113 protein-coding genes (2 of these 113 only partly in view) are annotated in these 112,639 nt (G+C 58.5%); 66 read left to right on the forward strand and 47 right to left on the reverse strand.

The annotated features are described in order from the left end of the window. The 8 genes in view from mmsB to BLT54_RS11505 are tightly spaced (at most 24 nt apart) and all read left to right on the forward strand, a layout consistent with a single transcriptional unit that may run on beyond the window. Positions 1 to 266, forward strand: partial view of a multiple monosaccharide ABC transporter permease gene (mmsB, locus tag BLT54_RS11470; protein ID WP_074645101.1) — the 3' portion only. It extends 946 nt beyond the left edge of the window; 266 of the gene's 1,212 nt are visible here — the last part of the coding sequence; the start codon falls outside the window, past its left edge; the stop codon is at positions 264 to 266. A gap of 24 nt (positions 267 to 290) precedes the next feature. Further along, the gene (araD, locus tag BLT54_RS11475) at positions 291 to 2,036 is read left to right on the forward strand and encodes an L-arabinonate dehydratase (RefSeq protein WP_074645104.1); all 1,746 of its coding nucleotides are present in this window, start codon (positions 291 to 293) and stop codon (positions 2,034 to 2,036) included. Beyond that, entirely contained in the window at positions 2,036 to 2,965 is a 930-nt protein-coding gene (locus BLT54_RS11480) for a Gfo/Idh/MocA family protein (RefSeq protein WP_074645106.1), read from the forward strand. Before araD ends, BLT54_RS11480 begins: the two co-directional genes overlap by 1 nt. A gap of 18 nt (positions 2,966 to 2,983) precedes the next feature. After that, entirely contained in the window at positions 2,984 to 3,901 is a 918-nt protein-coding gene (locus BLT54_RS11485) for a dihydrodipicolinate synthase family protein (RefSeq protein WP_074645109.1), read from the forward strand. Positions 3,902 to 3,917: 16 nt separating this feature from the next. Then, positions 3,918 to 5,435: an aldehyde dehydrogenase (NADP(+)) gene (locus BLT54_RS11490; protein ID WP_074645111.1), complete on the forward strand. Its 1,518-nt coding sequence runs from the start codon at positions 3,918 to 3,920 to the stop codon at positions 5,433 to 5,435. After that, positions 5,432 to 6,355: a 2-dehydro-3-deoxygalactonokinase gene (locus tag BLT54_RS11495; protein ID WP_074645113.1), complete on the forward strand. Its 924-nt coding sequence runs from the start codon at positions 5,432 to 5,434 to the stop codon at positions 6,353 to 6,355. Before BLT54_RS11490 ends, BLT54_RS11495 begins: the two co-directional genes overlap by 4 nt. Positions 6,356 to 6,364: 9 nt before the next feature. Then, complete coding sequence (locus tag BLT54_RS11500) at positions 6,365 to 6,973, forward strand: 2-dehydro-3-deoxy-6-phosphogalactonate aldolase (RefSeq protein ID WP_074645116.1); 609 nt, start codon at positions 6,365 to 6,367, stop codon at positions 6,971 to 6,973. Continuing rightward, entirely contained in the window at positions 6,970 to 7,818 is an 849-nt protein-coding gene (locus tag BLT54_RS11505) for an SMP-30/gluconolactonase/LRE family protein (protein WP_074645119.1), read from the forward strand. The genes BLT54_RS11500 and BLT54_RS11505 overlap by 4 nt, the downstream gene beginning before the upstream one ends. A gap of 5 nt (positions 7,819 to 7,823) precedes the next feature. Here BLT54_RS11505 and BLT54_RS11510 read toward each other — a convergent pair whose 3' ends face one another. From BLT54_RS11510 to BLT54_RS11540, 7 genes are all read right to left on the reverse strand, one after another. Then, entirely contained in the window at positions 7,824 to 8,153 is a 330-nt protein-coding gene (locus BLT54_RS11510) for a hypothetical protein (protein ID WP_074645122.1), read from the reverse strand. After that, the gene (locus BLT54_RS11515; protein ID WP_074645124.1) at positions 8,150 to 9,097 is read right to left on the reverse strand and encodes a DnaJ C-terminal domain-containing protein; all 948 of its coding nucleotides are present in this window, start codon (positions 9,095 to 9,097) and stop codon (positions 8,150 to 8,152) included. The genes BLT54_RS11510 and BLT54_RS11515 overlap by 4 nt, the downstream gene beginning before the upstream one ends. 55 nt (positions 9,098 to 9,152) lie before the next feature. Beyond that, complete coding sequence (locus BLT54_RS11520) at positions 9,153 to 9,557, reverse strand: phage holin family protein (protein ID WP_074645127.1); 405 nt, start codon at positions 9,555 to 9,557, stop codon at positions 9,153 to 9,155. A 5-nt stretch (positions 9,558 to 9,562) separates the two neighbouring features. Continuing rightward, positions 9,563 to 9,874 (reverse strand): ElaB/YgaM/YqjD family protein, encoded by a 312-nt coding sequence (locus BLT54_RS11525; RefSeq protein WP_074645129.1) that lies wholly within the window; start codon positions 9,872 to 9,874, stop codon positions 9,563 to 9,565. Between the two features lie 456 nt (positions 9,875 to 10,330). Continuing rightward, positions 10,331 to 11,092: a formylglycine-generating enzyme family protein gene (locus BLT54_RS11530; RefSeq protein WP_074645131.1), complete on the reverse strand. Its 762-nt coding sequence runs from the start codon at positions 11,090 to 11,092 to the stop codon at positions 10,331 to 10,333. A gap of 15 nt (positions 11,093 to 11,107) precedes the next feature. After that, the gene (gene nirK / locus BLT54_RS11535; protein ID WP_074645133.1) at positions 11,108 to 12,328 is read right to left on the reverse strand and encodes a copper-containing nitrite reductase; all 1,221 of its coding nucleotides are present in this window, start codon (positions 12,326 to 12,328) and stop codon (positions 11,108 to 11,110) included. A 70-nt stretch (positions 12,329 to 12,398) separates the two neighbouring features. After that, positions 12,399 to 12,827, reverse strand: coding sequence for a pseudoazurin (locus BLT54_RS11540; RefSeq protein WP_074645135.1), 429 nt, complete (start codon positions 12,825 to 12,827; stop codon positions 12,399 to 12,401). A 145-nt stretch (positions 12,828 to 12,972) separates the two neighbouring features. Between BLT54_RS11540 and BLT54_RS11545 the strand changes: the two genes are divergently transcribed. Beyond that, the gene (locus BLT54_RS11545; protein ID WP_143026801.1) at positions 12,973 to 13,695 is read left to right on the forward strand and encodes a Crp/Fnr family transcriptional regulator; all 723 of its coding nucleotides are present in this window, start codon (positions 12,973 to 12,975) and stop codon (positions 13,693 to 13,695) included. Here the strand turns inward: BLT54_RS11545 and BLT54_RS11550 are convergent. Then, positions 13,637 to 13,894, reverse strand: coding sequence for a DUF1858 domain-containing protein (locus BLT54_RS11550; protein WP_074645138.1), 258 nt, complete (start codon positions 13,892 to 13,894; stop codon positions 13,637 to 13,639). The genes BLT54_RS11545 and BLT54_RS11550 overlap by 59 nt on opposite strands. Before the next feature lie 124 nt (positions 13,895 to 14,018). On the opposite strand from BLT54_RS11550, the gene BLT54_RS11555 reads away from it, so the two are divergent. Genes BLT54_RS11555 through BLT54_RS11590 form a run of 8 tightly spaced genes read left to right on the forward strand, consistent with a single transcriptional unit; the run spans position 14,019 to position 20,857 of the window. Continuing rightward, on the forward strand, positions 14,019 to 14,471 hold the full coding sequence (locus BLT54_RS11555) for a c-type cytochrome (protein WP_009570072.1): 453 nt from the start codon (positions 14,019 to 14,021) through the stop codon (positions 14,469 to 14,471). A 12-nt stretch (positions 14,472 to 14,483) separates the two neighbouring features. Beyond that, positions 14,484 to 15,848: a cbb3-type cytochrome c oxidase subunit I gene (locus tag BLT54_RS11560; RefSeq protein ID WP_074645139.1), complete on the forward strand. Its 1,365-nt coding sequence runs from the start codon at positions 14,484 to 14,486 to the stop codon at positions 15,846 to 15,848. After that, entirely contained in the window at positions 15,845 to 16,654 is an 810-nt protein-coding gene (locus BLT54_RS11565; protein ID WP_176832872.1) for a CbbQ/NirQ/NorQ/GpvN family protein, read from the forward strand. Before BLT54_RS11560 ends, BLT54_RS11565 begins: the two co-directional genes overlap by 4 nt. 10 nt (positions 16,655 to 16,664) lie before the next feature. Then, on the forward strand, positions 16,665 to 18,560 hold the full coding sequence (locus BLT54_RS11570; RefSeq protein ID WP_074645142.1) for a nitric oxide reductase activation protein NorD: 1,896 nt from the start codon (positions 16,665 to 16,667) through the stop codon (positions 18,558 to 18,560). 1 nt (position 18,561) lies between these two features. Further along, on the forward strand, positions 18,562 to 18,735 hold the full coding sequence (locus tag BLT54_RS11575) for a protein NnrT (protein ID WP_074645143.1): 174 nt from the start codon (positions 18,562 to 18,564) through the stop codon (positions 18,733 to 18,735). Continuing rightward, positions 18,732 to 18,968 carry an NnrT protein gene (locus tag BLT54_RS11580; RefSeq protein WP_074645145.1) on the forward strand — a complete coding sequence of 79 codons (237 nt, stop codon included), beginning with the start codon at positions 18,732 to 18,734 and terminating at the stop codon, positions 18,966 to 18,968. Before BLT54_RS11575 ends, BLT54_RS11580 begins: the two co-directional genes overlap by 4 nt. Before the next feature lie 13 nt (positions 18,969 to 18,981). After that, entirely contained in the window at positions 18,982 to 20,178 is a 1,197-nt protein-coding gene (locus BLT54_RS11585) for an NnrS family protein (RefSeq protein ID WP_074645146.1), read from the forward strand. A gap of 13 nt (positions 20,179 to 20,191) precedes the next feature. Beyond that, on the forward strand, positions 20,192 to 20,857 hold the full coding sequence (locus tag BLT54_RS11590) for an NnrU family protein (protein ID WP_074645147.1): 666 nt from the start codon (positions 20,192 to 20,194) through the stop codon (positions 20,855 to 20,857). A gap of 123 nt (positions 20,858 to 20,980) precedes the next feature. Here the strand turns inward: BLT54_RS11590 and BLT54_RS11595 are convergent, their stop codons facing one another. Both BLT54_RS11595 and BLT54_RS11600 read right to left on the reverse strand, forming a co-directional pair. Then, positions 20,981 to 21,193, reverse strand: a complete 213-nt coding sequence (locus BLT54_RS11595; RefSeq protein WP_074645149.1) for a tautomerase family protein — start codon at positions 21,191 to 21,193, stop codon at positions 20,981 to 20,983. Between the two features lie 27 nt (positions 21,194 to 21,220). Then, positions 21,221 to 21,958 (reverse strand): SDR family oxidoreductase, encoded by a 738-nt coding sequence (locus BLT54_RS11600; RefSeq protein WP_074645150.1) that lies wholly within the window; start codon positions 21,956 to 21,958, stop codon positions 21,221 to 21,223. Between the two features lie 94 nt (positions 21,959 to 22,052). Here BLT54_RS11600 and BLT54_RS11605 point away from each other — a divergent pair, with 94 nt between their 5' ends. Then, complete coding sequence (locus BLT54_RS11605; protein WP_143026803.1) at positions 22,053 to 22,949, forward strand: LysR family transcriptional regulator; 897 nt, start codon at positions 22,053 to 22,055, stop codon at positions 22,947 to 22,949. 28 nt (positions 22,950 to 22,977) lie between these two features. Here BLT54_RS11605 and BLT54_RS11610 read toward each other — a convergent pair whose 3' ends face one another. The 3 genes from BLT54_RS11610 to BLT54_RS11620 are packed head-to-tail and all read right to left on the reverse strand — an operon-like array spanning position 22,978 to position 26,106. Beyond that, on the reverse strand, positions 22,978 to 24,042 hold the full coding sequence (locus tag BLT54_RS11610; protein ID WP_245708000.1) for an ABC transporter substrate-binding protein: 1,065 nt from the start codon (positions 24,040 to 24,042) through the stop codon (positions 22,978 to 22,980). Then, positions 24,039 to 25,430, reverse strand: coding sequence for a sensor histidine kinase (locus BLT54_RS11615; RefSeq protein ID WP_074645153.1), 1,392 nt, complete (start codon positions 25,428 to 25,430; stop codon positions 24,039 to 24,041). The genes BLT54_RS11610 and BLT54_RS11615 overlap by 4 nt, the downstream gene beginning before the upstream one ends. Before the next feature lie 4 nt (positions 25,431 to 25,434). Continuing rightward, the gene (locus tag BLT54_RS11620) at positions 25,435 to 26,106 is read right to left on the reverse strand and encodes a response regulator transcription factor (protein WP_074645155.1); all 672 of its coding nucleotides are present in this window, start codon (positions 26,104 to 26,106) and stop codon (positions 25,435 to 25,437) included. Positions 26,107 to 26,287: 181 nt separating this feature from the next. On the opposite strand from BLT54_RS11620, the gene BLT54_RS11625 reads away from it, so the two are divergent. From BLT54_RS11625 to BLT54_RS11635, 3 genes are all read left to right on the forward strand, one after another. Then, positions 26,288 to 27,277, forward strand: a complete 990-nt coding sequence (locus BLT54_RS11625) for a Bug family tripartite tricarboxylate transporter substrate binding protein (RefSeq protein WP_074645156.1) — start codon at positions 26,288 to 26,290, stop codon at positions 27,275 to 27,277. Between the two features lie 99 nt (positions 27,278 to 27,376). Further along, entirely contained in the window at positions 27,377 to 27,808 is a 432-nt protein-coding gene (locus tag BLT54_RS11630; RefSeq protein WP_074645157.1) for a tripartite tricarboxylate transporter TctB family protein, read from the forward strand. A gap of 12 nt (positions 27,809 to 27,820) precedes the next feature. Continuing rightward, positions 27,821 to 29,362: a tripartite tricarboxylate transporter permease gene (locus BLT54_RS11635; RefSeq protein WP_074645159.1), complete on the forward strand. Its 1,542-nt coding sequence runs from the start codon at positions 27,821 to 27,823 to the stop codon at positions 29,360 to 29,362. 114 nt (positions 29,363 to 29,476) lie between these two features. Here the strand turns inward: BLT54_RS11635 and dapA are convergent, their stop codons facing one another. From dapA to BLT54_RS11665, 6 genes are read right to left on the reverse strand one after another with little or no spacing between them, the layout of a single operon-like run. Further along, positions 29,477 to 30,385, reverse strand: a complete 909-nt coding sequence (gene dapA / locus BLT54_RS11640) for a 4-hydroxy-tetrahydrodipicolinate synthase (RefSeq protein ID WP_245708001.1) — start codon at positions 30,383 to 30,385, stop codon at positions 29,477 to 29,479. An 11-nt stretch (positions 30,386 to 30,396) separates the two neighbouring features. Then, positions 30,397 to 31,083, reverse strand: coding sequence for a dihydrodipicolinate reductase C-terminal domain-containing protein (locus BLT54_RS11645; protein ID WP_176832873.1), 687 nt, complete (start codon positions 31,081 to 31,083; stop codon positions 30,397 to 30,399). Positions 31,084 to 31,091: 8 nt separating this feature from the next. Then, positions 31,092 to 32,489 carry an aldehyde dehydrogenase family protein gene (locus tag BLT54_RS11650; RefSeq protein ID WP_245708002.1) on the reverse strand — a complete coding sequence of 466 codons (1,398 nt, stop codon included), beginning with the start codon at positions 32,487 to 32,489 and terminating at the stop codon, positions 31,092 to 31,094. After that, entirely contained in the window at positions 32,486 to 33,793 is a 1,308-nt protein-coding gene (locus tag BLT54_RS11655; protein ID WP_074645164.1) for an FAD-dependent oxidoreductase, read from the reverse strand. The genes BLT54_RS11650 and BLT54_RS11655 overlap by 4 nt, the downstream gene beginning before the upstream one ends. Further along, positions 33,786 to 34,061: a 2Fe-2S iron-sulfur cluster-binding protein gene (locus BLT54_RS11660; RefSeq protein WP_074645165.1), complete on the reverse strand. Its 276-nt coding sequence runs from the start codon at positions 34,059 to 34,061 to the stop codon at positions 33,786 to 33,788. The genes BLT54_RS11655 and BLT54_RS11660 overlap by 8 nt, the downstream gene beginning before the upstream one ends. Continuing rightward, positions 34,058 to 35,218 (reverse strand): NAD(P)/FAD-dependent oxidoreductase, encoded by a 1,161-nt coding sequence (locus BLT54_RS11665; protein ID WP_176832874.1) that lies wholly within the window; start codon positions 35,216 to 35,218, stop codon positions 34,058 to 34,060. Before BLT54_RS11665 ends, BLT54_RS11660 begins: the two co-directional genes overlap by 4 nt. A 276-nt stretch (positions 35,219 to 35,494) precedes the next feature. Between BLT54_RS11665 and BLT54_RS11670 the strand changes: the two genes are divergently transcribed. From BLT54_RS11670 to BLT54_RS11690, 5 genes are all read left to right on the forward strand, one after another. After that, positions 35,495 to 36,328 carry a transporter substrate-binding domain-containing protein gene (locus BLT54_RS11670; protein WP_074645167.1) on the forward strand — a complete coding sequence of 278 codons (834 nt, stop codon included), beginning with the start codon at positions 35,495 to 35,497 and terminating at the stop codon, positions 36,326 to 36,328. A 69-nt stretch (positions 36,329 to 36,397) separates the two neighbouring features. Next, a complete protein-coding gene (locus BLT54_RS11675; protein ID WP_009570048.1) occupies positions 36,398 to 37,060 on the forward strand; it encodes an amino acid ABC transporter permease in 663 nt (220 codons plus the stop codon). A gap of 20 nt (positions 37,061 to 37,080) precedes the next feature. Next, on the forward strand, positions 37,081 to 37,839 hold the full coding sequence (locus BLT54_RS11680; RefSeq protein ID WP_009570047.1) for an amino acid ABC transporter ATP-binding protein: 759 nt from the start codon (positions 37,081 to 37,083) through the stop codon (positions 37,837 to 37,839). Further along, the gene (locus BLT54_RS11685; RefSeq protein ID WP_083351794.1) at positions 37,836 to 38,933 is read left to right on the forward strand and encodes a saccharopine dehydrogenase family protein; all 1,098 of its coding nucleotides are present in this window, start codon (positions 37,836 to 37,838) and stop codon (positions 38,931 to 38,933) included. The genes BLT54_RS11680 and BLT54_RS11685 overlap by 4 nt, the downstream gene beginning before the upstream one ends. A gap of 30 nt (positions 38,934 to 38,963) precedes the next feature. Beyond that, the gene (locus BLT54_RS11690) at positions 38,964 to 39,881 is read left to right on the forward strand and encodes a LysR family transcriptional regulator (RefSeq protein WP_009570045.1); all 918 of its coding nucleotides are present in this window, start codon (positions 38,964 to 38,966) and stop codon (positions 39,879 to 39,881) included. Positions 39,882 to 39,957: 76 nt separating this feature from the next. Here the strand turns inward: BLT54_RS11690 and mntR are convergent, their stop codons facing one another. Continuing rightward, positions 39,958 to 40,416 carry a manganese-binding transcriptional regulator MntR gene (gene mntR, locus BLT54_RS11695; RefSeq protein WP_074645170.1) on the reverse strand — a complete coding sequence of 153 codons (459 nt, stop codon included), beginning with the start codon at positions 40,414 to 40,416 and terminating at the stop codon, positions 39,958 to 39,960. Positions 40,417 to 40,603: 187 nt separating this feature from the next. Here mntR and BLT54_RS11700 point away from each other — a divergent pair, with 187 nt between their 5' ends. From BLT54_RS11700 to BLT54_RS11715, 4 genes are all read left to right on the forward strand, one after another. Further along, complete coding sequence (locus BLT54_RS11700) at positions 40,604 to 41,893, forward strand: Nramp family divalent metal transporter (RefSeq protein WP_074645172.1); 1,290 nt, start codon at positions 40,604 to 40,606, stop codon at positions 41,891 to 41,893. Between the two features lie 147 nt (positions 41,894 to 42,040). Next, positions 42,041 to 45,484 carry a transglutaminase family protein gene (locus BLT54_RS11705; RefSeq protein WP_074645174.1) on the forward strand — a complete coding sequence of 1,148 codons (3,444 nt, stop codon included), beginning with the start codon at positions 42,041 to 42,043 and terminating at the stop codon, positions 45,482 to 45,484. An 86-nt stretch (positions 45,485 to 45,570) separates the two neighbouring features. Next, on the forward strand, positions 45,571 to 47,994 hold the full coding sequence (locus BLT54_RS11710) for a circularly permuted type 2 ATP-grasp protein (protein ID WP_074645176.1): 2,424 nt from the start codon (positions 45,571 to 45,573) through the stop codon (positions 47,992 to 47,994). 3 nt (positions 47,995 to 47,997) lie between these two features. Further along, on the forward strand, positions 47,998 to 48,882 hold the full coding sequence (locus tag BLT54_RS11715; protein WP_074645177.1) for a transglutaminase family protein: 885 nt from the start codon (positions 47,998 to 48,000) through the stop codon (positions 48,880 to 48,882). Positions 48,883 to 48,934: 52 nt separating this feature from the next. Here BLT54_RS11715 and ygiD read toward each other — a convergent pair whose 3' ends face one another. Then, on the reverse strand, positions 48,935 to 49,753 hold the full coding sequence (gene ygiD, locus BLT54_RS11720) for a 4,5-DOPA-extradiol-dioxygenase (protein ID WP_074645179.1): 819 nt from the start codon (positions 49,751 to 49,753) through the stop codon (positions 48,935 to 48,937). A gap of 150 nt (positions 49,754 to 49,903) precedes the next feature. Here ygiD and BLT54_RS11725 point away from each other — a divergent pair, with 150 nt between their 5' ends. The 9 genes from BLT54_RS11725 to BLT54_RS11765 all read left to right on the forward strand — a co-directional run bounded on the left by BLT54_RS11725 (position 49,904) and on the right by BLT54_RS11765 (position 62,732). Beyond that, positions 49,904 to 50,800, forward strand: a complete 897-nt coding sequence (locus BLT54_RS11725; protein ID WP_074645181.1) for a LysR family transcriptional regulator — start codon at positions 49,904 to 49,906, stop codon at positions 50,798 to 50,800. 132 nt (positions 50,801 to 50,932) lie between these two features. Continuing rightward, positions 50,933 to 52,849 carry an elongation factor G gene (locus BLT54_RS11730; protein ID WP_074645183.1) on the forward strand — a complete coding sequence of 639 codons (1,917 nt, stop codon included), beginning with the start codon at positions 50,933 to 50,935 and terminating at the stop codon, positions 52,847 to 52,849. 158 nt (positions 52,850 to 53,007) lie between these two features. Continuing rightward, a complete protein-coding gene (locus BLT54_RS11735; protein WP_074645185.1) occupies positions 53,008 to 54,174 on the forward strand; it encodes an efflux RND transporter periplasmic adaptor subunit in 1,167 nt (388 codons plus the stop codon). Position 54,175: 1 nt separating this feature from the next. Continuing rightward, positions 54,176 to 56,143, forward strand: a complete 1,968-nt coding sequence (locus tag BLT54_RS11740; RefSeq protein WP_074645186.1) for a MacB family efflux pump subunit — start codon at positions 54,176 to 54,178, stop codon at positions 56,141 to 56,143. 79 nt (positions 56,144 to 56,222) lie between these two features. Continuing rightward, a complete protein-coding gene (locus BLT54_RS11745) occupies positions 56,223 to 57,119 on the forward strand; it encodes an NAD-dependent epimerase/dehydratase family protein (protein ID WP_074645188.1) in 897 nt (298 codons plus the stop codon). Further along, on the forward strand, positions 57,116 to 57,727 hold the full coding sequence (locus BLT54_RS11750; RefSeq protein WP_074645190.1) for a sugar transferase: 612 nt from the start codon (positions 57,116 to 57,118) through the stop codon (positions 57,725 to 57,727). Before BLT54_RS11745 ends, BLT54_RS11750 begins: the two co-directional genes overlap by 4 nt. A gap of 172 nt (positions 57,728 to 57,899) precedes the next feature. Continuing rightward, a complete protein-coding gene (locus BLT54_RS11755; RefSeq protein ID WP_074645192.1) occupies positions 57,900 to 59,756 on the forward strand; it encodes a polysaccharide biosynthesis protein in 1,857 nt (618 codons plus the stop codon). Positions 59,757 to 59,880: 124 nt separating this feature from the next. After that, positions 59,881 to 62,028: a YjbH domain-containing protein gene (locus tag BLT54_RS11760; protein ID WP_176832875.1), complete on the forward strand. Its 2,148-nt coding sequence runs from the start codon at positions 59,881 to 59,883 to the stop codon at positions 62,026 to 62,028. Next, a complete protein-coding gene (locus BLT54_RS11765) occupies positions 62,025 to 62,732 on the forward strand; it encodes a YjbF family lipoprotein (protein WP_074645196.1) in 708 nt (235 codons plus the stop codon). Before BLT54_RS11760 ends, BLT54_RS11765 begins: the two co-directional genes overlap by 4 nt. 115 nt (positions 62,733 to 62,847) lie before the next feature. On the opposite strand, the gene BLT54_RS11770 is transcribed toward BLT54_RS11765, so the two are convergent. Further along, entirely contained in the window at positions 62,848 to 63,045 is a 198-nt protein-coding gene (locus BLT54_RS11770; RefSeq protein ID WP_009570029.1) for a hypothetical protein, read from the reverse strand. Positions 63,046 to 63,401: 356 nt separating this feature from the next. On the opposite strand from BLT54_RS11770, the gene BLT54_RS11775 reads away from it, so the two are divergent. From BLT54_RS11775 to BLT54_RS11805, 6 genes are all read left to right on the forward strand, one after another. Beyond that, the gene (locus tag BLT54_RS11775) at positions 63,402 to 64,592 is read left to right on the forward strand and encodes an MFS transporter (RefSeq protein WP_074645198.1); all 1,191 of its coding nucleotides are present in this window, start codon (positions 63,402 to 63,404) and stop codon (positions 64,590 to 64,592) included. An 87-nt stretch (positions 64,593 to 64,679) separates the two neighbouring features. Continuing rightward, on the forward strand, positions 64,680 to 65,816 hold the full coding sequence (locus BLT54_RS11780) for a capsular polysaccharide export protein, LipB/KpsS family (protein ID WP_074645200.1): 1,137 nt from the start codon (positions 64,680 to 64,682) through the stop codon (positions 65,814 to 65,816). Between the two features lie 72 nt (positions 65,817 to 65,888). Then, positions 65,889 to 66,911: an aspartate-semialdehyde dehydrogenase gene (locus tag BLT54_RS11785; RefSeq protein ID WP_074645202.1), complete on the forward strand. Its 1,023-nt coding sequence runs from the start codon at positions 65,889 to 65,891 to the stop codon at positions 66,909 to 66,911. 673 nt (positions 66,912 to 67,584) lie between these two features. Further along, positions 67,585 to 69,249 carry a DUF4139 domain-containing protein gene (locus tag BLT54_RS11795; RefSeq protein ID WP_074645206.1) on the forward strand — a complete coding sequence of 555 codons (1,665 nt, stop codon included), beginning with the start codon at positions 67,585 to 67,587 and terminating at the stop codon, positions 69,247 to 69,249. Positions 69,250 to 69,639: 390 nt separating this feature from the next. Beyond that, positions 69,640 to 69,849 (forward strand): hypothetical protein, encoded by a 210-nt coding sequence (locus tag BLT54_RS11800; protein WP_143026805.1) that lies wholly within the window; start codon positions 69,640 to 69,642, stop codon positions 69,847 to 69,849. A gap of 35 nt (positions 69,850 to 69,884) precedes the next feature. After that, a complete protein-coding gene (locus BLT54_RS11805; protein WP_074645210.1) occupies positions 69,885 to 70,187 on the forward strand; it encodes a hypothetical protein in 303 nt (100 codons plus the stop codon). Positions 70,188 to 70,192: 5 nt separating this feature from the next. Here the strand turns inward: BLT54_RS11805 and BLT54_RS11810 are convergent, their stop codons facing one another. Beyond that, positions 70,193 to 70,840, reverse strand: a complete 648-nt coding sequence (locus BLT54_RS11810) for a carbonic anhydrase (protein ID WP_074645213.1) — start codon at positions 70,838 to 70,840, stop codon at positions 70,193 to 70,195. 152 nt (positions 70,841 to 70,992) lie between these two features. On the opposite strand from BLT54_RS11810, the gene BLT54_RS11815 reads away from it, so the two are divergent. The 3 genes from BLT54_RS11815 (at position 70,993) to BLT54_RS11825 (ending at position 73,712) form a co-directional block, all read left to right on the forward strand. Continuing rightward, the gene (locus BLT54_RS11815; RefSeq protein WP_074645215.1) at positions 70,993 to 71,385 is read left to right on the forward strand and encodes a hypothetical protein; all 393 of its coding nucleotides are present in this window, start codon (positions 70,993 to 70,995) and stop codon (positions 71,383 to 71,385) included. 135 nt (positions 71,386 to 71,520) lie between these two features. Beyond that, positions 71,521 to 72,903, forward strand: coding sequence for a leucyl aminopeptidase family protein (locus BLT54_RS11820; protein WP_074645217.1), 1,383 nt, complete (start codon positions 71,521 to 71,523; stop codon positions 72,901 to 72,903). Next, the gene (locus BLT54_RS11825) at positions 72,900 to 73,712 is read left to right on the forward strand and encodes a C40 family peptidase (protein ID WP_074645219.1); all 813 of its coding nucleotides are present in this window, start codon (positions 72,900 to 72,902) and stop codon (positions 73,710 to 73,712) included. The genes BLT54_RS11820 and BLT54_RS11825 overlap by 4 nt, the downstream gene beginning before the upstream one ends. A 7-nt stretch (positions 73,713 to 73,719) precedes the next feature. Here BLT54_RS11825 and BLT54_RS11830 read toward each other — a convergent pair whose 3' ends face one another. The 3 genes from BLT54_RS11830 to BLT54_RS11840 form a co-directional block, all read right to left on the reverse strand. Then, entirely contained in the window at positions 73,720 to 74,061 is a 342-nt protein-coding gene (locus BLT54_RS11830; RefSeq protein ID WP_074645221.1) for a DUF2794 domain-containing protein, read from the reverse strand. Positions 74,062 to 74,369: 308 nt separating this feature from the next. Continuing rightward, positions 74,370 to 74,663, reverse strand: coding sequence for an I78 family peptidase inhibitor (locus BLT54_RS11835; protein ID WP_074645223.1), 294 nt, complete (start codon positions 74,661 to 74,663; stop codon positions 74,370 to 74,372). Continuing rightward, the gene (locus tag BLT54_RS11840; protein ID WP_074645225.1) at positions 74,660 to 75,283 is read right to left on the reverse strand and encodes a TetR/AcrR family transcriptional regulator; all 624 of its coding nucleotides are present in this window, start codon (positions 75,281 to 75,283) and stop codon (positions 74,660 to 74,662) included. The genes BLT54_RS11835 and BLT54_RS11840 overlap by 4 nt, the downstream gene beginning before the upstream one ends. A gap of 387 nt (positions 75,284 to 75,670) precedes the next feature. Here BLT54_RS11840 and mbfA point away from each other — a divergent pair, with 387 nt between their 5' ends. From mbfA to BLT54_RS11855, 3 genes are read left to right on the forward strand one after another with little or no spacing between them, the layout of a single operon-like run. Beyond that, positions 75,671 to 76,648 (forward strand): iron exporter MbfA, encoded by a 978-nt coding sequence (gene mbfA / locus BLT54_RS11845; protein WP_074645227.1) that lies wholly within the window; start codon positions 75,671 to 75,673, stop codon positions 76,646 to 76,648. Between the two features lie 39 nt (positions 76,649 to 76,687). After that, a complete protein-coding gene (locus BLT54_RS11850; protein ID WP_074645230.1) occupies positions 76,688 to 77,146 on the forward strand; it encodes a YaiI/YqxD family protein in 459 nt (152 codons plus the stop codon). Next, positions 77,143 to 77,775, forward strand: coding sequence for an HAD family hydrolase (locus BLT54_RS11855; RefSeq protein ID WP_074645232.1), 633 nt, complete (start codon positions 77,143 to 77,145; stop codon positions 77,773 to 77,775). The genes BLT54_RS11850 and BLT54_RS11855 overlap by 4 nt, the downstream gene beginning before the upstream one ends. Here BLT54_RS11855 and BLT54_RS11860 read toward each other — a convergent pair. Beyond that, positions 77,772 to 79,025 (reverse strand): MFS transporter, encoded by a 1,254-nt coding sequence (locus BLT54_RS11860; protein ID WP_074645234.1) that lies wholly within the window; start codon positions 79,023 to 79,025, stop codon positions 77,772 to 77,774. The genes BLT54_RS11855 and BLT54_RS11860 overlap by 4 nt on opposite strands. A gap of 112 nt (positions 79,026 to 79,137) precedes the next feature. On the opposite strand from BLT54_RS11860, the gene zapE reads away from it, so the two are divergent. Further along, a complete protein-coding gene (gene zapE, locus BLT54_RS11865; protein ID WP_074645236.1) occupies positions 79,138 to 80,229 on the forward strand; it encodes a cell division protein ZapE in 1,092 nt (363 codons plus the stop codon). Position 80,230: 1 nt separating this feature from the next. On the opposite strand, the gene BLT54_RS11870 is transcribed toward zapE, so the two are convergent. The 4 genes from BLT54_RS11870 to BLT54_RS11885 all read right to left on the reverse strand — a co-directional run bounded on the left by BLT54_RS11870 (position 80,231) and on the right by BLT54_RS11885 (position 84,547). Continuing rightward, positions 80,231 to 81,262, reverse strand: a complete 1,032-nt coding sequence (locus BLT54_RS11870; protein WP_074645240.1) for an LLM class flavin-dependent oxidoreductase — start codon at positions 81,260 to 81,262, stop codon at positions 80,231 to 80,233. Positions 81,263 to 81,344: 82 nt separating this feature from the next. Continuing rightward, positions 81,345 to 82,619 (reverse strand): bifunctional folylpolyglutamate synthase/dihydrofolate synthase, encoded by a 1,275-nt coding sequence (locus BLT54_RS11875; RefSeq protein WP_245708003.1) that lies wholly within the window; start codon positions 82,617 to 82,619, stop codon positions 81,345 to 81,347. Further along, positions 82,616 to 83,581 carry an acetyl-CoA carboxylase, carboxyltransferase subunit beta gene (gene accD / locus BLT54_RS11880; protein ID WP_074645242.1) on the reverse strand — a complete coding sequence of 322 codons (966 nt, stop codon included), beginning with the start codon at positions 83,579 to 83,581 and terminating at the stop codon, positions 82,616 to 82,618. Before accD ends, BLT54_RS11875 begins: the two co-directional genes overlap by 4 nt. Positions 83,582 to 83,644: 63 nt before the next feature. Continuing rightward, positions 83,645 to 84,547, reverse strand: a complete 903-nt coding sequence (locus BLT54_RS11885) for a CPBP family intramembrane glutamic endopeptidase (RefSeq protein ID WP_074645244.1) — start codon at positions 84,545 to 84,547, stop codon at positions 83,645 to 83,647. 220 nt (positions 84,548 to 84,767) lie between these two features. Here BLT54_RS11885 and BLT54_RS11890 point away from each other — a divergent pair, with 220 nt between their 5' ends. The 5 genes from BLT54_RS11890 (at position 84,768) to BLT54_RS11910 (ending at position 89,956) form a co-directional block, all read left to right on the forward strand. Next, complete coding sequence (locus BLT54_RS11890) at positions 84,768 to 85,409, forward strand: hypothetical protein (RefSeq protein WP_074645246.1); 642 nt, start codon at positions 84,768 to 84,770, stop codon at positions 85,407 to 85,409. Between the two features lie 154 nt (positions 85,410 to 85,563). Further along, complete coding sequence (locus tag BLT54_RS11895; RefSeq protein ID WP_074645248.1) at positions 85,564 to 86,337, forward strand: DUF6478 family protein; 774 nt, start codon at positions 85,564 to 85,566, stop codon at positions 86,335 to 86,337. 11 nt (positions 86,338 to 86,348) lie between these two features. Next, entirely contained in the window at positions 86,349 to 86,735 is a 387-nt protein-coding gene (locus BLT54_RS11900; protein ID WP_074645250.1) for a hypothetical protein, read from the forward strand. Between the two features lie 88 nt (positions 86,736 to 86,823). Next, positions 86,824 to 88,848, forward strand: a complete 2,025-nt coding sequence (locus tag BLT54_RS11905) for an NADPH-dependent 2,4-dienoyl-CoA reductase (RefSeq protein WP_074645252.1) — start codon at positions 86,824 to 86,826, stop codon at positions 88,846 to 88,848. 202 nt (positions 88,849 to 89,050) lie between these two features. Beyond that, on the forward strand, positions 89,051 to 89,956 hold the full coding sequence (locus BLT54_RS11910) for a LysR family transcriptional regulator (protein ID WP_074645254.1): 906 nt from the start codon (positions 89,051 to 89,053) through the stop codon (positions 89,954 to 89,956). Positions 89,957 to 90,006: 50 nt separating this feature from the next. Here BLT54_RS11910 and BLT54_RS11915 read toward each other — a convergent pair whose 3' ends face one another. Genes BLT54_RS11915 through BLT54_RS11925 form a run of 3 tightly spaced genes read right to left on the reverse strand, consistent with a single transcriptional unit; the run spans position 90,007 to position 92,436 of the window. Then, complete coding sequence (locus BLT54_RS11915) at positions 90,007 to 90,960, reverse strand: OmpA family protein (RefSeq protein ID WP_083351796.1); 954 nt, start codon at positions 90,958 to 90,960, stop codon at positions 90,007 to 90,009. Continuing rightward, positions 90,960 to 91,709 (reverse strand): GNAT family N-acetyltransferase, encoded by a 750-nt coding sequence (locus BLT54_RS11920; protein ID WP_074645258.1) that lies wholly within the window; start codon positions 91,707 to 91,709, stop codon positions 90,960 to 90,962. Before BLT54_RS11920 ends, BLT54_RS11915 begins: the two co-directional genes overlap by 1 nt. Further along, positions 91,702 to 92,436 (reverse strand): competence/damage-inducible protein A, encoded by a 735-nt coding sequence (locus BLT54_RS11925; protein ID WP_074645260.1) that lies wholly within the window; start codon positions 92,434 to 92,436, stop codon positions 91,702 to 91,704. Before BLT54_RS11925 ends, BLT54_RS11920 begins: the two co-directional genes overlap by 8 nt. 46 nt (positions 92,437 to 92,482) lie before the next feature. Here BLT54_RS11925 and sfsA point away from each other — a divergent pair, with 46 nt between their 5' ends. The 3 genes from sfsA to BLT54_RS11940 all read left to right on the forward strand — a co-directional run bounded on the left by sfsA (position 92,483) and on the right by BLT54_RS11940 (position 95,357). Beyond that, a complete protein-coding gene (gene sfsA / locus BLT54_RS11930; RefSeq protein WP_074645456.1) occupies positions 92,483 to 93,169 on the forward strand; it encodes a DNA/RNA nuclease SfsA in 687 nt (228 codons plus the stop codon). A 74-nt stretch (positions 93,170 to 93,243) separates the two neighbouring features. Next, the gene (gene map, locus BLT54_RS11935; protein WP_074645262.1) at positions 93,244 to 94,092 is read left to right on the forward strand and encodes a type I methionyl aminopeptidase; all 849 of its coding nucleotides are present in this window, start codon (positions 93,244 to 93,246) and stop codon (positions 94,090 to 94,092) included. Positions 94,093 to 94,271: 179 nt separating this feature from the next. Continuing rightward, positions 94,272 to 95,357, forward strand: coding sequence for a TRAP transporter substrate-binding protein (locus BLT54_RS11940; protein ID WP_074645263.1), 1,086 nt, complete (start codon positions 94,272 to 94,274; stop codon positions 95,355 to 95,357). A gap of 66 nt (positions 95,358 to 95,423) precedes the next feature. Here BLT54_RS11940 and BLT54_RS11945 read toward each other — a convergent pair whose 3' ends face one another. The 3 genes from BLT54_RS11945 to BLT54_RS11955 are packed head-to-tail and all read right to left on the reverse strand — an operon-like array spanning position 95,424 to position 97,833. After that, positions 95,424 to 96,071 carry an HAD family hydrolase gene (locus tag BLT54_RS11945; RefSeq protein ID WP_074645265.1) on the reverse strand — a complete coding sequence of 216 codons (648 nt, stop codon included), beginning with the start codon at positions 96,069 to 96,071 and terminating at the stop codon, positions 95,424 to 95,426. Beyond that, positions 96,068 to 96,628 carry a 16S rRNA (guanine(966)-N(2))-methyltransferase RsmD gene (gene rsmD, locus BLT54_RS11950; RefSeq protein ID WP_074645267.1) on the reverse strand — a complete coding sequence of 187 codons (561 nt, stop codon included), beginning with the start codon at positions 96,626 to 96,628 and terminating at the stop codon, positions 96,068 to 96,070. The genes BLT54_RS11945 and rsmD overlap by 4 nt, the downstream gene beginning before the upstream one ends. Next, a complete protein-coding gene (locus BLT54_RS11955) occupies positions 96,628 to 97,833 on the reverse strand; it encodes an NAD(P)/FAD-dependent oxidoreductase (protein ID WP_074645268.1) in 1,206 nt (401 codons plus the stop codon). The genes rsmD and BLT54_RS11955 overlap by 1 nt, the downstream gene beginning before the upstream one ends. Positions 97,834 to 97,922: 89 nt before the next feature. Between BLT54_RS11955 and BLT54_RS11960 the strand changes: the two genes are divergently transcribed. Continuing rightward, complete coding sequence (locus BLT54_RS11960; RefSeq protein WP_074645270.1) at positions 97,923 to 98,411, forward strand: peroxiredoxin; 489 nt, start codon at positions 97,923 to 97,925, stop codon at positions 98,409 to 98,411. A 37-nt stretch (positions 98,412 to 98,448) separates the two neighbouring features. Here BLT54_RS11960 and BLT54_RS11965 read toward each other — a convergent pair whose 3' ends face one another. The 7 genes from BLT54_RS11965 to BLT54_RS11995 form a co-directional block, all read right to left on the reverse strand. Further along, entirely contained in the window at positions 98,449 to 99,297 is an 849-nt protein-coding gene (locus BLT54_RS11965) for a mechanosensitive ion channel family protein (RefSeq protein WP_074645271.1), read from the reverse strand. Next, the gene (locus BLT54_RS11970) at positions 99,290 to 99,595 is read right to left on the reverse strand and encodes a 4a-hydroxytetrahydrobiopterin dehydratase (protein WP_074645273.1); all 306 of its coding nucleotides are present in this window, start codon (positions 99,593 to 99,595) and stop codon (positions 99,290 to 99,292) included. Before BLT54_RS11970 ends, BLT54_RS11965 begins: the two co-directional genes overlap by 8 nt. Next, positions 99,588 to 100,766 (reverse strand): GNAT family N-acetyltransferase, encoded by a 1,179-nt coding sequence (locus tag BLT54_RS11975; RefSeq protein ID WP_074645274.1) that lies wholly within the window; start codon positions 100,764 to 100,766, stop codon positions 99,588 to 99,590. The genes BLT54_RS11970 and BLT54_RS11975 overlap by 8 nt, the downstream gene beginning before the upstream one ends. Positions 100,767 to 100,814: 48 nt before the next feature. Then, the gene (locus BLT54_RS11980) at positions 100,815 to 101,573 is read right to left on the reverse strand and encodes a glycerophosphodiester phosphodiesterase family protein (protein WP_074645276.1); all 759 of its coding nucleotides are present in this window, start codon (positions 101,571 to 101,573) and stop codon (positions 100,815 to 100,817) included. Then, complete coding sequence (locus BLT54_RS11985; protein ID WP_074645278.1) at positions 101,573 to 102,037, reverse strand: RidA family protein; 465 nt, start codon at positions 102,035 to 102,037, stop codon at positions 101,573 to 101,575. The genes BLT54_RS11980 and BLT54_RS11985 overlap by 1 nt, the downstream gene beginning before the upstream one ends. A gap of 86 nt (positions 102,038 to 102,123) precedes the next feature. Next, positions 102,124 to 103,431, reverse strand: coding sequence for an HlyD family type I secretion periplasmic adaptor subunit (locus tag BLT54_RS11990; protein ID WP_074645280.1), 1,308 nt, complete (start codon positions 103,429 to 103,431; stop codon positions 102,124 to 102,126). Further along, on the reverse strand, positions 103,428 to 105,167 hold the full coding sequence (locus BLT54_RS11995; protein ID WP_074645282.1) for a type I secretion system permease/ATPase: 1,740 nt from the start codon (positions 105,165 to 105,167) through the stop codon (positions 103,428 to 103,430). Before BLT54_RS11995 ends, BLT54_RS11990 begins: the two co-directional genes overlap by 4 nt. A gap of 189 nt (positions 105,168 to 105,356) precedes the next feature. On the opposite strand from BLT54_RS11995, the gene BLT54_RS12000 reads away from it, so the two are divergent. Both BLT54_RS12000 and BLT54_RS12005 read left to right on the forward strand, forming a co-directional pair. Next, on the forward strand, positions 105,357 to 106,118 hold the full coding sequence (locus BLT54_RS12000) for an MlaA family lipoprotein (protein WP_074645458.1): 762 nt from the start codon (positions 105,357 to 105,359) through the stop codon (positions 106,116 to 106,118). Further along, a complete protein-coding gene (locus BLT54_RS12005; RefSeq protein WP_074645284.1) occupies positions 106,111 to 106,707 on the forward strand; it encodes an MlaC/ttg2D family ABC transporter substrate-binding protein in 597 nt (198 codons plus the stop codon). The genes BLT54_RS12000 and BLT54_RS12005 overlap by 8 nt, the downstream gene beginning before the upstream one ends. A gap of 63 nt (positions 106,708 to 106,770) precedes the next feature. Here the strand turns inward: BLT54_RS12005 and BLT54_RS12010 are convergent, their stop codons facing one another. After that, positions 106,771 to 108,954: a transglycosylase domain-containing protein gene (locus BLT54_RS12010; protein WP_074645286.1), complete on the reverse strand. Its 2,184-nt coding sequence runs from the start codon at positions 108,952 to 108,954 to the stop codon at positions 106,771 to 106,773. Between the two features lie 272 nt (positions 108,955 to 109,226). Here BLT54_RS12010 and BLT54_RS12015 point away from each other — a divergent pair, with 272 nt between their 5' ends. From BLT54_RS12015 to BLT54_RS12025, 3 genes are all read left to right on the forward strand, one after another. Next, positions 109,227 to 109,565: a P-II family nitrogen regulator gene (locus tag BLT54_RS12015; protein WP_009569977.1), complete on the forward strand. Its 339-nt coding sequence runs from the start codon at positions 109,227 to 109,229 to the stop codon at positions 109,563 to 109,565. A gap of 35 nt (positions 109,566 to 109,600) precedes the next feature. Then, entirely contained in the window at positions 109,601 to 110,929 is a 1,329-nt protein-coding gene (gene amt / locus BLT54_RS12020) for an ammonium transporter (protein WP_074645288.1), read from the forward strand. 156 nt (positions 110,930 to 111,085) lie between these two features. Beyond that, on the forward strand, positions 111,086 to 111,847 hold the full coding sequence (locus tag BLT54_RS12025; protein WP_074645290.1) for a lysozyme family protein: 762 nt from the start codon (positions 111,086 to 111,088) through the stop codon (positions 111,845 to 111,847). A 51-nt stretch (positions 111,848 to 111,898) separates the two neighbouring features. On the opposite strand, the gene BLT54_RS12030 is transcribed toward BLT54_RS12025, so the two are convergent. Next, positions 111,899 to 112,279 (reverse strand): rhodanese-like domain-containing protein, encoded by a 381-nt coding sequence (locus BLT54_RS12030; protein WP_074645292.1) that lies wholly within the window; start codon positions 112,277 to 112,279, stop codon positions 111,899 to 111,901. Positions 112,280 to 112,457: 178 nt separating this feature from the next. Then, positions 112,458 to 112,639 carry the end of an amino acid aminotransferase gene (locus BLT54_RS12035; RefSeq protein WP_074645294.1) on the reverse strand. 1,003 nt of this gene lie beyond the right edge of the window, so the window shows 182 of its 1,185 coding nt (coding positions 1,004-1,185); its start codon lies off the right edge, out of view — the gene reads right to left on this strand; it ends in the stop codon at positions 112,458 to 112,460.

Genomic DNA, 112,639 nt, shown 5'->3' on the forward strand with positions numbered 1-112,639 from the left:
TTGCCGCGCGGTTGAACACAGCGACACCCAAGGCAGGGTTTTCACTCGAACTCGATGTGATCGCGGCGGTGTTCATCGGCGGCGCGTCGATGTCGGGCGGATCGGGCAAGATCATCGGGGCCGTGGTCGGTGCCTTTATCATGGGCGTGATGAACAACGGCATGTCGATCATGGGCATCGGCATTGATTACCAACAGGTGATCAAAGGCTTGGTGCTGCTCGCTGCCGTGTTCTTCGACGTTTACAACAAAAACAAACAAGGCTGAGGCCTGACGGAAAGGAGCCATCCCATGGCATTTACTCCTGCAAAATGGCCGCGCAGACTCAGAAGCCAAGAGTGGTACGGCGGCAATTCCCGCGACACGATTTACCATCGCGGCTGGATGAAAAACCAAGGCTACCCGCATGACCTGTTCGACGGACGCCCGATCATCGGCATCCTGAACACATGGTCCGAACTGTCGCCCTGCAACGGTATCCACATGAAGGAACTGGCCGAAAAGGTGAAAGCGGGCATTTGGGAAGCCGGCGGTTTCCCGGTCGAAGTGCCCGTGTTCTCCGCCTCGGAAAACACCTTTCGCCCGACCGCGATGATGTTTCGCAATCTGGCCGCTTTGGCGGTGGAGGAAACCATTCGCGGACAACCGATGGACGGCTGTGTGCTTTTGGTCGGCTGTGACAAGACCACGCCGTCACTGATGATGGCCGCGGCCTCTGTCGATCTGCCCGCCATCGTGGTCACCGGTGGGCCGATGCTCAATGGCTATTATCGCAATGAACGGGTCGGATCAGGCACGCATTTGTGGAAATTCTCCGAAGCTGTGAAAGCCGGAGAGATGACGCAGGACGAGTTCTTGGAGGCTGAAGCCTCGATGTCGCGCTCCACCGGCACCTGCAACACCATGGGCACCGCCTCGACCATGGCGTCGATGGCCGAAGCCTTGGGCATGGCGCTCTCTGGCAATGCCGCGATCCCCGCCGTGGACAGCCGCCGCCGCGTCATGGCACAGCTGTCCGGGCGACGCATCGTTCAGATGGTCAAAGACGATTTGAAACCCTCCGATGTGATGACCAAAGAGGCGTTTGAAAACGCCATTCGCACCAATGCCGCCATCGGCGGATCGACCAACGCGGTGATCCACCTTTTGGCCATGGCGGGGCGTGCAGGCGTTGATCTGACGCTTGAGGATTGGGACCGTTGTGGCCGGGATGTGCCGACGATTGTGAACCTGATGCCCTCGGGCAAATACCTGATGGAAGAGTTCTTTTACGCCGGTGGTCTGCCTGTGGTGCTCAAACGCTTGGGCGAAGGCGGATTGCTCCACAAAGACGCGATCACTGTCTCCGGTCAGTCGATGTGGGACGAGGTCAAAGACGTCGTGAACCACAATGAGGACGTGATCCTGCCGACCGATAAGGCGCTCACACAATCGGGTGGCATCGTTGTGGTCAAAGGCAATTTGGCCCCGAAAGGCGCGGTGCTCAAACCCTCCGCCGCCACGCCCGCTTTGTTGCAACACAAGGGCCGCGCAGTCGTGTTTGAGGACATCGACGATTATAAAGCCAAAATCAACGACCCCGATCTCGACATTGACGAGACCTGTATCATGGTGATGAAAAACTGTGGCCCCAAAGGCTATCCGGGCATGGCCGAGGTTGGCAACATGGGCCTGCCGCCGAAGATCCTGAAAAAGGGCATCACCGACATGGTGCGCCTCTCTGATGCGCGCATGTCGGGCACGGCATACGGCACAGTGGTACTGCACACCTCGCCCGAAGCCGCCGCCGGTGGCCCGCTGGCCGTGGTGCAAAATGGCGATATGATCGAGTTGGACGTGGCCAATCGTCGCTTGCATTTGGACATCTCGGATGCGGAATTGGCCGAACGGCTCGCAAGCTGGACACCCCAGCATGAGCGCGCCGACAGTGGTTATGCCTGGTTGCACCAACACCACGTTGAGGGTGCCGACACGGGTGCCGATCTGGACTTCCTCAAGGGCTGTCGCGGTTCGGCGGTTGGAAAGGATTCGCATTGATGAAACTCGCACTTGTAGGGATTGGCAAAATCGCGGTGGACCAACATGTCCCCTCGATTGCGGCCTCGGATCAATGGGAACTGGCGGCCACGTTATCCCGCCATGGCACCCTTGACGGCATCGACAGCTACACCGATTTTGACAAGCTCCTGAGCGAGCACCCGGACATCGCCATGGTGTCTCTGTGCTTGCCTCCCGTGCCGCGGTTTGAATACGCCGCCAAGGCGCTCAAGGCCGGTCGTCATGTGATGTTGGAAAAGCCCCCCGGAGCGACCTTGGCCGAATGTCATGCGCTGACCAAACTGGCCGAGGACCAAGGCCTTTCGCTCTATGCCACATGGCATTCGCGCGAAGCGGATAAGGTGGCTCTGGCCAAAGCATGGTTGTCGGATAAGACGCTTTTGAGCCTGAAAGTGACGTGGAAAGAAGATGTGCGGCGCTGGCACCCGAACCAAGACTGGATTTGGGAGCCGGGCGGTATGGGCGTGTTTGATCCGGGCATCAATGCGCTGTCTATCGTGACCGAGATTCTGCCCGTGGACATCCACCTGCGTGACGCCACACTGATGGTGCCGACCAATCGCCAGACCCCGATTGCCACCAATCTGGCATTTTATCATCCCCGTGGCGCCGAGGTCAGTGCCGTGTTTGATTGGCGCCAAGAGGGGGATCAAATATGGACCATTGAGGCGGTGACCGATCAAGGCACGCTGACGCTTTTGGATGGCGGCGCGCGGATCATGGTTGATGGCCGTGAAGATGCGCTTGTCGACAACAATCCGCTCTCTGGCGAATACCCACGCCTCTACGCCAATATGGCCGCTTTGATCGCGCGTGGTGGTATCGACATGGACCTGCGCCCGATGGTGCATGTCTCGGACGCGCTGGCCCTTGGCCGCCGGGTCGCCGTTGACCCTTTTCACGACTGACACGAAAGATTTCCCGCTATGAAACACCCCTTAACTGGCATTCTTCCCGTCGCCCCCACGCCGTTTTTTGCCGATGGTCAAGTCGACAGCGAAGGCATGAAACGCGTGTTGGATTGTATGATCGACCAAGGTGTCGATGCGATCTGTATCCTGGCCAATTACTCTGAACAATTCCTGTTGTCCGACGAGGAACGCGCGCTTTTGACCCGTGTGAGTTTGGAACATGTCGCGGGCCGCGTTCCGGTGATCGTGACCATTTCGCATTTCGCCAATGAGATTGTTGTCGCGCGTGCACGCGAAGCACAGGCCATGGGCGCCGCGATGTTGATGATGATGCCGCCCTATCATGGCGTCGGACTTGTCCCGCCCGAACACGCCATTTTTGGCCAATTCAAAGCCGTCTCTGACGTGGTGAACATCCCGATCATGGTGCAAGATGCCCCTTTGTCCGGGGTGACATTATCTGTGCCCTTCTTGGTTCGAATGGCAAAAGAGATCGAAAACGTGTCTTATTTCAAGATGGAGACACCCTTTGCCGCCGATAAACTCGCCGCCCTCATCGAGGCGGGCGGGGATCACATCGTCGGCCCCTTTGATGGCGAAGAGGCCGTCACACTTTTGGCCGATCTGGACGCGGGCTGTACTGGCACGATGACCTCCGCGCTTCAGCCGGAAAAAATCCGCCCCATCCTGATCGACTACCGCGCCGGCAACATTGACGCGGCTTTGGATCAATGGCGTCTGTGCCTGCCGTTGATCAATCATGAAAACCGCCAATGTGGTCTCAAAGCTGCGAAAACCGTGATGATGGAGGGCGGCGTGATCCAAAGCGATCATGTCCGCGCCCCATTGCAACCGATGAGCGCGCGCACCAAAACACGACTGTTGCAATTGGCGCATGAGCTTGACGTTATCGCCCTGAAATGGGGCAAATAAGATAGGACATCCTCCCATGACCTTTACTCCACACGGCAAACACCTGATCGCGGGCGACTGGGTTGCAAGCGCGGAAAGTTTTGCCTCCGCCCCGGCTCACGGCCCGTCGCATCCGTTCTCACATGGCACACCTGACCTGGTGGACCGTGCAGTGCAGGCCGCCGAAGAGGCGTTTTGGTCCTTTGGCTATAGCTCCCGCGACGATCGCGCGGCGTTTTTAAACGCCATCGCGGACGAGATCGAAGCCCGTGCCGAGACGATCACCGAGATCGGGTCGCAAGAAACCGGCCTGCCCGAAGGCCGCCTTCAGGGCGAACGTGGCCGCACCACTGGTCAGTTGCGCCTGTTTGCAACGCATATCCTCAAGGGCGCGTATCTGGATCGTCGTCACGATGTGGCGCTGCCAGATCGTCAACCTTTGCCACGCCCCGACATTCGGATGATGCAGCGCCCGATTGGCCCGGTTGCGGTGTTTGGCGCGTCGAATTTCCCACTGGCCTTTTCGACTGCAGGCGGCGACACCGCGTCGGCGCTGGCGGCGGGCTGTCCGGTTGTGGTCAAGGGCCACGACGCTCACCCCGGCACCGGCGAAATCATCGCCGAGGCGATCCACGCCGCGATCCAAAAATGCGGTGTGCATCCGGGCGTATTTTCACTGGTACAAGGCGGCTCGCGCGATGTCGGGGCGGCGCTTGTGCAGCATCCGCTCATCCGCGCCGTGGGCTTCACCGGTTCCTTGGGTGGCGGTCGTGCCTTGTTTGATCTCTGCGCCCGGCGTCCGGAACCGATCCCGTTCTTTGGCGAATTGGGCTCGGTCAATCCGATGTTCCTTTTGCCAAACGCCATGTCGGCCCGCGCCGAGGCGCTTGGTGCAGGTTGGGCCGGATCGTTAACCATGGGCGCGGGGCAGTTTTGCACCAACCCCGGCATTTCCGTCGTCATCGACGGGCCTGACGCCGACACCTATATGGACGCCGCTGTCAAAGCCCTGTCTGCCACGGGTGCTCAAGTCATGCTTACCGATGGGATTGCCAAGGCCTACCGCTCTGGCCGTGACAAAATCGCCGCCACAAGCGGTGTGCAGGAGGTGCTGACCACGACCTGCGACCTGCGCAACGCCACCCCTTATCTTTTTGCCGCGACCGGGGCCGAATGGCTGGCCAATGAGGCTTTGGGCGAAGAGGTCTTTGGGCCGCTTGGGCTGATTGTTCGGGTGGCGGATGTGGATGAAATGCGTGCGGTGGCCAAATCGCTACAGGGTCAGTTGACCTGTACGCTGCACATGGATGCGGATGACGCCGATCTGGCACAGAGCCTTCTGCCGATCCTCGAACGCAAAGCCGGGCGCATCCTCGCCAATGGCTTTCCAACCGGGGTCGAAGTCTGTGATGCGATGGTGCATGGCGGGCCTTACCCCGCGTCCACCAATTTTGGCGCAACCTCTGTCGGCACCATGGCGATCCGCCGCTTCCTGCGTCCCGTCAGCTACCAAAACCTCCCAGAGGCCATCCTGCCGGGAGATCTTGTCGGGTGAACACTTGGGCAAACTGGATTGCCGTCGATTGGGGCACGTCGAACCTCAGGCTTTGGGCGATAGATACCCAAGGTCAGGTGAGGATCGAACGGGACTCGGATCAGGGCATGGGGCGGTTGACGCCGAACCAGTTTGAGGCGGTGCTCCTGACCCTTTGCGAGGGGTTGCTTGATCCTGCGCGCACGACCCCTGTGCTGATCTGTGGCATGGCGGGCGCGAGACAAGGCTGGGCCGAAGCGCCGTATCTGTCGGTTCCCGTAGCTTTGAGTGCGCTCGGGGCCGGGGGCATCACCCCTTTGGTCACATCGCCCTTGATCGCCGTGCGCATCCTTCCGGGCCTGTCCCAAGCCACGCCCGCCGATGTGATGCGTGGTGAAGAGACCCAAATCGCCGGGTTCGCGGCCCTTCATCCCGAGTTTGACGGCACCCTTTGCCTGCCCGGCACCCACAGCAAATGGGTGTCTTTGGCGCAGGGCAGCGTAAGCGGCTTTCGCACCGTCATGACGGGCGAGATGTTTGCGCTTTTGTCCGAACACTCCGTGTTGCGGCACAGTGTTGGCCGCGACCTTGCCGGGGATGACTTGGATGAGATCGCGTTCATTGAAGGCGTGCGACAGGCTTGGCGCGCGCCCGATGCGACTTTTGCCACGCTGTTCGCCCTGCGCGCCGAAAGCCTTTTGTACGCCACGCCCCCCGCGACGCTGCGCGCACGGCTGTCCGGGCTTTTGATCGGCATGGAACTGGCCGCGACCCGCGATTTTTGGGAGGGGCAAAAGGTGGCTTTGATCGGTGCCGGGTCCTTGACCGCGCTTTACGCGCGCGCCCTTTCCGAGATTGGTGCTGTGCCGCAAATTGAGGATGGGCGTGATCTTGCCCTGCGCGGATTATGCGCCGCTTACCCACATATGTTTGAGCCATAAGGACATCGCATGACACGCAACATCATCGCCATTTTGCGCGGCATCACCCCAGATGAGGCGGTGCCCATCGCCGAAGCGCTGATCGCTGAGGGCGTCACCAAGATCGAGGTGCCGTTGAATTCGCCGAACCCGTTTGCCTCAATTGCCGCCATGGTCAAACTCTGCGGCACGCGGGCGGTGATCGGTGCCGGGACCGTGCTTGAGACTGCTCAGGTGGCGCAGCTCAAAACCATCGGTGCGCAACTCGTCGTGTCGCCCAACATGGACCCCGAGGTGATCCAAGCGACGAAAGCCGCCGGGATGCTGTCCTATCCCGGCGTGATGACACCGTCGGAATGTTTTGCCGCACTCAAAGCCGGAGCGGATGGATTGAAACTTTTCCCCGGCGCGCTTTTGGGGCCTGAAGGGTTGAAAGCCATCCGCGCCGTCTTGCCCGCGGGCACCGAAGTGCTTTGCGTCGGAGGCGCCGCGCCGGATAATTTTGCCGAATGGGCGGCGGCCAGCGTCGATGGGTTTGGCATCGGATCGGCGATTTACAAACCGGGCGACAGTGTCGATGTGGTCCGCGACAAGGCGCGCAGCATTGTCGCCGCTTATGACGCGGTGTTTGGCCAATGAATGCGCAGGTTTTTGATCCCCGCCCATGTGTTTTGGGCGAAGGGCCACTGTGGCACCCGCTGCGCCAAGAGCTTTTTTGGTTCGACATCATCGCATGCCGCCTGTTGTCCCGTCAGGGCGAGACCACGCGGATGTGGCAGTTTGACGAACATCATTCGGCGGCGGGTTGGGTCGATCATGACACGCTTTTGATCGCCTCGGAGACGGGCCTTTGGCGGTTTGACATTGCAACCGGACGGCGCGATTTGGTTGCGCCTTTGGAGGCGGATCGTTCCGAAACGCGATCGAACGATGGCCGCGCCGACCGGCAGGGCGGGTTTTGGATTGGCACCATGGGCAAGCGCGCCGAACCCGGTCTGGGGGCTATTTATCGCTATTACAAAGGCGAGATTGTGCGGTTGTTTGACGGGCTGACCATCCCCAACGCCATCTGTTTCGCTCCCAATGGGCGCATTGCCTATTTCGCCTGTACCAAGACCGGACAGATCAACCGTCAGGCGCTCGATGCCTCCGGCTGGCCCATCGGCGCATCTGAGGTGTTTCTTGACCTGCGCGACGCGGGATTGAACCCCGATGGTGCGGTGGTGGATGCCGAGGGCGGGATTTGGAATGCACAATGGGGGGCGGGCCGCGTGGCGCGGTATTTGCCGGATGGCTCGTTTGATCGCGCCATATCGGTTGGCGGGGCTCATAGCTCCTGTCCGGCCTTTGGCGGCGCGGATTTGACCACGCTGTTTGTGACGACCGCGCGCGAAGACATCCTGATGCCGGATGCGGCGCAAGGGGTGGTTTATGCCTGTGACGCGGGTATGACAGGATTACAGGAGCCACAAATTATCCTGTAAGGGTCTTATGATGCGCCCAAGCTCTCCAAAATCCGCGTATGTACATCCGCCGGTAGCGCCTGAATGGCGCGTTCAATGGCAAGGCGTTCTTGGTGAGCGGTATGGAGTTGATCAATCAGCGAAATCACCACGCCCAAGGCCGTTTCATCCAGATCCAAATCAAACGACAGATCGCACAGCAATTCCAACCGGGCGATGTCGATCCGCCGAAACACATAGCCCGTCTCACTCCGATCCGGTCGCACAAACTCGGCCTCGATGAAGCGGACAAGTTGGTCCCGGCTCAATCGGGTGATTGTGGTGATCACCTCCTCTTCAGAAAAATGTTCAATCATGAGTGGCCCCCCTTCATCAGATCAATCCGAGGATCAAAAGTGTTTTTGCCGCGCCGCGCCGTCAGGAAGTCCCGCAAATCGGCATCAACCTCGGGCGGGACGACGATTTTAAGCTCGACCTTTTGATCGCCTTTCTCTTTGGCCCCAGCGCGTTCAACACCACGGCCTCTCAACCGCAGAATGCGCCCCGAACTGCTGCCGGGAGGAACGGTCAAATCCACGGGTCCGTGGATCGTTGGCGCGCTGACTTTGCCGCCCAAAAGGGCCTCTTCAATGGTGATCGGTAGCGTCAGGAGAATGTCATCTCCGTCGCGGTGAAACACCGGATGCGAGCGCACGGACACGGTGATCAACGCATCTCCGGCGGGGCCTTGCCCAAATCCGGGCGCGCCCTTACCACGCAGGCGCAAGGTTTGGCCATCCATCGTGCCTTTGGGAATACTCACCGAAAGGGCCTGACCGTCCGGTAAGGTGATGCGCGTTTTCGTGCCCAACACGGCCTCCAGGAACGGCACCTCAAGGCTATAGCGCAGGTCCGCGCCGCGCGCAGAGGCCCCTTGCGCGCCAAACCCGCCGCCGCCGGATTGCCGCGCACGGTTGCGCAGGATTTCGGCGAAAATATCGGCCGGGTCGGACTGCGCGCCAAAGCCGCTCCGTTGCCGATAGGTATTGTCAGAGGTGTCCGCAAAATCGCGGTAATATTGGCGCGGGGGCCGCTCCGCCCCCTGTGCATCAATCTCGCCCGCATCATAGCGCGCGCGGGTTTCGGGCTTTTTCAAAAGATCATAAGCCGTCCCAATCGCTTTAAACCGATCTTCTGCACCGGGATCATCCGGGTGCAGGTCAGGGTGGCTGGTGCGCACCAGTTTGCGGTAGGCTTTTTTGATCTCATCTGCGGTTGCCGACTTGGTGAGACCTAACACTTTGTAGGGATCATCGGGCATCTGGGTTCCTTATCGACCATTGTGGCGTCATGATAGCGCGGTCCCGTAAAAATGCTTACTCATCTGCCTTGCGATTCGCCAGATATCTGGCCAATACGAACGCCGCCGTGAAAGCCACGAGCGACGGTAGGGTTTCGATGTCAGGGTCTGACGGCGCAGGTTTGAGCGCGCGGTGTGGGGCAGGCTGCGGATCTGGCGTTTTGGTCCGTTCGAGGCGAGCCTGATGGGCGGACAGCGCCAAAACGACGGCCGCACAGACGATCAAACCGAGCCCCATCACAAGAGATGCCATGCGTGGGCCGACCTCTGCGCTCAACGTCATATAGGCCCAAAGCAACACGAAGCAAACGCCCACACCCGCTGTCAGACCAGCGATCACAACCGCCAGTGCTGACCAAAGAAGCTTGCGCGCGCCATCTTTGACGTCACGCTCCGCGCGGTGCAAAAGAGAGCTGAACATTGATCTTAACGCCGCGACAGGGCGCCAATCACCAGCCCGGCAAGCGCGGCAAGGCCAATGGCCATAAAGGGATGTGTGGCGACCGATGTTTCAAGCTGCTCCTCTGCGCTGCGGCCTTTGCGTTCGACATATTTTTGTGCTTCATCAAAGCCTTCGGCAATATCAGCGCCCATGTCGCGCCCTTGCTTTGTTGCCGTTGCGCCGACTGATTTTGCAAGCTTTGCAATATCTTCGCGCAAAACGGCCAATTGCTTGGTCAGTTCTTCGAAATCATTGGCAACAGAGGCAGCATCGGGGGTGTTGGTTTCACTTTTCATCGAAAACTCCTTTGGAGATATTGGACCGGGAGGAAGGGAAAGGCAGAGGCAAACGTCTCGACGGCCTGCACGGTGCTTTGACCTTGGAAGGACACATCGGAGCTGTCAACCGCAGCCCCGGTATTGTGAACACGTTGGTCGCGGTCGTGACGACGCTCTCTTTTGGCCTCCCGAGTACGGATGTGCACTGATCGGGGTTAGCGCGAGAGGCGCAAAAAAGGGGCAATAGACGCGAAGTCAAATTTTGGCCCAAATGGAGCGGGGCTTATGGCTTTCCTCTCCTGTCCGGGGCGCAGATCCCGATATGGAAAGATACGCCTTAATACGCCTTAATACGCCTTATCAGAGCATGGCCATCAGACTGCGCAACTCGTTGAAACAAGATGTCGCCTTTTGGCGTAGGTCAACGCGTATGGTAAGCCGTTTCTCGGTCAACCGGACCTGTTTCTTACCACGTCACACACCACCGCCCTTTATTTCCTTGTTTGTCACCAATCGCAGTCCGAGATGGGCAGGCGGGCTGCCGACAGCGCAGCCGCCGCGGGCCGGGTCGCGGACCAGAAACGGGATCGCGGCAACATGTTCGCCGCCGGCAAAAAAGGCCGGGCAACGATCGCGGTCGATGATGCCTCCACCGTCACCGGCAAAGCAATCGTCAGTCCATTCCCACACGGAGCCATCAAGATCGACAATGCCCTCGGGGCTGACGGAAAAACTGCCTTGTCGCACCAGACGCCGCGGCGCGAGGCCTTCGATCAGATAGCTGGAAGCCCAGCTCAACGCTGGATCTGTGAAGATCGGGTCCGGCTCTTCGGGCAAAACATCTTTGGCCATGAAATCCCATTCCTCTGCCGTCGGCAGTCTGAAGGGATGACGCGCATGACGGTTGATCCAGTCCAGGTACTGGTTGACGTCTACGAAATTCAGCCCGGTGGCCGGAAGGAACACGGGGTCTTCATGTGCAGGCGCGCGCAGTTCCAGATCACAGGCGCCATCGGCGTGACACTGATTCCATTCGGCCACAGTCACTTCGAATTTCTGCACGAAAATCTTATGGTCGTCGGACAGCACGACCGCCTGTTCGGCCATCTCGGGCACATAGGACCAGTCGGGGCCGCGCAGCATCCACCACGCGCCCCCGACGAGCGTGACCGTCACCATACCTGCCACGATCCTTGGAAGGGACGCAAAGATCACATCAGATACGGAAACGGTCATTGGTTTGGCCCCTCCTTAGGCTTCAATACTCTTCGGAGCGACGACTTGTTCCATCAGGGCGTTGTTCCATTCGCCTTCGACGACGAAATGCGCGGTGGCACCAAGAAGAGCCGCCTCAATGAGGTTGTGGTTCACATAGGCGTAAACCCCCGGCTGTTCGAACGTATAGAGCGCCGCCCCGGCTGAGCCGCCCCGGATGAACCAGCTTTCAAGACCTGTCTGAGGGGCGTCAGAGAAGGACCCGGCTTCCCAGACATGGTTGCCATGGCCGCCAATAAGGTGTGGACGGGTGTCGCGGTTGGCCTGATTGTGGATCATCAAGACGGTTTCTCCGACCTTGGCCTTCAGCGCGTTCTCACCTGTCAGCGCTCCAACAGAGCCGTTAAACACGGAATGGGTCGGGGTCAGCGTGCGCATGGCATCAATGCTGTCGGCGTAGTCTTCGCCGGCTGTCTCATATGTCTTGTAGTCGCCATTTTCGTCGAGTGGCAGGTAGAAATCCTGTTCGCCGATATAGGCGATGTGGTCGTATGTGAGCGCGTTGCCATCGCGGTCTTTCAACCCATCTCGCGGCAACACCATCACCGCACCGTTCATCCCATGGGTGACGTGATAGGGGATCATCGCCCCGCCCGGTGCACAGTGATAGGTGAACACGCCCGGTTTGGTGGCTTTCCAACGCAACACGGTTTCCTCGCCGGGGAAGACATGGGTCAACCCGCCGCCGCCCAAGGCACCTGTGGAGGCGTGGAAGTCGATGTTATGTTCCATCATCGAATCCACCGGGTTGCGCAGGGTCAGTTCGACATAATCACCCTCATGCACGATGACCAGCGGACCGGGGACGGAACCGTTGTAGGTGAGTGCCCAAATTTCGGCACCCGTGTCCTCATCCACTGTCAACAGCACCTCTTTTGTATCCATGGTGATTTCGACGATTTTGGGGCCGCTGGTTGCCACCTGTTCGTGGACCGGGGCAAAGGGTGGCGCGACAAGGTCCTGTTTCACGCGGGTGTATCCCGACAGGTCCACTTTCGGCGCGACGGCCTGAGCCTGAGCTTCGGCCTGAATGAACTGAGGCGCGGCGGCGCGTGGGGCGGCCAGAGGCGCGGATTTGTGCACCGGTGTCGCCAGAGCGGCACCGCCAACAGCGGCCGCGGCACCGGCAAGAAGAGAGCCGCGCAGCACATTGCGACGATTGGTTTTCACGAGGCCGGGGTTGATATATGTGGTCATGAGACCCTCCAAGATTTTTATGGATTGTTGTGTCTTGTGCGTTGGGCCTTAATTTTGTTCACGGCAATGTTCAGAGTTTGCCGAGTTGTGTCTCAAAGCGTTCCTTGGCCTTTTTCGGCAAACGCCCGGCAAGGAAATCATCAGGTGCGGCGGCATCGCCGACTTTGATCGTCATCACCATGCCCATCGCGAAATGCGGATTGCATTTGACGGCATAGACACCTTCGGCATCGAAGGTCACATCGAGTTCCTGGTTGATCTTACCTTTGAAGGCCTCGGCTCCGGCAGGGATCATGCCATCGACGCTTTCGGCATTATGGGCTTTGTCCGTGGGAATGAATTTGACGGTATCACCGGGCGCGATCTGCACGAGGTCGGGTTCAAAAACCATTGTGCCATTGTCGCTCTTGTTGAGCATATGCACTTCGAACACCTCCGCGTTGGCTACGCTGCCAAGCAAAGCGGCGAGAGCCAGTCCAGAAATCAGGGTACGAAACATTGTCTGTCCTTTCGGTTGATTTGTTTTCGGCTTATTTATAGACCCGCCTCCAAGGCGAAGTTTGCGGTGGCACAAACTTCTCATCGTTTCTCCCATGCGATACGCATCTATTGGACGCCGCGCTCTAACGTGTTTAGAAAGAACAATGTCTGACACAGCCAAAACATTGCCGCGCCTTGATGAGAGCCTGCTCAGTCATGTGCCGCCCTTCTCAAAGTTGGAAAAGCGGCAGATTCGTGAGATTCTGGACATGGCAAGCGTACGCCGCCTCGGCGAGGGCGTTGCGGTCTTTGAAGAAGGCGCGCCGGCGGAGCGTTTCTATATGTTGCTGGACGGCTATATCCGGGTGATGCGGATCACCGCGACCGGAGAGCAGGTCATCGCTCTCCACATCCCGTCCGGCCAATTGTTCGGCATCGCCAGGGCGATTGGACGTGACACTTACCCGGCGACGTCTGTGACGGCGTCTGAGGCGATCATCTTGAGTTGGCCCATGCGGGTTTGGGACGATTTCGTTGCGCGTTACGACGGTTTCGCCACCGAGACTTACAAGACGCTGGGACAGCGCCTTGGCGAAATGAACAACCGCATCGTTGAGATGGCGACGCAACAGGTCGAGCAACGTGTTGCCAATGCGCTTTTGCGGTTGATCAACCAGACTGGTCGCAAGGTTGAGGGCGGCATCGAGATCGACTTTCCGATCACCCGTCAGGACCTCTCGGAAATGACTGCCACCACATTACATACAGTATCGCGTTTGTTGAGTGCTTGGGAAAAACAGGGGTTGGTGTCGAGTCGCCGCAAGCGGATCACCGTGACCGATCCCCACCGTCTTGTGTTGATGTGCCGGGGTGGGGTGCCGATATAACCGCCTCGCGCAATTCCGCGACAAAGGCGTGCTGATCAAGATGGTATTCTGCACAGGCGTCTTCAACTGTGTGAAAGGGCGTGACGAGACAGCCGACACAGAGCATTTTGTGGCGTAAGAAAACCTGAATCGTCGCGGGCCATGTTTCCATGAGCTCATTCAGGGTCAGATCGGTATTGAGCGGGGATGTCAGAGGCATGGCGCGTCCTTTCCCCGATCAATCTAAAGAGCTGAATGTATCGAAACGTTGCGCCAGCGCAAACTTCGCACATTTCAGGACGGTTACCTCTCTGGTCATCAAGTGACCCAAAGAGAGGCCCACCATGGCTGAAATTCTGACCAAAACGCGGGCGCGAAACATCTTTTACGGAGGATCAATCTTCTTCGTTGTGGTGTTCATTGCGCTGACCGCGCAGAGCCACCGACATATCGTCAAAACGTCTACCGCAGGGATGCCGCTGACCGAACAGGTCGCGCTCGGCAAACATGTCTGGGAAAAAAATTCCTGCATCAACTGTCACACGCTGCATGGTGAAGGCGCCTATTTCGCCCCTGAGATCGGCAATGTGATGACCCGCTGGGGCGTCGCCGATGACCCGGAAACCGCCTATGAAATCCTCGACGGATGGATGCAGGCGCAGCCTTCGGGCATCGAAGGCCGCCGCCAGATGCCGCATTTCGAGATCACCGAGGAAGAGATGCGCGCGCTCTCTGAGTTCCTGCGCTGGGCCGATCAAACCGACACCCAAGGCTGGCCGCCGAATGACGCGGGCTAAGGAGAATAAACTATGAAATACCAATCCCAATCTGTGGCGAAAGCCTATTTCTACTGCGCCATGGCGCTGTTTGGCATTCAGGTGCTGGGCGGGCTTTTGGCGGGCTGGATCTACGTTTCACCCAACACCCTGTCCGAGATCGTGCCTTTCAACGTGATCCGCATGATCCACACAAACGCGCTGATCGTCTGGCTGCTGCTGGGCTTTTTCGGCGCGGCCTATTTCCTCGTTCCCGAAGAATCGGAACGCGAACTGTACTCCGTCAAACTCGCCTATCTCCAATTGATCATTCTGATGGTCGGCACGCTGGGCGCGGTCGGTTCCTACCTTGTCGGCATTCACGGCGGTCGTGAGTTTCTCGAACAACCCTTATGGGTGAAATTCGGCATTCTTGTCGCGGCTGTCATTTTCTTGTTCAACATCTCGATGACGGTTCTCGCCGGGCGCAAAACCGCGATCACCAACGTACTTTTGATGGGGCTGTGGTTGTTGTGCCTGTTGTGGGTCTTCGCCTTCATCAATCCCGATAACCTGAGCCTCGACAAAATGTATTGGTGGATGGTCATTCACCTCTGGGTCGAAGCCACATGGGAACTCGTCATGGCCGCGATCCTTGGCTATCTGATGCTCAAGCTCACTGGCGTAGACCGCGAAGTGGTCGAAAAATGGCTCTATGTCATCGTCGCCACCGCGCTGTTCTCCGGCATCCTTGGCACCGGCCACCATTTCTACTGGATCGGTACGCCGGGCTATTGGCAGTGGATCGGGTCGATCTTCTCCACCTTCGAAGTCATCCCCTTCTTTCTGATGATGTCCTTCGCCTTCGTCATGGTCTGGAAAGGGCGCAAGAATCACCCGAACAAGGCCGCGCTTCTGTGGTCGCTCGGGTCCTCCACTGTGGCTTTCTTTGGTGCGGGCGTTTGGGGATTTTTGCACACGCTGCATGGGGTGAACTTCTACTCGCACGGCACACAGATCACCGCCGCCCATGGTCACCTTGCCTTCTACGGGGCTTATGTCGCGCTCAATCTCGCCATCTTTACCTACGCCATGCCGATGCTGCGCGGACGTGATCCCTATAATCAGGTGCTTAACATGGCGTCCTTCTGGCTGATGACCGGCGGCATGACCTTTATGACCTTCGTGCTGACCTTTGCCGGGACGATCCAGACCCATATGCAGCGTGTGCTGGGCGAAAATTACATGGATGTTCAGGACAGCCTGTCGCTCTTCTACCTGATGCGCTTTGGCGCGGGGGCCGCAGTGGTCGTCGGGGCGCTCCTGTTCATCTACTCGCTCGTTGTGGTGCGCAAACGTGAGGTGATTCAACCCGGCCCAGCACAACCCGGCCCAGCGCAATCCGTCGCAGGAGAATGACCATGACCCTCGATCTTTCACCCACGCCCCCCGATCTGCCGTTCTATCAGCCAACGGGTATGGAATGCGGCCTGTTCGAAACGGCTTATGAAAACGGTTTGCCCCTTCTTCTGAAGGGGCCGACCGGCTGCGGCAAAACCCGCTTTGTCGAATATATGGCCGCAGTTCTGGGCAAGCCGATCTATACCGTGGCCTGTCACGACGATCTCTCTGCGGCCGATCTGATCGGGCGCTACCTGCTCAAGGGTGGTGAAACCGAATGGGTTGATGGGCCACTGACCCGCGCCGTGCGTGAGGGCGCGATCTGTTACCTCGACGAGGTGGTTGAGGCGCGCAAGGACGTCACCGTGGTGCTGCACCCGCTGACGGACTCGCGCCGCACTCTGATGATCGACCGCACGGGGGAGGAGCTTGCCGCACCAAAGGGTTTCATGCTCGTTGCCTCCTACAATCCGGGCTATCAAAACGTGCTCAAACGTTTGAAACCCTCGACCCGTCAACGGTTCCTTTCGATCTCTTTCGACTTCCCGGAGCCAGAGGTGGAAATTGCGGTGGTCAGTGCCGAAAGCGGGCTGGAACCCGGACGTGTCGCGCCATTGGTGCGGCTCGCAGGGCATATTCGCGCCCTGTCCGGGATGGATCTTGAAGAGGGCGTGTCCACCCGGCTTCTGACCTATGCGGCGCGGCTGATGGCCAGCAATATGAGTGTCGATCAGGCGATTCAGGTCGCCATCATCGAACCGCTCACCGATGAACCGGATGTGCAGCAGGCGCTGCGTGATCTGGTCTCGACGATCTACGGATAGGAGCCGCGCCATGCGTTTGATGGACCTGATGGAACCGGAAGAGACGGTGGGCAACCTGTGGCACGATTTGGCCAAAGACATCGGTGCCGACACAAGGTTCCCGGAGGCGGGCGTGACTTTTTCCTCACTCCGCCCCTCTCTGACGGTGGTGTTTCGCGCGCTGGGTGGCGATGCGGGGGTGGAGCTTGTCGAAGCCGCCCCAACACCGGTTCGGCATCGCATGGCGTTGCGCCGCAAACTCGGGTCCGCCCGCGAAACAGAACATGTGGCGGCCTTTGATGGCGAGCGCCTGCGCTTGCCGCCGGTCATTGATGTGTTTCCAGAAGTGCGCCTCAACCGCGCGGCGTATTTTTGGCTCATCGCTTTGGCGGCCGTGAGCGGTCAAGAGATGCCGGATTTGCCTGTGGAATCTGTGGGCCCGGCGATGGATTGCGCGCAAATCCGGGCCAATGCGCAGGCCTGCGATCACGCCTATCTGCGCTGTCCCGGTCTGCGCAGGGCCTATCGTGACCTTGCACTTTTGTCCCTCGGACGCCGCACCAATCTGGCGCGCCCTCCCGCCGAAGCCATGATGGAACAGGCGTTGCGGGATCAGCTGGGTGGGGAGGTCTCATCCCCCGCCGCGCTGCCAAGCGAAACGGGCACCTATATGCCGCTCGCTCCGGTGCCGATCTGGCTGCGGTTCGAACGTCTGACATCCGGTCGTGGTGCGAGCGAGGATCAGGCTCAGAGCAAGACTGCCGCCCCCGGTGCGGCCAGCACCAAACGCAAGCTCGGCGAGCGTCGCGATCTCGATCAGACGCGGCGGCGCGACAGTTTTATCATCCACAGGTTTGAATCCATTCTCTCTTGGGTCGAGTCGATGAACATCAACCGCTCGGTTGACGATGACGACGAAGAGAACGCCGCCAAGGCAGCGGATGATCAGGACCAGATCACTCTGAGCAAACACAATCGCAAGGCGGCGACCCGGCTTCGGCTGCATCTTGATCTCTCTCCGGTCGATGCCGAACATGAGCGGCTGGCGGGCACGCATATTTATCCCGAATGGAACCACCGCACCCGCAGCTATATGGAGGGCCATTGCCGCGTGCTCGAAGCCCCTGTTGCCGTTGGCCCCAATGACGGGTTTCGGGCCGATCCGCGCCATATTCGCGCGGTGCGGCGGCAATTCGAGGCGCTGCGCCCGAAACGCATCCTGCGCCCGCGTCAAATCGACGGTAGCGAATTGGACCTCGACGCGGTGATTTGCAACCGCACTGACATCATTGCCAGCGGTCGTGGGACGGATCGCATCTGGCAACAAGCGCGCCAAGTCGACCGCGATCTGACGGTTGCCTTCCTGATTGACACGTCGCGCTCGACCGAGGCGGCGATTGGCGACAGTTCGGTGATCAATGTGGCCCGTGAGGCCATGTCGGCGCTCAGTGCCGGGATCGACGCCGCAGGCGACCGGTTCGGCATCTGGGGGTTTTCCTCGCTCCGGCGCGACCGGGTTTTCCTTGCGCGGGTCAAAGGGTTTTCCGATCCGATGGGATTTCCTGTCCAAGACAATATCGCCGCGCTCAAACCCGGCCATTTCACCCGTCTCGGCGCGGCGATCCGCCATGTCAGCGCGGAATTGGCAAAAGAAAAGGCCAGCCACAAGCTGTTGATCGTTTTGACCGATGGCAAGCCCAACGATCTTGATCATTACGAAGGCCAGCACGGCATCGAAGACAGCCATATGGCGGTGCGCGAGGCGCGCCGGGCCGGGCTGTTGTTGCATGGGGTGATCATCGACGAAGACGGGCAGGACTGGTTCGCCCGCATTTTTGGCCGGGGCGGGTTCACGCTTTTACCCCATCCCGAGCGGCTCTTGCGGGCCCTTCCCGATATTTACCGCAGTCTCACACAGGAGAGTTGATATGCGTTTTCTAATCCTTCTCATCGCCCTCATCCCCGTATCGGGTTTTGCCGAGGCGTTCGACCGCCCAATCCCACAGGCGCAATCCGCCACGGCGGAACTTTGGTTCTTTCTCGCCACATTGGCACTGATTGCCGCACTGATTGCGGTGGCGCGGGTGGTGGCGCGGCGATGACCCGACACGGCACGGGGCACTGGAGCGCGGCACGCATCGCGCTGCTGCTCTTTCCTTTCGGTTGGGGTGCTTTTGCGGTGAATGTTTTTTTCGCCTCGCTCATTGGGTCGTGGCTTGGCTTGCCGGTTGCGACCACCTCGGTGTCGTTGGGGCTTGGCGCGCTCATCGCGCTGCCTGCCACCTATGCCTTTGCCTGTCATATCCGACGCCTGATGGATGCTGCCGACACTTGAAAGGAGTTTGAGAATGCCCGTTTCTTCCACTGAACAGATGCGCCGTTGGACGGGGCCAGCCCTGTTTTCCTATGGGTTTCGCCCGTTTTTCCTCTTTGGATCGCTTTGGGCCGCCTGTGCCATGTGCCTGTGGATTCTGGTCTTGTCCGGGGCGCTCACCCTGCCGTCACGGCTTGATCCGGTGAGTTGGCACGCCCATGCCTTTCTGTTCGGGTATCTCGGCGCGATCATCGCCGGGTTCCTTTTGACGGCTGTTCCCAACTGGACCGGTCGCCTGCCGGTGGTCGGCACGCCCCTGATCGGGGTGTTCGCGCTCTGGGGGATAGGGCGTATCGCCATGCTGTTTTCGGGGCTGATCCCTTTCGGCTATGCGGTCGCCACCGACCTTGCCTTTCCACTGGTGCTCGGGGCGTTCTTGCTGCGGGAGATCGTTGCGGGGCGGAATTGGCGCAACCTGCCCGTGTTGCTCCTGCTCATGGTGTTTACCCTCTCTGACCTTCTGTTCCTTTTGGAGGCCGGGCGCGGGGGCAATGCGGCGACGGGTTTCGGAATGCGGCTGGGGCTTGGCTCGGCGTTGATGATGGTCGCCTTGATTGGCGGTCGGATCATCCCGTCTTTTACCCGCAACTGGTTGGTGAAGGCGGGACATGTGGCGCGTCCGGTGCCGCCGATGCAGCGGTTTGACAAAGCCACATTGGCCCTGAGCGCTCTGGCGCTTTTGGCATGGGGGGCGGCGCCGTCGCATGTGATCACCGCACTTCTCCTTGCTGTGATCGGCGTGTTGCACCTGATCCGCCTGAGCCGTTGGCAAGGGCTATTGACCCGGCGCGAACCGATTCTGATTGTCTTGCACATGAGTTATCTCTGCTTGCCGCTCGGGGCTTTGGCTGTCAGCGCCTCGATCCTGTGGCCGGAGCTGTTGGCGGGGCCTGCCGCAGTGCACCTGTGGACCGCAGGCGTGATTGGTGGGATGACGCTGTCGGTGATGAGCCGTGCCTCGCTGGGCCATACCGGGCGCGCCCTGCAGGCCAGCCGTGGGACCGTGGCGATCTACGTCGCGCTCTTTGCCGCCACAATCCTGCGGTTTCTGGCCGGGTTTGTGCCACTGACCGGGCTGTATCAGCTTTCGGGAGGCTTTTGGATTGTGGCATTTCTGGGCTTCGCCATACAGTATGCCCCGATGCTGTGGTCTGCGAAACGGTCCCATTGAGGAGGTCTGTGACATGAACTGGGTTGCCTATGGGGCGATGTTCGCGTTGTTTTTGTTCAGCCATTCGATCCCGACCCGCCCCGCCGTCAAACGCCGGGCGGTGGTGGCGGTGGGCGCGCGGGGCTTCACCATTCTATACTCGCTTCTGTCGCTGGCCATGCTTTTGCTGCTGATCCGTGCGGCCAACTGGCCCGATCCGGTTCTGTTGTGGCCACAATCTGCGGTCACTCTGACTGTGACACGAATCGGAATGCTGGCGGTCTGCATGATATTCGCCCTGTCGCTTGGGCGGCCGAATCCCTTTTCCTTCGGAGGGGCAAAGAATGACGCGTTTGATCCGTCGCGACCGGGTTTCGTGCGGGTGCACCGTCATCCGCTCTTGTTGGGGTTTCTGCTTTGGGCAGGTTTGCATCTGTTGCCCAATGGCGATTTGGCGCATGTGTTGCTGTTTGGCGCACTGGGCGGGTTTGCCATCCTTGGGATGAGGCTTCTGGATCGGCGGCGGCAAAAAGAACTGGGGATGCAGACATGGCAGACCCTGCGGCAGCATGCAAAACGTGCGCCCCTGCGGACGGTCTTTGCAAAGGGCGATGTCAGGCGGAGTGTCTACGCGCTGTTCGCCTATTGTGGCCTGATTGCTGGCCACAGCGCTTTTGCGGGCGTTTCTGTGCTTTGGTGATCCTCTGAGTGATCCTTGGTCGAACTACGAAGACGGGTGTTGAAACCACAGGTCTTTGTCAGCACCCATCGTCAGCACTCATTGGGGCAGCGGCTTGCACCGCTGCCCCGTGCAAAAGGCGACTTAGCCCTTGGCGCGATACTCTTCCGGCAACACAAACACTTCGTCAGCGCGGCCGTACCCACCATCCTTGACCTCTTCGATCAGGACCATTGTGTTGGGGCGCACGACCTCTCCAAAGAGCCCAACCAGCAGGTCGGTTGTCTTGTGGATCAGGTCTTCTTTCTGTGCCGTGGTGAGGGAGTCTTGTGGCAGTTTGTAGTTTGCAAATGGCATTTGGTCGTCCTTTCAAGGGGAGGGGGGTTAGATCACGCCGCCATTGGCGCGAAGGGTTTGGCCACTGATCCAGCGGCCATCAGGGCCAGCGAGAAAAGCCACAGCGGCAGCGATGTCATCAGGCGTTCCAAGACGCCCAAACGGGTTCATGTTCTTAATGCTTTCGACCAAGGCATCGGGTTTCCCGGTCATGAAAAATTCGGTGTCCACCGGGCCGGGCGCGACGGCGTTGACGGTGATCCCACGCGGGCCAAGTTCTTTTGCCAACACATGGGTCATCGCCTCGACGGCGGCTTTGGTCGCGGCATAGAGGCCGTAGTTTGGCTGGTAGAGACCAACGACGCTGGAGGACAGGCTGACAATGGTTCCGCCCTCCGTCAGGCGATGGGCGGCCTCGCGCATGCCTCTGAAGACGCCCGCAAAATTGACGGCGCATTGTGCGTCAAAGTCATCATCTGTCGCGGTGCCAATCGGGCCGCCGCGCATGATGCCTGCATTGTTGATCAGACCGCTGACGGGTCCGAAGGCCTGTTCAGCAGCGTCAAACACCTCGGCCATGCAGGATGGCTTTGCGACATCGCCTTGGACCGCAATCGCTTGGCCGCCCGCCTCCTTTATCGTTTTGACGACGCGATCAGCACCGGCTTTGTCACGCGCATAATTTATCAGAACAGCATGGCCGTCCCGAGCAAGGCGCAGTGCGATGGCCGCACCGATCCCTTTGCTGGCGCCAGTGATGATTGTGTTTTGAGTAGGGTGCTCCATGTCGATCTCCGGTCTGTTGTCACGGTAGATAAACCGGAATAGATTCCAGATAATCCGGCGATAATTGGAATGATAATTCGGGAATGGCGAACAAATGATAGACCGCCTTGCGACGATGCGCCTTTTTGTCCGTGTTCTGGAGCGTGGCAGTTTTACCAAAGCCGCCGCCGATCTGAACATTCCGCGCTCAACCGCCAGCGAAGCCATTCAACGGTTGGAGCGCGATTTGGAAAGTCGCTTGCTCGACCGCACGACACGACACATCGCCGCCACGCCCGATGGTGCGGCCTATTACCAACGCTGCCTGTCGATCTTGGCCGATTTGGAGGAGGCAGAAGGTGCTTTGCGTGGACACGAACCTTCGGGCCTTTTGCGCATTGATGCCCCTGGCACACTCACACGGGTCTTTTTATTGCCGCGCCTGTCGGGGTTCCTCGCCCGATATCCCAAGATCACCTTGCAACTTGGTCAGACGGAACGATTGGTCGATCTGGTGCGCGAAGGGGTCGACTGTGTCATCCGCGCTGGAGAACCGGAGGACAGCACCATGATGATGCGGCGACTCGCCAGCATCCCGGAAATCACCTGTGCCAGCCCCGAGTATCTCGCAAAATACGGCACACCGCAGTCCGTCAAAGACCTCGACGGTCATCGTATGGTGGGGTTTTTGTCGTCGCGAACCGGAACGGCGATGCCGCTTGAGTTCAAAGTTGGGACGGGTTTTGAGGAAGTTTCTTTACCAGCGACAGTGACGGCCAATGACGCAGACACGGTGCATCACTTGGCAAGGGAAGGATTCGGCCTCGTGCAAGCACCAAAGTATCGTTTTCTGGATGACCTTGAGGCTGGGAGACTGGTGGAAGTCTTGACCAACGCGCCACCCCCACCCATTTTCCTCGCCGCCTACTCACCCCAGAACCGACAACTCTCCCCCAGAGTACGGGTGTTTCTGGATTGGGTGGTTCATGTGTTTGAGGACGCGGCCCTGTAAGGTGCTGTCTCGACGAGGTTCGCCCCGGTTATTTCACCGCATCCACACCAAAACTATCACGCCATTTTTCGATAAAGCGGGCGCGCCTGTGTCGATCCATCGCCACAAGCAAGGTCGGCCCAATGGGAATGTAGCGCGTCGCACTTTCGTTTGCGGCGGTTTCATCGCTGTTGCTGTCATGAATGAGCGTGCTCTGGGACAACAGGGCGCGGCCTCGGGGCGACAGGAGAAAGTCCAAAAACCCGCCCGCCGTAGCACCTTGGTGCGCGCCTTTTTGGATCATAAAAGCGCGCGACAAAAACAACGTGTAATCTTCGGGGTAAATCACGCCCAAATTCTCATGCGGGACGGTATCAACATAAGAGCCCAACACATTATAGGCGATTTTATATCGGCCACTGTCGACCCCTTCGATGATTTCCGCCGAACAACAGGTTGCCACCGCATCGACGCGGGCGAAGCCTTCCAAAAGCCCGCCAAAGGTTGTGGCCTCCTGGCTGTCCATAAAGGCAAAGAGAAATCCAAGGCCGGAGGCTTCCACATCATAGGTGGCGATTTTACCCATAAAGTCGTCAGAGGAACGCCGCATCAAATCCAACAATGCAAAGCGCGTGCGCGGGGCGTCCTCAGCCGAGACCAGATCGGTGTTGTAGATGATCACAGCGGCTTCGCGGGTGATCCCCCAAAGTTCGTCGCGCCACCGACGCGCGGCGGGCAATTGGGCTGTGAATTCAGATTGATAGGCGCTGGCACAGGCACGATTGACCAAATCCACCATCTGATGCACCCCGGAGGAAATCACCACATCCGCAGGCGTGGCTGTCCCCTCACAGGCCGCAAGGCTGTTGGCATACAGCGCGTTGGACCCCCATTGTTCATAGGCGATTTCGACGCTTGGGTTGGCCGCGACAAAGGCCGCCAAAGCGGGGGCAAAAATCGAAATATCGGTGGTGGAGCGCACCACGAGAACGGTGCTTGGCGTGGCGTCTTTGGCAATAAATCTTTGGCTGGCCTCTTGGCCGATCGCTGGGGCGGCAATGAGGCACAGCACCATCAAACTCAAACGCCACAGAGGCGATACATCTCCCATCATACCTCCTCCACGCTATGGTCCGCAGGCAAGGCCAGACTGACACGAAACCCTTGATCATTGCGCGCCATATGCACCTTTCCTTCGAATGCCTCGGCCACAGCGCGCACAATCGAGAGGCCCAATCCCGCGCTGTTGCCCTTTGACGCGGCGGAGCGTTCAAACCGTTGGCCGATGGTGTCGATCACATCGTCGGCCGGGCCGGAACCCGCGTCCTGGACCCAAATCTCGCCTATGCCCTGATCGGCACAGACCCCGATGGTGATCGGTGATGTGCCATGACGCAGCGCATTCGCCAGCATGTTTTTCGCCGCTTCACTCAATGAAATTTCATCGGCCATCACGATCACCGCCACATCCCCGATCTCTAATCGAACCTCGGCCTCCGGGGCCAAAACTTCGTGGTCGCGATCCTCAAAGACCTTCAGCGCCACGTCGCGCAAATCCACAGCGGAGGGCGGGGCGTTATCTGTGCGGTGGATGACCATGGCGCGCGACAACATTTGGTCCAACAAAGTGCCCAAAGAGCGTGTGCGCCGCACCAAGCGCTCCAGCCGTTGGGTGCGATGCGCGGGATCGTCTTCTATTGCCAATTCCGCCTGCGCCCGGATCGCGGCCACAGGGGTGCGCAACTGATGCGCGGTGTCGGAAATCAGATGTTTCATCGCGCCGACTTGTCGGTCCAGACGCTGCATAAAGCGGTTCATCGCATGGACCATGACGACAACCTCGGCGGGCCCGTCGGCGGTCATGGGCGTCAGGTCATAGGGATCGCGTTGCGACAGGTCACGGGTCAGGATTTCGAGCGGTCGCATGGCTGAGCGGATCACTAAAAAAGCCCCTAAAAGCAAAGCGATACCGCCAATGCCCGTGACCAGAACCGCGCCCTTGGTCAGGTCCAGCGCCATCGCATTGCGCGCCCGCAAAGTCTGTCCGACAAAGACAAACACAGCGCCGGAAAAATCCCGCTCCGAGAACCGCCTTGCCACCGTGACAAACCGCGCGCGTTCGCCTTGTAGTGTGCTGTCGAAAAACGCCGGCGTGGTGAGCGTGTCATGGGTGAAATCGCGTGCAACAGCGCCCGCGTAGCCGGTCAGAACCTCGCCCTGTGGGCCACGCACTGAATAAAAAATCCGATCATCCGCCGCCAGGGACAAAAGGCCAAAGGCCGAGACCGGAATATCCGCAATCGGCGCGCCATTCACGATGTCGATTGATTCCGCGATGTCATTGGCCGCACCCAGTAAAATCCGATCAAAGGATTGCCGCGCTGCGTTTTTGCCGTAGGCAAAGGCGGCGATCGTCACCAAAATGCCCCCCACTGCCAAAAGCGACAAGACCCCGCCCATCACCCGTGACAGCAGTGTGCGTTGACCGTTCAGTGCGACCATGTGGCTATTCATTCTGGAAAATCCGATAGCCGACACCGCGTTGGGTTTCGATCTTCACAGAGGAGGCTGCGAGCTTTTTGCGCAGCCGCGCGATGTAGAGTTCGATGGCATTTAGTCCCACATCGGCGTCATCAAAGGCGAACAACCCGTCATACAGGCGTTTCTTGCTCAGGGCCACCTTTTGATTGCGCAACAACAGCCCCAAAAGCGTGGCCTCGCGCCGGGTCAGATTCAGCGGCACACCCTCAAGTGTCGCATTCAGGGTTGCGAGCGAAAATGTCAGCGGTCCCAAAGAGATGGCATCCGATTTCTGATCCGCTTCACGCCGCACAAGGGCGCGAAGGCGGGCTTCCAATTCGCGTTGATCAAAGGGTTTGACCAAATAATCATCGGCCCCAAGATCAAGCGCGGACACCCGGTCATCGACGGAAAACAATGCGGTCAGCATCAACACCGGCGTACGGTCACCGCGCGTGCGCATGTCGCGCAACAGCTCGGTGCCGTTGCGGTCGGGCAGGTTGATGTCGAGCACAATCGCATCATAGCGCTGCACCGCCAGAAAATCCTCCGCCGCCTCACAACTCTCGGCGATGTCACAGGCCATGCCGGATTTGTCCAACCGAATGGCCACGGCTTCGGCCACATCGGCCGCATCTTCAACGATCAATATCCGCATGGTCCTCCGATCCTCCCGCGTCATAGGCCCGCGTGATCTGCCGTGACAGGTTCATGACAGCTTTGCAGTCTACACATCCTTCATAGCCATTCGCGAGGAGACCGCAAACCTGCGGTGCGTTGGCTTTAGGACTTCGGGCGGCCTTACAGCCCGACAGACATGAATGTGGAGGAAAATACACATGATCATCAAGGCCACTCGCCTCACCGTTGCCGCAGCTTTGCTTGGCGCATCCACCTTTGGCGCATTTGCTGAGGGTTTCACCCCAGAGAACCCTGAATGTATCGCCCCCGCCAACCCCGGTGGCGGCTGGGATTTCACCTGCCGTCAGGTGGGGAAAGCACTGCAAGACCTCGGCCTTATCGAGAAAACCATGCAGGTCGTGAACCTCGCCGGGGGCGGTGGTGGTGTGGCCTATGCCGAAGTCGTCAACAAGCGCGCCGATGACAACGATCTGATTGTGGCCGCCTCCTCTGCAACAGCAACCCGTCTGGCTCAGGGCGCATTCCCCGGCAACACCATGGACCAAGTCCGTTGGTTGGCCTCGATTGGTGCCGATTACGGCGTGATCGCCGTCGCCAAAGACAGCGATATTGCCGATCTTCCGGCGCTGCTTGAGATGATCAAAACCGATCCGCGCTCTGTGTCCGTTGCGGGCGGGTCCGCCGTGGGCGGTTGGGACCACCTCAAGGTCCTGATCGCGGCCAATGCTTATGGCATCGACGATGTGCGTACCGTGAAATACATCGCTTTTGATGGCGGCGGCGAGGCGGTGACCCAGCTTTTGGCTGGCTCTGTTCAGGCCTTCACCGGCGATATTTCCGAGGCCAAAGGCTTTGTCGACAGCGGTGACATCCGTGTGCTCGCCGTGCTCTCGCCCGAGCGTCTTGGTGGTGAATTTGCCGAATTCCCGACGGCAAAAGAGCAGGGTGTGGATGCCATCGGTGCCAACTGGCGCGGCTTTTATGCGCCGGGCGACATGAGCGACGAAGCCTATGACGCATGGGTCTCAAAAATCGCTGATCTCTATGCCACACCTGAGTGGAAAGAAATCATGGCGAACAACGGCATGGCACCGCTTGACCTGCAAGGTGCCGCCTTCGAAACATTCGTCTCCGAGAGCGTTGCGCAAATTCAGGCGATTTCGAAAGACATCGGCATCATCAAATAAGCCATTTGGTTTGTGATGATGTGACGGGCGCCGCATCTGTTGCGGCGCCCAGCTCATATCCCCACCGGTCCGTTTCCACATCCTCCAAAGGAGATCCCCATGAGTGATCGTATTTTTGGTTTGGTTGGCCTGCTTATTGCCATCGGCTTTGCCTTTGCCGCCTTGGCGATTGAGGAAAGTTTCCTCTCCGATGCCGTTGGTCCCAAAGCCTTTCCGCTGATCATTGCCACCATCCTCGGCCTCAGTTCCATTGCCATCGCACTTAAGCCCGACGACGCGCCCACTTGGCCAAGCCTCGGTCGCTTCGCGGAAATTCTCGCGGCGGCTGTGGTTATGATGCTGTATGCAGAATTGCTTCCCGTCTTGGGCTTTGTGATCGCCACGGCCTTTGCCGCCGCCTATCTGACATGGCGGCTTGGATCGGGCATGGTGGCCACCGTGCTGACCGGTGTCGGCACCTCGGTTGGGATTTATGTCATCTTTCACCTCGTGCTTGGCCTGTCGCTCGCGCGCGGCCCGCTTGGGTTTTAAAGGACCACCATCATGGACACTTTCATGTCTCTCGCGGACGGTTTTGCCATTGCACTGACGTGGCAGAACATCCTTTTGGCCCTGTTGGGCTGTTTTCTTGGCACCATCATGGGCGCGCTTCCGGGCCTTGGTCCGTCAAACGGCGTGGCGATTTTGATCCCGCTGGCCTTTACCCTTGGTCTTGGGGCCACGCCCTCGCTGATCTTGCTGACGTCTGTCTATTACGGGGCGATGTATGGCGGGCGGATTTCGTCCATCCTGCTCAACATTCCCGGCGATGAACCGGCGATGATGACCTGTCTCGACGGCTATCCAATGGCGCAAAAGGGCATGGCGGGGCAGGCGCTGTCGCTTTCTGGTATCGCCTCTTTCGTCGGTGCGTTTTTTGCCACTTGGGGCCTGATTTTCCTTGCGCCGCAGCTCGTTAAAATTGCGCTCTTGTTTGGCCCTGCCGAATATTTTGCGCTGTTCGCCTTGGCTTTTATGACCTTGGGCGGCGTGTCTTCGACCAACCAAGCCAAATCGGCCTTCGCCGCAGCACTCGGTCTTGGCTTTGCGATGATTGGCGTTGACACCCAAACCGGCGTGCCGCGCTTTACCTTTGGCGAAGTGCACCTCTATGACGGTTTGGATTTCCTCGTCGCCATCGTTGGCCTGTTTGCGCTCTCCGAAGTGTTCATCTTTTTGGAGCACCGTCATGGTGACGCAGACGGCACGGCGTCGAAAATCAAAGTCGGACGTCTGACGCCGCCACTTTCAATGCTCAAACAAACCACGCCGACGATGATCCGCTCCACGCTCTTGGGCTTCTTGGCGGGGGTCTTGCCGGGGGCAGGGGCCTCGCTCGGGTCTTTTATCGCCTATTCGTTTGAAAAACGGTTGGTGGACAAGGACGGCAAGACCTTTGGCAAAGGCGATCCGCGCGGCGTGGCCGCGCCCGAGGCCGGCAACAACGCTGCCGCCGGTGGCGCGCTTGTGCCGATGTTGGCGCTGGGTGTGCCGGGGTCAGGCACCACGGCCGTGTTGTTGGCGGTGCTGTTGTCGCTCAATATCACGCCGGGCCCGCTGTTGTTCTCGCAAAACCCGGATGTGGTTTGGGGTCTGATCGCGGCGCTTTTCATCGCCAACTTCATGCTTTTGGCGATGAATATCCCGATGGTCGGCCTGTTCACCCGCGTGCTGATGGTGCCGCCGCGTATCTTGATGCCGGTTGTCGCCATGGTGTCTTTCGTCGGCATCTACGGCATTTCGGGGTCGTCCTTTGACCTGTTGGTCATGGTGGGGTTCGGCATGTTGGGTTGGATCTTGCGCAAATTCGATGTGCCTCTGGTGCCGATCATCCTTGGTACCTTGTTGGGCAATGCGATGGAAAACAACCTGCGCCGCGCGATCACCATCGACAACGGCAATTGGTTGACCTTGGTCGATAGCCCGCTGTCGATCACATTGTGGGTGATCGCCATCGTCGGGTTTATTTTGCCGCTGATCATCGGTCGCAAAGTGAAATCGAAAATGCACGCCCGGCGTGACGAAGAAGGCTCTCTTGCCGACTGAAGCAAAAGACTGGCGGGCGTTTGTGCTCAAATCGCAAACGCCCGCTTCTTCCTACGGCTCTGTTTTGCCGCAAGACTGAAATCACGCCTCTAGGCTGGAGTCCTCCAGGCGGGATTAAAGGGCGAGGCCCTCCCGGCGGGTTTTGAAGTCCATCACATGTTGATCCAGCACGCTCCGTGATGGTGCTGACACTTCCGCCAGCGGCATCCGCACCAAAGCGGTATAGAGCCCGGCATTGGACAGAACGTATTTCACCGGGGCGGGGCTGTTTTCGATAAACATGGCATCGGCGATGTCGCGCAGGGCCTCGTGAATGTCCAAGGCGCGCAAGCGATCCCCTGCCTGCCAGGCTTTGTACAGCTCAACACAGATTTCCGGGTCATAGTTCGAAAACACCGAGGTCAGACCACAAGACCCAAGCGCGTAAAACGCCAGCGCCAGACCGTCATCGCCACAGTGAATAGCCAGACCGGGCGCGGCCGTGCGCAGATCGGTCACGCGCGACGGCGCGCCTCCGGCTTCTTTGATCGCGACGATGTTGAGGTGACGCTGGGCCAGGGCACCGGCGGTGTCCGGGGCAATCTCGACCCCCGCCCGACCGGGCACAGAATAGAGCACGACATCGGCTGTGGTTGCATCGGCCACCGCAGAGAAATGGTTGAGCAACCCCTGTTGTGAGGGCTTGTTGTAATATGGAGTGACGATCAAAACGCCATCGACGCCAAGTTCGGTTGCGCGCTGTGTCGCGGCTATCGTTTTGGCTGTGGAATTGGACCCGGTGCCGGCCAAAACATAGGCTTTGCCCTTGGCGCGTTTGACCGTATGCGCGATGAGCGCATCGGCTTCCTTAGAGGTGAGGGTCGCCGCCTCGCCTGTGGTGCCGACAGGTACGAGGCCAGTGATGCCAGCGGCCAGTTGGCGGTCAATCAACCTGTCAAAAGCGACCCAGTCGATATCGCCGGATTGGGTGAAAGGGGTGATGAGGGCGGTGAAAACACCGTCAAAGCGAGACAGATCGGACATGGGATTCTCCATTAGGATGCAAGCAAATCTTTGGGGGCGTAAAGGCCATTGGCGCGTCCAACGAGCCAAAGGGCGGCCTCAACCGCACCGGCGGCATAGGCGGCGCGGGTGCGCACATTCAGTTCAAGGCGCAGCGTGGCGATTTTGTAATCCAGAACAACGGTGGTGATACCAGCCGTATCCCCGATGCGCTGGATGTCGAGATCGACCTCTTTGCCGGTGATCTCAGCAAGCTCGGCACTCAGCCGTTTGGTGGTGCCGGAGGCGGCCATTTTCTTGTCGGCTTTATAGACCTCTCCCACCGTAATCGCGGCCTCTGGCAAGGCTTTGCTCAGGGCAAGGGCTGCGGCGGCGAAGGCTTCAAACCCTTTGGTGAAATTGGCGCCGATCAAGAGGGCGCGGTGGTTCGCTTCGGCGTGAAGGCGCGCGGTTTGATCGGCGGAAAAACCTGTTGTGCCAATGATCACTGGCAAAGAGGTGCCTTGAAGATGGTCCAAAAGTGTCATGACCGCATCCGGTGTGGAAAAATCAATCACAACATCCGTGCCTGTGAAATCGGCTTCGGCCAATGTCAAAGTGGAGCCTGTGCCAGAGGCCGATATCGCCTGTGCCAGGGTGGCGTGGTCTGTTTCCGTCAGCAGGGCGCAGACCTCGCGCCCCACTTTACCTGTCGCGCCAAAAACCGAAATATGTGTCATCTGCATCCTCAATCTATCACAACCTTGGTTTCGCTCATTTCGCGCAGCGCGATGCGGACCCCTTCGCGGCCAAGGCCGGATTTGCGCACCCCGCCAAACGGCACATGTTCGACCCGGAAATCGGGACCTTCGTTGATCATGACGCCACCGACTTTGAGCTGACGCGAGGCCAGTTTGATCGCCTTATGATCATTGGTATAAACCCCGGCCTGAAGCCCAAATCCCGCCGCGTTCACTTCGCGGATCGCGCCCGAGAAATCGGTGAAGCTGCGGATGGAAATCACCGGACCAAAGGTCTCTTCGCTCATCAGTTTGGAGCGCGGATCAACGCCATTCATCACCACCGGATCAAAATGGGTGTGCTGACGTCGGCCTCCGGTCAACACATGCGCGCCTCCGGCCACGGCCGCCTCAATCCGAGCTTCGATTTCAATCGCAGAGGCGGCGTCAATCACCGGCCCCATGATGGTGGCGGGATCAGAGGGGTCGCCCATGCCGACATTGGCCACCAGCGCCAAAAGACGGTCGGTGAATTCGGCTTCAATCGCCTCATGCACATAGAGCTTTTTGACCGCAGCACAGCTTTGCCCAGCGATTTCATAGCGTTGCGCCACAGCGGTTTTCGCCGCCGCCTCAAGATCGCCATCGGGCAGGACAAACAGCGGATCGTTGCCGCCCAATTCCATCAAACACCGGACAAGGCCAGAGGCGTTTTTGAGCGCAAGGCCCGCGCCGGGGCCACCCGTGAAACTCAACAGGTCAATCGGGGCCTTGGCCAAGGCGGTCGCGGCCTCTGCGCCACCATGGACGATCTGAATCAGGTCTTTCGGTGCGCCCGCCTCGTCGCACAGGTCCATCAGTATCTGTGCCGCAAGCGGGGCTTTGGGTGAGGGTTTGGCGATCACTGCATTGCCTGCCGCGATCGCCGGGCCGAGTTTGTGACACAACAGGTTCACCGGGTAATTGAACGGTGTGATCGCGGCGACGACGCCGACCGGCTCATAGGTGATCACGGCCTGACGATCAGGGCCGCCTGCCACGATCCCGGTGTGCAAGACGTCGCCATCCAGAAACGTCGCCGCATCGCCCGACAGGCGCAGCGTGTTTTGGGCACGGCGGATCTCATTGCGCGCTTCGGTGATGGTTTTGCCCATTTCCTGCGACACCGTCTGCGCCAGGTTTTCCGCATCTTGTCCCATCAGATCGGCGATCCTGTTCAACAGGGCGCGGCGTTCATGCGGGGTGGAAAACCGAAAGGCGTCGGCGGCTTTCGTGGCGTTGGCGACGATTGTCTGGATCTCTTCGGCGCTGGTTTCATGCACCTTGCCGACGAGGCTGTTGTCATAGGGATTGCGCACTTCAAACTCTTGAAGGGCCGCGATGGAGGGAGATTGTACGTTCATCATTTGAGGTCCTGGTGAGAGGGGTCCGCGGTGAAATCGGGCGCATCAAGGATGTCGCGCACGCGGACGGGTTTGATGGGCCAGCGATTGCCGCGAAGATCGGCAAAGCTGGTGGTGTCGGGAGTGAGGGCTGCGACCCAATCGAGGCATTGACGGCCTTGACAGGGCCCCATGCCAAACCGTTCGGTGAGGCGCAGGGTGCGGGCCGTTGTTTGGGTTTGCTCTGAGGCTGTCTGAAGCGCCTGTTTCAGATCACCCAGACTGCGGTTTTCGCAGCGGCAGATGACGGTGTCGTCTGGCAATTCGGGAGCTGCAAGCGCGGGCGCACGGGCAAAGAGTTTGGCGAGCAGGGTTTGCGTTTTGATAAATCTCTGATCAGGCGCAATCGCCGCCCGACCTGGCGTCGCGTTCAAGGCGTGTAGGACCTGTTCAGCGGCACGTTTGCCATCTTCTTCGGCGGCCCAACGCCCCAGAACGGATCGGCAATCTCCGGCCTGAAATACGGGCGTTTGCCCCGTCATTTCGGCACTGATGCCAAAGTCATTGCGTGCCAACCCGTCATGCAAACCAATGTGGTCCACACTGATTTCGGCCCAGCGACCCTGACGGCTGGTGTGAGCGATCAACGCCCCGTTGCGCGTCTCAATCCGGGTCAAATCCGTCCCCGAAAGAATCGGAACGCCTGCAAGCAGAAGTTGCCCGATATAGCGCGTGGCTTCGGTCAAAACGCGGGCGGGCAAACGCAGAGCCATCAGAGGGTGGCGCAGCGGGTTCCCGGTTTCGATCACCGCGACAGGCGGGCGATCTGCCGCCACCATTTGAGCTGCGATAGCATACAGCAGTGGGCCGGTGCCGGCCAAAAGAAGACGCCCCAAAGGCAATGTGCCTGTGGTTTTAAGCGCGATTTGCAGCGCCCCGGCACTGCTCACCCCGGCCAGGGTCCAACCGGGACGGGGCTGAATGCGTTCGCGCGCGCCGGTGGCGAAAATGACGGCGCGGGGTTTGAACATCATGCCAGCCTGCCCCGTCAGTAGGGCTGTGCCCGTCTGATCGAAGGCGGCGAAGGCGGTCGACAGGCGTAGATCAACACGCGGACGAACGCGGTCGAAATCCTGACGCAAGATGCGGGCTTCTCGGGTCAGTTTCGGCGTCAGATTTGGTTGGGCGCGCAAATTGGCATAAACGGCCCCGCCGATGCCCGGTGCATGGTCGACCAAAACGGGGTGAAGCCCCGCGTCGGACAATGTGATGGCGGCCCGCAACCCGGCGGGGCCAGCGCCGACAATAAGGGGGCGGGTGTCAATCATGGGCGCTCTCCGTCAGGCGGTGATCGGACAGGCTGCGCACGGATTGCTCCGCATCGCAGAGGGTCAGACAGGCTTCGGCCACACCGATGCCTTCGATTGACACCAGACAATTTTGGCACTGACCAATGCCGCAAAAAATCGCGGCGGGCAGCGCGGTTTGGCGCAGGCCAAACTCAGTGATCCCGGCCCGCGACAGTGCCGAAGCGATTGTATCGCCGGGGAGAAAGGCAATTGGAGTGCCATTCCAAAGGATGGTTTGGACGCTCATGCTGGGATCGCCTCTTGTGATGAAAAACGTCCGGGGGTGAGGGCGGCAAGATCGGGGCTGGATTGCCCGGTTGCGAGGTGTGCGGCGATCTCGCGACCGATCAGGGCGGACAGGCAAATCCCATCGCCTTCAAATCCGGTGGCGCAGATCACATTCGGCTCTTCCGGCAGAGCACCGACAATCGGCAAACCATCGAGAGACGCGCTGCGCACGCCCGCAAAGACCCGAATGATCCGGCGCTCAGCCAGCCGTGGCAGACAGCCGACAGCGCTGTGCAGCAGGCGGCGCACGATGGCGATGTCTGTTTGCCGCTCCGTCCCATGATCTTCGCGGGTTGAGCCGATCAACACCTGCCCTGTGCGCAGGGGGTCGATGACGACGGGGAGACCGGCGTCACCGCGCCCGTTTGCCGTTTTATCAAGGAGATACGCGGCAGAGGTCAGCGGGCCGGGCAGGTTGGGTTCAGATGCGGGGCCTCTGTCAGAGACAATCAACTGACCGGAGCGCGCGATCATCGGCACGTTTGGGAGGAGTCCCATGGTGCCAATGCCGGAGGCGATCACGAGCTGTGCGCAATTCATCTCACCCGCCGAGGTGAAAACCCGCACACCCTCGGGACCCGGCTCATAGGCTTCCAGGCTGCGCGGCCAAAAGAGATCGCATTTGGCGGCGCTCAGATAGGCATGGGTGGCTTGATAGCCGAGCATATGCGCCTCACCTTGCAGTTCGATCACCCGCGTGATGTCTTTGCCAAGGCCAGAAATGGCCGAGGTTTGCGCGGCCCCATCTTGGTGGATGGAGACGGAGAGGGACTGGTCGTGCAGCATGCGCGTCAGACGATCAAGTGCTGCGCTTTCGGGGGCGGAACGGGCAAAGATAAACGTTGGCCGAGGGTGAAAAATGCCTTTTAAAATGCCGTTGTGTTGTGCCATCTCTCGCGCATAGCAAAGCGAGGCGTCGGCAAGGTTGGCCATGAGGCCTGGGCGTTTGGACGCGACCGAGACGGCCCCATCCGACGCGCCTGAGGCCGCGGCCGCCGGGCCCTTGGCGTCGATGACGGCGACGCGGAGACCCCGTTGGGTCGCGTGCCATGCCACGGAGGCGCCGATAATGCCGGCTCCGGCAATCACGAGGTCATATGAGTCTGTCGGCTGCACCAAGGTTGCTCCAATTTGGTTTGATCCAAGGTTGGGCAATTCCGGGTCTGATTTCGATGCAAATATATGCGGTTAAGATACAAAAAAAGTTGGAACAATTCTGTGTGCGCCCGATAAAGATCTGTGACATGTAAATTATTTTGTATATTTGCAGGATGATCTTGTATTGCCTGACGCCCCGATAACGGGTGCTTTGTAGCAAGGAAGCACGGGAACGCCGTTTTCTCAAAACGAAGTGGCAGCGCAAAAGCTGCCTTGTCCAACAAGGAGATCAGAATGAAGCTCAAGGCTTTTATTGGTGGCACGCTTGCAGCACTTGCCACGGCTGTGTCGATTGGCTCGGCGCAGGCACAAGACAGTAAGATTGATGAGATCCGCGAGCGAGGTACGTTACGCATGGCGGGGATTCTCAGCGAAGACCCGTATTTTGCGAAAGACCCGCGCACCGGCGAATGGCGCGGCTTTGCCGTGTCTATGGCGCGTGATATTGCCGAAACGCTTGGTGTGGAGTTGGAAGTTGTTGAAAGCAGCTGGAGCAACTCGATCCTTGATGTGCAATCGGGCAAAGTGGACCTCGCCTTGGCGCTCACCGCTTTGCCGAAACGCGCGATGGCGATTTCATTCTCTGACCCGACCTATTACAACAGCTTCGTGATCATCTCCCCGAATGAGGCGCTTGCCGACAAGGGGTGGGCGGAGTTGAACGATCCGGCCTATACGATCGCGGTTGATCTTGGTTCTGCGCAGGACAATATCGCGCGTCAGTATCTTCCGAACGCAAATGTTCTTCGGTTCAAATCTCGTGATGAGGCGGTGATTGCGGTCACCACGGGCAAAGCGGACGCGATGATCAACACCGTGTTGAACTCTGTTGTCATGTCCAAAAAGAACCCGGCGCTTGGCACCGTTTATGTCCCCGAACCCACCCTGTCATCACCCTCTGTGATCGGTTTGAATTACGACACAGATGAAACGTGGAAAGCCTTTATTTCCGCCTGGGCCGATTACAATCGCCGTGTTGGCAACAACCAAACATGGATCGTCGAAAGCCTTGCCCCCTTTGATGTGACCCTGGACGATTTGCCTGAAGGGTTCGACATCGGCGGATAAGCCTGTCTTCACCACTCACTCTCGGCGCGCTTTTTGGCGCGTCGACCTTACCTATATTCGAGGACCTCCATGTATAACTGGGACTTCTACACGGTCTTTCAGTCCTTTGATCTCTTCTGGCACGGGCTGCTCACCACTTTCCTTTACACCATCGGCTCGATTGGCTTTGGCATCGTCATCGGACTTGTGACCGCCTTTGCCCGGCTGTCTAAATGGCGGCTGTTGCGCGGTGCGGCACGCACGTACCAAGAGGTGTTTCGCTGCACCCCTTTGCTCGTACAAATCATGTGGGCCTATTATGCTTTGCCGATGTTGCTGGGGATCAGCATACCGAACTGGATCGCAGGGCTGGCGACGCTCTCACTCTATGTCGGGTCGTTTTACGGTGAAATCTTTCGGGGTGGCATCAATGCAATCGACAAAGGTCAGCGCGAAGCGGCCATGGCGGTTGGCATGTCTGGCGGCCAAGCGATGCGCCACATCATCATGCCGCAAGCCGTCAAAAAGATGCTACCTGCGTTCATCAACCAGTCGGTTATTCAGGTCAAAAACACATCGCTCCTATACGCCATTTCCATCGCGGAACTGACCTATATGACTTACATCGTAAACAGCGAAACCTACCGCCCGCTCGAAAGCTATTCGATTGCCGCGATCATGTATTTCGCCATGCTTTTCCCGCTCACCCAATTCGCCGATTATTTCGAACGCCGTATGCGGCGCAGCGACTGAACCGCAAAAAGGACCCTGTTATGACCACGCCTTCTATTCTTTCTGTGCGCGCGTTGACAAAAAGCTATGGCGAGCTTGAGGTACTCAAAGGCATTGATCTGGACATCACGCCGGGTGAGGTGATTGCCATCATCGGCCCGTCTGGATCAGGCAAATCCACCTTCATCCGTTGTCTCAACATGATGGAAGTGCCTACCTCGGGATCGTTTAAATTTCGCGGCAGCCATGTGTTGCCAGAGTTTAAGGACAAGGCGGGAACGCTTGGAGCGGGCACATTGAGGCGCAAGGTTGGGATGTGTTTTCAACACTTTAACCTGTTTCCCCATTTGACCGTTTTGGACAATGTCACCAAGGGTCCAAGGGTAGTTTTAAAAGAGAGCCAAGTTGAGGCCGAAGCTCATGCGCGCGCGCTTTTGGCCAAGGTCGGTCTTGCCGATAAGGAAAACTATTATCCCAGCAAACTCTCCGGCGGGCAAAAACAGCGGGTGGCGATTGCGCGATCTCTGGCGATGCGCCCGGATGTGATGTTGTTTGACGAGGTGACCAGCGCGCTTGATCCCGAACTGGTGTCTGAGGTTTTGCAAGTGGTGCGGGATTTGGCCGAGGGCGGGATGACCATGGTGTTGGTCACGCATGAAATGGCCTTTGCCGCGGATGTCGCGGACCGGGTGATTTTTATCGACAATGGTGTGATTGCCGAACAAGGCCCGCCGCAGGAGGTGATGCACAGCCCACAATCCGAACGGCTTCAACAGTTTCTTCAGCGATTTCACGCATGACCCGCCCCATGCCGCCCGCTGAAACTTGCAAAATCGTCATCGTCGGCGGTGGGCGCTCCGGCACCGCCATCGCGCGGGTGTTTGGCGCGGATCGGGCCTTTTCGCCTCTTGTGCTGGATATCGACTATGACCGCGTGCGTCTTTTGCAGGCGGAGGGCCTGAATGCCGCACAGGTCAGCGGCACGGATTTAGACGGGATGGGGCGGGCTCTCAAGGGGGCGGCGGCGGTCATATGCGCTGCGCCGCCCTCCGTTGTGCCCAGCACCGCAAAAGCTGCGCGCGCGGCGGGTTGCGTGTATTTGGATCTGTGCGAAGACCCAAAAGCATTGCGCGAGGTGTTTGAGATCGCCGCAGGGGCGCAAACGCCCTTCGCGCCGGGCTGTGGTCTTGCGCCGGGGCTGATTTCACTCATGGTGGACGACCTTGTGGCTCGCAGCGGTCCCGAGGCAGAGATCACCGCCTATGTTGGTGTTTTGCCGGCCCAAAAAACCAATCGTCTCGGCTATGGCAATATGTGGGACATTGAGGCGTTGATTGCGGAATATACCCAGCCCTGCGCTGCGTTGGCGGACGGTAAGGTGGTCGGCTTGCCGCCACTCGACAATCTCGAAACCGTGACCATTTCCGGCGAGACCTTTGAAGCCTTTACCACTTCGGGCGCATTGGATGCTTTGGTCTCGCACTATGAGGGCCGTTTGAAGGGGTTGACGTTTAAGACGCTGCGCTATCATGGGCACCTCGATTACATCTCGTTTCTGCTCGATGATCTGGGCCTGTCAAAGCGGCTTTACCTTTTGCGCAACCTGCTTTTGACCGGGCTTGAACGGATCGAGGATGATCGGGTGATTGTGCATCTGACCTGCTGCGTTGGTGCGCAGGAACGGACACAAACGCGGCTGTTCTCACCGCCAACACTGTCGCGGCAGACGCCGACGTCCGCCCTTGCGCATATTTCGGCGCATCATGTCTGTTCGGTGGCGGACATCCTCATGCGTGGTCTTGCGCCGCGCAAGGGTCTGTTGCACCATGGCGATCTTTCACTTGAAATCCTTTCGAACTCTGCCTTTTCAAAGGCACTCTTCACCAACGCCTAGGGTCGCAAGGCTCTCACCGGGGAGCAAACCATGTCCGAGAAACCGCGTATTGCGCAGACTCAAAAAATCGACATTTCGCTTTTGCAGACCTTTCATTTGGTTGCAAAAATCGGGTCTTTTTCCGGCGCGGCGCGTGAACTCAATATTTCCTACCAATCCGCCGCCAATCATGTCCGACGGCTTGAGCAGCTTTATGGCACGCAATTGGTGAAGGCCGAAAAAGGCTCGCGCGAGATTGTTTTGACGGCTCCGGGGCGCGCTCTTCATGCTTCATTGGGGGCGGAACTTGACACGATTTTCGCGCGGCTGTCGCTTTTGCTGCGAAATGTCCATTCGGTGATGCGGTTTGGTGTCCCGCAGGCGCTGTTTCATGCGTTCTTTCCCGAAATTGTCAGGCAGGTGAAAGAAACCCATCCCGATATGGAGCTGAATTTTTTTGAGCGCGACACGGTTCTGTCGTCGATGATGGTCAACGGCGAATTGGACGCCTGCGTTTGTGAACGTTTCTTTGGCGATGCCAGTATTTCGCAGGTTCTTTTGGGGCAATACCGTCTCGCCTTGGTCTATCCGCAACATTGGGCGCGCGACTACGCCTCAAGCAATGACCTCGCCTCTTTGCAACAGGAGAATTTTATCACCTACGAGCCGGGCCAAACCCTGCGCTCGCGGGGGATTGATTTCCTCACCAAGAAACTGGGCAAAGCGCCACAAAACATGACCACCGTCTCGGGTTCGACCTCCGTCATGGAGCTTGTCAGGGCCGGGATCGGGTATGCCATTGTGCCCGAATGGGTTGCCGAAGCGGCGGGAGAGAAGGTCAAATGGATCATTCTCGACGAGATGCAGACCGTAAAGGTCTATTTTGCCACGCCGGTTTTCTTGTCCGAGGACCCGGTGCTTGTCTTTACACGAGAAATTTGCCGCAACGTGATGGGGTTTCGGGTCTGACACAGGAAAAGGCCTGCCGCTTTAACCCAACGCGCAGCCGCCATGGACATCCCTCATACCCCCACCTCACTGGGCGTTATTTATTCCTATTTTGCTGTGCGAGATACGCCTCAAACGCCGCCAAAGTGCCCTCGGAAACGTGGTGTTCGATCCCTTCGGCGTCAAGTTCGGCGGTGGTTTCAGGCACGCCCACGGCGATGAGCAAGGCCACAACGCTGCGATGTCGCGCCCGCACCCGATCCGCCAGGGCCGCGCCGTCGTCGGTTAAGAAAACGCCGCGATAGGGGCGAGACGTCGCCAAGCCTTCGCGTTTCAGCCGGGCGATGGCTTTGGTGGCCGTGGGTTGCGCCACGCCCATGCGCTCGGCAATATCGGCCACGCGGGCTTCGCCATGCTCAGCGATCAGATCGCCGATCATCTCGACATAGTCTTCCAGCAGGGCCACGGCCTGAACTTCGCGGGCGCGGGTGAACCGATCGGCCTGCGAGGCACTCTGCTGTTCTGGTGGAAGATTGGGCGAAAGCGATGGGGCCATAGCGCCTCTCCTGTTCTGTTGGGAATTCTGTATAGCCTAGGGATGACTTTTTCACCAGCGTTTAGATGGAGTGCCAAAGGCGCGCGGGCCTGTTGCAGAGGGCATCGCCATTCAGGTCAGCTTTACTGTTGCAATAAGTATAGCGAAGGCTATAAATCGGCGTGACATTTATTTGTAAGGCGCGTTCATGCCCTCTCTCACAGATCGCACAAAACAAGGCATTGCCTCTGTTCTCGCCGGGGACCGTGGCGGTTGGCGCGCGCGCCTGCTGTTCGCCGGGCCCGCCATTATCGCCTCGGTGGCCTATATGGACCCCGGCAATTACGCCACGAACATCCAAGCCGGTGCGGGCTATGGCTATACGCTGTTATGGGTTGTGCTTTTGGCCAATCTGATCGCGATGCTGTTTCAGGCGCTCTCAGCGCGGCTGGGCATCGTGACTGGCAAAAACCTGGCGGAACTGTCACGGGACAATTTCCCTCGCCCGGTGGTTTGGATCATGTGGGCGATCAGCGAAGTCGCCGCCATGGCGACCGATTTGGCCGAGTTTTTGGGCGGTGCCATCGGGCTTGCGCTGTTGTTTGACCTGCCGTTGATGGTCGGAATGATCATCACTGCCATCGTCACCTATGCGATCCTGATCTTTGAGGGCAGAGGCTTTCGCCCGATGGAATTGATCATTGGGGCGCTCGTAGCCGTCATTGGCCTGTGTTATTTGGCCGAAATCATCATCGCGCCAATTGATTGGAGCGGTGCGGCCATGGGGATGATCACGCCGGAATTGCCCGATGCGGCGGCGCTGACCATTGCGGTCGGCATCATCGGGGCCACTGTGATGCCTCACGCGATTTACCTGCATTCGGGTCTGACGCAATCGCGTGCCAATGTGCGCAACGCCGCCGAGCGGCGCAGGGTTTTGAAATTTTCCAACACCGAAGTGGTGGTCGCGCTTGCGGTGGCGGGCATGGTCAATATGGCGATGGTGATGATGGCGGCTTCCGCCTTTCACTTGGGTCATTCGGATGTGGCCGAAATTGAAACCGCCTATCATACGCTCACGCCGCTTTTGGGCGCGGCTGCGGCGGGTATGTTCTTGGCCTCTTTGATTGCCTCTGGCATTTCAAGTTCGGTCGTCGGCACCATGGCGGGTCAGATGATCATGCAGGGTTTTTTGCATTTTCGTGTGCCGATTTGGATTCGCCGTTTGGTGACCATGGTCCCGGCCTTTGCCGTCGTCGCCGCAGGCGTGAATGCCACCGACGCTTTGGTGATGTCGCAAGTCGTGCTCTCCATCGCCTTGCCCGTGCCAATGATCGCGCTGATCATTTTCGTGTCGCGCCGTGAGATCATGGGAGAATTTGTGATCCATCCGGGTCTGCGCATCTTGGCCGGAGTGGGGGCCGTTGCGGTGCTGGGGTTGAACTTCGTGCTGTTGGCAGAGTTTTTTGGCCTCAGCATGCCGTTTCTTGCGGGATAGCGCCGCGGGCAGTGTTTGCCAAAAAATTGATCGTTTGCCCGATTTTTCCCCGCCAAATCCCGATCCAAGGCGTTTTGCCCGTGAAGCTGCGGCGAAGCACTTATAGTCTGATAGGGATCGGGCATTCGGGCAAAGGGCGAACATATCATGGCGATTTACGCATCCATCCATCACGTCACCCATTATAAATATGATCGCAATGTCGAACTTGGCCCGCAAATCATCCGTCTGCGTCCCGCGCCGCATTCACGCACGCGGGTGATTTCGCATTCGCTCAAAGTTTCGCCCGCCAATCATTTCGTCAATCGCCAACAAGATCCCTATGGCAACTGGCAGACCCGCTTTGTCTTTCCCGAACCCGTGCGGGAATTCAAAATCGAGGTCGATCTTGTCGCTGATATGACCGTCTATAACCCGTTCGATTTCTTCATCGAAGAAGAGGCCGAAGAGTGGCCGTTTGAGTATCCGGCGGACCTCAGGGACGATCTTGTGATCTACCGCACCCCCGAACCCGAAGGCCCGCTTTTGGCGCAATTCATCGGCACGCTCGATCTCAAAAAGATGCGGACGGTGGATTTTCTGGTTGGGCTGAACGCCAAGATCGCCAATTTTGTGAATTACACCATTCGGATGGAAGCGGGGGTTCAGACGCCCGAAGAGACGCTTGAAAAACGCTCCGGCTCATGCCGCGATTCCAGTTGGTTGTTGGTGCAGGTGCTGCGCCATCTGGGCTTGGCCGCGCGCTTTGTGTCGGGCTATCTCATTCAGCTCAAACCCGATGTCGAGGCGCTCGATGGTCCTTCTGGCACGGATCATGATTTCACCGATCTTCATGCCTGGTGTGAGGTGTTTATCCCCGGCGCGGGCTGGATTGGGCTCGATCCGACCTCCGGGCTTTTGACCGGCGAAAGCCATATCCCGCTGGCCGCCACCCCGCATTATCGCAACGCCGCGCCGATTTCGGGCGGCTATACCTCAGTCGGCGCGCCTGAGGTCAGTTTTGATTTCCAAATGGAGGTCAAACGCGTCTCCGAACATCCGCGTATCACCAAGCCTTTCTCGGATGAGGCATGGGATCGGCTCAACGTGTTGGGCCATAAGGTGGATCAAGCCTTGGACGAGGGTGACGTGCGCCTGACCATGGGCGGCGAGCCGACCTTTGTGTCGATTGATGATTTTGAAAGCGCGGAATGGAACACCGAAGCCGTGGGCCCGCAAAAACGTGCCCTCGCCGACGAGCTGATCCGGCGGTTGCAAATGCGGTTCGCACCGGGGGGCTTTCTGCATTACGGCCAAGGCAAATGGTATCCGGGCGAAAGCCTGCCGCGTTGGACCTTTTCGCTTTATTGGCGGCGCGATGGCAAACCGGTTTGGAAAAACCCGGACTTGATTGCGAAAGAGGACGTGCCGACGCCCGCAGGGGCGCCAGAGGCCGGGGCATTTATGAAGAAATTCGCCGAAAACCTCGGCGTCGATCCGGTCAACGCCCAACCTGCCTATGAGGACCCGGCGGAATGGATTTTGAAAGAATCCCTGTTGCCGCCCAATGTGAACCCGGAAAACAGCAAGCTGAAAAACCCCGAAGATCGCGCCCGCTATGCGCGGGTGTTTGAGCGCGGGTTGACCGAACCCTCGGGCTATGTCCTGCCGATCCAGCGCTGGCAATCGAAAGCCGGGTCGAATTGGATTTCGGAACTGTGGCAAACCCGGCGCGGGCATTTGTTTTTGGTGCCGGGCGACAGCCCCGTGGGCTTTCGCCTGCCTTTGGGGGCGTTGCCGCATATTCCTCCTGCGAGTTTCCCCTATTCCTATCCCTCTGACCCGATGATGGATCACGGGCCTTTGCCGGATTTTCACGAAAAGCTGTCCGAACGGCGCAAGCGGGTGGAGGATGAAATCACCCGATTGGCCGCCGAAGAAGAGGCGCGTGCGGCACAGGAGGCCAAGGAAAAAGCCGATCTTTTGCCTGAGGAATCCGAGGGTCACAGCCAGCCCGTGAGCCAAGCCAAAGCGTCAGAGGCCGAACGTCAGGCGCTTATCGCACAGGGCATCGACCCATCCACCAGCGAAGTGCGCACCGCGATTGCGATTGAGCCACGCGACGGGCGGTTGTGCCTGTTCATGCCGCCCTGTGAGGCGCTCGAAGATTACCTTGAACTTTTGGCCGCTGCCGAAGACACCGCCGAAGAGCTTGGCCTGCCGATCCATGTCGAAGGTTATTCCCCGCCCGAAGACCCGCGTTTGAATGTGATCCGTGTCGCCCCCGATCCCGGCGTGATTGAGGTCAACATTCACCCGGCGCACAACTGGGACGACTGTGTTGCCACGACTGAGGCGATCTATGACGAGGCGCGGTTGTCGCGTCTGGGCGCGGATAAATTCATGATCGACGGGCGTCACACCGGCACGGGCGGCGGCAACCACGTTGTTGTGGGCGGGGCCACGCCTGCGGATTCGCCCTTCCTGCGTCGTCCGGATTTGCTCAAATCGCTGATCCTGATCTGGCAACGTCATCCGGCGCTGTCTTATCTGTTCTCTGGGTTGTTCATCGGCCCAACGTCGCAAGCGCCGCGTATTGATGAGGCGCGGCACGATACGCTCTATGAACTTGAAATCGCCCTGTCGCAGATCACGCCTCCCACCGAAGGGCCGGTGCCACCCGCGTGGTTGGTCGACCGTCTGTTGCGCAATATGTTGACCGATGTGACGGGCAACACCCACCGCGCCGAGATTTGTATCGACAAATTGTTCTCCCCCGATGGTCCCACCGGGCGGCTTGGTTTGGTCGAATTCCGTGGCTTTGAGATGCCACCGCATCCGCGCATGAGCCTTGCGCAACAGGTGTTGTTACGCGCCATCATTGCGCGTTGTTGGAACGCGCCTGTTGAGGGCAAGCCCGTGCGTTGGGGCACGGTGCTGCATGATCGGTTCATGTTGCCGCATTTCCTGTGGGAAGATCTTTTGTCGCTTCTGAATGATCTCAAATTGCACGGATTCGAGTTGGACCCGGAATGGTATGTCGCGCAGGCCGAGTTCCGCTTTCCGTTTTGTGGTCAGATCGAGGCCGAGGGCGTCCATCTTGAAATCCGTCAGGCGCTTGAGCCATGGCATGTGTTGGGCGAAACGGGAGCGATTGGGGGCACCGTGCGCTACACCGACAGTTCGGTCGAGCGGCTTCAGGTCAAAATGACCACGCTGCACCAGGATCGCTACCGCATCATGTGCAACCAACGCCCCGTCCCGATGGCGCGCACCGCGACGTCCGGCACCTCTGTCGGCGGCGTTCGGTTCAAAGCCTGGCAGCCGCCAGAGGCCCTGCATCCGGTCTTGCCGGTCAACGCGCCGCTGACCTTTGACATCTATGATGACTGGACGGGTCGGGCCCTTGGCGGATGTACCTATCACGTCGCCCATCCGGGCGGGCGCAGCTATGACACGTTCCCGGTCAATGGCAACGAGGCCGAAGCGCGGCGTCTGGCGCGGTTTGAACCTTACGGCCATGCGCCGGGCACATACACCCCCGTCACCGAGGTCCCGCATCCCGAATTTCCCTTGACGCTTGACCTCAGGCGGCCCATCGGTCTGCTTTAAGCCTTGTTTAGGGCGTTTCACGGTAGTCTACTCGATGAAACGCCGAAATCAGGCAAAGGCACCGTTTAGGACATCCGAGCGACATCATGCAGACCCCAACCCAGCCCACGGATGTTCCGTCGGATTTCTTTTCTGCGTATCTGCAACGGCCGGGCGTGGCCGATGAGTTGTTTGATGCCAAAGGCCAGATGCGCCCGGTGTGGCGGCGCTTTGTCGATCGCTTTGCCCGCCTGACCCCTGCCGAGATTGAAGCACGTTTTGAGCGTGGCGATCAATATCTGCGCGATGCGGGCGTGTTTTACCGCCAATATTCCAACGATCCCTTGGCCGAACGCGATTGGCCGCTCAGCCACATCCCGGTGATCTTGCACGAAGATGAATGGGCCACGATCTGTGCCGGGCTGACGCAACGCGCCGATCTTTTGGAACGGGTCATGGCCGATCTCTATGGTCCGGGCCGTTTGGTGGCGGACAATCACCTTCCGGCGGCCTTGATTGCGCGCTCGCCGCACTGGCTGCGCCCGATGGTGGGGGTGGAACCGCGTGGCGGGCATTACCTGCATTTCATCGCTTTCGAAATCGGGCGTTCGCCGGATGGCACATGGTTTGTTCTGGGTGACCGGACACAGGCCCCCTCTGGTGCGGGATTTGCGCTTGAAAACCGGATGGCGACGGGGCGGATTTTCCCCGAACGGTTTCCGCGCGCGCATATCCACAAACTGTCCGGCTTTTTCGGCACGTTTCGCAACGCGATGGAACGTTTGGCCTCGCCACAATGGGAACCGCATCGGGTCAGTGGCATTCTGACACCCGGCCCCTCCAACGACACCTATTACGAACACACCTATATCGCGCGCTATCTTGGGATGATGTTGCTTGAGGGCGAAGACATCGTGGTCGAAAACGCCCAAGCCATGGTGCGCACGATTGAGGGCTTGCAACCGCTTGGCATGTTGTGGCGTCGGATTGATGCGGCCTTTGCCGATCCGATTGAGTTCAATCCAACCTCGCATATCGGCACGCCGGGTCTTATGGAAGCCGTTCGGGCCGGGCACCTTGGCATGGCCAACGCGCTTGGCTCGGGTGTGCTTGAGATGCGGGCGATGATGGCGTTTTTGCCGCGCATGTCAAAGGTGCTCACCGGGCAAGCTTTGGCCCTGCCCAACATCGCAACATGGTGGTGTGGCGGGACGCGGGAGCGGGCCTATGTCCAAAAGAACGCACAAAACATGCTGATCAGCCCGGCGGATGCGGTGGATCTACCGTTTGATCTTGGGGCGACAACGGCGCTGGGCGGTGAATTCCGTGGCACTGCCATGGGGTCGATCTCCGATTGGCTTGAGCGCGAAGGCGACCGGCTTGTGGGTCAAGAGGCTGTGACGCTTTCGACCACGCCCGCATGGCAGGCGGATGGCGAAGGCAGTGGCCGGGTTGTGCCGCGTCCGATGACCGTGCGGGTCTTTGCCGCACGGACCCCAGAAGGCTGGCACTTCATGAAAGGCGGCTATGCCCGCATTGGCCGAAGCGAAGATGTCACCGCCCTTGCGATGCAACGTGGTGGGTCGGTGGCGGACGTCTGGGTGGTCTCTGATCGCCCCCTGCCGCACACAAAATCCGCCGTCCCGTCCGATGGTAATTTTCGCCGTGCCGCTCCCGGTATTCTCCCGGCGCGTGCCGCCGACAACCTGTTTTGGCTGGGGCGTTATGTGGAGCGCACCGAAGATGCGGCGCGTTTGATCCGGGCCTATCATTTGCGCCTCGCCGCCACCGACAATCGCAATGATCCGCGTTTGAAAGCGCTGCGCAGCTATATGGCAGGATACGGGTTTGATCTGTCCCAAACCGTGCCCGAGGCGTTGATTTCACGCATCAGTACGGCGCGCAATTGTGCCTTTAACGTGCGGGATCGGTTTTCGACTGATGGCATTTCGGCGCTGAGCGATTTGTTGAAAACCGCCACGCGGATGACGAAAACGGCCCAGCCCGGCGATGATTGCGCGCGGGCGATGTCGGTTTTGGTCCGCAAAATTGCCGGGATCACCGGGCTTGTGCATGAAAATATGTACCGATTTGCCGGTTGGCGGTTTTTGAGCATTGGGCGGGCTTTGGAACGCTCGGATGCGATGGCCTCGCTTTTGGCGCGGTTCACGGGCGAGGATGCGCCCGAAGGCGCGCTCGATTTGGCGGTTGAAGTGGGGGATTCGATCATCACCCATCAGCGCCGCTATCGGGTCGAAACCAGCCGCGACACCGTGGTGGATCTTTTGGCTTTGGACGCCGACAACCCGCGCGCGCTGTTGTTTTTGATCCGTGCCCTGCGCCAGCATGCCGAGGCTTTGCCCAACGCCCATCTGCATGGCCGCCCGTCCGACTTGTTGCGCACGATCCTGCCGCTTGAGACCGGGATTGCCTGTGCCATGCCGGTCGAGATGACGCCGGAGCGGCTTATGACCATTCGGGCAGAACTGGCGCGGATTTCCGATCTGATTTCCGCGACCTATTTGAGGTAAGCGATGCTGTATGACGTGAGCCTGACCATCGAATATAATTATGCCGCCACCTCGGATCGGGCGCGCAATTTGGTGCGGCTTTTGCCCTCCGATATTGCGGGCGTGCAACAGGTCCGGCAACGTCTGCTTCAGGTCACGCCCCGGCCCGATGAACGCCGCGATGGCGTTGATTTTTTTGGCAACGCAATGAGCATGGTGGCGTGGCACCATCCGATTGACGCCATGTCTCTCAATCTCACCGCCAAAGTGGAGCGGTTTGACACCATCGTGCCCCTTGATTTTTCGCCGCGTCTGGCGGAGTTCGCACGGGATCTGAGTGCGGTGCACGGGCTTGGCCCGGATGCCCCGCATCACTTTGCCTCGGCCTCGCCGCTGGTGTCGCCGTCGCCCGCGATGACGGCCTATGCCCGCGATCTTGTCGACCCGGACATGACTGCGATGCAGGGTGTCGAGGCGCTGGGCCGGGCGCTTCACCGCGATATGACGTTTGATCCCGAAGCGACCGACGTGAACACGCCGCCCGAAGAGGCCTTTGAAAACCGTCATGGCGTCTGTCAGGATTTCGCCCATGTGATGATCGCCGCCCTGCGCGGGATCGGCATTCCGGCGGGCTATGTCTCGGGGTTTTTGCGCACCTTCGCGCCCCCCGGACAACCGCGCCTTGAGGGGGCGGATGCGATGCATGCGTGGGTGCGGGCCTGGGTCGGTCAGGAGACCGGCTGGATCGAATTTGACCCGACCAATGACCAATTTGCCGGAACGGATTACATCACCGTGGGCTACGGGCGCGATTATGGCGATGTCGCGCCTGTGCGCGGCGTGATGCGGACCTCAGGCGGGCAAGAAAGCCGTCAGGCGGTGGATGTGATCCCGCTTGAGGGTGCCTAAAGCGTTCCGCCTTCCCCTGTCTCAGGTGAAAGGCGTGACGCTTTAAGCGCGGTCAATAATAGACGAAACTGCGCATCGACACCGAGGCGATGTCGATGGAGGAATTCATGAACATCACCTCATCTTTGGCGTCGGAGGCCCCGGCGATGGTCAGCGCCGGAAGGTAGTGATCCAGCGACGGATGCGCCAGTGTCAACAGGTTGCCAAGCCCCTCACGATCCGAAAGCGCGGCATGGTCGCGTGTCAAAAGGCGTTCGGCAAACATCCCGTCAAACTCCAATGCCCAGTCATAAGGCTTTGCGCCATATTTCATTGTGCGCAGGTTGTGAACGATGTTGCCGGAGCCAAGGATCAACACCCCGCGATGGCGCAGCGCGGCAAGCGCCTGACCAATCTCAAGGTGATGCGGCAGGTCCTTGGTCATATCAATCGACAGCTGAAACACCGGGACATCGGCCTCAGGGTAGAGCCATGTCAAAACCGACCACGCGCCGTGATCCAGGCCCCATGTGTCATCGCCCTCGGCGTGGTGGCTGGCGAGGAGGGAGACGACCTCTTTGGCCACATCGGGTGCGCCTTGGGCGGGGTAGTGTTGGGCAAACAATTCCTGTGGGAAGCCGTAAAAATCATGGATGGTCTTGGGCATCCGCGACACATCCACCAGAGTTGACCCCCGTGTCATCCAATGCGCCGACACCACCAAAATTGCCTGTGGGCGCGGCAAAGAAGACCCTAACTCGGCCCAACTGCGCGAATAGGCATTGTCTTCGATGGCGTTCATCGGGCTGCCGTGGCCCAAAAAGACGACGGGCATCCGATCCGAGGATGTGAGGCGGTCTTTCAGGTTTTGCAGGTCTTGTGCGAGGCTCATGGTGATGTCCTTTGCTGTGCGAATACTGTGCGAATACTGTGCGGGGGGCCTTTGCCCCAATGCTTGAGCCAAAGATGGTGCTTGATATAAAGGAATGAAATAGCGAATATATGGAATGACTAAGAACAAAATATTCCCAATGGCTGCGTGATGGACCTGATTGACGGGCTCAAAGCCTTTGTGGCCACGGCGCAAACCGGGTCGTTTACCGCGGCGGCGGACCGGCTTGGCATGTCCAATCGGTTGACGTCAAAATATGTCGCCGAGCTTGAACAGCGCCTTGGGGTGCGGGTGTTGCAACGCACCACGCGCAAGGTTGGGATCACCTCGGCGGGCGAAGAGCTTTTGGCCCGTGCGCCCGCGCTTTTGGACGAACTCGACGCGATGCTCTCGGCGGTGACCGAGGATAGTCGCGGGTTTTCCGGCACGTTGCGGGTGTCTGCGCCCGTGACCTTTGGTGAAACCTATGTGCAGGGTCTGATGCAACGCTTCGCCGCCCCGCATCCTGACCTGACCATCGACTTGCGGCTCAACGACAGCTATGTCGATCTGGCCGCCGAAGGGGTCGATTTGGCGTTTCGGATCGGCACTCTGGATCAGCCGACGTTAAAGATGCGCAAACTGGGCGAAATCCAAAGCGTCGTTGTTGCCTCCCCGGCCTATCTCGCGGATCACCCTGCACCAAAGCGGCCCGAAGATCTGGCACATCACAGCTGTGTCATCGACACCAACCGCCGCCGCCCGGCGCACTGGGTGTTTGTGGACGGTGCACAAGAGATCGCAGTCACCGTGCGCAGCCGGTTCATGGTCAACAGTGCGCGTGCGGCGCGGGATTTGGCCGTCGCCGGGCAGGGGATCGCCTTTTGCCCGCGCTTTGTCTTGGGGGATGATCTTGAGACCGGGCGTTTGGTGTCGCTTTTGGACAGGTTTGATCGCCCCGGCCATCCGATCAGCGCGATCTATCTTGAAGGGCGCACTTTGCCCCTTAAAGTGCGTGCATTGATTGACTTCGCCCGTACCGACATTCGCCAAGCGGGCATCGCCTGACACTGGCACGTTCAACAATTCTGTCTCAGTTTGACCTGAACCAAGGCCGAGCGCTACGCTGGGGCGTAGTCTTATCCCCAATCACGCTTTTTGACGTGTAGCGTAAAGCACGATGACCCGGAGGATTCCCGCATGAAAACCGTCACCATTTTAGGCCCATCTCAATCAGGCAAATCAACCTTGGCCAAAGCGCTCGCGGGGCTTGAGACGGGCACATCCCGCTCTTTGAGCCTGTTTGGCGAGGCTGCGGTCACGATGTTTCGCTATCTGGATGAAGATTGGGCCGTGCTGGAGTGCCCTGGCGGGGCGGAGGGATTGTCACTGACCGGATCGGCCTTGGCGGGCAGTGACGCAGCAGTGCTGTGCGTGTCGGCGGATGTGGACGCGGCGGTTTTGGCCGCGCCTTATTTGCGCCTGCTTGAGGCGGCCAATCTACCGACGCTGATTTTCGTCAACAAACTTGATGTCGCGGTTGACCGCATCAGCGATGTGGTCGCCGCCCTTCAGGCCTATTCGGCCCATGGCATCGTGCTGCGCGAAGTGCCGATCCGCGAGAATGGCGAAATCACCGGGGTGGTGGATCTGATCTCTGAACGCGCTTGGGCGTTCCATGACGGCGCGCGCTCGTCCTTGATGGAACTGCCGAAAGATATGCGCGCGCGCGAACAAGAGGCCCGCGCCGATTTGCTCGAACATCTGGCGGATTTCGACGATGCGCTGTTGGAGGAATTGATCGAGGACCAACAGGTGATGAGTGACGAGATCTATGAGGTCTCAACCAAAGTACTTCAGCATCACGACCTGATCCCGACCTTTTTGGGCGCGGCCGCAAAGGGCAGTGGTCTGACACGGTTGATGAAAAGCCTGCGCCATGAGGTGCCGGGGATTGAGGCGCTCTCAGATCGGTTGGGCCTGTCTCCCGTGGCGGTCGGGATTTTTGCCGATCAGGTCAAACATCTTGGCAAAACCGTATTGATCCGCGCCGTGGGGGCTGAGATCACTGCGGGCGCGCAAGTGGCGGGTGGCAGTATCGGCAGCCTCGTTGACATTGATGCCAAAACCCCGGTGAGCCAACTTGCCCCCGGTGCCCTCGCGTTGACGGTGAAAACCGATCACCTGTCCCTGCGCGCGCCGATTTATGGCGCGAGTGGGCCGATGGAGACGCCGGTTTGGGTCATGGCACATGCGCCGAAACACAGATCGCTGATCTCGCCCGTCAATGATCGCGATGACGCGCGGCTCTCGGCGGCTTTGACGAAACTGGCGGAGATTGATCCGGGGCTGAGCGTTGAGCAGGACAGCCAAAGCGGCAAGGCAATTTTGGCGACCCAAGACCAGCTTCATCAACGCCGCGTTGTCGCAAAACTTGATGAGGTGTTTGGCGTCGCGATCACCCTTGAGGCGATCCCTCCGGCGCTGTTTGAAACCATCACGCGGCGGGTCGAGACCCAGCACCGCCACCGCAAACAATCCGGTGGCGCCGGTCAATTTGCCGATGTGGTGATCGAGATCGAACCCTTGCCGCGTGGCGATGGTTTTGTCTTTGCCGAAACGGTCAAAGGCGGCGCGGTGCCGCGCAATTACATGTCGGCGGTTGAGGCAGGGGTGTGCGATGCGCTGGCCGAGGGGCCGAATGGTTGGCCGGTGGTGGACATCAAAGTCACGCTCAAAGACGGCAAGCATCATGCGGTGGACAGCTCTGATCATGCCTTCCGCACCGCCGCCAAAGGCGCTGTGCGCGAGGCGATGGCGGAGGCGAAACCCATCGTCTTGCAACCGATCCACCGGATCAGCATCCATGTGCCAAGCCCGTTTTCAGGTGGATTGGTGCCTTTGGTGACGGGTCTCAAGGGACAGGTTCTGGGTTTTGAGGCCGAAGGCGACGTGGCCGGATGGGATGTGTTTTCTGCCCTGTTGCCTGCGGCATCCGAGGCGGAGTTGTTTCAGGCCTTGGGCAGCGCCTCGCGGGGCACAGCGTGGTATGAGGCGGAACTGGATCACTATGAAGAGGCCCATGGCGCGATCGCGACGATGGCCCCGACGTCCTGATTGAGCTAACCCGTACAGCAAATTCAAAAGAGCCGCCGGGCATCCTTCGGCGGCTCCTTTAAGTTTGCCCCCTCAGACAAAATAACCCGACGGAAATCCCAACCTCCTGCGTATCATGGGTTCAAATTCGCTGCATTGCGGCATCTGAAAGGTCCGACATGAAAACCCCCCTTCGTCTTTTGATCGTCATTCTGCTCCTTGGAGCGGCCTATTGGGGCTGGACCCAATATGCAGGTCAGGACGATCAGGCTCCGCCTCAAACGGCACGGGTGACGCGTGGGTCCGTATCAGAGACCGTACTGGCCTCTGGAACCATCGAGGCCAAACAATTGATCAGCGTCGGCGCGCGCACCTCGGGGCAAATTGAAACCATGGCTGTCAGTTTGGGGCAAACCGTGGTGGCGGGTGATTTGATTGCGCAGATCGACAGTCAGGACCAACAAAACGATGTGCTTCAGGCCGAAGCGGAACTGGCCAATATCAACGCGCAGATCGCGGCAAAAAACGCGAGTTTGAAAAAGGCGCAACTGTCCTTGAATCGGTTGAATGAGCTGAACAAACAAAATTACGCCTCGCAAGAAGATGTCGAAAGCGCGATTGCCGATCTGGCAGTCTATGAAGCCGAACTTGAGGCGCTGGATGCGCAAAAATCGAGTGCTGAGGTCAACGTGTCGACCGCGAAAATCGCGTTGGACCGCACCACGGTGACCGCGCCGATCAGCGGCACGGTTGTGGCCGTGGTGGTCGACGAAGGTCAAACGGTGAATGCCAATACGACCTCTCCGACCTTGGTGAAATTGGCCAATCTCGACAAGATGCTCGTCAAAGCCGAAATTTCCGAGGCCGACGTGGTGCATGTCGCGGCGGGTCAAAAGGTCAGTTTTACCATCCTTGGTGAACCCGACAACGCCTTTGCCGCCACCGTGCGCAACATCGAACCTGCCCCCTCGGAGATTGAGGACAGCGACACGATTTCGAGCGATGAGGCGATTTATTACAACGGGATTCTTGAGGTTGATAACCCGGATCATGTGTTGCGGATCGGGATGACGACGCAGGTGTCGGTGGTCTTGGATGAGGCGCTGAATGTATTGACCGTGCCTGCCGCGGCGTTGAACACGGGCGCGGAGGGGCAGCCGTTTGTCATGGTGTATGACGCCACCAGCGGTGCAGAAAAAATGCAGCCGGTTGAGGTGGGTCTGAACGACAAAGTGACGGTGGAAATCATCTCTGGTTTGAACGAAGGCGATTTGGTTGTAACCGGGGCAGCCGTTGCGGCATCCACAGGCAGTGCTGGCCGCATGGGTCCGGGAATGGGGTTCTGATATGACCGATGCCATACGGCTCAGCCCGCTTATTTCCGCGCGCGGTTTGACCCGCAGTTTTCCCGCAGGGGAAGAGGTCATCACCGTGTTGCGCGACGTGGATATCGACATTTATCCCGGCGAAATGGTGGCCATTATCGGCACCTCGGGCTCAGGCAAATCGACCCTGATGAACATCCTCGGCTGTCTCGATCGCGCCAGTTCCGGGACCTATATGTTTGATGGCAAGGATGTGGAGGATCTTGATCCTGACGAACTGTCGCGGCTGCGGCGCGAACATTTCGGCTTTATTTTCCAACGCTATCAATTGCTGTCCGATCTGGATGCGGTCGGTAATGTCGAGGTGCCGGCGATTTATGCCGGGGTCGGGCGCACTGCACGGCGAGAACACGCCAAAGAGCTGTTGACCCAATTGGGCTTGGAGACGCGCTTTGATCACCGCCCCACCGAACTGTCCGGCGGCCAACAACAACGTGTCTCTGTGGCGCGTGCCCTGATGAATGGGGGCGAGGTGATCCTGGCCGATGAACCGACCGGCGCATTGGACACCAAAAGTGGTGATGACCTGATCGCGTTGCTTCTTGATCTCAACGCCAGGGGCCACACCATCGTCATGGTGACACACGACCCGAATGTGGCCAAACATGCCCATCGGATCATCGAGATCAGCGATGGACGGATCATTTCGGATCAGCGGCAAGACGGCCAAGACCCCAAAAACAAGACCGCCTATAAGGCGCAAATCCCGCCCGCCAGTGCCCATATCGGCGCGGCGTTGCAGCGGTTGGGGGAGGCGTTCAACATTTCGCTCAAGGCGATGTTGGCGCATCGCACCCGCTCTTTTCTGACCATGCTCGGCATCATCATCGGCATCGCCTCCGTCGTGCTGGTTGTGGCGCTTGGCAATGGCACGCAGGAGAAGGTGCTTGAAAGCATCAGCTCGCTGGGCACCAACACGATTTCGGTGCGCGCAGGTTCGGGCTTTGGCGCGCGCGATTCCGGGCGGATCGAAACGCTGATGCCCTCAGATGCCGATGCCCTGTCCTTGATGCCCTTCGCCGACAGCGTCTCTCCCGCCGTGTCCACGCAGGCCTCGGTGATCTATCGCAACACCGAAGCCTCCGCGACGATCAGCGGGGTGAGTGGCGATTACTTTCAGGTCCACGCCTATGAAACCGTCTCTGGCACCGTGTTCAGTGACAGCGATGTCACGAGTTACACGCAGGTCGCAGTGATTGATGAGGACACGCAAGGCACGTTTTTTGACACAGGTGTCGATCCTTTGGGGCAGGTGTTGATATTAGGCCATGTGCCGGTCCGGGTGATTGGCGTGGTGCGTTCGACAGGGGCCACGTTTGGTCCGTCTTCGCTCAATGTCTGGGTGCCCTACACCACGGCGATGGCGCGGGTGTCGGGGCAAAATAACCTCGACAGTATTGGCATTCGGGTCATTGACGATTTCGATATGGCCGAGGCCGAAGCCCAGATTTCCGCACTTTTGACCGCGCGCCACGGCTCCAAGGATTTCTTTTTGACCAACACGGACACGATCCGTGAAACCATCACCTCAACGACCGAAACACTGACCTATCTTGTGGCGATGATCGCGGTGATTTCATTGATCGTCGGCGGGATTGGCGTGATGAACATCATGTTGGTCTCTGTGACTGAACGGACCAAAGAGATCGGTGTGCGCATCGCCATCGGTGCGCGGCGCTCCGATATTGTCAGCCAGTTTTTGCTGGAGGCCGTGATGGTCTGTCTCGTGGGCGGGGTGATTGGGATTGCGGCGGCGTTGATTGGCGGGGTTTTGGTGGAACGCTTTGTGGACAGTGTGCGGTTGAGTTTTTCTCTCACGGCCATTGTCGTGGCGTTCCTGTCCTCGACCTTGATCGGCGTCACCTTTGGCTTTCTTCCGGCACGCAATGCCGCGCGTCTCGACCCTGTGGTGGCGCTCAGTCGGGAGTGAGAGGGTGGTTTTCGGGACTGGTACCTTGGCGTGCGGCTCGGTAGCATGGCGTAAAACATGAAAAGGACGACACTGGAGCATGCCAGACCACCGCGCCGCATTCATCGGGGCCTCTGGGCGGATCGGCGCGCTGTTGCGGGCGGCATCACGGGCGGACCCTGCGGAGCATGTACAGATCACTTGGCAATTTCGCGTGCCCCCGCCTGACCCTGAGGTCGGTTTTCACTGGCCTGACCTCACGGACCCGCAGCCTCTGATCCATGAGGCCGCGCGGCGGGGCGGGCTGGATGCGCTTTTGGTCTTTGCTGGTGTGTCCCAAACGGGGCGCAAAGACGATCCGGCTGAGATGAAAGCCAACGTCGAGATCGTGGATGCGGCGATCTCTGCGGCCCAGTCAGCGGGGATTTCAAAACTCATCGTGGCATCCTCTTCTGCGGTCTACGGCGCGGGGATGGGGTGTCCTTTTGTCGAAACCGATGCGCTTCACCCGCTCAACGCCTATGGTGCGGCGAAAGTGGCGATGGAGGCGCTTTGCACCCGGCGTGCGGATGCGTTGGGGTTTGAGATCTGTTGCCTGCGCATCGGCAATGTCGCGGGGGCGGATATGCTTTTGGGCAATGCCATGGCGCGGGCGACAGACGATGCGCCGTTGCGGTTGGATATGTTCCCCGATGGTGATGGTTCGCGCCGGTCTTATGTCGGACCTCTGAGTCTGTTTCGCCTGCTCTGTGCTCTGGTGGCAACGGATCGGCGTTTGCCGTCTGTACTCAACCTAGGGGCGCGTCACCCGGTGGCGATGAATGCGCTCTTGGATGCGGCCGGGGTGCCATGGACGGCCGTGCCCGTGTCTGCCTCGGCGCATCAAAATATCACGTTGAACTGTTCCGCTCTTTTTGACCTGTGCCCACAGGTCCCTGTAGGCGCTACCGCCGCAGACATCATTGCAGAATGGCAGCAGGTGCGAGGCGCATTATGACGGTTCGAAAACGGCTGTTTGATATCGTCTTTGCGCTTGCTTTGGCGGCTCTGCTTTGGCCGGTCTTTACCGTCGTGGCCCTGTTGATCCTGATCCGGGACGGGGCGCCGATTTTCTACGCCTCCGAGCGCATGAAAACCGCAGACTCCGGCTTTCAACTGATCAAATTCCGCACCATGACCGTGGCGCAAAATGACAGCGGCGTGTCGGGCGGCAATAAGGCCGCGCGGGTGACGAAAATCGGGCGCTTTCTGAGGAAAACCCGGTTGGATGAACTGCCGCAGCTTTGGAACATTCTGCGCGGCGATATGTCCTTTGTCGGTCCGCGCCCGCCGCTTAGAGCCTATGTCGAGCGGTTTCCCGATCTCTACAGAGACGTTCTAAAAAACCGCCCCGGCGTGACGGGTTTGGCGAGTTTGTATTTTCACACGTACGAAGAAACCCTTTTGTCCAAATGTGACAGTTTTGAGCAAACGGATGATGTCTATGCCCGCCGGTGCGTGCCCCGAAAAGCGCGTTTGGATCTGATCTATCAAAGACATGCAACTGTCTGTTTCGACGTCAAAATATTGGTCATGACCTGCGCTGCCGTTCTGCGGAGGCGATGAGGCCCGGCGGTTCCTCGGCGGTCCTTCGCTGATCAATCTGGTACTTTTTTACACAGTTTCGGTTTTAATGCACATACGCCCTTTCCCAAGCCCATGCTTTTTGCAAGGTAGAAAGGGAAAATACACTTTATGAGCGAGTAACCGAGTGTACAGAAGAGTTTTAATCGTTGGTATGACCTCCCTGCCTGTGCATGTTGTGCGCGCTGTTTTGATGGCAAACGACGTCGGGGTTTTATTCGCGGCACTCACGATGACACATATCTTGCTCTTTGGTGCGGATTTTCCTGCGTCCTATCCGGGCATGTTTTGGCTTTACCTTGTAGTGGGTCTGTTTGGGCTGGCCATGATCATGGGGTTCCGTCTTCAGCGGATTAAACTGGTGATGCTGAACTCTGGCGATGTGCTTAATATCGCCAAGGCCAACCTTGCGATCATGCTGAGCCTGATGATTGTCTCTCTTGGTCTCGGTGTGCCGCATATGCTGGCCAACACTTTGACTTTTGGTGTGTTTTCTTTTGCTGGCATGGTCGGAACCCGCGCCACAGCGGTGTCTGTGTTTGGCCACCTTCGAGAACATCTGCACAAACGCCAAACGGTCGCCGTGTTTGGCGCCGGACCCGCCGGGGTGCAATTGGCCTCGGCATTGAGCCAATCGTCGGACATGCGCCCGGTGGCGTTTTTTGACGACAATCCCACCATGCATGGGATGGAAATTGGCGGCATACCCGTGTGCTCGCCAAAAGATTTGGTCGCCGACATGTTTCGCCAATCCATCTCAAAGCTGATCATCGCTTTGCCCGATAGCGCCAAGGCGCGGCAGACAGCGATTGTCGATATGTGTATTCGCGCCGATATTGACGTGCAGATTTTGCCATCCTTCATTGATTTGCTGGCGGATCGCGGCAATGAAAAATTGCGCACGGTTGATCCGCATGACATCTTGGGGCGCGACAAAGTTGATCTTGAGACCCCTGAGGTGGCCAAAAGCTATGCCGGGCGCGTGGTGATGGTCACCGGGGCGGGCGGGTCTATTGGTTCTGAATTGTGCCGTCAGTTGATCGCCTGTCGCCCAGCCAAAATCGTGTTGTTCGAGCAAAGCGAATACAATCTGTATATGGCAGACCTCGATCTGGCCAAGCGCACCCAATCATGCGCTGTTGAGATTTGTTCCCGGCTTGGCTCGGTCACCGACCCCGTGCGCTTGCGTCAGGTGATGGCCGAGGAGAAGGTGGAAATCATCCTTCACGCTGCCGCCTACAAGCATGTGCCTTTGGTCGAGGGCAATGAACTTGAGGGCGCGCGCAACAATATTTTGGGCACGAAAATTTTGGCCGATGCCGCCGTTTCCGCGGGCATTGAGCGTTTTATCCTTGTGTCAACCGATAAGGCTGTGCGCCCGACCAGCGTGATGGGGGCGACAAAGCGTTTGGCGGAATTGATCGTTCAGGATGTGCAAACCCGCGCACCGGACACCAAATTTGCCATGGTGCGCTTTGGCAATGTGTTGGGGTCGTCCGGCTCTGTATTGCCACTGTTTCAGGCGCAAATCGAAGCGGGCGGGCCGGTGACCGTCACCCATCCAGAGATGAACCGGTATTTCATGACGGTCTCTGAGGCCGCGCGTCTTGTGCTTTTGGCCGGGGCCTATGCCGAAGGCGGCGATGTGTTCGTATTGGACATGGGGAAACCGCAAAAAATCATCAATATTGCCCGCAAACTGATCCGGCTGTCCGGGCGTCGGGTCAAAGATCCGGTGACGGGCGAGGGTGACATTGAGATCAAAATCACGGGCCTGCGCCCCGGTGAAAAGCTATTTGAAGAGCTGTTTGTCGATGAGGACAGCCTGTGTAAAACCCCGCATCCGAAAATCTTGCGCGCCGAGGAGGCGCGGCTGAGCGAGATTCAAATTGCGGGAATGTTGCGCGAAGTTCAGGTGGCCATCGACACGGCAAACCCGCAAAAATTGCGCAAGGTGGCGATGGAGCGAGTGGATGGCTACCAGTCCGAGCAATTTTCACTCAAGGCTTGAAACACCGCAGAGATGGACCAAAAGGGGGCAAAAACGCCCCATATCATTGCGCAGCGCTCAGGCCGCATACGGGCTAGGCCACAGGTTAAATTCTGATATGGTGAGTAAAATTTCGGGGAATAAAGTGGGTTACAGGACGATGCAGGGACGACGGGCGAGAGCTGAACGTCAAGGCGGCAAAGCTTTGCTTTGGGCCGTGGTCGGGGGCGTGGCGCTGTCAAGCACACCGATGATGGCCGAGGACCTGCACACCTCTCGTTTCGGCCTTTATGGCTCCGCAGGTCTGTTGGATATGCCCACGGCAGAGACGGCCCCGGATGGGCAATTGAGCCTGTCGCACACGCGTTTTGGTCCCGTGCGCCGTACCACCTTGGCCTTTCAAATCCTGCCGCGCCTGTCTGGCAGCCTCAGCTACAGCGGCACGGACAATCTGACCGACGAATTCGACGTCTATTGGGACCGGACCTTTGATCTCAGCTATCAGCTTTTTGACGAGGGGACTTATCGCCCCGCCGTTTCCATCGGTCTGCGCGATCTGATGGGCACAAGCCTTTTGGGCAGCGAATATATTGTGGCCACCAAATCCGTCGGCGAGCGCCTGCGTGTGACCGGGGGGCTTGGTTGGGGCCGTTTGGCGACGCAAAGCGATCTTGGCTTCTCCATCGGCAATCGGGATGGCGACCTTCGGGACACTGGCGGCACGCTCAATTTTGATCAATGGTTTCGCGGGCCTGTTGGGGCATTTGGCGGGGTCAGTTACGATCTCAATGACAAGTTGACCGTTTTGGCGGAATATTCGTCTGACGCCTATCTGGCCGAAACGGAGCGTGGCATCGTCACGCATAATTCGCCTTTCAACGTCGGTCTGAGCTATCACATCACCCCCCATATCACCGCCACCGCCTCTTATCTCTATGGCGACATGTTCGGGTTTGGGATCACCGGATTTCTCAACCCGAAAACCCCGGCGGTGAAAGGCGGGCTTGAAACCGCACCGACTCCGGTGATGCAGCGTCCAAGCCGCTCGGCTGATGCGCTTGGTTGGTCCGGTGCATGGATCGAGGATGGCACAGACGCGCCCGCGATCCGCAAAGCCTTGGCGGGGGCGATGGCCAAAGAGGGGCTTGAACTCGAAGCCATGTCTTTGACCGCGACCCGCGCCGAAGTGCGGTTTAACAACACCCGCTTTGCCGCCCGCGCCGAGGCGCTCGGCCGCCTGTCGCGCCTGATGTCGCGGGCCTTCCCGCCGTCGGTCGAAACCTTTGTGATGACCGAGGTGGTTGAGGGCGTGCCGACACAGTCCACAATCGTCCCGCGCACCGGTGTCGAGCGGCTTGAATTCGAACCGGCTGGCAAGATGCTGGCCGTGACGCAATTTGCCGATCCCCGCGCGCTGCCCTCCGATCCTTTGGTGCGCCTCGAAGATGTCTATCCGCGCCTGCATTGGTCTGTGTCACCCTATCTGACAGCCTCTGTCTTTGACCCCGAAAGCCCATTGCGTGCCGACATCGGATTGCGTGGCAAGGTCAATTACGAACTGATGCCCGGCCTGTCTTTGCGGGCGTCAACCTCGGTTCGTCTCAGTGGCAATATTGCCGATGAGGATGTCAGCGTCGATGACACCACCCTGCCGCCTGTGCGCTCTGAAGCACCGTATTATTCCAATCAGGTCCAACTCGAAAACCTGACGGCCAACTGGTATGGCCACCCGGCTGAAAACATCTTTACCCGCGCGTCTGTCGGCTATCTTGAACGGATGTATGGCGGTGTGTCCGGTGAGGTGCTTTGGAAAAAATCCGCCAGCCGTCTGGCTCTTGGCGCCGAGGTCAACTATGCGCTCAAACGCGATTTTGATGATCTGTTTGGCTTTGGCGACTATGATATCGTGACGGGGCACGTTTCCGGTTACTACGACATGGGCAACGGCTTTCATGGTCAAGTGGATGTGGGTCGTTATCTTGCGGGCGACTGGGGCGCGACGTTCTCTGTGGATCGTGAATTCAACAATGGTTGGCAGGTTGGGGCCTATGCGACCTTGACCGATGTGCCCTTTGATGAATTTGGCGAAGGCTCGTTTGACAAAGGCATTCGGATTTCCATGCCCTCGGACTGGTTCGCCGGAACACCGACCACCGAACGTAATGATTTCCTGTTGCAATCGCTCACCCGTGATGGTGGTGCGCGCCTGAATGTGCAGGGACGGCTGTATGAGCGCATCCGCGGCACCCAACAACCAGAGATCGAAGACCGTTGGGGGCGGTATTGGAGATGAAACAGCGCAAGATGACGCGTCTTGCCGTGGCTTTGGCTGTGTTCGGTTTGTCGTTTGGCCTGATGGGCTGTGGCAATGATCAGTCTGCCAAACGGGCCAGCGCAACGATCAAAGATCTCTCGTCCATGGCTGTGGAGAAACTGGGCGGCAAGGGCAAAGCCGCGCCCCCGGTTGATCCGCGCGTGTCGATTGAGACCACCATGAGGGAAATCCCAGGGGTCCCGCTGCAATTTGTGATGCAAGAAAAAACAAGCGCCTATGCGGTGACCTCGATCTATGGCCAAAACGGTTCTGTGGTCACTTGGGTTGGGGCCGATCGCAAAACCACAAGCCTTGATCGGGGAGTGCTGACGGCCACCCGTGGCTTTGGCAATGATTTGATGTCGGTGGAAGACGGCGGGGCTGTGCGGCTGATCACCACAAAACAGGCCGGGACGGTGACGAAAACCTATCGGTTTCTGGATGGGTTGGAGCGCACGACGCGTTTGACGCTGACCTGTGCAATCACTCCGGGGGAAACCCAATCCGTGACATCTGGTGAGATTTCGACCTCTGCAAGGATCGTGCGCGAGACCTGTCAGACCGCGACCGGGGGATTTTCTTTCACCAACACCTATTGGATTGATGCGGGAGGCCGGATGGTGCAATCGGTGCAATGGGCCAGTGCCGAGATTGGCCAATTGGTGTTTCGCCGTCTGAGATGAGCGCGTCATCGGCGCTCAAAATCATCCTCTCACATTTGAATTTACTCAAATTTGAATTTGCAAAGAAAAACGGCGGCCAAATGACCGCCGTTTTAAAATTCGAAAACGGGTCGACTTAGGAGTCGAGAGCAACTGCGAGGGCAGCAGCGCCGAGCAGAAGCAAAAGAGCGTTACCACCCATGGAACCGTTGGAAGAGCTGGAGCTTTCCTCAACGATCACGGTGGGGGCCATTTCGGGCTCAGAATAGCCACCTGCAAAGGAAGCGGACGCTGTTGCGACAACCAGCATAGACGCGAGGGTAACTTTTTTCATATTGGTATCTCCGTTACAACAAATCACTCAGCATCCAAAGCCAAGTTCAGATCGAATTTTGCATACTCACCTTGAGCGGGAAACCCCAAACTTTGCGGCAAGTCTGTTTTCGGCGAAAAAAATCCACATCGTGTCGTATTCAACTCACTTACTGATTTTAAGAGAAGAATTTAACAAAAACACACACTAAAGCCTTTTGCGTGTTTCTGGGTCAGCAGGCTTGCAAAAGGACCGCGTAGCATCAATGTTACGGGCGTTTTGCAACTGATCTGGTTCCGGCCAAATGCAACACGCTTAAATGGGAACGAATAGACCAAATCCTCTCGGTTTGGCGCGTCAATCTCTGGGAGGGGATCATGGTCAAAGGCATTGTCTGGCTTGTGCTGGCCTATGGGCTGAGTCAATTTTATCGGGCTTGCCTTGCGGTGTTCGGCCCCGTTCTCAAATCCGAAATCGGGTTGGGGCCTGAGGACACGTCCATGGCGCTGGGGCTGTGGTTTTTGACCTTTGCGGCCATGCAAATCCCCGTGGGCTGGTTGTTGGACCACCATTCCCCCAAAGCCACGGTGACGGTGCTTTTGTCATTTGGCGGCGGCTTGGGCGCTATCGTGTTTGCGATGGCGCAGGGGCCTTTAGGGGTTAATGTCGCAATGATGTTGATCGGTATCGGTTGTTCGCCGGTGTTGATGACCTCGCTTTACATCATCGCCCGCACCGCGCCGCCTGCACGTTTCGGTACGCTGACCGGACTTGTGCTTGGCATTGGGTCGCTGGGCAATGTTGCTGCCGCCACCCCTTTGACATGGTCGATGGAGCTGTTGGGCTGGCGCGGCACGTTGGTGGGTTTGGCTGCTGTGACGCTGCTGATCGCCGGCGCGCTTTATCGTTTTGTCCAGGACCCGCCCCGTCTTGTTCATGCCACGGAAGGGCCGCGCAAAGGGATGCGCGATCTGTTGAAACTGCGCGCGCTCTACCCGATCTTATTGATCGCTTTGGTCGCCTATGCGCCCGGCGCTGGTCTGCGCGGCAGTTGGATTGGCGGCTATTTGTCCGATGTGCATGGGCTGAGCCCGGCACAGGTCGGAACGGGCACGCTCGTCATGGCGCTGGCAATGATCATCGGCAGCCTTGCCTTTGGCCCGATTGATCGGTTGATCAAAAGCCACAAATGGATCGTCGGCGGCAGTGCCGCGTTGACGCTTGTGCCCTTGGCGATGCTGTGGTGGGGCTTTGGTGACGCGACAGTGACAGCGGCCATTGTCTTGTTTGCGCTGGTTGGATTTTTCGCCTCCAATTATCCACAGATCATGAATCACGGTCGCACGCTTTTGCCACCTGAACTGGTCGGGCGCGGGGTGACGTTGATCAACCTGTTCTCCATTGGCGGTGTCGGCCTGTCACAGATTGCCTCCGCGCGCTTGTTTGCCGCGCAGATGGGGTCTGAGGGGGCAATGGCGGCGTCCTATAATGGTGTCTTTGGCTTCTTCACCGTCACGCTGGTGATTGGCCTTGTGGTCTATGCTTTTGGCGCGCGCGATCCCCGATAGCTGGCTTGTGACAGGGCGGCGCCTGTCCTAAGACATTTGGGGTGCAACACCTGTGGCACCGAGGCTTGATCTGGAGGCATCCGCGCGATGATCGCATATCTCAAAGGCTGGTCGACCAAAAAGGACAGCTTCTTTGCCTCTGTCGCCAAGGCGGCGGGGGGTGGCAAAGCCTTGCCGTTGATTCCGCTGTCGTTTCACGGCTTTCCCGAAAGTGACGCGCGCGCCAAGGCGGCGATGGCCGTGGCCAAACGCCAGCCCAAAAGCGCGTTGGTGCGGAGGCTGAAATTTCGCCTGATTTGGGCACAGTACAACGGCGCGCGCCGCTATTTCACCCGCCACCCGGACAGGATCGCGATGTGTTGGAATGGCATCACTGGCTCTCGCCGGGTGTTCATGGAGGGCGCGCGCGATGCGGGCGTGCCAACGCTTTATGGCGAACTCGCGCCCTTTCCCGGTCGGATGCAACTTGATCCGAAAGGCGTCAATGCACTGGGCACCGTGCCGCGCGATCCGGGGTTTTTTACCGCATGGGCGGCGGGGCGTGCGGATCGTCAGGGCGACGCGTGGCGTGAGATGGGGACAAAGCTCACCGCGCGGCTGTCGCGGCGCGCGGATGTGGGGCAGGCGGAGGCCGATCTGTCCGATGAGCCGTTTCTTTTCGTGCCGTTGCAAGTGCCCAATGACAGTCAAATCACCATGTTTGGCGGCTGGGTTGGCTCTGTTGAGGGGATGATCGCGGCGCTGGCCGAGGCGTCCGAGGCCCTGCCAGAGGGCTGGCACATTCGGATCAAAGAACACCCCTCTGCCAAGACCTCTTTGGCGGAACCGCTGGCCCGCGCCATGTCTATTGCTCAAGGACGTCTGCGCCTCGACAACCAGACCGACACCTTTGCCCAAGTCCGCGCCAGCCGCGGCGTGATCACCATCAATTCCTCCGTCGGGCTGCAGTCGTTTTTCTATGACAAACCGGTGATCGTGTTGGGCGAGGCGTTTTTTGCGCTGCCCGGTTTGGTGCGCGTGATCGGGGACCAAATGGCGCTCCATGCGGCCATGGCGGAGGCGGAATCGCTCGCCTTTGATCCGGCCTTGCGGGCTGCTTTCATGAATTATCTTGATCAGGTGCATTTCCCGCATGTATCGGAAGGCCCCGATGGCACCGTCGAGATCGACCAAAACGCCGCAGTACAGCGGATAATGGCGGCAAAGACCGCCATCGGGCACTAAACCCTCTTTCCTCCAAACGCCCTTTCGCGTAAGGCTCCGCGCCAGTCAACCTGGACTGATGAGGAGACCCAAATGGGCTATAAAGTCGTCGTCGCAGGCGCCACGGGCAACGTGGGCCGCGAAATGCTGAACATCCTCGCCGAGCGCGAGTTTCCTGTGGATGAGATCGTGGCGCTGGCGTCGCGTAAATCTCTCGGCACCGAAGTGAGCTTTGGCGACAAGACCCTCAAGACCCAAGACCTCGACACTTTCGATTTCACCGGCTGGGACATGGCGCTGTTTGCCGTGGGCTCGGATGCGACCAAAATCTACGCGCCGAAAGCCGCGAAAGCGGGGTGCGTTGTGATCGACAACTCGTCGCTCTATCGCTACGACGCCGATGTGCCGCTGATCGTGCCGGAAGTGAACCCGGACGCCGTGATGGGCTATGCCAAGAAAAACATCATTGCCAACCCGAACTGTTCGACCGCGCAGATGGTTGTGGCTTTGAAGCCGTTGCATGACCGTGCCAAAATCAAACGCGTTGTTGTGTCGACCTATCAATCGGTGTCTGGCGCGGGCAAAGCCGGGATTGACGAGCTTTGGGATCAAACCAAGGGCATGTATGTCCCCGGTCAGGAACGTGCGGCAGCGAAATTCACCAAGCAGATCGCCTTTAACGTGATCCCGCATATTGATGTGTTCATGGATTCCGGCGACACCAAAGAAGAATGGAAAATGATCGCCGAGACCAAAAAGATTTTGGACACGTCGATCAAAGTCACCGCGACCTGTGTGCGTGTGCCGGTGTTTGTCGGCCATTCTGAATCGATCAACATCGAGACCGAAGAGTTTCTGGACGAGGATGAAGCCCGTGAAATCCTGCGCGTTGCGCCGGGGATCTTGGTGGTCGATAAGCGCGAAGATGGCGGCTATGTCACCCCGGTCGAATGCGTTGGCGATTACGCCACCTTTATCTCGCGCATCCGTCAGGATGTGAGCATCGAGAATGGTCTCAACCTGTGGTGCGTTTCTGACAACCTGCGCAAAGGTGCGGCACTGAACGCGGTTCAGATTGCCGAGCTTCTGGGCCGTCGGGTTTTGAAAAAAGGCTAAGGTAGGAGGCCAAAAAGGCCTCTGATCTTTGGTTGCTAAAGTCTTAAAGAAAGGGCGCTTGCGGGCGCCCTTTTTGTTGGCGATTCGACCCCGGATAGGGTGCCCCCGCCGTCTTTTTATTGGATTTAGGGACCAGTTTTGCCATCTTTGCGCCCAAAAGACCGAAACTCAGAGCGCTCACAGAGCAATAAAGTCAGGTTTTTATCTATTTATGTTTTTGAAATAAAACAGGAATTTTGAAAATTCTTCCTGGAGGCCGCATTAACTTTAAAGTTTATTTATCAGCGCGGAGAAATTGTGGCGCTGTTATGTTCTGATTGACTTAAGACACCGCCACATAGAGAGGGAGGTCATTTATGTTTCGAGTGAAGATCAATCTCAGCGCCATCCGGCACGATCATTGCGCGCCTACATGTGACGCCGAAGATCGGATAGGCGATTGGGCCGAGGAAATGGTGAATACCGAGCCCCGCCTGACGCGTGAGGAGTTATGCCGCACCTTTGGGGATAAATTCGGAGGTGTTGCGGGTAAGGGATATAAAACTGTGGCCTGATCAGGTGCTGATCGGCGGGCTTTTGCCGCGTGCGCTGCAAAGGTCCTTCGTCGCGGGAATATGACTTGCGTCTCGCGCGCCATCATTGGACCTTTCCTCCGATCGAACAGGAGGAAACGATGTTTTCAAACCCCATTGCCAAACAATCCATTTGGACCACATCCGCGCTTGTGCTCTGCGCGATGACTGTGCCCGGCATGAGCTTGGCCGATAGTTTTTCCGCCCAGTCGGATGTCACCGAAGTGACGCTTTACCCGCAAAGCGCCACCGTGACCCGAGAGGGCCAGATCAGCCTTCCCGCTGGCCAGCATGAGGTGACCTTTACCGACATTCCCGCAAGCTCAGTCGACGGGATCATTGCCAGCCTGCAAAGCACGGTAACGGGTGCCGCGTTGGGTCCGGTCACCTATGCACGCACAACCACCATTGGCGATGCAGAGCGCTACCGCACGCCAGAGGCCAAGGCCGCGAAAGCCGCATTGGATGCGCTTGAGGCGCAGTTGCGTGACGAGACCCGTAAAGCCGCCGCAGTGCGCCTTGAGGTCGCCGCCGCCGAGGACACTTTGGCCTATTTGGGCCGCCTGTCGGCAGGGGAGGCCACGTCTGTCGACACCATGGCCGCCACGGCTGACATGATCCGCGAACACTCCTTGTCCGCCCGTCTTGCCATGGCTGACGCGACCGCCCGCGCCGAGGCCGCAGACCGAGACCTTGAGGCCCTCAAGGACAACATCACCCGCGCCAAAGCCGCCTTGGACCGTCTTGCCCCGTCTGAGGGCGATCGCCTGTCGATCACCCTCGCGCTGGATGTCGCTGAGGCGGGCGATGTGACGGTGGATTTCAGCTATAGTGTGGACGATGCCTATTGGCGGCCGATGTATACGGCGCGGTTGAACACGGAAACCGGCGCGCTGGACCTTACCCGCGCGGTGCAGGCGACTCAGGAGACGGGCGAGAACTGGCAGAACGTGATGTTGCGCTTTGCCACCGACAATCCGGCGCGACGCAGCGATCCAAATGAGGTCTACCCTTGGGTACGCCGGATCTATGAGCCACAGCCGGTGCAGGAGTTGATGCGCAGCGCGGATGCAGACATGGCGGGCTACGCAGAACCCGTGATGTCGGCGCCCATGGCGATGGACAAACAAATGGCCACCGCCAATCTCACCGGGTTGAGCCTGACCTATAGCTATCCGACGCCAGCGACGCTCTACTCCAATGAGGGAATGAGCGAATTCGCCCTCTCCGAAGTGGCCCTGACGCCGGAGCTCATGGTGCGGGCTGTGCCGCTTTTTGAAGACACTGGTTATCTCATGGCACATTTCACCAATGACACGGGCGAAATGTTGGTGCCTGGTTCTGTGCGGCTGATCCGCGACGGGGTGAGCCTTGGCGAGACCCGTTTGGACACGGTGGTGGACGGGGCCGAGGTCGATCTGGCCTTTGGTGTGGTCGATGGCATCCGTGTGAGCCGAACGGTGCTGGCGAAAAACGAAGGAGACCGGGGCGTGATTTCGAAATCGAATGAAATGTCCTCTGATGTGCGGATTTCCGTCGAAAATCTTACGGCGAAGAGTTGGCCGATGGAGGTGATCGACCGGGTGTCCGTGTCGGAACAAGAAGACCTTAAGGTCGATTGGTCGGCCACACCGATGCCGGATGTGACCAATCTGGACGACAAGCGCGGTGTGATGGCGTGGCATTTCGATCTGGAGGCGGGAAAAACCCAAGACATCACATTGAAGGAAAGCCTGCGCTGGCCCGAGGGGATGGCGCTGGAATGATCCAGGGATGACACACTCTATGCGGGTGGCGCACAGTTGTGCGCCACCCGCGCTGGACTGGCGATTCGTTCGAGAGTGGGGAGAAACAGGGGAGGTCACAAAGCCGCCATAAAGCTGCCGCGGGCTTGCCCGACCTTCGCCCGACGCGCGTCATGGACCTTTGGCGAAATTAACCATCCCTTAGGGGTTGCACTAAATTTTAACTTTCACAAACAGACCCTTAACCCCTGTTTAGGTGTTTGATAACACGCAGATATTGTTTTTCTGCTTTGCCGAAAACCAGCAAATATCTCAAATTGTTTCCATGCTTTCCTACCGTCAAACCGCGGTCTGTGGTCCCTTTATCTCAAGGGGTCCGGGGGCGCGGACCGAAAGGATGGAACGATGATCATGCTGATGAAAACAACCGGCCAATCTGGCACCATATACGGCGCGATGTCTTTCAACTGGGATGTGCAGGTGTTTGAGGCGACGTGTCGCCCGGCGAACCATAATCTGACCCGTGATGCACGCCGCTCCAATGTTGTGCTTTTGGGCGGATGTCACGAAACCCCCGATTTTCGCCCGGACCAAGGCGCGCGCATCGCGCTTGCCGCCTGATCCAAACCGACCGCCACACTGAAAAAGGAAACGCCATGACCCGTTATTTCGACAAAGCCCGCCAAGGTCGCACCATCGCTCTGAACTTGCATCAAAGCGGGGCCGTTATGTTCTTTCCCGAAGAGATTGAGGCAATGGATCTGAGTGAGCGCCCGGTCATCCGTCAGACGATCACGCAAATGAGCAAACCCATGTTCGTACGCTCCAGTTCTGTTGAAACCGGGGCAAAGATTGGTACAGCGCAGGCCGGAAACAGTGGCGATGCGCCCTATCTTTTGACCAATGCGCTTGCGCTCAACGACGACACGATTGAAACCGTTCTGCAGTTGGTGGCTTAAGCGGATCAGATTGGCGAGAAGCTGTTGGTCTCGGGGTCGTACTGATGCAAATCGCCCTCACCAATGTCGGTCCAAAGCCCATGAAGTGTCAGGTCACCGGCTTCGACGGCTGATTGGACAAAGGGGAAAGTCATCAGGTTTTCAAGCGACACAAGGATGGATTCTTTTTCCAATGCCCGCTTGCGCTCGCCTTCCGGCTTGTCGAGGACGCGCTCATATCCAGGACGCAAGATGTCCATCCAGCGGCCAATAAACGAAGACTTTTCCTCAAGCTCAGGCGCATTGCCCGAACACATGTCGTAACAGCCCTGAACGCCACCGCAATTGGAATGGCCCAAAACCACGATATGCGCCACTTTCAGCGCGGTGACGGCATATTCAACCGCCGCCGAGGTGCCGTGGTGGTCGCCATCGTCGGCAAAGGGTGGAACGAGATTTGCGATGTTGCGGTGGATGAAAAATTCGCCCTGATCCGCGCCAAAAATGGATGTCACATGAACCCGCGAATCACAGCAGGAAATGATGAACGCGCGCGGACGCTGACCGTCTTCGGCCAGACGGCGATACCAGGATTTATTCTCAGCAAACGTGGTCGCCTTCCATCCTTGATACCGTTGAACCATATAGCTTGGGAGGGGTTTTGCATATTTCATCGCGGAGAAACTCTCTTGAGGATGCCGTTAGCCAGTTTGGGCGAATGTAATGAGAGTTTTCAAGGAATTCGAGGGAAAATCAGCTTGGGACTAAACCTTTTCTTGAGGGTCTTGAGTCAAAGTCAGGTCACGGCGCGTGGGGGCGCTCAAATATGTGGGGTACTAAAATGGTGGTGGTAAAGCTGCGGCCCGATGGGGCTGTGCAAGTAGATCGAGACCGTTTGGATCAACTTTATGGTCAACTTGGCACGTCAGGGGCCGATGGTGTCGTGTCGCGCGCCATGGAAGAACTGGCGGTCAGATTGGCCAAAGTGGAGAGCAGCTATAGAAAGGGTCAGTTCGAAGACTTACAGCGAGCAGCACGTTCGATGGTCGCAATTTCCGAACAGATCGGGATGGTCAGTTTCGCCCGCGTCGCAAGTGACGTGAATGAATTGGCGCTGTCCGATGATGGAACGGCCTTGGCCGCTTGTGTGGAGCGGTTGATGCGGATCGGGGAAAATTCCCTTTTGGCGGTATGGGACCTTCAGGGCGCATCGCTCTAACCCGTTTCGACAAGCGCCGGATCAAAAGAGGCGACAGAAAAGACTTTGGTGCGCCGGACAGCCGTCCCGCGAACCAGCTTGCAGGTGGCATCGGATCGGTTAGTCTTGGCGCAACGCCAATGAAAGGCCCGTCTGATGCCACTTTCTTTTGTCTCACCCACAGAGTCCGCTGTTCCTGTGTTCCTGATCGGCGCTGACGATCTTGATGCTTTTCTCGCAACCCGATCCGACGACGATAAGCTCTGGCTCAAAGCCAATGGGTTTTCCGCCGCATTGGGAACTGTCTGCGTGATTCCGGCAGGCGGGAAAATTGCGGCGGTTGTCGCGGGGTTTGGCACAAAAAAAACGCGGGCGCGGGATAGGTTTGGCTTTGGCGCGGTGCGTGCAAAATTGCCGGACGGCACCTATACCTTGCACACGGTGCTGACGGGTGAGGCTTTGGAAGAGCAGCTTTTGGCTTGGCTTCTGTCCGGTTATGCTTTTGATACATATGCCAAAAAACCAAAATCCTCCGTCCATCTTGTGGCCCCCGAGGGTGTTGATATCGCTCGGCTTGAAGCCATTGCGGCGGGCGAGGCCCTGACCCGCGATTTGATCAACACGCCCTCTAATGACATGGGCCCCGCCGAGTTGGAACAGGCGGCGCGCAGCTTGGCGCAGGCGCATGGTGCCGAGATTTCGGTGACGATGGGCGAGGGGTTGTTGGAGCAAAACTTCCCGATGATTCACGCCGTGGGCCGTGCCTCGCCGCGCGCCCCTGCCTTGATCGACATGCGCTGGGGCAAGGCGGGGCCGACGCTGACACTGGTGGGCAAAGGCGTGTGCTTTGACACCGGCGGGCTGAACCTCAAACCCGGCGCTTCCATGGGCTTGATGAAAAAGGACATGGGTGGGGCGGCGACCGTTTTGGGGCTGGCGAAAATGATCATGGCGCTGAATCTGCCGCTGCGATTGCGGGTGTTGATCCCGGCGGTGGAAAACGCGGTGTCGGGCAATGCCTTCCGGCCACAGGACGTGTTGACCTCGCGCAAGGGATTGACGGTTGAAATCAACAATACCGATGCCGAGGGGCGTTTGGTTTTGGCCGATGCTCTGGCGCTTGCGGATGAAACCCCGCCGGATTTGTTGATCTCGATGGCGACCCTCACAGGGGCGGCGCGCGTGGCCGTTGGGCCGGACCTCGCGCCGTTTTTTGCCACTGATCCGAAGGATGCCTTGGTGCTGTCAGCAGCGGCAGCCAAGGTGGCCGATCCGGTCTGGCAACTGCCCTATTGGGAGCCATACGAGAGCATGATCGAGCCGGGGATTGCCGATCTCGACAACGCCCCCTCGGGTGGCATGGCCGGGTCGATCACCGCCGCGCTGTTTTTGCGGCGCTTCGTGACCGAGACCCCGCGTTACATGCATTTTGACATCTATGGGTGGAACCCGACGGCTGCGCCGGCCCGGCCCAAAGGTGGGGTCGGCCAAGGGGCGCGCGCGCTTTTGGCCGCTTTACCGGAGCTTTTGCCGCTATGACGGATCGCCGCCTGACTCCGGCCAATGCCCGTGTGGCGCTTGCGGGATATGCCACCCGAGGCCAGAGCGAGGTGCGTCCTGAGCCCGCCACCGTCCGCGTCCCCGTTGCCGATTTGCGCGCCGCACCCGACGGTGCGCGGGATCGACAAGTGTTGTGGGGCGAGGGGTTTGACGTGCTGGAGCGCCGAGACGGATGGGCCTTTGGCGTCGCGCGGCGCGATGGCTATGTGGGCTATGTGGATGAGGCCGATCTTGGGCCGAATATGACGCCAACCCACCTGATTTCCGTGCGCGCCACCCATCTTTATCCCATCGATGATTTCAAATCCGAAGCGGTGGCAAGCCTGTCTTTCGGTGCGCGCATCCGTGTGGTGGATGAGCGGCGCAAATTTATGGAGATCGAGGGCGGGCTTTTCGTGCCCAAACCGCATATCCGGCCCATTGAGCGTCCGTTTTCCGATCCTGTCACTGTGGCACAGCTGTTCTTTGGCACGCCCTATCTTTGGGGCGGCAATTCCGCCTTTGGCATAGATTGTTCGGGCCTGATTCAGGCGGCATTTTTGGCCTGTGCTATGGACTGTCCGGGCGATAGCGATATGCAAAGGGACATGGGCGCATCCGCCTCAGCGCCCTACAGGCGTGGCGATTTGTTGTTTTGGAAAGGCCATGTGGCGATGTGCGTTGATGACGAGGTTCTGCTTCACGCCAATGCCCATCACATGGCCGTGGCCTATGAACCGATCTTGCGGGCGATTGCGCGGATCGAGGCACAGGGCGACGGTCCGGTCACGGCGCATCGTCGGATGTAAGGCGGAGCTACTCGACTGCGCGGATCAGTTTGCGGTCCAGTATCCGCAGCACCGCGCGCAAATCACCGCCGCGTTTGAGAATCTGGCCATCCATGCCGATGACCGAATACATCCCCTGTTTGCCGCGCAGTTTTGGACGTTTCTCAATCCGGTAGATCGGATGTTCAGCGGTGCGTCGAAACACCGAAAACACGGCGACATCTTTGAGAAACGACATGCCATAATCGCGCCATTCACCTGCGGCAACCATCCGGCCGTAAAGCCCCAGAATCGTGCCAAGTTCTTGGCGATCAAAGGCGACCCTGTCGTGTTGAGACGCGGGGCCGGGAAAAGGAGTTGGTGCATTCATGCTCTGAGCTTGGTCATAAATCTGTCAGAAATCAAGAAAACTCATTTCACAATCGACTGCCATCCCCGGTCGCCTTATTGCGGCCATGAAATGGTCCGTGACTTTTCTTGTTTCATCCCTTTTTTGGCCAAGGTGTTGGGGCAAAACGATAGGCAGAGCGAGAACGCTTTGCCCCGGTGTTACGGTTTAACAGCCCCCACCCAGTTCGTGACTCCGGGGATCTCGCTCAAAATCAACTTGTAAGGCCGAGGCAGCTTGCTGTCTCGGCTTTTCCTTTATCGGACGTTGCGTTGGTAGATGTGCTGCGTTTAGCCGCACCAAATGCGGATGATCTGTCCCGTCGCATCCAGATCAATATTCGTGCGCTCCGGGCGGAAGTCCTTTGTCACCATGCGCCCCGGAGGGATGATGCGGGTGCCTTCAGGAAGATCAAACGCGTCAAGCGCAGATTTGTCTTTTCCGATCAAGGGGGTAAGTAGCTCTAAAGCGCATTCTGTTGCTGACATGGGGATTGGGCCTTTATTGGAAACATGGGTGTCTTCTTTGCATCCGATCAGGGTGAAGGCCCCGAGGATCAGGGCGATAACAGTGGGGCGGATCATTTGCGTACTCCATAGCAGCATAAAAACATGTGAACTGCGCCGTCGATGACCTTTTGTTTTTCAGAATCGTCGATGTCACAACAGGCCTGAAACAGGCGCCTGGATTGGAGGCGGGCTTTGCACAATTCGCCAAATTGCTCGGCGGCCAGTTCAATATCGTCAATCTCCAATTCGCCGCGTGCGGTGCAGCTTGCAAGATATTGCGAGAGGCGCTTGGCCACCAAGGCCGGGCCGCTTTCATAATATTTGCGGCCCAATTCGGGGAAGCGGTCACTTTCGGACACCGCAATGCGAAACACCGCCTGACCAAAATCCGAGAGGATGAAATCAAGGATTTTGCGTCCGACATTTGGCAAAAGCGCTTCAGGCGAAAGGTTTTCGTCCATGCGTTCTTCAAACGCGTCGGCTTGCCGCTTGGTTTCCTGTGCTGCGATTTCCAAAAACAACACGCGTTTGTCGGGGAAATAACTATAGAGCGTGGCTTTGGACACGCCGGCCTCGCGGGCGATGTCATCGACTGATGCGCCCTCGAACCCGTCGCGTAGAAACACAGTGCGCGCCCCTTCGACAACCTGATCGAATTTGCGCCCCTTTTTGATCGCGGGATGTGTATCGCTCATGGGTCCCCTCCGTGTCTGGTTATAGTAGAGCGGTTTTTGGGTTTTCTGAATCACGAAATAAGAAAACAAAGTGCCCTTTTGTGTTCTGGAGTGATACAGAAAAAAGGCAGGCCCTATGGCCTGCCCAGTGCTCGACAGGGATGTCGATCGAAGGCCGTACAACACACGGGCCACATTAATATCTAAACGGATCGGTGCAGTTGAGCAAGCATTTCTGAACTCAACAGTTTAGTTTAAAGCGTTCCGCCACAAACCTGAATCACGGGTTTATGGCGCAGCGCCCACAACATTGATATGTCTGGCTGCGTCACGCTTTAGAGTAGAATTGGTGGTTGCGAACCATCGGCGAATTTTATAATTTAGAACCATTCTAAAAGAGAGGCCCAAATGATCCCCGGTTTTGCCAATCGCCGCCGCTTTTCTGATCTGACGGAACAGGAAATCCTCGCTCTCGCGATCTCTTCCGAGGAAGATGATGCGCAGATTTATCGCATGTATGCCGAACGGTTGCGCGAAGAATTCCCCAGCAGTGCGGCTGTGTTCGAGGCGATGGCAAAAGAGGAAGACGGCCACCGCATCTCCTTGATTGAATTGCATAAAAAACGGTTCGGGACTGTCATTCCGCTGATCCGGCGCGAACATGTGTCGGGCTATTACGCGCGCAATCCGGTGTGGTTGATCGAAAATCTCGGGCTTGAGCGGATGCGGTCCGAAGCGCAGGCGATGGAACGTGGCGCCGAAGAATTTTACCTCAAAGCCGCGGCACGCACCACAGACGCCGACACCCGCGCACTTTTGGGGCATCTGGCCGCAGCAGAGGCCGGGCATGACAAAAAAGCCGGGGAATTGGAGAAAGAATTTCTTGATGGGGACGAGCGTGAGGCCGAAGACAAGGCCGCGCATCGTCAATTCGTGCTCACTTGGGTGCAACCCGGCCTCGCGGGCCTCATGGATGGCTCGGTCTCGACCCTTGCGCCGATTTTCGCCACCGCCTTTGCCACCCAAAACACCCACACCACCTTTCTTGTCGGTCTTGCCGCCTCCGTGGGCGCAGGGATTTCCATGGGGTTCACCGAGGCTGCGCATGACGATGGCGTCATCTCGGGGCGTGGGTCCCCGATCAAACGCGGCTTCGCCTCCGGCATCATGACGATGGTCGGCGGTTTGGGGCACGCGCTGCCTTATTTGATCACCGATTTCTGGACCGCCACGATCATCGCCTTCATTGTGGTCTTTATCGAACTTTGGGCCATCGCCTGGATCCAAAACAAATTCATGGAAACCCCCTTCCTGCGGGCGGCTTTTCAGGTTGTGCTTGGCGGCGCGCTGGTGTTCGCTGCGGGGGCATTGATCGGCGGCGGTTGATGCGGATTTGACCTATAAGCCAGCGCCTCGGAGGCATTTGTGACCAAAATCTACATTGATGCCGATGCCTGTCCGGTCAAAGCCGAGGCCGAAAAAGTGGCCACCCGGCACCAAATCCCCTGTTTGTTTGTGTGCAACGGTGGGCTGCGACCCTCGCCCAATCCCTATGTCGAGTTGGTTATCGTCCCAGATGGCCCGGATGTGGCTGACATGTGGATCGCGGAGCGCGCGGGCCTGGGCGATGTGGTGGTTACGGGTGACATTCCCTTGGCGGCCAAGGCGGTCGAGGCGGGGGCGCGGGTGATCAAACATGATGGCGAGGCGTTCACGCCCGCGAACATCGGCAATGCGTTGGCGACCCGCGATTTGATGTATGATCTGCGCGCGGCGGACCCGTTTCGCCAAGGCGGCGGAAAACCGTTTTCAAAGGCGGATCGTTCGCGGTTTTTGGATGCTTTGGAGCGCGCCGTGCAAGGTGCGAAAAGGGATGCCCTATGACAGTCGAAGCGGTGATTTTTGACATTGGCAACGTGTTGATCGAATGGCAACCGGAGCGCCATTACGACGCGGTGATCGGCGAGGCGCGCCGGCGCGCAATGTTTGAAACCGTCGATTTGCACGCGATGAATGATCTTGTCGATCAGGGCGCAAGTTTCCGCGAAACGATTGCGGCAACGGCGGATCAATATCCTGAATTCAAAGACGACATTCTGATGTGGTATTTCGATTGGATCAAAATGGCAGCGCCCGCAATCCCTGGCTCTGTCGCGCTTTTGCGCGCTCTTCGGGCCAAGGGTATTCCGGTTTTTGCGCTGACGAATTTTGGCATTGAAAGTTTCGAATTTGCCGAAACGAAATATCCGTTTCTGATGGAATTTGACCGCCACTATGTCTCTGGGCGCATGGGCTGTGTCAAGCCGCATTCCCTGATTTATGAGATGGTCGAAGCAGACTGTCACATCGCACCAAAAGCGCTTTTGTTCACCGATGATCGCCCTGAAAACCTGAATATGGCCGCCAGCCGGGGCTGGCAGACGCATCTTTTTGAGGGGCCAAGGGGCTGGGCCGATCGGCTTGGCGCTGAGGGGCTTTTGACGGCGCAAGACCTCAGCGCCGTCGGGTTTTAGGCCAAGGCGTTCGCCATGCGTTTGCCCAGAGGGACCTCTTTGATCGGCAAATGTACGATGGCGGAAAACGCCCCGATACCAACGCCAACCCACCAGACGGCGGTGTAATTGCCGTAGACGTCATAAAGCCGCCCGCCCAGCCAGACGCCAAGAAACGCGCCCAGTTGGTGGGAAAAGAACACGATTCCGTAGAGCGTTCCCATATAGCGCAGCCCATAAATATGGGCGACGAGCCCGGAAGTGAGCGGCACGGTGGCCAACCATAGCGCGCCCATGACGACCGAGAAGACCAACACAGATGTCGGCGTGATCGGGAAGGCAATAAAGGCGGCAGCGGCCAAGGTCCGGCCAATGTAAATCCCGGTGAGCAAATACTTTTTTGAATAGCGTTTGCCGAGGTATCCGGCAAACAGCGTGCCACAGATATTGGCCAATCCGATGAGCGAGATCGACACGGCGCCCAAAGCCGAGGTCGAGGTCACGCCCAGTGAGGCAAGCGTGCCCGACGGGTCAATCGCGCCGCACATCTCCGTCACCAGCGCGGGGAAATGCGCGGTGATAAAAGCAAGCTGATAGCCGCAGGAGAAGAAGCCCAAAAAGATCAACGTGTAGCTTGGATCGCGAAAGGCTTTGCCAAGGATCGCGCCGAGGCTCTCCTCCAATTCGGCTTTGCTGGCCATTTCCGGCGAACGCATCAGCGGCAGTGCCAAGAGCGTCAACAGAATGGCGGCGGCGAAGAGGATAAACACGTTTTGCCATGCCATCATCCCCAAAAGCCATTCCGCCAAAGGCGCGCCAAACACCTGTCCGGCGGACCCCGCCGCTGTTGCAATGGCCAAGGACATCGACCGGTTTTCATCCGAAGACGCCCGGCCCACGACCGCCAAGATCACGCCAAACCCCGTGCCGGCGATGCCAAATCCGACCAGCACCTCATAAAGCTGATGCGCCTCAGGTGTGACCGCGAAGGACGAGAGCACAAGCCCCGCCGCATAGATCAAGGCGCCAAGGATGATGGCTTTTCGATCGCCAATCCGTTCGGCCAAAGCGCCAAAAATCGGCTGACCGATGCCCCAAAACAGGTTTTGCAACGCAATGGCCAAGGAAAATTCCGACCGGGGCCAGTTGAACTCGGTGGCAATCGGGATCTGGAACACACCAAAGGAGGCCCGGATCGCAAAGCTGACGATGATGACGATGCACCCAGCCAAAAGGACGGGGGTGAGAAGCGGTGTGCGTGCGGTGGACATCTTTGGTCTCCTTTGCCTTAGCTTTCGGCAAAACCCGCGCGCGCGTCAATTGAATGATTGGCATGAAACGCATCATCTTTTCTTATGATCCGGGACGCAGTATGGGGAGGGCATGGATACGCTTATGAATATTTATGCGGCCCGTGTGGCCGAGGGCACGCTGCGCGCGGATGCGGCGCAGGAATCTGTGCTGCCGATGCTGGAGCGGGTGCGGGCGCAACTTGCCAGCCAACCGACTGGGAAAAAAGGGCTTTTGTCCCTGATCGGCGGGCGCAAGAAACCCGAACCGATCACCGGGTTGTACCTTTGGGGCGGTGTTGGGCGCGGCAAATCCATGTTGATGGATCTGTTTTATGACCATGCCCCGGTGCCCGCGCGCCGCGTGCATTTCCATGCTTTCATGCAAGAGGTCCAAGACGGCATCAACACCGCGCGCAAGGCCGGAACGCCGGATGCCATTGCCCCGGTGATCGAAGAGATCGCCAGCGAAATCAAACTCTTGTGCTTTGATGAGATGCAAATCACCGACATCGCCGACGCGATGATCGTGGGGCGGTTGTTTGAGGGGTTGTTTGCCAAGGGCGTCACCGTGGTGACCACATCGAACCGGGTGCCCGATGATTTGTACAAAGACGGGCTCAATCGTCAGCTTTTTTTGCCCTTCATCGCCATTTTGAAAGAACGGTTGGAGGTGCATCATCTGCATTCTCCGGTGGATTATCGTCAGGGCCGTTTGACCGGAACGCCGGTGTATTTTCAGCCTGTGAACGCAGAGGCGCGGGCGACGATTGAGGATATTTGGACGGATTTGACCGGCGGTGCGACCGAGTCGCTGACGCTCAAGGTCAAAGGCCGCGATGTCGTCTTGCCCAGGTTTCACAACGGCATTGCGCGGGCGAGTTTTTGGGACCTCTGTGGTCAGATGTTCGGCCCCGGCGATTACCTTGTCATCGCGGGCGCTGTTAAGTTACTGATATTGGAAGATATTCCGCGCCTGACCCGGAGCAATTTCAATGAGGCCAAACGGTTTGTGACCCTGATTGATGCGCTTTATGAGGCCAAGGTGCGGCTTGTGTGTAGTGCGGTGGATGAACCAGAGAGCCTTTATGTCGAAGGTGCCGGGGCGTTTGAATTTGAACGCACCGCATCGCGCCTGCGCGAGATGCAGGACGCGACCTGGGGCGAGACCGAAGACGGCGCGTGACTTAGGTCGTGAGGCCCAAAATCGCGCGCACCTGTGGCACAACCTCTTCGCCATAAAGCCGGATGCTGTCCATCAACACCTCATGGCTGACCGGACCGGCGGAATATTTGAGATCAAACCGCTGCACATCGAGTGCCTTGACCGTGGCCGCAATTTTGCGTGCCACCGTGTCGGGCGAGCCAACGTAAAGCGCGCCGTTTTCGACCTCGTGTTCAAATGCGTCACGGGTCAGCGGCGGCCAGCCACGTGTGCGCCCGATGCGTTGATGCATCACGCGGTAGCCGTCAAAAAACCGATCCCGCGCCTCTTGGTCGGTGGCGGCAATATGGCCCGGCGAATGGCAGCCAATGGGCAAGGGTGCCGCATCCATTTTTTCGCGCACTTCGCGGTACAGACCGGCGTAGGGCGCAAAACGGGCAGGTGGGCCGCCGATGATGGCCAAAGACATCGACATGTTGTTGGTGGCGGCGCGCACCACGGATTCGGGCGTGCCACCGACACCGACCCAGACCGGGATCGGCTTTTCGGGACGCGGATAGACCGCCTGCGATTTCAGCGGGGTGCGGTGGCGACCCGACCAACTGATTTTCTCCTCACTGGTCAGTTTGGAAAAAATCTCAAATTTTTCTTCAAACAACATCTCATAATCGGAGAGATCAAAGCCAAAGAGCGGGAAAGATTCGGTAAATGAGCCGCGTCCAAGCGTGACCTCGGCGCGGCCATTTGAAATGGCTTGGATCGTGGAAAACCGTTGAAACACCCGGATCGGATCGTCAGAGGACAACACAGTGACCGCAGAGGTGAGTTTGATCTTTGAGGTCACGGCGGCGATGGCGGCCAAAATCGTGTCCGGGGCGGACACCGCAAAATCGTCGCGGTGATGTTCGCCCAGACCGAAAATATCGAGGCCAACCGCATCGGCCAGTTTTGCCTCTTCGATGACGTTGCGGATCACTTGGCCGTGCGACAGATCGCGGCCCTGAGCGTCCCATGTGACATCGCCAAACGTGTCGATTCCGAATTCCAAAGACATGATGCATCTCCTGTGCTTGGCTTAGAGATACTGCCAAATCACCCGCGCGCCTACATGCGCGAGCGCACAGAGACTGTTCAGATCACGCGTTGTTTTGCAGGATATGCCCGGCGAGATAGAGCGAGCCACAGATCAATATACGCGCCTCGGGGGCGGCGCTGACGATCTCTTGCACTGCGGCCAAAACACTTTGGGCTTCAAGGGCCTCCATCCCAACTTCGCGCGCCGCATCGGCGGTGACAGAGGCGGGAAGGGTGGCTTGGGCGTCGGGGATCGACACCGCATAAAGCCGCTCGGCATGGCGCGCGAGCGGGTTGAGATAGCCACCCACGTCTTTGGTGTTCAGCATGCCGCAGATCATATAAGTCGGACGGTTTGGCAAACGGTCCAGAGCCTCGGCCAAGGCGAGCCCTGCGGCGGGGTTGTGACCGCCATCAAGCCAAAGCTCGGCTTTCGGGGCGGCATCAATCAGCGGGCCGGTGGCCAGGCGTTGCATTCGGGCGGGCCAATAGGCGTCGGTCAACGCGGCCTCAAAGGCGGCATCGTCAAAGCCAAGGTGGCGCAGTGCGGCAATCGCAGCGCCTGCGTTGATGACTTGGTGATGGCCGATCAGACGCGGCAGCGGCAGGTCGCGCAGCCCGTGTTCGTCCTGATAAATCAAGCGACCGCGCTCTTCCCAAACATGCCAGTGTTGACCATAGGCCAAAAGCGGCGCGCCAAGACGGGCGGCGCGGGCTTCGATGACCTCCATCGCCTCGTCGGGCTGCGGGCCGACGATACAGGGCACGCCGCGCTTGATGATCCCGGCTTTTTCCGCCGCGATTTCGGCCAGAGTTTCCCCCAGATATTGAGTGTGATCAATCGAGATCGGGGTGATGATGGTCAGCGCCGGAGACTCGATCACATTGGTTGCATCCAACCGCCCGCCAAGGCCCACCTCAAGCAAAGTATAATCCGCAGGGGTGCGCGCCATGGCGAGGATGCCCGCAACAGTGGTGATTTCGAAATAGGTGATCGGCGCGCCGCCATTGGCGATTTCACATTCTTCCAACACCTGCATCAGTGCGGGTTCGGAAATAAACGCACCCGCCAAACGAATGCGTTCATGAAACCGTGCCAAATGCGGCGAGGTATAGGCGTGAACCGATTTGCCAGCGGCCTCAAGCCCGGCGCGGATCATCGCCTGGGTTGAGCCTTTGCCATTGGTGCCCGCGATGTGAATCACCGGGGGCAGATCGCGTTCAGGGTGATCCAAAGCGTCCAGCAAACGCCAGACACGGTCCAGCACAAGATCAATGATCTTGGGGTGAAGCGACATCAACCGATCAAGGATGATGTCCGACGAGGAGGATGTCACTTTTGCGCGTCCTTGGCAGGGGTCGTTTTGGGCTTTGCACCCTCGGGGGTTTTTGCGGCCTCAAGAGGTTTGACCTCGGGAGTTGGTGCCGGAAGATCACCCGCAACGGCCGGGGTCATTTGTCCCAACATGCGCAGGATCGTGACCAATTCGGATTTCATCTGACCCCGGTGGGTCACCCGATCCAACATGCCGTGATCCAACAGGTATTCAGCGCGCTGGAACCCTTCGGGCAGTTTCTCACGAATCGTTTGTTCGATCACACGCGGACCCGCGAAACAGATCAACGCATTGGGTTCGGCGATTTGCACGTCGCCCAGCATGGCATAGGAGGCGGTGACGCCGCCAGTGGTCGGATGGGTCAAAACAACGATATAGGGCAAGCCCGCCTCTTTGAGCATCTCGATCGCCACAGTGGTGCGCGGCATTTGCATGAGGGAGAGAATCCCCTCCTGCATCCGGGCGCCACCTGCGGCGGAGAACATCACAAACGGACGTTTGAGTGCGATGGCGCGTTCGACACCGGCGATGAAAGCATTGCCGACATACATGCCCATGGAGCCAGCCATGAACGAAAAATCCTGTGCGGCGGCGACAATCGGTGTGCGCCCCATCTCGCCCTCAGCCACCAACATGGCTTCTTTTTCGCCGGTGGAGCGCTGTGCCGCTTTCATCCGTTCGGGATAGCGTTTTTGGTCCCGGAATTTCAAAGGATCTTCAATCGGTTCGGGAACCTTGATCTCAGAAAACACCCCGCCATCAAACAGCGCCGAAAAGCGTGCGCGCGGCGTGATATGCATGTGGTGATCGCAATTGGTGCAGACATTGAGATTGTCCGCCAATTCGCGATGGAACAGCATGGTGTTGCATTCTGGACATTTGGTCCAAAGGTTGTCCGGGGTATCGTGTTTGGAAAACAGCGAATTGATCTTTGGACGGACGTAGTTGGAAATCCAGTTCATACGGGGAGCCTTTGGACGTAACATTACTGGCCCTCAGATAAGGCCATGGGAGAAGAATTGCAATCAACGCCTGATCGCAAGCCTTGCGGTCAGCCATGTTGCCAACAAAAGCAGCGTTTGAAAGGCAATCACTTTTGGGTCGCTATAGGCGTCGGTGAGATCAAGCGTTTGGACCATGCGACCAAAGCCAGACATGATGTCTTGCTGCGGGGCGATCACCATGGCGGTGGCGTTGTTCATCAGATGTAATGCGCAAGCCGGACCAATTGTGCCCGAACGTGCGGTCAGATCGCCCGCCAAAAGCCCAAACAACATCGCCCAGACAACCGGGAATATCGCCGCCGTTCCTTCGACCGCGCCGCTGATATGGCCCAGTCCGAACAAAACGGAGGCGGCCAACACCCCCAGCGTGTAGGATTTGGTCGAGGCGATCAGTTGGCTTTGCAGATAGCCGCGAAAAAATACCTCTTCGGCGGTGATTTGGATCATCAGGCCCAAAAGCGCAAAGGGCATCCAAAACAGCCACATCCCAAGATTGAGGTTTTCAGACAGCGCGGAATCGGTGCTGTCCCACGGCAGGAGCATGGTGACAAAGCTCAGGAGTGCGACCCATTTGAGGGTTGCGAAAAACTGACGGCGCATCTTTTTGGCGGGCCCGGTGATGTCGCGCAGGCTCCGGTTGTGCAAGCGGCGCGCCAAGAGGACACTGCCGACCAAAAGCACCGCATAACCCGCCAGCAACACAAACATCCCGCCGGGCGTCGCCCCAATGACGACCCCGCTCGGACCAAAATGAACGGGCATCAACGCGGGCGCCATCCGCCCGATCAGCCCGTAGAGCACAGGTGTGACCAAGGCCCCAAGCGCCAAAGCGGCCAATATCTGCACCGCGATGCGCCAAAGCTCGGGGCGGCGCGCCGCAGACCGCAGGATCGCATCATAGGGATGAGGGCGGGGCGGGATCATGGCGTTCTTTCTATGTGCGAGCTGCGTGCAAGCTATGTGCAAGGCTGTGTCTTGGCCCAACCGATAGCACGGCCCGTGGTGGTCCGAAAGCCGCTCGGCGTAGTGCCGCCAAGCCGCGCAAGGATGGCTTGCAGGCAGGGCGGCATCCCTTGTATGCCAAGCGCGGTTGCAACGTGACAGCCATTGGATTTTCGGGATTTTGGTAAAGGTAAGGCATCATATGGGCCGATACAAACAGGGGCTTTGGAACGGCTTTATCCTCAGTCTGGCTTTGGTCCTGTCGGCCTGTCAGATGGCGGTGCCGACACCCGTGACACCCACACAAGCCGCGCCGAAAGAAATCCGCCTGTCCAGTCGTGGTCTGACCGTGGCCGGACCAACGGGATTTTGCATCGACCCCGGCTCGGTGAAAGACGAGCAAGGCGGAAGTTTCGTGCTTTTGAGCAGTTGCACGGGTCTGAGCGGCGGCTCCAATCTTGGGCGCACAGCCAGCACGGCGGTTTTGACCCTGTCTGTTTCTGGCCCATCGACAGACGCGGCGGCTTTTGATGCGGCGGGCGTTCAGGCCTTTTTTGCCTCCGACGCAGGCCGCACCGCCCTGTCGCGGTCTGGGAACATGGCAACGGTCACAGTTTTGGGCAGTGTGATCGAAGATGGCACGGTTTTTGTTCATGCCCGTGACACGTCTGCCCCAATGATCAATGGGCTGGGCGACGAATACTGGCGCGCGTTCTTTGTTTCGGGCGGGCGATTGATGACAGCGACGGCAACCCCCTTTTCTCAGGCTCCAATGTCGTCTGGCGGATTAAAAACCGCCCTGAAACAGTTTGCGGTGGTTTTGGCGCGTAAAAACCCGACGTAATGGGCGGAAATTATTGCCAAAATGGAACCAAACACTGGATTTATTGGGCGTTTGTTGAGATGAAACCTGTGTCGGTCATAATTGGCCAAAGTCAAAGGCACGTCAAAGAACGTCATGGTCTAAGGCTGGTGCCACAGAAAGGTTTCTTAAGGGTATGAGCGGTCGGGTCAGTAAACTGTTTGAAAAACGTCTCAACAAAGCGTCGATAGCGCGTTGGGCGCGCCGTGTCCGCACAGCCGAAGGGCTTGATCTTGCGACACTGCGGTGGTTGCGTGCTCAGGCCCGTAGTCTGCGATGGGAGTTGGACCAATTCCTTTTCATTGCGGAAGGCCGTTTGGCATTGCCACTGATCGGATCGAATGCGATGCAATTGCCGCTTTATACCGAATGGTCGTATCGGCCCGAATTATGGCGCGGTCCGATTGCGCCACAAGGGGCCTCTGCGGTGCCTTCGAAAACATCCATCGGGTCCGAGGCAACCTTGTTTCACGATTGCCAAATCTCTGAACTGACCTACCGCCAGGTCCGCAACAGTTCAGAAGCAGACCTTGCCCCCTTTGGTCTGCGCCTCGATGTGTTTCGCTTTGACGGCTCTTTTTTGTCCTTGTCGGTCAATATCCCGGATGAGGTCTGTCATGGGTTGAGCCTGCGCCATGTGCTGCGGCTGGATTTCGCGGTGGACCTTGAAAAACCAATTGAAATTTTCGCCCGGCTGAATGTGAAACACGGCCCGAACCTCGAACAATTGGTGCGGGAATTGCCGTTGCACTCCGACGAAGGCTTTGTCGATTTCGATCTGGCCTACACCAAGTTGAACGAGAAGCGGGTTGAAAAACTTTGGGTCGATTTGATCTTTGAAGGCCCCGAAATGAACCAAATCGTCCTGCGGGACCTGACCCTGTCGCGCCGTCCGCGCGCGGAACTTTGACGGAGAGCAAGATGGACAAGGTGACATTGGTCAAAACGCGGCTTCAGGCGGGGATTTGGGAGGGGGAATTGCATGTGCCCGATGCGGTCGACCGACTGCCTGAGATTGAGGTGAGCTATCTCGATCAACCGCTGCCGGGGCACACCCTGTCCGAAGACCCGGACCGCGCCGGGGTTTGGTTTTTCCGGTTTGCCGTGCCTTCCGAAGTGATCAGTGACGGGGTGCAGACCTTTGTCTTTACAGATCGGGACACCGGACAGGTGCTTGGCTCTTTTGCTTTGATCGCGGGCGATGGCTTGGCCGATGACATTCGCGCCGAAATGGATTTGCTGCGTCAGGAATTGGACATGCTCAAACGGGCATTTCGACGGCATTGCCTTGAGGTTGGCGCAAACTGAGGCCGCGCATTCGTGGCCCTGACGCCGCGTTTCGAGTGACATCTCTTACGGCTCGGCGCATTTTGGCGCGGGCAAGGGAGGCCCTCACATGACGCATGAACTTTATCCGCATCTGCTTGAACCGCTTGACCTCGGCTTTACCAGCCTGCGCAATCGGACCCTGATGGGGTCGATGCACACCGGGTTGGAAGAGCGCGGCGATTGGGCGGCTGTGGCCGAATTTTACGCGGCGCGCGCCAAGGGCGGGGCCGGGATCATTGTCACCGGCGGCATGGCGCCGAATGCCGAAGGCGGGGTGTTCCCCGGCGCAGCGGGGCTGTTCTCCGATCAAGATATTGCCAATCACCGCCGTGTCACCGACCGTGTCCATTCTGAGGGCGGCAAGATCGCGATGCAGATTTTGAACGCCGGGCGTTATGCCTACGGGCCAGATTGCGTCGCCCCCTCCGCGATCAAATCCCCGATTTCGCCGTTCAAACCGACCGAATTGGATGCGGCTGGCATCGAAAAACAAATTGCGGATTACGCCACCGCCGCTCTGCGCGCCAAAGAGGCCGGCTATGATGGCGTCGAGGTGATGGGGTCCGAAGGCTACCTGATCAATCAATTTTTGGTCACCCACACCAACAAACGCGAAGACGAGTGGGGCGGCTCCTATGAAAACCGGATGCGCTTTGCCATTGAGGTGGTGAAACGCGTGCGCGCCGCTGTCGGGCCGGAGTTCATCGTGATCTACCGCATTTCGATGATTGATCTGGTGCCGAACGGTTCGACCTGGGATGAGGTCGTCCTGTTGGCGAAAGCGGTCGAGGCGGCGGGGGCGACGATCCTCAACACTGGCATCGGCTGGCACGAAGCCCGCGTGCCGACGATTGCGACCTCTGTGCCGCGCGCGGCTTTTGCCTCGGTGACGCAACGGATGATGGGCGAGGTCTCGATCCCGGTGATCACCTCCAACCGCATCAACCACCCGCAAGTGGCCGAGGATGTGTTGGCCGAGGGCTGCGCCGATATGGTGTCGATGGCCCGACCTTTCTTGGCCGATGCTGAGTTTGTCAACAAAGCCGCAATGGGCAAAGCGGATGAGATCGCGCCTTGCATCGCCTGTAACCAAGCCTGTTTGGATCATACATTCGCTGGCAAGCTCACCTCTTGTTTGGTCAACCCGCGCGCCTGTCATGAGACCGAACTGACCTATTCCCCCGCCGAGACGTCCAAAACCGTGGCCGTCGTCGGCGCAGGGCCTGCTGGTCTGATGGCTGCTTTGGTCGCCTCCGAGCGCGGTCATGCGGTCACGCTGTTTGACAAAGCCGATGCGTTGGGGGGGCAGCTCAACATGGCGCGTCAGGTGCCGGGCAAAGAAGAATTTCACGGGCTGGTCGATTGGTTCAAAACCATGGTCGCCCGGTCCACCATCACCGCACGCCTCAACACGGAGGCAACGCCCGAGGTGCTCGCGGGCTTTGACGAGGTCATCATCGCCACCGGCGTGCGCCCGCGTGATCCCGAGATCCCCGGTCAAAATGAGCATAACACGGTGGTTTCCTACATCGACGTGCTGCGCGGCAAGGTCGCGGTCGGCCCGCGCGTGGCGGTGATCGGTGCTGGGGGCATTGGCTTTGATGTGGCTGAATTCCTGACCACAGGCGATAGCCCGACTTTGAACCTCAAAGAGTGGAAAGAGGAATGGGGCATCACCGATCCAACGCGCGATCGCGGCGGTCTTTCACCCGAGGGGCCAAAACCAGAAGCGCCGCTGCGTCAGGTCACTTTGTTGCAACGCAAGGCCGAGAAACCCGGCAAGCGTTTGGGCAAAACCACGGGCTGGATTCACCGCGCCACTCTGGCGATGAAGGGTGTGAAGATGATCGGTGGGGTGTCCTATGACGAGATCACGCCCGAGGGGCTTTGGGTCACCAAGGCCGATGAGCGGCAATTGATCGAGGCGGACACCATTGTTTTGTGTGCCGGGCAACTGTCCGAGCGCAGCTTGGCCGATGCGCTGGCGGCGCAGGGCGTGACCTGTCATGTGATCGGCGGCGCAGATGTGGCCGCCGAACTTGACGCCAAACGCGCGATTGATCAGGGCGCGCGGCTTGCCGCCACGCTCTGACGCGGCGTCTTTTTGACCCAAACGCTCCCGCCGGAGGCGCGCTTTCGGTGGGGCAAAAATGCCGTTTGGGGAGTGTTTCCGCGTTTCCTGACGCAGGACGATCCTTGAAACACCACGCTATTGTCTCCCATCTTCCCCATTCTTGCCCGAATTGGCCGTCATTGATGTGGCTTGTAGGGTCAAGATTGTAGGTAAGACAGACATGGATCGACTTACGGAAATGGAAGCCTTTGCCACCGTTGTGGACCAGGGCGGTTTCACGGATGCAGCAAAGAAGATGGGGATTTCCAAATCCGCCGTTTCCAAACATGTATCTGCCCTTGAGGCGCGTTTGGGCGCACGGTTGCTCAATCGCACAACGCGCCGGGTCAGCCCGACAGAGATCGGTCTGGCCTATTATGACCGCGCCCGCCGGGTTTTGAACGATGCGGGCGAGGCGGACGCGCTGGTCACCTCAATGCAAAGCGCGCCCTCCGGCCTGTTGCGCATCTCGGTGGCAACCGATTTTGGCGTCAATCATCTGTCGCCAGTGCTGGGCGAGTTTTTGTCTGAATTCCCTGACATCACCGTCAATATGGTGCTCAACAACCGCTATGTGGAGTTGATTTCCGAAGGGTTTGACATGGCCGTGCGCATCGGCGAGCTGGAAGACAGCACCCTGCGCGCCCGCAAATTGACCGAAACCACCAAACGGATGGTCGGCGCCCCGGCCTATTTTGAAAAATACGGTCGGCCCGAAAAGATCGACGATCTGAATGATCACAAGCTTTTGCATTATTCCAACCAATCGAATGGGGCGGTGTGGAAACTGACCGCGCCCTCTGGCGAAAAGCGGCAAATCCGTACCGCTGGCTGGTTGACCGTGAATGATGGTCAGTCGCTGCTCAACGCCTGTATTTCGGGTCTTGGCATCGCCTATCTGCCGTCTTTCCTTTACGCGGATGCGATGGAAGCGGGCCTGATCGAAGAGGCGATCCCCGAGTTGCCGTCAGAGACCCAAGGCATCTATGCGGTCTACCCGCCGGGCCGCTTTACCCAACCGAAAGTGCGCGCATTCATTGATTTCCTTGTGCACTCCTTTGCCGACAAAGGGCCAGACAAGTGGTGATGTGACACAGTCACAGCCATGATATTCTCGTGGAGAGAAGGCGAAAGCCATTACTGGGTCGAGGCGATCACCGCTTCGACCCTTCTGTTTGTCTCACGGCCTTTGGGCGTCGCGTTTGACACCCGTGGCGCGAGATAGCCGATGCCCTCGGCGCTGACTTGATCCGGAGACACGCCATGGGCCGAAATCATCCGTGCCCGCACCGCCTCCGCACGTTTGCGCGACAGGGAGGTGTTGTTGGCCAGTCCGCCCACGGTGTCGGTGTGACCGACCAAAACGATTTTCGTCAACGGATGGGCGGTCAAATAGGCCGCGATCTGCGTCAGTGACGCAAAAGGCCCCGCCCCAAGCTCGGTCGCTCCGGTTTCAAACGACAGATCATCCAAAACCACCCGACCCCGCGCCTCAAGTGTGGCAATCACATCGCGGTTGGGTGGCAGGGTGCCTGCGGGGGTCTCGGGCCCGGGCGAGGGGGCAATCAATTCGACGTCTGGCGTATCGCTTGGCGTCACCGTGCTGATATGCACGAACCCGGCACTGGTCGCGCGGCTGGTGACAATGGCGATGGTGCGCCCGTCTGGGTGTTGGGCCAAGAGATATTGAAAATTGCCCAGATCGACATGCATTGCAGGTTCCGGCAAAAGATCCAACAGATAGCGAAAATCAAAGCCACCACAGAGGTTGTCCGCGCAGGCAAAAGCGATGCGGAATCCGGCGGTTTCCAACTGCTTGCGCAGAGGGTCTATCAATTGAAACGCCGTCAGACTTGTGCCGGGTAGACGGTAGGCATGGTGCATCACCGCGCCTTCGGCCATGACCATTTGGGTGGCGTCACCTTGATAGGTGCTGGTTGGAAACGGCTGAGCCGAGAGGGAATCGTCGCGTGAGGCGGTTTCAACCGAAGCCCCGGGCAAGTCGAGATCAAGTGCGCGCGCTTCATCCCCCCCCACAGACAGAACAAGGCTGAAGGACAGCAAAAGCATGCGTGGGAAGGATAAGAGCATCAGGCCTCGGTCATTGGTTTGGTTCTATAGTGGTACTGGCCAATTTCACGCAGTCCAAGCGAAGAATAAAGCGCAAGAGCGGCGGTATTGGCGCGCGTGACCTGAAGCGCAAGCGTGGCGGCGCCTTGGGTGCGGGCCCAATCGGCGGCCAGTGTCACCAAGATGCGGGCCATGCCTTTGCGCCGCTCGGTTGGCGTGATTTCAAGTGCGTGAAGCACGGCGACGGAGCCGGACAGTGCGACAAATCCTACCCCGGCAGGGCGATCTTTGATGCGGCCAAGCAGGGAGGTTTTCGGCGCGCAGGCCCGATCCATGACGGCAAGTCGCGCCGGACCAATACCACCTTCGGCCCAAATCTCGCGCTGGATCGAGACGGGCGGCCAAGACACATAGCTGCATTTTGGGTCAGAGGGTGCAAAGGCCTCAATCGGAGCGGCAAGGCATATGGTTGGGTCAAACATCGTATAGCCGCGCTCGATGAGCAGGGCGTCAAACGCGGCCTCACCCGTGCGGATTTGAAACAACGCGGGGCGGGCATCCGCAGCAAAGCGGGATTCGATCTGATCCAGCGCGTCCGCGGAAACATCGCCCGTGGAAAAATTACCGTCAAGTGTGGCCGCCGAGGTGCGGCTGCCGCCACCCGCGCCGTCACGATAGATAAAAGGGCCAACGGGTTCGCGACGAAGCGCAGGCCAAGTTGCCTCGAACGCCGTGATATATGCGTTGGGATAGCAAGCGGACTCAGCCATTTTCATGCGCAGGAAACAGGGCCGCAAGTTCCAGAATGGCGGCATCGACCATCGCCCCGTCCTGGCCGCGAATGACGATATTGGTGCCAAAAGCGCCATTGTTGGTGAACGGATAAGAGCCCATCGACAGATCAGGGTATTTTTGCGCCAACACGCCCAAAGGTTCGGCCACGGTGCTTTCCGCGCGATTGATGCGATAGGTCTGCGACAGCAACGGCTTGCCACCCGTGAGCGTCGGCAGGATCGAGGCGACCATGGCGGCGAACACATTGGGCACCCCGGCCATGACATGGGTGTTCTCAAGGCTGAACCCCGGCGCAATCGAGACCGGGTTTTCGATCAAAGTCGCGCCCTCTGGAATCCGCGCCATCCGCATCCGCGCCTCGTTGAAATCAACCCCACGGGCTTCGTAATGCGCGCCCAAAAGCGCACGGGCATCGTCGCGCACGCCAATGGAACGACCAAAGGCCTCGGCGACACAATCGGCGGTGATGTCATCATGGGTCGGCCCGATGCCGCCAGAGGTAAAGACATGATCGTAAGCGTCTGAGAGTGCGCGCACCGTGGTCACAATCGCATCGCGATCATCGGAAATCACCCGCACTTCCTTTAAATCAATGCCGATGCGGGTCAATTCGCCCGCAAGCAGATACATATTGGCGTCGCGGGTGCGTCCCGACAGGATTTCATCCCCGATGATCAGAATCGCGGCGGTTGGGTTGGGCATCAGGACCTCCTTGAGCGGCTGTTGCTAAGGGTATAGTCCTGTGATCATGCGCTTTCAAACCGAACTGATCCCCGCGACACTATTACGTCGATATAAACGCTTTTTGGCGGATATTCGGTTGCCCGACGGGCGCGAGGTGACGGCGCATTGCCCCAATCCGGGCTCAATGATGGGCCTCTCGAAACCTGGCACACGGGTCTGGGTCGAACCCAATGACGATCCGAAGAAAAAGCTCAAATACGGCCTGCGGATTGTCGAGCTTGCGGGGGCGATGGTGGTGGTCGACACGGGCGTTGCCAATAAGGTCGTAGGCGAGACTTTGCGCGCGGGATTGATCCCGGATTTGATCGGGGTGGTCCACGCTGAGGTCAAATACGGTGTCAATTCGCGCGCCGATTTCATGGTTGTACAAAATCAGAATAGAATTTGGATCGAGGTTAAATCAGTCACCCTGTCACGCGACGCGGGCTTGGCGGAGTTCCCGGATGCGAAAACCGCGCGCGGGGCAAAGCACCTTGGCGAATTGGCGGCGCGCGTGGCGGAGGGCGACCGGGCGGTGATGCTTTATCTGGTGTCGCGCGATGATTGCAATCGCTTCGCCCCCGCCAGTGATATTGATCCGGCCTATGCCAAAGCCGAGGCAGAGGCGCGCGCTGCAGGTGTGGACATCCGCGTCCATTCGGTCACCATCACGCCCGAACAGGTGCGTTTTGACACGGGTGGCTTTGCATAAGAACTCCGTTCGAAGCACTGGCCCTTCGCGGCTGAACCCCTTATATCAGTGCCGCAAAGAGATGGAGTAGACCCTTGGACGAGACGCATCGCGGCCGCATCACCAAAGACGGAATTCGGATTTATGAGGATGCCGATTATGCTGGCATGCATGCGGCGGGCAAAATTGCCGCGCAAATCCTTGATGAGGTCGGCCCACTTGTCGTGCCCGGTGCAACCACCGAGGAGATCGACGCGTTTATCACCCGCCGGGTGGTCGAGCTTGGCACCGTGTCCGCGACCATCGACTATAAAGGCTATAAACACGCCTCCTGTATTTCGGTGAACTATGTGGTGTGTCACGGGATTCCGGGGGCAAAAATTCCCGGCCATAAGGACGACAAGCTGGTCGATGGGGACATCGTCAATATTGATGTGACGGTGATCAAAGACGGTTGGTTTGGGGATTCAAGCCGGATGTATTTCGCCGGTCAGCCCAAGAAATTTGCCGAGCGTTTGGTGCAGGTCACTCACGACTGTCTGATGTTTGGGATCGAGCAAGTGAAGCCGGGCAACACGTTTGACGACATTGCTGGTGCCATTCAGGAGCACGCCCATAAGAACCGCATGTCGGTGGTACGCGATTTTTGCGGGCATGGCCTGGGCCGGGTGTTTCATGCGCCGCCAAATGTGCTGCACTACGTGCCGATGCGGCGTCCGGGCGACAGCGCCCCGGTGCTCGAAGAAGGCATGTTCTTTACCATTGAGCCGATGATCAATCTCGGTCGTCCAGAAACCAAGGTCCTCGCGGATGATTGGACAGCCATCACCAAGGATAAAAAACTCTCCGCGCAGTTCGAACACTCCATCGGGGTGACGGCGACCGGATGTGAGATTTTCACGCTTTCCCCGGCGGGTTTGTTTTATCCGAGCTTTGGCGGCTAAGGCAGCAAAGAGTTGTTTTTTAAGAATGGTGTTTGACTTCAATAGCCTGACCAAAGAGTCAGAGAAATCTTCACATCCTCCTGTTGCGAATGACTTGCAGCAGCACTAGCAAGACCCTACGTCAACTGGGCGCGGACCACAAAAGGCCCGCATGAGACAGCCCATAAGGAGGACTGCCCGTGAAACACCTGCTTAAAACCGCCGCCGCCGCGGCTCTTGTTGCAGCCGTAAGCACCACATCTGCCTTCGCGCAGGAGGTGACGCTCCGCTTTCAACATTTCGTGTCGCCAAACTCCGGCTCACCGATGTATTTCATGGAACCTTGGGCCAAGAAAATCGAAACAGAATCCCAGGGCCGCATCAAGATCGAGATCTATCCGTTGATGCAATTGGGCGGCAAAGCACCGGACCAATATGACCTGATCCGCGATGGCGCGATTGATGGCGGCTGGGTGATTCCGGGCTATCAACCTGGGCGTTTCCCGGAAGCCGAGGCGTTGGAATTGCCGTTCATGACCGAGAAATCCGGTGAATTGGCGTCGATTGCGGCGTGGAATTTCACGCAACAGCACCTGATGGATGATTTCAAAGACGTGCATGTCCTCGCGGCGCATATGCATGGCGAAGGCTTGATTCACAAAAAGGGCGGGCCGGTTGCAACGGTTGAGGATTTCAAAGGCCTCAAACTGCGCGCGCCGACACGAACCTCGACGCTTTTGCTGGAAAAACTGGGTGCAACACCCGTAGGTATGCCGGTTCCGGCCTTTCCTGAAGCCTTGGCCAAAGGCGTTTTGGACGGCGGTGTGATCACCTATGAAATGGCACCTTCGCTCAAGCTTGATGAGTTGACCGACAGTCACACCGACGTCGACGGGCATCAGTCGTTTTACAATCTTTATTTCATCTGGGCGATGAACAAGGCGAAATACGACAGCCTGCCCGATGATCTGAAGGCCGTGATCGACAACAATTCGGGTTTGATGGCGTCTGAATGGGCAGGTGCCGCCTATGATCAGGGCGATGAAGATGGCGTCAAAGTCATGGTCGCGTCGGGCAATCCGATCAAGGTGATGAGCAAGGACGAGACCGACAAGATCAAAGCCTTGGGGGATGAGGTGATTGCCGAGTGGATCACCGAGATGGATGGCAAAGGCTATGACGGGGCAAAACTGGTAGAAGATGCGCGCGCCGATATGGCCGCGGCTTTGAGCCAACACCCGTGGATTGACACCTTTGGGGCCTCCTATCACGTCATTGAGAAATGATCTGACCCTTCGGTGTTGGAATAAACTGGGCTGCCTTTTGGGGCGGCCCTTTTATGTTTGCATGGGTCACAAGCCGAGGCGGCGTGGCAGATCGTGCATATCTGAGAGGTGTTCGGCCCCCTCAGAGATCAGTCGAGCGCCATCGCGGTGCGGATCAAAGCCGAAACACCGCATTCCGGCCCGGCGCGCGGCGATACAGCCCGACGGGCTATCGTCCACAACCACGCAGTCTTTTGGGGCCACGCCCATGGTTTCGGCGGCGATCAGGAAAAGTCCGGGATCGGGTTTGGCCACGCCATAGGTATGGGCGGAATGGATCCTGCCTTTGAGGCGCTCAAACACCAAAGGGTGCGCGCCCAAGGTAACGTCCATCTTTTCCATTGGCCCGTTGGAGCCAACGCAATAGGGGATGCCTGCGGCGTCAAGTGCATCAAAGCTGGATTCGATACCAGGAATAAGCGGGACGCCCGCGCGCAGCATGTCAAACACGCGCGGATAGACATCGACTTCCCAAGCGTGAGGCAAGGGCACACCTGAGGCGCGGGCACGTTCGGCCACGGTTTTCATCGTACCGCCAACATATTTGGTTTCCAACTCATGCAAGGTGATGTCGAGCCCATAGCGGGCGAACTCATTGCGCAAAAAGTCCAAAAGCGGCGGCTCGCTGTCAACGATCACACCGTCACAGTCGAAAATTACAAGGTTCGGGATCATTTTGGCTCCAGGATGTTGATTTTCGTCTCGCCATATTTGCGCTGATCCAAAAGGGTCAGCGCCTCTGGGATGATGATGTCCGTACTGTCTTCCCACACAATCAAGGCGCGTGGCGTGAGCCACCCACCGGTGATCGCGGCGGCCATGGCCTTTTCACCCAGAGCCTTGCCATAGGGCGGATCGAGAAAGATCAGATCATAGGGCGCGTCTGGATTGGCGGGTAAACGCGTGGCGTCCGCGCGCATCAGGGTGGTGCGATCTGTGGCTTTGCACAGGGTGATGTTTTGCATCACAAGGCTCTGTGCCTTGCGTCCGTCATCGACAAAAGTCACATGCTCGGCCCCGCGTGACAGCGCCTCAAGCCCCAAAGCCCCGGTGCCCGCAAACAGATCAAGCACCCGCGCTTCCGTAATGGGATCATCGTATTTCCCGCCCATCAGGACGTTGAAAAGACTTTCGCGGACACGGTCCGTGGTGGGCCGCAAATGTGCGCCCACGTCACCTTTGCCAACGGCGGCCAATGTCAGCCCACGAAACGCTCCGGCGATGATCCGCATCAGCCGCGCATCAGCGCTTTGAGGTCGGTCGCAGGATCGGCCACCACAGCGGGATCGGCGGTTTTGCCCGCCTCGATCAACCGCTTTGCCACCATATAGCCGCGCGGATCGTTCATCGCATCAATCGCAATCAACGCTCCGTCTTTGTAATACCAATGCGAGCGCGTGCCTTCTGTTTCGCGGATCACGACCTGATCATGGCCGGTGGACAGCCCGGCGATTTGCAGTTTGACATCAAATTGATCCGACCAAAACCACGGTTTCGGCGTATAGTCCACCGCTTGGCCCAGCATATTTTTGGCCGCAACAGCGCCTTGGTCAATCGCGTTGCCCACGCTTTCAAGCCGCATCTGATGGCCCATATGCGGAAAGGAGGCGCAATCGCCCGCGGCGAAAATATCCGGGTTGGAGGTGCAGCTATGGCGGTCCGTCATGATGCCGTTGTCCAGCACCAGCCCCGCCAGTTCCGCCAGTTGCGTATTGGGGGTGATGCCCACGCCGACGATGACGAAATCCACCTCCAGCGTGGTCCCATCGGTCAGCTTCGCAGCATGCACGCGACTGTCGCCCACAAGGGTTTCAAGCCCCACACCTTCGCGCAGGTCAACGCCATGGCTTTGATGCAGAGCGCGGAAATAATCGGAGGTCTCTTTCGAGGCAACGCGTTGCAAAATCCGGTCGGACATCTCGACCAGCGTCACCTTCAGCCCCTTTTTCGCAGCGACGGCTGCGGCCTCAAGCCCGATATACCCACCGCCCACGATCAACACCGACGCGCCCTCTTTGAACTCTGGTTCAATCGCATCGGCATCGGACAGCGTGCGCATGGTGTAGACGCCTTGCAAGGTCCCGCCGATGGAGGCGGGCAAAAGCCGGGGCGCAGAGCCGGTGGTCAGAGCGAGCTTGTCGTAGGATAGCTGCTCGCCATCCACGGTGATGGTTTTTGCCACCGGGTCGAGAGCCGTGACAGACGCGCCCATGCGCAAATCAATAGTCTCATCGGCATAGTAACTCAGCGGGCGCAGATACAGCCGGTCCAAATCCATATCGCCCAAGAGATAGGCCTTTGACAGCGGCGGACGCTGATAGGGGGGCACGGGTTCGTCGCCGATCAACGTGATTTCACCGTCAAATCCCTGACCGCGTAGGGTGGTGACGATGCTTTGCCCGGCTTGTCCGGCGCCAACGACGATAAAATGGCTCATGCGTGCTCCTTTTGCGCTTTCAACTGGTCTGAAAACGCCCTGACCCTATATCGTGAAGAGATCAAATGACAACGCGAAGAGGATCAAGAATGACAATTTCTGTTGGAGACACGCTTCCGGGCGGCACCGTGCTTGAGTTGGGGGCAGAAGGACCGGCTTCCGTCGATCTGGCCACCAAGTTCAAAGGCCGCAATGTGGTGCTTTTCGGCCTGCCGGGGGCCTATACCGGCGTTTGCACCACGGCCCATGTGCCAAGTTTCATCCGCACCAAAGACGCCTTCGCGGCCAAGGGTGTGGACGAGGTGATCTGTGTCTCCGTGAATGACCCGTTTGTGATGGGTGCATGGGCCAAGGACACCGGCGCAGATGTGGCCGGACTGTCGATGTTGGGCGATGCGGAGGGCACGTTTATCAAGGCACTGGGCCTTGATTTCACCGCCCCGCCTGCGGGCCTGATCGGGCGTTCGAAACGCTTTGCGCTCTATGCCGAAGACGGTGTGGTGAAGGTGCTGCAAGTCGAAACCAGCCCCGGCGAATGTACGGTTTCGGCCGGTGAATCGCTTTTGGAAGCAATCTGATGAGAGACGCCCGGAGGCCCGTGCCGCCCGGGCGTTTTTATTCGGCCGCGTTCACCAAGGTGCGCGTCGGGAAGGGGATGTCCACGCCCGCCTCATCCAATGCTTCTTTCACCTGACGTTTCATGTCGGCCTGATATTGAAAGAAATCACCGGATTTCACCCAAACACGGACCAAGAAATCCACCGAGAAATCGCCCAGATTGTTGACCTGAATAAACGGCTCTGGCTCGGCCATTGAGCGCGGATCGGACATGATCACTTTGCGAATGACCTCTTCGGCGGTTTTGAGATTGGCGCCATAGCCCACCCCAAACGTCCATTCGGCGCGCCGGGTTTGGTTGGTGGAAAAATTTGTGATGATATTGCCCCAGACCTGAGAGTTTGGGACGATGACCTGAACATTGGACAGATCGGCCAGCTCGGTGAAGTTCAAAGAGATGTCTTTGACTGTGCCCATTTTGCCCGCAACATCAACGAAATCACCGATTTTAAACGGGCGAAACAGGATGATCATCACGCCGGCGGCAATATTTGACAAGGTGCCTTGCAACGCCAAACCAATGGCCAGACCCGCAGCACCGATGACGGCGACGATTGAGGTGGTTTGGACGCCAAAGGTGTTGAGAACAATCAGCGCGGTAAAGGTCAAGATGACGTAGCGGGCGATATTTCCGAGGAAATTGAACAGAGTGTTGTCGAGCTTCTGATATTTGGACCCGATACCGCGAATGCGCCGTGCCACCCATCCGGCAATGACCATGCCGACGGCCAAAAGAAACAGCGCACCAAAGATCGAGCCGCCGACCCCCAGCAAAAACTCCAGAGACAGGTAATCCCCGACCGTCTGTCCGTTATAAATTGGGTAGTTCAAAATCTGTTCAATCATCTGCGGCCACCTCGTCCATTTTTCGGGCTAGTTTGATATCTTTCTCGGTCAATCCTCCCGCGTCATGGGTGGACAGGATCACCTCGACCGAGCGATAGACATTGGTCCATTCCGGATGGTGATCCATTTTTTCCGCAATCATCGCCACGCGGGTCATAAAACCGAACGCCTCGATGAAATTGACGAAGGTGAAGCGTTTTGAAATCGCGGCACCGCCTTCGGTCTCGGCCCATCCTGTGGCAAGAAGGGGCGCAAGGGCCTCGGTGCGGGTTGCGTCTGAGAGCAGCAGTTCAGTCATGATCGTCCTCTCTGTCTGTGCGTTTAAATGGACCGTATGAGGTGAGAAATTCGGTTTCCTCATCCACAGCGGCACGTTCGGCCACAAGGAAATCGTCCACGGCGCGGGCAAAGCCCGGATCAGCGATCCAATGCAGCGAATGGGTGATGTTGGGGAGATACCCGCGCGCCAGTTTATGTTCGCCCTGCGCGCCCGCCTCGACCCGCGACAGGCCGTGGGCAATGGCGTAGTCGATGGCCTGATAATAGCAAATCTCGAAATGCAGGCAGGGGTGATGTTCGGTGCAACCCCAGTAGCGACCGTAAAGCCGATCTTGGCCGATGAAATTCAGCGCGCCCGCGATGGGCCGCCCCTGATCCAGCGCCAAGATCATCAAAACATCGTCACGCATGGTCTCGTGGATATGGTCAAAGAAGGCGCGACTGAGATAGGGCGTGCCCCATTTGCGCGCGCCCGTGTCTTGATAAAAGGTCCAAAACGCATCCCAATGGTGCGGCTGAATCTCATCACCCGTCAATTGCACGATCTCGCCGCCAAAGCCCTGCGCCTGCGCCCGTTCCTTGCGGATGTTTTTGCGCTTGCGCGAGGAGAGCGCGTCCAGAAAGCCGTCAAAATCGGCGTATCCGGCATTGTCCCAATGAAACTGTTGCCCTGTGCGATGCATCAGGCCCATGGCCTTACCCGCCTCAGCCTCAGCTGCGGTGCAAAAGGTGATGTGCAAGGATGAGAGTTGGTTTTGCGCTGCGACCTCGACAGCCCCTTGGACCAAAGCCGCTTGGCCGATCTCCTCAAATCCGGGACGGGTCAAAAGTCGCCGCCCGGTGACCGGGGTAAAGGGCACCGCGACTTGCAGCTTTGGATAATAATCGCCACCCGCGCGCTCATAGGCCTGGGCCCAGGCGTGGTCGAACACATATTCGCCCTGACTGTGGGTTTTGGCATAGATGGGTGCCACGGCGATGATTTCACCCGCCGCTTTGGCGATCAGATAACGCGGAAACCATCCGGTGCCCGGACCAACAGAGCCGGAGCGCTCCAAGGCCAAAAGAAACCGATGGGTGACGAAAGGATCATCGGGTCGCCCGTCCGACGAATTGGCACAGGCATCCCAATCCTCACGGGCGATCTCAGTGATCGTCGTGGTCACACTGATCTCGATCTGATCTGTCACGCCCGGCTCTCCAACATCGCTATAGAACTGGGGCTTAGCCGCGATGCGTCAAGTCGGAACATAGCCTTCAAAGGTGATATTATCTGCGATCTGCCGGGCTTGCGCCTCTTCTTCGGGTGATTTGATGGTCCAGCACAGGATATGCGCGCCCGCTGCTTTCAGTTCACGCACGCGCGGTGTGGTCAGGTCGGACCATTGATGCGAGATGAAAGACGCGCCCACCCGGTCAAAATCGACAATACCGCGCAGCGCCGGACGCAACGCCGATGGGATCAAGCCCGCCTCGCCATTGGTCCAATCGCAAGTGGTGATGCCGCGCGGCAGATGCGGGCAGGCTTCGGCCAATGCGGCCACTGAATGCGGGTTAAAGGACATCAATGCGACCGGACCGTCATAGGTGGATAGGGCGGCGGCGGTGGCGCGTTCAAGCGCGCCAACGTTCGGCCCCATGGCCCCGTCCTGATCCTTCACCTCAATCAAAAGCGGCACCCGCCCGGCGACATGCGCCAAAACGCGGGCCAGAGGCGGAACGCCAATTTCCCCAGTCTTAAAGCGCACATTCGCCAGGTCATCCGCCTTGCGCAGCGCAAAAGCCCCCGCGTCCAGCGTCAGCCGGTCCAGCGCATAGTCATGAAACACCATGGCCATGCCGTCGGCGGACAGTTGCAGGTCAATCTCAATGGCAAACCCGCCCGCGATGGCGGCGTCAATTGCGGCAAAGTTGTTTTCGGCGCGGGTGATGTTGCCATCATGCAGGGCGCGGTGAGCGATCGGAGCGCCTAGAAAGGCGGCTGGCAGGTCTGGCATCAATTCAGCTCGAAAATGGCCTCGATCTCAACCGCGACGCCCAAAGGCAGGCTGGCGGCGGAGACGGCGGAGCGGGCATGACGACCCGCCTCGCCCAAGACAGCGACCATAAGATCGGAGGCACCGTTGACGACTTTGGGTTGCTCGGTGAACTCAGGCGTCGAATTGACGAAGCCCACGAGTTTCACCAGCCGTTTGATTTTGGAAAAATCTCCGCCCACGGCGGCATTGGCCTGGGCCAAAAGCGCCAAAGCACAGGTCTGAGCCGCAGCCGCGCCCTCAGCCGTGGTCATGTCTGCGCCCAATTTGCCAAGGATCAACCCGTCTGGCCCATTCGAAATCTGACCGGAGACAAAAAGTTGTGCACCGCTTTGCACATAAGGCACATAATTGGCAGCAGGTGCAGGGGCATCGGGCAGAGTCAGGCCGAGGTCGGCAAGTTTGGCCATAAGGTCAATGGACATAGAAGGCTTCCTTTGTGTCAGGGTCGCTTTTTAGGGGCGACATGTTCGGGTCGACTTGGGGAGGTCGAATTTTGGTCTTGGTACGCTCAATCTTCACGGAACGCACGGATGAAATAATCCGCCAGTGGTTTGGTCAGATAGGCCAAAGGCGAACGTTCGCCAGTGGACATATAGGCCTCCACCGGCATACCGGGAATAAGCACCGAGCCTTTGGGGAGCCGGGCGCGTTCTTCCTCGGAAATATTGATGTCGACGCTGTAGTAGCTGGCGCGGGTCGCCTCGTCGATAAAGGCATCGGGTGACACCCGTGTGACCGTGCCCAACAGCTCGGGCGTGGTGCGCCGGTCAAAGGTTGAGAACCGCAGGCGCACGGGTTGGCCGGGATAGACCCGATCCACATGCACCGGGCTGATTTTTGCGGTGATGATGAGCGGGCGGTCTTGCGGTACGATGTAAAGCACGGGGGTTGCAGGCGACACCACGGCACCGGGCCCAAAGACCGTAAGCCCGTAGACCACACCAGAGACGGGCGCCCGCAGATCAAGCCGTTCGAGCTTTGACGTCAGGCCGCGCACCTGTTCGCGTAAGCGCCCAACAGAGGCCTGAATGTCGCGCAGCTCGGTGATTGCCGCCTCCCGCCGATCGGAACCCGCCTTGAGAATTTGCAGATCAATTTCGGTGATCTGAACCTGCGCTTGCGCCTGTGCGGTTTCCAGTTCGCCGATGTCGGCGGCCAATTGCACCGTGTCGCGGCGCAGGGCGATCACCCGGCTTTGTTGGGTCAGACCGCGGGTGAGCAAATCGGCCTGTGCGGTCAGGTCCTCTTTCAGCAGCGCGGCCTCTTCGGAGAGGGCTAATTTTTGCGCCTCCAAGCCACGGATCTGGACCTCGATCAGGCTGCGTTTCTTGTCAAGCTGACTGACCTCGGCCCGCGCCGTAAGTTGGCGCGCGGCGAACAAATCCCGTTGGCCTTCCACGGCGCGCGCGACCTGTGGGTCGGTTTCCATACGGGCGATGAGCGCCTCAGAGAGGGTGATCTTGGCCGCCCCGTCGCGTTCAGCTTCGAGGCGGGCGTTGCGGGTCAACAATTCAAAAAGTTGGGTTTCGAGCACAGCGATTTCGTTGACATACTCATCGGAGGACAGTTCGAGCAACAGATCGCCTGCGGCCACCTGCGCGCCCTCTGTGACATGCACGGCGGCCACTTCGCCGCCATCGCGGTGCGCCACAGCTTGACGGTTTTGTTCAACCTGGACCTGACCGGCGGCGACCACAGCCCCGTCAATCCGCGCCAGAAACGTCCATCCGCCAAAGCCGCCGATCAGCAGGGCGACAAAAAACAGGCCGATCCAGACCGCGCGGCGGGCAGACCATTTTTGATCGGGCTGCGTCATTGAATGCCCCCTTGGCCAGCGTTTTTGCGCAGGATGTCTTTGGAGTTTTTGACCATTTCGATGAGCACCGCGTCACGCGGCCCAAAAGCACGGCGCAACCCGCCATCCAGCACCAAAAGCTTTTCACATTCCTGAATGGCCGAAGGGCGGTGTGCCATGATCAACACGGCCCCGCCTGCCGCCTTGTGGCGGCGGATCGCCGCGTTGAGCGCCAAAGAGCCGTCATTGTCGAGGTTCGAGTTGGGTTCGTCCAAGATCACGATCACCGGATTGCCGTAAAAGGCGCGAGCCAATCCGATACGTTGCAACTGGCCACCCGACAACAGCCCGCCAGCAGAGGCGACTTGGGTGTCATAGCCCTCTGGCAGCGATAGGATCAAATTATGCGCGTCGGCTTTTTGGGCGGCAAGCACCACGGCCTCCGCATCCGGGCTGAGGGCCAGTTTGGCGATGTTTTCGGCGATGGTGCCGTCGAACAATTGCACCTGTTGCGGCAAGTAGCCGATGTAGGAACCGAGAACCTCCGGCGCATAATGCGACAGTTTCGCGCCATCCAGACGCAGCGATCCGGTGTTGGGGGGCCAGACGCCCGTCAACGCGCGCGCAAGGGTCGATTTGCCCGCCCCCGAAGGCCCGATCACGCCAAGCGCCTCGCCAGGCAAAAGATCAAAGCTGATGCCACGCAGCGAGGCTTGGGTTTGGCCCGGCGGTACTATGGTGAGGTTTTGCACCGTCAAAGCGGCCTTTGGGCGCGGCAATTCGGTGCGCTCGGGCAGCGGCGGGTTGGCGCCCAACAGTTCAGAGAGATCGGCCCAAGCGCGTTGGGCATGTTGCGCGAGATTCCATTGGCCGATCAAAATGTCGATCGGTTGCAACGCGCGCCCCAACAAGATCGAACTGGCGATCATTGCACCGGAAGACACGTCTTTTTGCAGCACCAGCCACGCGCCAAGCGCCAGCATGGCCGATTGTAAAAACAACCGCAGCGCGCGGGAGGCGGCGGTAAACCCATGGGTTGTGTCTTCGCTGGTCACGGAGCGGGCAAGGGCGGTGCCGCGCGCCCGCATCCAGCGGCGATAGGCGGCCTCTTGCATCCCGAGCGCCTGAAGGGCTTCGGCGGCGGTGGTCATCCGGCTGGCCATTTGCGCGGCCTCTGTTTCGGCCTGAAGGGCAGCGCCCTGTGCCGGTTTGGCAATGGCGCGATGCAGTAAGGCGAGAGCGACCAAAACCGCGCCGCCGCCGACGGCCAATATGCCAAGGTAGGGGTGAAACAATCCGATGCCCAAAAGGAATACTGGCGTAAACGGCAGATCGTACAGGGCGGAAAACGCCGGCGAGCCGAAAAAGCGGCGCAGGGCCGCGAGATCGTCCATGGCGCGAGACTGGCTTTTGTCGCGGGGCCTGCGTGCGGCACGCGACATGGCGGCATGAAACACCCGGGTTTCGAGGTCAGATTGGAACCGCGCGGCAATCCGCGACAGGACGCGGCCGCGAATGCCATCAAGCAGCCCCATCATCAGATAGAGAAAGGCGACAATGACGAAAAGCGCGACCAACGTGGCCTCAGAGCCCGAGCCCAAAACGCGGTCATAGACTTGGAGCATGAACAACGGGCCGGTGAGCATCAACAGGTTGACGCAGACGGAAAACACCCCGGTGGCCCAAAAGAGACCCCGGGAACGGCGGCGGACCGAGGCGAGTTCATGTTGGCCTTGGCGGGTTTGCTCTTGCGTCATAGGGGAGTCATTTGCTCAATTTACGTCAATCTGCCGATTTTGAGTGCTTTATCGCCGGTCTGGCGTCACCACCTGTTGAATCTTTGTCACATCTCGATAACACAAACAGTGTTAACATTGGGCTTTCGCCGCAAGACGATTATGTGGCGGGTATAGCGTTCTCATATGGGGCTGTCACCAGATCAATCCATGATAAAATTCAACGTAATCCGCCTGGCGCCGATTTTGATTGTTGCCTTTTTGGCCGCGTGTTCCAACCCAAACAGCATGGGCGGGATCAACGACCCCTATGAGGAGACCAACCGCAGCTGGCATGACACCAACGTGGCGCTGGACCGTGCGGTGATCAAACCGGTCTCAACGGCCTATGGCACGGTGGTGCCGGACCCGTTGCGCAAAGGTTTGGCGAATGTGTCTGACACGCTGTCAATTCCGGGCACGGTGGTCAACGACGTGTTGCAGGTGCAATTTGGCGATGCCGTTCACAATTCGGCGCGCTTTTTGGTCAACGCAACCGTTGGGATCGCGGGTCTGTTTGATCCGGCCACCAGCATGGGGCTTGAACCCCGCGACAGTGACTTTGGCGAAACTTTGCACCGGTGGGGTGTGGGCGAGGGGGCTTATGTTGTGCTCCCGGTCTATGGGCCGTCGACCGAACGCGATGCTTTGGGTTTGGTTGTCGATATCGCGCTGGACCCGATTGGGCATGTGTTTGGCACACCTGAAAAGAGCTATAAAACCGGGCTGAAAGTCGCGAAACTGGCCGATACACGCTATCGTTATTCGGACCTTTACGAGTCCCTCGTGTATGACAGCGCCGATGGCTATGCACAGATGCGCCTGACCTATCTCGACAATCGCCACTACGCGCTTGGAACTCCCATCGGAGCAGGCGACAGCGCCGAAGGTCAGGCCACACCCTACGACATTTATGAGGATTTCTATGAGTAACTTTGCGCGTAACTTTGGGCTGTCCCGCCGGGCGCTTTTAACCTCTATGGCGGCCGTTGCCGCTTTTCCAACGGCCGGGTTTGCGTTCTCGGAAAGTCAGGCAGAGGCGCTGATCGACAAGGTCGTGGGCGACATCAACGCCATCATCAACTCGGGCAAATCCGAAGCGGCGATGTATGTTGATTTCGAACGCACTTTGGTGCGCTATGCCGATATGCCAAACATCTCGCGCTCGGTGGTCGGCCCGCCGGCGCGGTCGGCCTCTGCGGCGCAAATGGCGGCGTTCACCAAAGCGTTTCAAACCTATATAGCGCGCAAATATGGCTCGCGCTTCCGTGAATTCATCGGCGGTAAGATCGAGGTCAACACCACGCAAAAGGTCAATTCGATCTATGATGTGCGCTGCACCGCGATTTTGAAAGGCGAGCCGCCCTTTGCGATTTCCTTTATCGTGGCCGATAAATCCGGCAAATTCATCGACCTGACCATCGAGGGGATTTCTTTGTTGAAATCCGAACGCGCGGAAATCGGTGCGATGCTCGATAAGGTCGGTGGCAGTATCGACAAGCTGACGGCCTCTTTGGCCTAAAGCGTCTCAACTCACTTTGAAAAGCGCGCCCTGTTTGGCGCGCTTTTCTTATTTCGGAATGCTTTAGTTGTTCCCACCCCCAAAGATCGACCCCAGCAGATCAAGCAGCACATTGTCGGCCTTGTCGCCAGAGCGGCTGTTGGACGACGTCGTGTTGCCCGGAAACTGTGGATTGACCTTGGGTGGGGCGGCGGGGCGGATCATCGGCAGGGGTTTTGGTTCAAGCCCCTCCTGCACCTTTTCCATCGTTTTTTGCCAGATTTCGGCCGGAAGACCGCCGCCTGTGACCCCGGTCAAAGGCGCGTTGTCATCATAGCCCATCCAAACCCCCGCGACATAATCGGCGGTGAATCCCATGAACCACGCATCGCGCGCCGCCTGTGTCGTGCCGGTTTTGCCCGCCACTTCGACGCCCGGAATTTGCGCGCGCGCGCCGGTGCCGGATTGGACCGCGTTATACATCATGTAGATCAGCTCCTGTGCCGATTCGGGCGTGATCACCCGCTCGCCAAGACCGCCATCCTGTCCCATCAACGGCGTGTTGTCGCCTTTCAGGCGCAGGGATTTGAGGCCATAGGGCGACACAGAAGAGCCACCGTTGAGGATGCCGGCATAGGCACCGGTCATTTCCAAAAGCGTGGTTTCCGACACGCCAAGCGCCAAGGCGGGGCCTTGCGCCAGATCGCTTTCGATGCCGAACATTTCGGCCACGGTGCGCACGTTTTCCAATCCCGCATCCATCGCGAGTTTCACCGCCGGGATGTTGTAACTGTGGCGCAGCGCGTCGGTCAGCGTCACGGTGCCGTGGAATTTACGGTCATAGTTTTGCGGCGACCATGGCCCGGAACCGGGGATGTTGAGTGTGAGAGGCTCGTCGACGATTGGGCTGTCATAGGACCATCCCATGTCCAACGCCGTGGCATAGACAAAGGGTTTGAACGAGGAGCCGGGTTGGCGTTTGGCCTGAGTCGCGCGGTTGAACGCGCCCGAGACCTTGAGTTTGCGCCCGCCCACCATGGCGCGCACGGCACCATCTGCGGACATGACGACAATCGCGGCTTGAGCTTTGGAGCCTTCGCGCACCTTGTTTTCAAACACCCATGTCAGCGCGTCTTCCGCCGCTGTTTGGATGCGTTGGTCGAGCGTGGTGTCGATCACCACGTCTTCGGTGGTGTCGCGGGTCAAAAAGTCCGGGCCCGCCCCCATCACCCAATCGGCAAAATATCCGCCCGCGCGTTTTTCGGCGGTGTCAGACAGCACGGCAGGATGGGCCTTGGCATAGGCGCGTTCGTCATCAGAGATGTAACCCTGTTGGTTCATCAGCAACAACACGATGCCCGCACGATCCTGAGAGCGCTCCAGATTGCTTGTGGGTGCGTAACGGGACGGCGCTGTCAAAAGCCCCGCAAGCATGGCGGATTCCGCAATGTTCACCTCGGCTGCGGATTTGCCAAAATACCGTTGTGCAGCGGCTTCGAACCCGTTGGCTCCGGCACCAAGGTAAGCGCGGTTCATGTAGATCGAGAGGATTTCATCCTTGGAATAGCGCACTTCCATCGCAAGCGCATAGACCGCCTCTTTGATCTTGCGAGTCAGAGACCCCTGACGACAATCGGCTTCGTATTCGGTTTGGTTTTTCCATTTCGCCGGATCGAACGGCACGCCGAGGCACAAAAGCTTTGCCGTTTGTTGCGTCAGCGTTGAGCCGCCGTGGCCGGACAAGGCGCTGCGGCCTTCGGACAGGTTGATCTTGATCGCCGAGGCAACCCCGCGCGGGGAGACGCCGAAATGCTTGTAAAACCTGCGGTCCTCAGTGGCGATAATGGCCTCTTTGAGATCGGGCGACACCGTGTCGGCGGTGATCTGGCCGCCGAATTGTTCGCCGCGCCAGGCAAAGACCGAGCCATTGCGGTCCAAAAGCGTGACCGAGCCGCGCGCGCGCCCGTCCAAGAGATCAGAAAACGGCGGCAGGGTTGTATAGATGTAAAACACCGCAATCCCAAGCACGAGTGCGCCGATCAGCGCCACCCGCGATGTCACGATCCAAATCAGACGGAACACCCATCCGAACAGCCGCATGAACAAAGAGGGGGAGGGCTTTCGGGCCGGTCTGCGTGATCTTGCGGATTTAGACGCTTTGGCCTTTTGAGGCGCAGTCTTTTTTGCCTGTGCCTTTGGGGCCTGCTTTTTCGCAGGATAGCGGCGCTCCGCGACAAGTTTACTCTTGCCCCGTCTGGGTTCGGTCATGGGCTTTGCTCGATCATTGCCGTTTTTGATTAGGGACCAGCTTACAGAGCGCTTGCCGGAATGTTGAGGGGAAACGAGTCGCTGTGATGGCTTTATTTTCTGCCTAAAAAATGGTCTCGTCGCACAAAATGTATAATTTTTGTGCAGAGGTGCCCTGAAAACACGCAGTACCAACGATGCCTTTCCTTGTGAAGGACCTCCTAACGTCGTTTTGCTTCATGCGTGGCCCTCCCTGCAGAGGAGGTCACCCGCTCAAACGGAAGGGGAAAAACGTGAAACTCATTATTGCTGCAATCAAGCCGTTTAAGCTTGAAGAAGTCCGTGAAGCGCTGACGGGTATTGGCGTTCGGGGCATGATGGTGACCGAGATCAAAGGCTTCGGCTCGCAGTCTGGTCACACCGAAATCTATCGCGGCGCAGAATATGCCGTGAATTTTGTGCCGAAGGTGAAACTTGAGATCGTCGTGGGTGATGCCATGGCCGAGCAGGTTGTCGAAACCATCGCATCCACTGCCAAAACCGACAAGATCGGCGATGGCAAGATTTTTGTTCTCGACGTGGAAGGCGCAACACGCGTCCGTACCGGCGAAACCAACGACGACGCGATCTAAGTCGCGCTACCCGAGACGAAAGGGACTTGAAACACATGAAACTCACCAAACTCATTCCGGCCTCTGTGGTGGCGACTTTGCTTCCGCTTGTGGCTTTTGCGCAGGATGCCGAAGTGGCGGCACCTGGCTTTGACGAAATCGGCCCGTACATCATGACCACGTTGCTGTTCCTCATTGGCGGTTTCCTCGTCATGTGGATGGCTGCGGGCTTTGCGATGTTGGAGGCGGGCCTCGTGCGCTCCAAAAACGTGACCACGCAGCTGTTGAAAAACGTTGTGCTGTTTTCCATCGCGGCCGTCATGTACTGGCTCATCGGCTATTCCCTGATGTATCCGGGCGACGCCTGGATCATTCCGGGTTTCCTTGGTGCTGTTGGTACTGCCACAATGGAGCCTGTTGGCTTGGCTGTGGCAGATGCCGATTTGGGCTATGCCTCTGTCGCATCCGACTTTTTCTTTCAGTTGATGTTCTGTGCGACCACCGCGTCCATCGTGTCCGGTACTTTGGCTGAACGCATCAAAATCTGGCCGTTCTTTATCTTTGTTGTCGTTCTGACCGGTTTCTTCTACCCGATCGAAGCCTCCTGGCAGTGGGGCGGCGGTTTCCTCTCCGAAATGGGCTTCTCCGACTTCGCTGGGTCCACCTTGGTGCACTCTGCTGGGGGTTGGGCTGCTTTGGCTGGCGCGCTGGTTCTTGGCCCGCGTATTGGCAAATACAAAGACGGCAAAGTCACCGCGTTTCCGGGGTCCAACCTGGCACTCGCCACCTTGGGGACATTCATCCTCTGGCTCGGTTGGTTCGGCTTTAACGGTGGCTCGCAGCTTGCTGCTGGCACCATTGGCGACATCACCGACGTTGGCCGTATCTTCGTGAACACCAACATGGCCGCTGCTGCAGGGTCCATTGCCGCTCTGATCTTGACGCAAATCATCTACGGCAAAATCGACCTCACCATGGTGCTCAACGGTGCGCTGGCTGGCCTTGTGTCCATCACCGCTGAACCGCTTGCTCCGTCGCTCTTCATGTCTCTGATCATCGGTGGCATCGGCGGTATCATCGTGGTCTTCGCTGTTCCGTTCCTCGACAAGCTGAAAATCGACGACGTTGTTGGCGCCATCCCGGTTCACCTGCTCTGCGGTATCTGGGGCACCATCGCGGTTCCGTTGACCAACGCTGACACCTCCTTTGGCACTCAGCTCGTCGGTATCGTTTCCATCGGGGCCTTCACCTTCGTGGTCTCCTTGGTGCTCTGGCTCGTGCTCAAAGCCTTCGGTGGCATCCGCGTCTCCGAAGAATCCGAGATCACCGGTCTCGACAAAGCTGAGCTCGGCATGGAAGCCTATCCTGAGTTCTACAAAGGCTAATCGCCTGTCCTAGATCAAACAGATTGGCCCCGGCGCGATAGTGCCGGGGCCTTTTCTTGTTTTGGTGTCCGCTTTGATGCGTCTAAACCGAATCTAAACCAGTTTTCCCTATCCCTTGTCGGGCCTTCTCAAAGGAGGCCAGCCGATGAGGATGATATGTTTCGCAAGAATTGCGTTTGGCGTTTTGTGCCCCGTTTTGTGATGTCTGTGATGATGCTTGCGGCCTTTGGGGCGGGTGGCCATGCGGAGCCTCAATCTCTGTTTGCGGATCGCGCGCCTTTGATCGGAGTGACTCCACAGTCGCTGCTGCCCGTCTCTCTTGGCCAAGACCCCGCCTTTGGGCCAAGCCTCTTTGTCGGGCGTGTGTCTGGGAGCCTGTTTGATCCCGCCCCGCCGCGCCTGCCCGCCACGCCGTCTATCTCTGTGCCGAACGATGAATCCGGGTATCTTGCGGTGATCCGCAATGTGATTGGCCGCGCCGAATCGCGGCGCGACGGTTATGACGCGATCCAACATGCGGCAAAGATATTGCCGCGCAAACGCCCAACCCAGATGACTCTCGGCGAGATTTTCGCATGGATTGATGCCACGCCGGGTCAGCCCCATGCCATTGGTCGCTATCAATTTATTCCCAAAACACTGGCCCGCCTTGTCACCGAATTGGATTTGGGGCCGGAGGTGGTCTTTACCCCCGCCGTTCAGGACCGGTTGTCCGACATGTTGTTGAGGGAAGCGGGGCTTTATGAGGCGCGCCAAGGGCAAATTCCCCGGCGCGAATTCATGAATAATTTGGCCAAAATCTGGGCCGGACTGCCGACCTCGACGGGCAAATCTCACTACCATGGCTATGCGGGCAATAAGGCGACGATGAGCTGGGCCGAATTTGATCGCGAAATGGCGCGCATTTTTGCCGGTTAAATACAAAAGGGCACACCGAAGGATGCCCCATGCTCTTGTTCAAACGCGCAGTTACTTCGCGGCAACTTTCATTGGTGCGCCAGAGGCCATGTCGGTGCCCATATAGGCCTTGCCCGCGGCCTTCCAGCCGCCAAAGCCACCTTCCATATGTGCGATGGGCCTGATCCCCGCTTTGGCACAGGCCGTGGCGACGCGCGCCGAGCGCACGCCGGAGCCACAATGGAACACGATCCGTTTGCCGTCTTGGCTCGGGAGTTTGGCGGCGGCGAAAAATGACATCGGAAACAACAGCGCGCCTTCGATGTGCTCAAACATATATTCTTGCGGTGTGCGCACGTCGATCAGGACGACCTCATTCGCGTCAAAGGCCTTTTGGACCTCGTCCACGGTCCAAGTTTCAAAAGTCACGCCGTCTACGGTTTCGGTTTTCATGCTGAGTCCTTTGGAGGGAGAATTGAACAGTCTGACATATAGATAGGTCTGATTATGATCTTTGAAAGTGTGCCCAGTGTGACAGGTCGCAATCGGCTTTGTGAGGGGGACCAGCCCAGAAAAAAGAGCGCCCCCGCAGGCGCGCTCTTTGATGTCGTTCCGGGATCAGGTCCACAGATTATTTACAGATTTTCGCCACAGCCGCCGCCAGGATTGGCACAGTTTCGGCGTTCAATCCGGCGATGTTCAAACGCGAATCCCCGACCATGTAGATGCCGTAGTCTTCGCGCAGTTTCAAAACCTCTTCGGGTGTCGCCCCGATGCGGGAGAACATGCCGCGGTGATTGGCGATGAAATCGA

This window comes from Celeribacter baekdonensis, from assembly GCF_900102315.1.
Lineage (GTDB): Bacteria > Pseudomonadota > Alphaproteobacteria > Rhodobacterales > Rhodobacteraceae > Celeribacter > Celeribacter baekdonensis.

Coding starts and splice junctions, on each gene's coding strand:
- araD (WP_074645104.1), top strand. CDS start 291: ATGGCATTTACTCCTGCAAAATGGCCGCGCAGACTCAGAAGCCAAGAG.
- BLT54_RS11480 (WP_074645106.1), top strand. CDS start 2,036: ATGAAACTCGCACTTGTAGGGATTGGCAAAATCGCGGTGGACCAACAT.
- BLT54_RS11485 (WP_074645109.1), top strand. CDS start 2,984: ATGAAACACCCCTTAACTGGCATTCTTCCCGTCGCCCCCACGCCGTTT.
- BLT54_RS11490 (WP_074645111.1), top strand. CDS start 3,918: ATGACCTTTACTCCACACGGCAAACACCTGATCGCGGGCGACTGGGTT.
- BLT54_RS11500 (WP_074645116.1), top strand. CDS start 6,365: ATGACACGCAACATCATCGCCATTTTGCGCGGCATCACCCCAGATGAG.
- BLT54_RS11505 (WP_074645119.1), top strand. CDS start 6,970: ATGAATGCGCAGGTTTTTGATCCCCGCCCATGTGTTTTGGGCGAAGGG.
- BLT54_RS11510 (WP_074645122.1), bottom strand. CDS start 8,153: ATGATTGAACATTTTTCTGAAGAGGAGGTGATCACCACAATCACCCGA.
- BLT54_RS11515 (WP_074645124.1), bottom strand. CDS start 9,097: ATGCCCGATGATCCCTACAAAGTGTTAGGTCTCACCAAGTCGGCAACC.
- BLT54_RS11520 (WP_074645127.1), bottom strand. CDS start 9,557: ATGTTCAGCTCTCTTTTGCACCGCGCGGAGCGTGACGTCAAAGATGGC.
- BLT54_RS11525 (WP_074645129.1), bottom strand. CDS start 9,874: ATGAAAAGTGAAACCAACACCCCCGATGCTGCCTCTGTTGCCAATGAT.
- BLT54_RS11530 (WP_074645131.1), bottom strand. CDS start 11,092: ATGACCGTTTCCGTATCTGATGTGATCTTTGCGTCCCTTCCAAGGATC.
- nirK (WP_074645133.1), bottom strand. CDS start 12,328: ATGACCACATATATCAACCCCGGCCTCGTGAAAACCAATCGTCGCAAT.
- BLT54_RS11540 (WP_074645135.1), bottom strand. CDS start 12,827: ATGTTTCGTACCCTGATTTCTGGACTGGCTCTCGCCGCTTTGCTTGGC.
- BLT54_RS11545 (WP_143026801.1), top strand. CDS start 12,973: ATGTCTGACACAGCCAAAACATTGCCGCGCCTTGATGAGAGCCTGCTC.
- BLT54_RS11550 (WP_074645138.1), bottom strand. CDS start 13,894: ATGCCTCTGACATCCCCGCTCAATACCGATCTGACCCTGAATGAGCTC.
- BLT54_RS11555 (WP_009570072.1), top strand. CDS start 14,019: ATGGCTGAAATTCTGACCAAAACGCGGGCGCGAAACATCTTTTACGGA.
- BLT54_RS11560 (WP_074645139.1), top strand. CDS start 14,484: ATGAAATACCAATCCCAATCTGTGGCGAAAGCCTATTTCTACTGCGCC.
- BLT54_RS11565 (WP_176832872.1), top strand. CDS start 15,845: ATGACCATGACCCTCGATCTTTCACCCACGCCCCCCGATCTGCCGTTC.
- BLT54_RS11570 (WP_074645142.1), top strand. CDS start 16,665: ATGCGTTTGATGGACCTGATGGAACCGGAAGAGACGGTGGGCAACCTG.
- BLT54_RS11575 (WP_074645143.1), top strand. CDS start 18,562: ATGCGTTTTCTAATCCTTCTCATCGCCCTCATCCCCGTATCGGGTTTT.
- BLT54_RS11580 (WP_074645145.1), top strand. CDS start 18,732: ATGACCCGACACGGCACGGGGCACTGGAGCGCGGCACGCATCGCGCTG.
- BLT54_RS11585 (WP_074645146.1), top strand. CDS start 18,982: ATGCCCGTTTCTTCCACTGAACAGATGCGCCGTTGGACGGGGCCAGCC.
- BLT54_RS11590 (WP_074645147.1), top strand. CDS start 20,192: ATGAACTGGGTTGCCTATGGGGCGATGTTCGCGTTGTTTTTGTTCAGC.
- BLT54_RS11595 (WP_074645149.1), bottom strand. CDS start 21,193: ATGCCATTTGCAAACTACAAACTGCCACAAGACTCCCTCACCACGGCA.
- BLT54_RS11600 (WP_074645150.1), bottom strand. CDS start 21,958: ATGGAGCACCCTACTCAAAACACAATCATCACTGGCGCCAGCAAAGGG.
- BLT54_RS11605 (WP_143026803.1), top strand. CDS start 22,053: ATGATAGACCGCCTTGCGACGATGCGCCTTTTTGTCCGTGTTCTGGAG.
- BLT54_RS11610 (WP_245708000.1), bottom strand. CDS start 24,042: ATGATGGGAGATGTATCGCCTCTGTGGCGTTTGAGTTTGATGGTGCTG.
- BLT54_RS11615 (WP_074645153.1), bottom strand. CDS start 25,430: ATGGTCGCACTGAACGGTCAACGCACACTGCTGTCACGGGTGATGGGC.
- BLT54_RS11620 (WP_074645155.1), bottom strand. CDS start 26,106: ATGCGGATATTGATCGTTGAAGATGCGGCCGATGTGGCCGAAGCCGTG.
- BLT54_RS11625 (WP_074645156.1), top strand. CDS start 26,288: ATGATCATCAAGGCCACTCGCCTCACCGTTGCCGCAGCTTTGCTTGGC.
- BLT54_RS11630 (WP_074645157.1), top strand. CDS start 27,377: ATGAGTGATCGTATTTTTGGTTTGGTTGGCCTGCTTATTGCCATCGGC.
- BLT54_RS11635 (WP_074645159.1), top strand. CDS start 27,821: ATGGACACTTTCATGTCTCTCGCGGACGGTTTTGCCATTGCACTGACG.
- dapA (WP_245708001.1), bottom strand. CDS start 30,385: ATGTCCGATCTGTCTCGCTTTGACGGTGTTTTCACCGCCCTCATCACC.
- BLT54_RS11645 (WP_176832873.1), bottom strand. CDS start 31,083: ATGACACATATTTCGGTTTTTGGCGCGACAGGTAAAGTGGGGCGCGAG.
- BLT54_RS11650 (WP_245708002.1), bottom strand. CDS start 32,489: ATGATGAACGTACAATCTCCCTCCATCGCGGCCCTTCAAGAGTTTGAA.
- BLT54_RS11655 (WP_074645164.1), bottom strand. CDS start 33,793: ATGATTGACACCCGCCCCCTTATTGTCGGCGCTGGCCCCGCCGGGTTG.
- BLT54_RS11660 (WP_074645165.1), bottom strand. CDS start 34,061: ATGAGCGTCCAAACCATCCTTTGGAATGGCACTCCAATTGCCTTTCTC.
- BLT54_RS11670 (WP_074645167.1), top strand. CDS start 35,495: ATGAAGCTCAAGGCTTTTATTGGTGGCACGCTTGCAGCACTTGCCACG.
- BLT54_RS11675 (WP_009570048.1), top strand. CDS start 36,398: ATGTATAACTGGGACTTCTACACGGTCTTTCAGTCCTTTGATCTCTTC.
- BLT54_RS11680 (WP_009570047.1), top strand. CDS start 37,081: ATGACCACGCCTTCTATTCTTTCTGTGCGCGCGTTGACAAAAAGCTAT.
- BLT54_RS11685 (WP_083351794.1), top strand. CDS start 37,836: ATGACCCGCCCCATGCCGCCCGCTGAAACTTGCAAAATCGTCATCGTC.
- BLT54_RS11690 (WP_009570045.1), top strand. CDS start 38,964: ATGTCCGAGAAACCGCGTATTGCGCAGACTCAAAAAATCGACATTTCG.
- mntR (WP_074645170.1), bottom strand. CDS start 40,416: ATGGCCCCATCGCTTTCGCCCAATCTTCCACCAGAACAGCAGAGTGCC.
- BLT54_RS11700 (WP_074645172.1), top strand. CDS start 40,604: ATGCCCTCTCTCACAGATCGCACAAAACAAGGCATTGCCTCTGTTCTC.
- BLT54_RS11705 (WP_074645174.1), top strand. CDS start 42,041: ATGGCGATTTACGCATCCATCCATCACGTCACCCATTATAAATATGAT.
- BLT54_RS11710 (WP_074645176.1), top strand. CDS start 45,571: ATGCAGACCCCAACCCAGCCCACGGATGTTCCGTCGGATTTCTTTTCT.
- BLT54_RS11715 (WP_074645177.1), top strand. CDS start 47,998: ATGCTGTATGACGTGAGCCTGACCATCGAATATAATTATGCCGCCACC.
- ygiD (WP_074645179.1), bottom strand. CDS start 49,753: ATGAGCCTCGCACAAGACCTGCAAAACCTGAAAGACCGCCTCACATCC.
- BLT54_RS11725 (WP_074645181.1), top strand. CDS start 49,904: ATGGACCTGATTGACGGGCTCAAAGCCTTTGTGGCCACGGCGCAAACC.
- BLT54_RS11730 (WP_074645183.1), top strand. CDS start 50,933: ATGAAAACCGTCACCATTTTAGGCCCATCTCAATCAGGCAAATCAACC.
- BLT54_RS11735 (WP_074645185.1), top strand. CDS start 53,008: ATGAAAACCCCCCTTCGTCTTTTGATCGTCATTCTGCTCCTTGGAGCG.
- BLT54_RS11740 (WP_074645186.1), top strand. CDS start 54,176: ATGACCGATGCCATACGGCTCAGCCCGCTTATTTCCGCGCGCGGTTTG.
- BLT54_RS11745 (WP_074645188.1), top strand. CDS start 56,223: ATGCCAGACCACCGCGCCGCATTCATCGGGGCCTCTGGGCGGATCGGC.
- BLT54_RS11750 (WP_074645190.1), top strand. CDS start 57,116: ATGACGGTTCGAAAACGGCTGTTTGATATCGTCTTTGCGCTTGCTTTG.
- BLT54_RS11755 (WP_074645192.1), top strand. CDS start 57,900: ATGACCTCCCTGCCTGTGCATGTTGTGCGCGCTGTTTTGATGGCAAAC.
- BLT54_RS11765 (WP_074645196.1), top strand. CDS start 62,025: ATGAAACAGCGCAAGATGACGCGTCTTGCCGTGGCTTTGGCTGTGTTC.
- BLT54_RS11770 (WP_009570029.1), bottom strand. CDS start 63,045: ATGAAAAAAGTTACCCTCGCGTCTATGCTGGTTGTCGCAACAGCGTCC.
- BLT54_RS11775 (WP_074645198.1), top strand. CDS start 63,402: ATGGTCAAAGGCATTGTCTGGCTTGTGCTGGCCTATGGGCTGAGTCAA.
- BLT54_RS11780 (WP_074645200.1), top strand. CDS start 64,680: ATGATCGCATATCTCAAAGGCTGGTCGACCAAAAAGGACAGCTTCTTT.
- BLT54_RS11785 (WP_074645202.1), top strand. CDS start 65,889: ATGGGCTATAAAGTCGTCGTCGCAGGCGCCACGGGCAACGTGGGCCGC.
- BLT54_RS11795 (WP_074645206.1), top strand. CDS start 67,585: ATGTTTTCAAACCCCATTGCCAAACAATCCATTTGGACCACATCCGCG.
- BLT54_RS11800 (WP_143026805.1), top strand. CDS start 69,640: ATGCTGATGAAAACAACCGGCCAATCTGGCACCATATACGGCGCGATG.
- BLT54_RS11805 (WP_074645210.1), top strand. CDS start 69,885: ATGACCCGTTATTTCGACAAAGCCCGCCAAGGTCGCACCATCGCTCTG.
- BLT54_RS11810 (WP_074645213.1), bottom strand. CDS start 70,840: ATGAAATATGCAAAACCCCTCCCAAGCTATATGGTTCAACGGTATCAA.
- BLT54_RS11815 (WP_074645215.1), top strand. CDS start 70,993: ATGTGGGGTACTAAAATGGTGGTGGTAAAGCTGCGGCCCGATGGGGCT.
- BLT54_RS11820 (WP_074645217.1), top strand. CDS start 71,521: ATGCCACTTTCTTTTGTCTCACCCACAGAGTCCGCTGTTCCTGTGTTC.
- BLT54_RS11825 (WP_074645219.1), top strand. CDS start 72,900: ATGACGGATCGCCGCCTGACTCCGGCCAATGCCCGTGTGGCGCTTGCG.
- BLT54_RS11830 (WP_074645221.1), bottom strand. CDS start 74,061: ATGAATGCACCAACTCCTTTTCCCGGCCCCGCGTCTCAACACGACAGG.
- BLT54_RS11835 (WP_074645223.1), bottom strand. CDS start 74,663: ATGATCCGCCCCACTGTTATCGCCCTGATCCTCGGGGCCTTCACCCTG.
- BLT54_RS11840 (WP_074645225.1), bottom strand. CDS start 75,283: ATGAGCGATACACATCCCGCGATCAAAAAGGGGCGCAAATTCGATCAG.
- mbfA (WP_074645227.1), top strand. CDS start 75,671: ATGATCCCCGGTTTTGCCAATCGCCGCCGCTTTTCTGATCTGACGGAA.
- BLT54_RS11855 (WP_074645232.1), top strand. CDS start 77,143: ATGACAGTCGAAGCGGTGATTTTTGACATTGGCAACGTGTTGATCGAA.
- BLT54_RS11860 (WP_074645234.1), bottom strand. CDS start 79,025: ATGTCCACCGCACGCACACCGCTTCTCACCCCCGTCCTTTTGGCTGGG.
- zapE (WP_074645236.1), top strand. CDS start 79,138: ATGGATACGCTTATGAATATTTATGCGGCCCGTGTGGCCGAGGGCACG.
- BLT54_RS11870 (WP_074645240.1), bottom strand. CDS start 81,262: ATGTCTTTGGAATTCGGAATCGACACGTTTGGCGATGTCACATGGGAC.
- accD (WP_074645242.1), bottom strand. CDS start 83,581: ATGAACTGGATTTCCAACTACGTCCGTCCAAAGATCAATTCGCTGTTT.
- BLT54_RS11885 (WP_074645244.1), bottom strand. CDS start 84,547: ATGATCCCGCCCCGCCCTCATCCCTATGATGCGATCCTGCGGTCTGCG.
- BLT54_RS11890 (WP_074645246.1), top strand. CDS start 84,768: ATGGGCCGATACAAACAGGGGCTTTGGAACGGCTTTATCCTCAGTCTG.
- BLT54_RS11895 (WP_074645248.1), top strand. CDS start 85,564: ATGAGCGGTCGGGTCAGTAAACTGTTTGAAAAACGTCTCAACAAAGCG.
- BLT54_RS11900 (WP_074645250.1), top strand. CDS start 86,349: ATGGACAAGGTGACATTGGTCAAAACGCGGCTTCAGGCGGGGATTTGG.
- BLT54_RS11905 (WP_074645252.1), top strand. CDS start 86,824: ATGACGCATGAACTTTATCCGCATCTGCTTGAACCGCTTGACCTCGGC.
- BLT54_RS11910 (WP_074645254.1), top strand. CDS start 89,051: ATGGATCGACTTACGGAAATGGAAGCCTTTGCCACCGTTGTGGACCAG.
- BLT54_RS11915 (WP_083351796.1), bottom strand. CDS start 90,960: ATGCTCTTATCCTTCCCACGCATGCTTTTGCTGTCCTTCAGCCTTGTT.
- BLT54_RS11920 (WP_074645258.1), bottom strand. CDS start 91,709: ATGGCTGAGTCCGCTTGCTATCCCAACGCATATATCACGGCGTTCGAG.
- BLT54_RS11925 (WP_074645260.1), bottom strand. CDS start 92,436: ATGCCCAACCCAACCGCCGCGATTCTGATCATCGGGGATGAAATCCTG.
- sfsA (WP_074645456.1), top strand. CDS start 92,483: ATGCGCTTTCAAACCGAACTGATCCCCGCGACACTATTACGTCGATAT.
- BLT54_RS11945 (WP_074645265.1), bottom strand. CDS start 96,071: ATGATCCCGAACCTTGTAATTTTCGACTGTGACGGTGTGATCGTTGAC.
- rsmD (WP_074645267.1), bottom strand. CDS start 96,628: ATGCGGATCATCGCCGGAGCGTTTCGTGGGCTGACATTGGCCGCCGTT.
- BLT54_RS11955 (WP_074645268.1), bottom strand. CDS start 97,833: ATGAGCCATTTTATCGTCGTTGGCGCCGGACAAGCCGGGCAAAGCATC.
- BLT54_RS11960 (WP_074645270.1), top strand. CDS start 97,923: ATGACAATTTCTGTTGGAGACACGCTTCCGGGCGGCACCGTGCTTGAG.
- BLT54_RS11965 (WP_074645271.1), bottom strand. CDS start 99,297: ATGATTGAACAGATTTTGAACTACCCAATTTATAACGGACAGACGGTC.
- BLT54_RS11970 (WP_074645273.1), bottom strand. CDS start 99,595: ATGACTGAACTGCTGCTCTCAGACGCAACCCGCACCGAGGCCCTTGCG.
- BLT54_RS11980 (WP_074645276.1), bottom strand. CDS start 101,573: ATGCCAGACCTGCCAGCCGCCTTTCTAGGCGCTCCGATCGCTCACCGC.
- BLT54_RS11985 (WP_074645278.1), bottom strand. CDS start 102,037: ATGTCCATTGACCTTATGGCCAAACTTGCCGACCTCGGCCTGACTCTG.
- BLT54_RS11990 (WP_074645280.1), bottom strand. CDS start 103,431: ATGACGCAGCCCGATCAAAAATGGTCTGCCCGCCGCGCGGTCTGGATC.
- BLT54_RS11995 (WP_074645282.1), bottom strand. CDS start 105,167: ATGACGCAAGAGCAAACCCGCCAAGGCCAACATGAACTCGCCTCGGTC.
- BLT54_RS12000 (WP_074645458.1), top strand. CDS start 105,357: ATGATAAAATTCAACGTAATCCGCCTGGCGCCGATTTTGATTGTTGCC.
- BLT54_RS12005 (WP_074645284.1), top strand. CDS start 106,111: ATGAGTAACTTTGCGCGTAACTTTGGGCTGTCCCGCCGGGCGCTTTTA.
- BLT54_RS12010 (WP_074645286.1), bottom strand. CDS start 108,954: ATGACCGAACCCAGACGGGGCAAGAGTAAACTTGTCGCGGAGCGCCGC.
- amt (WP_074645288.1), top strand. CDS start 109,601: ATGAAACTCACCAAACTCATTCCGGCCTCTGTGGTGGCGACTTTGCTT.
- BLT54_RS12025 (WP_074645290.1), top strand. CDS start 111,086: ATGTTTCGCAAGAATTGCGTTTGGCGTTTTGTGCCCCGTTTTGTGATG.
- BLT54_RS12030 (WP_074645292.1), bottom strand. CDS start 112,279: ATGAAAACCGAAACCGTAGACGGCGTGACTTTTGAAACTTGGACCGTG.